The sequence below is a fragment of the Bifidobacterium sp. LH_424 genome (genome assembly GCF_056356895.1).
In genome coordinates this window covers 116,750-230,746 of the sequence record NZ_JBKEVC010000003.1, presented here as the reverse complement: position 1 = coordinate 230,746, position 113,997 = coordinate 116,750, and the positions used below count along the sequence as shown (strand labels likewise).

The 113,997-nt window shown below is 66.1% G+C and carries 100 protein-coding genes, 2 rRNA genes, 1 pseudogene and 1 riboswitch (1 of these 104 running past the window's edge); of the genes and pseudogenes, 71 read left to right on the top strand and 32 right to left on the bottom strand.

The window, feature by feature from the left end:
• The 8 genes from AC1AYP_RS05015 to priA all read left to right on the top strand — a co-directional run.
• Nucleotides 1-1,366: ribosomal RNA gene (locus tag AC1AYP_RS05015) — 23S ribosomal RNA — on the top strand; the annotation flags it as partial.
• 160 nt (nt 1,367-1,526) lie between these two features.
• A 5S ribosomal RNA gene (gene rrf, locus AC1AYP_RS05010) occupies nt 1,527-1,643 on the top strand.
• Nucleotides 1,644-1,775: 132 nt separating this feature from the next.
• Nucleotides 1,776-3,173 (top strand): histidinol dehydrogenase, encoded by a 1,398-nt coding sequence (hisD, locus tag AC1AYP_RS05005; protein WP_476532873.1) that lies wholly within the window; start codon nt 1,776-1,778, stop codon nt 3,171-3,173.
• On the top strand, nt 3,170-4,330 hold the full coding sequence (locus AC1AYP_RS05000) for a histidinol-phosphate transaminase (protein WP_476502046.1): 1,161 nt from the start codon (nt 3,170-3,172) through the stop codon (nt 4,328-4,330). Before hisD ends, AC1AYP_RS05000 begins: the two co-directional genes overlap by 4 nt.
• Before the next feature lie 76 nt (nt 4,331-4,406).
• Complete coding sequence (hisB, locus tag AC1AYP_RS04995; RefSeq protein WP_476502047.1) at nt 4,407-5,009, top strand: imidazoleglycerol-phosphate dehydratase HisB; 603 nt, start codon at nt 4,407-4,409, stop codon at nt 5,007-5,009.
• Nucleotides 5,009-5,746 (top strand): hypothetical protein, encoded by a 738-nt coding sequence (locus AC1AYP_RS04990; RefSeq protein ID WP_476547008.1) that lies wholly within the window; start codon nt 5,009-5,011, stop codon nt 5,744-5,746. The genes hisB and AC1AYP_RS04990 overlap by 1 nt, the downstream gene beginning before the upstream one ends.
• A gap of 26 nt (nt 5,747-5,772) precedes the next feature.
• Nucleotides 5,773-6,417 (top strand): imidazole glycerol phosphate synthase subunit HisH, encoded by a 645-nt coding sequence (hisH, locus tag AC1AYP_RS04985; protein WP_476532870.1) that lies wholly within the window; start codon nt 5,773-5,775, stop codon nt 6,415-6,417.
• Nucleotides 6,418-6,491: 74 nt separating this feature from the next.
• Nucleotides 6,492-7,217: a bifunctional 1-(5-phosphoribosyl)-5-((5-phosphoribosylamino)methylideneamino)imidazole-4-carboxamide isomerase/phosphoribosylanthranilate isomerase PriA gene (gene priA / locus AC1AYP_RS04980; RefSeq protein WP_476502050.1), complete on the top strand. Its 726-nt coding sequence runs from the start codon at nt 6,492-6,494 to the stop codon at nt 7,215-7,217.
• A 251-nt stretch (nt 7,218-7,468) separates the two neighbouring features.
• Here priA and AC1AYP_RS04975 read toward each other — a convergent pair whose 3' ends face one another.
• On the bottom strand, nt 7,469-8,917 hold the full coding sequence (locus AC1AYP_RS04975) for a DUF2252 domain-containing protein (RefSeq protein ID WP_476547006.1): 1,449 nt from the start codon (nt 8,915-8,917) through the stop codon (nt 7,469-7,471).
• A gap of 70 nt (nt 8,918-8,987) precedes the next feature.
• On the opposite strand from AC1AYP_RS04975, the gene glnA (AC1AYP_RS04970) reads away from it, so the two are divergent.
• On the top strand, nt 8,988-10,325 hold the full coding sequence (gene glnA / locus AC1AYP_RS04970; protein WP_476502052.1) for a type I glutamate--ammonia ligase: 1,338 nt from the start codon (nt 8,988-8,990) through the stop codon (nt 10,323-10,325).
• Nucleotides 10,326-10,428: 103 nt separating this feature from the next.
• Here glnA (AC1AYP_RS04970) and AC1AYP_RS04965 read toward each other — a convergent pair whose 3' ends face one another.
• Nucleotides 10,429-11,721, bottom strand: coding sequence for a DUF5067 domain-containing protein (locus AC1AYP_RS04965; protein WP_476547004.1), 1,293 nt, complete (start codon nt 11,719-11,721; stop codon nt 10,429-10,431).
• A 96-nt stretch (nt 11,722-11,817) separates the two neighbouring features.
• On the opposite strand from AC1AYP_RS04965, the gene AC1AYP_RS04960 reads away from it, so the two are divergent.
• The 4 genes from AC1AYP_RS04960 (at nt 11,818) to AC1AYP_RS04945 (ending at nt 15,981) form a co-directional block, all read left to right on the top strand.
• On the top strand, nt 11,818-13,077 hold the full coding sequence (locus AC1AYP_RS04960) for an MFS transporter (RefSeq protein ID WP_476502054.1): 1,260 nt from the start codon (nt 11,818-11,820) through the stop codon (nt 13,075-13,077).
• Between the two features lie 151 nt (nt 13,078-13,228).
• Complete coding sequence (locus AC1AYP_RS04955; RefSeq protein WP_476547002.1) at nt 13,229-13,795, top strand: FMN-binding protein; 567 nt, start codon at nt 13,229-13,231, stop codon at nt 13,793-13,795.
• A gap of 1 nt (nt 13,796) precedes the next feature.
• Entirely contained in the window at nt 13,797-14,597 is an 801-nt protein-coding gene (locus tag AC1AYP_RS04950; protein WP_476547000.1) for an FAD:protein FMN transferase, read from the top strand.
• Nucleotides 14,598-14,676: 79 nt separating this feature from the next.
• Entirely contained in the window at nt 14,677-15,981 is a 1,305-nt protein-coding gene (locus tag AC1AYP_RS04945; protein ID WP_476546999.1) for a ferric reductase-like transmembrane domain-containing protein, read from the top strand.
• Between the two features lie 56 nt (nt 15,982-16,037).
• Here the strand turns inward: AC1AYP_RS04945 and AC1AYP_RS04940 are convergent, their stop codons facing one another.
• The 3 genes from AC1AYP_RS04940 to AC1AYP_RS04930 form a co-directional block, all read right to left on the bottom strand.
• Complete coding sequence (locus AC1AYP_RS04940; RefSeq protein ID WP_476546997.1) at nt 16,038-18,371, bottom strand: energy-coupling factor transporter ATPase; 2,334 nt, start codon at nt 18,369-18,371, stop codon at nt 16,038-16,040.
• Nucleotides 18,372-18,380: 9 nt separating this feature from the next.
• Nucleotides 18,381-18,983 (bottom strand): ECF transporter S component, encoded by a 603-nt coding sequence (locus AC1AYP_RS04935; protein WP_476546996.1) that lies wholly within the window; start codon nt 18,981-18,983, stop codon nt 18,381-18,383.
• 7 nt (nt 18,984-18,990) lie between these two features.
• A riboswitch (FMN riboswitch) is annotated at nt 18,991-19,144 on the bottom strand.
• Between the two features lie 151 nt (nt 19,145-19,295).
• Entirely contained in the window at nt 19,296-20,081 is a 786-nt protein-coding gene (locus AC1AYP_RS04930) for a nitroreductase family protein (RefSeq protein WP_476546995.1), read from the bottom strand.
• Nucleotides 20,082-20,235: 154 nt separating this feature from the next.
• On the opposite strand from AC1AYP_RS04930, the gene ppgK reads away from it, so the two are divergent.
• Entirely contained in the window at nt 20,236-21,003 is a 768-nt protein-coding gene (ppgK, locus tag AC1AYP_RS04925) for a polyphosphate--glucose phosphotransferase (protein ID WP_476546993.1), read from the top strand.
• 85 nt (nt 21,004-21,088) lie between these two features.
• A complete protein-coding gene (locus AC1AYP_RS04920; protein WP_476546992.1) occupies nt 21,089-22,252 on the top strand; it encodes a pyridoxal phosphate-dependent aminotransferase in 1,164 nt (387 codons plus the stop codon).
• Between the two features lie 91 nt (nt 22,253-22,343).
• Here the strand turns inward: AC1AYP_RS04920 and AC1AYP_RS04915 are convergent, their stop codons facing one another.
• The 3 genes from AC1AYP_RS04915 to AC1AYP_RS04905 form a co-directional block, all read right to left on the bottom strand.
• Nucleotides 22,344-23,150, bottom strand: a complete 807-nt coding sequence (locus AC1AYP_RS04915) for an ATP-binding cassette domain-containing protein (protein ID WP_476546990.1) — start codon at nt 23,148-23,150, stop codon at nt 22,344-22,346.
• A gap of 182 nt (nt 23,151-23,332) precedes the next feature.
• Nucleotides 23,333-25,000, bottom strand: a complete 1,668-nt coding sequence (locus tag AC1AYP_RS04910; protein ID WP_476546988.1) for an aryl-sulfate sulfotransferase — start codon at nt 24,998-25,000, stop codon at nt 23,333-23,335.
• Between the two features lie 154 nt (nt 25,001-25,154).
• Nucleotides 25,155-27,326, bottom strand: coding sequence for a hypothetical protein (locus AC1AYP_RS04905; RefSeq protein WP_476546986.1), 2,172 nt, complete (start codon nt 27,324-27,326; stop codon nt 25,155-25,157).
• A gap of 134 nt (nt 27,327-27,460) precedes the next feature.
• On the opposite strand from AC1AYP_RS04905, the gene AC1AYP_RS04900 reads away from it, so the two are divergent.
• The gene (locus AC1AYP_RS04900) at nt 27,461-30,889 is read left to right on the top strand and encodes a tetratricopeptide repeat protein (protein ID WP_476546985.1); all 3,429 of its coding nucleotides are present in this window, start codon (nt 27,461-27,463) and stop codon (nt 30,887-30,889) included.
• 30 nt (nt 30,890-30,919) lie between these two features.
• On the opposite strand, the gene AC1AYP_RS04895 is transcribed toward AC1AYP_RS04900, so the two are convergent.
• From AC1AYP_RS04895 to AC1AYP_RS04855, 9 genes are all read right to left on the bottom strand, one after another.
• Complete coding sequence (locus AC1AYP_RS04895; RefSeq protein WP_476546983.1) at nt 30,920-32,065, bottom strand: Mrp/NBP35 family ATP-binding protein; 1,146 nt, start codon at nt 32,063-32,065, stop codon at nt 30,920-30,922.
• A gap of 147 nt (nt 32,066-32,212) precedes the next feature.
• The gene (gene ligA, locus AC1AYP_RS04890; protein ID WP_476546981.1) at nt 32,213-34,915 is read right to left on the bottom strand and encodes an NAD-dependent DNA ligase LigA; all 2,703 of its coding nucleotides are present in this window, start codon (nt 34,913-34,915) and stop codon (nt 32,213-32,215) included.
• Between the two features lie 83 nt (nt 34,916-34,998).
• Nucleotides 34,999-35,493, bottom strand: a complete 495-nt coding sequence (locus AC1AYP_RS04885) for a hypothetical protein (protein ID WP_476532854.1) — start codon at nt 35,491-35,493, stop codon at nt 34,999-35,001.
• A 40-nt stretch (nt 35,494-35,533) separates the two neighbouring features.
• The gene (locus AC1AYP_RS04880) at nt 35,534-36,517 is read right to left on the bottom strand and encodes a cation diffusion facilitator family transporter (RefSeq protein ID WP_476502070.1); all 984 of its coding nucleotides are present in this window, start codon (nt 36,515-36,517) and stop codon (nt 35,534-35,536) included.
• A 162-nt stretch (nt 36,518-36,679) separates the two neighbouring features.
• Nucleotides 36,680-37,225, bottom strand: a complete 546-nt coding sequence (locus AC1AYP_RS04875) for a hypothetical protein (RefSeq protein WP_476546978.1) — start codon at nt 37,223-37,225, stop codon at nt 36,680-36,682.
• 241 nt (nt 37,226-37,466) lie between these two features.
• Nucleotides 37,467-38,915: a type I glutamate--ammonia ligase gene (gene glnA, locus AC1AYP_RS04870; protein ID WP_051922743.1), complete on the bottom strand. Its 1,449-nt coding sequence runs from the start codon at nt 38,913-38,915 to the stop codon at nt 37,467-37,469.
• Between the two features lie 257 nt (nt 38,916-39,172).
• A complete protein-coding gene (locus tag AC1AYP_RS04865; RefSeq protein ID WP_476546976.1) occupies nt 39,173-39,961 on the bottom strand; it encodes a DUF4191 domain-containing protein in 789 nt (262 codons plus the stop codon).
• Nucleotides 39,962-40,063: 102 nt separating this feature from the next.
• A complete protein-coding gene (locus AC1AYP_RS04860) occupies nt 40,064-41,563 on the bottom strand; it encodes an FAD-dependent oxidoreductase (RefSeq protein WP_476546974.1) in 1,500 nt (499 codons plus the stop codon).
• Between the two features lie 191 nt (nt 41,564-41,754).
• The gene (locus tag AC1AYP_RS04855; RefSeq protein WP_476546972.1) at nt 41,755-42,384 is read right to left on the bottom strand and encodes a DUF3043 domain-containing protein; all 630 of its coding nucleotides are present in this window, start codon (nt 42,382-42,384) and stop codon (nt 41,755-41,757) included.
• A gap of 133 nt (nt 42,385-42,517) precedes the next feature.
• On the opposite strand from AC1AYP_RS04855, the gene AC1AYP_RS04850 reads away from it, so the two are divergent.
• Nucleotides 42,518-43,885: a M20/M25/M40 family metallo-hydrolase gene (locus tag AC1AYP_RS04850; RefSeq protein WP_476546970.1), complete on the top strand. Its 1,368-nt coding sequence runs from the start codon at nt 42,518-42,520 to the stop codon at nt 43,883-43,885.
• Nucleotides 43,886-43,915: 30 nt separating this feature from the next.
• Here the strand turns inward: AC1AYP_RS04850 and AC1AYP_RS04845 are convergent, their stop codons facing one another.
• Both AC1AYP_RS04845 and AC1AYP_RS04840 read right to left on the bottom strand, forming a co-directional pair.
• Nucleotides 43,916-45,094 carry a sensor histidine kinase gene (locus AC1AYP_RS04845; protein ID WP_476546968.1) on the bottom strand — a complete coding sequence of 393 codons (1,179 nt, stop codon included), beginning with the start codon at nt 45,092-45,094 and terminating at the stop codon, nt 43,916-43,918.
• Nucleotides 45,073-45,696 (bottom strand): response regulator transcription factor, encoded by a 624-nt coding sequence (locus tag AC1AYP_RS04840; protein WP_476547017.1) that lies wholly within the window; start codon nt 45,694-45,696, stop codon nt 45,073-45,075. Before AC1AYP_RS04840 ends, AC1AYP_RS04845 begins: the two co-directional genes overlap by 22 nt.
• A 291-nt stretch (nt 45,697-45,987) precedes the next feature.
• On the opposite strand from AC1AYP_RS04840, the gene AC1AYP_RS04835 reads away from it, so the two are divergent.
• The 15 genes from AC1AYP_RS04835 (at nt 45,988) to AC1AYP_RS04765 (ending at nt 63,017) form a co-directional block, all read left to right on the top strand.
• On the top strand, nt 45,988-46,524 hold the full coding sequence (locus AC1AYP_RS04835) for a hypothetical protein (protein WP_476502078.1): 537 nt from the start codon (nt 45,988-45,990) through the stop codon (nt 46,522-46,524).
• 292 nt (nt 46,525-46,816) lie between these two features.
• Nucleotides 46,817-47,416, top strand: coding sequence for an ECF transporter S component (locus AC1AYP_RS04830; RefSeq protein ID WP_476546966.1), 600 nt, complete (start codon nt 46,817-46,819; stop codon nt 47,414-47,416).
• Nucleotides 47,416-48,894, top strand: a complete 1,479-nt coding sequence (locus AC1AYP_RS04825) for an ABC transporter ATP-binding protein (RefSeq protein WP_476502079.1) — start codon at nt 47,416-47,418, stop codon at nt 48,892-48,894. The genes AC1AYP_RS04830 and AC1AYP_RS04825 overlap by 1 nt, the downstream gene beginning before the upstream one ends.
• 6 nt (nt 48,895-48,900) lie before the next feature.
• The gene (locus tag AC1AYP_RS04820; protein WP_476546964.1) at nt 48,901-49,728 is read left to right on the top strand and encodes an energy-coupling factor transporter transmembrane component T family protein; all 828 of its coding nucleotides are present in this window, start codon (nt 48,901-48,903) and stop codon (nt 49,726-49,728) included.
• 71 nt (nt 49,729-49,799) lie between these two features.
• Nucleotides 49,800-50,687, top strand: a complete 888-nt coding sequence (locus AC1AYP_RS04815) for a TrmH family RNA methyltransferase (protein ID WP_476546963.1) — start codon at nt 49,800-49,802, stop codon at nt 50,685-50,687.
• 175 nt (nt 50,688-50,862) lie between these two features.
• Nucleotides 50,863-51,966: a phenylalanine--tRNA ligase subunit alpha gene (gene pheS / locus AC1AYP_RS04810; protein WP_101621642.1), complete on the top strand. Its 1,104-nt coding sequence runs from the start codon at nt 50,863-50,865 to the stop codon at nt 51,964-51,966.
• 6 nt (nt 51,967-51,972) lie between these two features.
• Nucleotides 51,973-54,582: a phenylalanine--tRNA ligase subunit beta gene (pheT, locus tag AC1AYP_RS04805; protein ID WP_476502082.1), complete on the top strand. Its 2,610-nt coding sequence runs from the start codon at nt 51,973-51,975 to the stop codon at nt 54,580-54,582.
• A 127-nt stretch (nt 54,583-54,709) separates the two neighbouring features.
• Nucleotides 54,710-55,456 carry a hypothetical protein gene (locus AC1AYP_RS04800; RefSeq protein WP_476546961.1) on the top strand — a complete coding sequence of 249 codons (747 nt, stop codon included), beginning with the start codon at nt 54,710-54,712 and terminating at the stop codon, nt 55,454-55,456.
• Between the two features lie 92 nt (nt 55,457-55,548).
• Nucleotides 55,549-56,643: an N-acetyl-gamma-glutamyl-phosphate reductase gene (gene argC / locus AC1AYP_RS04795; protein ID WP_476546960.1), complete on the top strand. Its 1,095-nt coding sequence runs from the start codon at nt 55,549-55,551 to the stop codon at nt 56,641-56,643.
• Nucleotides 56,640-57,812 (top strand): bifunctional glutamate N-acetyltransferase/amino-acid acetyltransferase ArgJ, encoded by a 1,173-nt coding sequence (gene argJ / locus AC1AYP_RS04790; RefSeq protein ID WP_476546958.1) that lies wholly within the window; start codon nt 56,640-56,642, stop codon nt 57,810-57,812. Before argC ends, argJ begins: the two co-directional genes overlap by 4 nt.
• Before the next feature lie 8 nt (nt 57,813-57,820).
• Nucleotides 57,821-58,777, top strand: a complete 957-nt coding sequence (argB, locus tag AC1AYP_RS04785; RefSeq protein ID WP_476502086.1) for an acetylglutamate kinase — start codon at nt 57,821-57,823, stop codon at nt 58,775-58,777.
• A complete protein-coding gene (locus tag AC1AYP_RS04780) occupies nt 58,767-60,086 on the top strand; it encodes an acetylornithine transaminase (protein ID WP_476546956.1) in 1,320 nt (439 codons plus the stop codon). Before argB ends, AC1AYP_RS04780 begins: the two co-directional genes overlap by 11 nt.
• A gap of 42 nt (nt 60,087-60,128) precedes the next feature.
• Complete coding sequence (argF, locus tag AC1AYP_RS04775) at nt 60,129-61,094, top strand: ornithine carbamoyltransferase (protein WP_476546955.1); 966 nt, start codon at nt 60,129-60,131, stop codon at nt 61,092-61,094.
• Complete coding sequence (locus tag AC1AYP_RS04770) at nt 61,091-61,600, top strand: arginine repressor (protein WP_476502089.1); 510 nt, start codon at nt 61,091-61,093, stop codon at nt 61,598-61,600. Before argF ends, AC1AYP_RS04770 begins: the two co-directional genes overlap by 4 nt.
• 178 nt (nt 61,601-61,778) lie before the next feature.
• Complete coding sequence (locus AC1AYP_RS04765; protein ID WP_476532841.1) at nt 61,779-63,017, top strand: argininosuccinate synthase; 1,239 nt, start codon at nt 61,779-61,781, stop codon at nt 63,015-63,017.
• A gap of 100 nt (nt 63,018-63,117) precedes the next feature.
• On the opposite strand, the gene AC1AYP_RS04760 is transcribed toward AC1AYP_RS04765, so the two are convergent.
• Together AC1AYP_RS04760 and AC1AYP_RS04755 are read right to left on the bottom strand one after the other, a co-directional pair.
• On the bottom strand, nt 63,118-63,822 hold the full coding sequence (locus AC1AYP_RS04760; protein WP_476546953.1) for a response regulator transcription factor: 705 nt from the start codon (nt 63,820-63,822) through the stop codon (nt 63,118-63,120).
• Complete coding sequence (locus AC1AYP_RS04755; RefSeq protein WP_476546951.1) at nt 63,822-65,111, bottom strand: sensor histidine kinase; 1,290 nt, start codon at nt 65,109-65,111, stop codon at nt 63,822-63,824. Before AC1AYP_RS04755 ends, AC1AYP_RS04760 begins: the two co-directional genes overlap by 1 nt.
• Before the next feature lie 234 nt (nt 65,112-65,345).
• Here AC1AYP_RS04755 and AC1AYP_RS04750 point away from each other — a divergent pair, with 234 nt between their 5' ends.
• The 4 genes from AC1AYP_RS04750 to AC1AYP_RS04735 all read left to right on the top strand — a co-directional run bounded on the left by AC1AYP_RS04750 (nt 65,346) and on the right by AC1AYP_RS04735 (nt 69,930).
• A complete protein-coding gene (locus AC1AYP_RS04750; RefSeq protein WP_476546949.1) occupies nt 65,346-66,308 on the top strand; it encodes an ABC transporter ATP-binding protein in 963 nt (320 codons plus the stop codon).
• A gap of 38 nt (nt 66,309-66,346) precedes the next feature.
• Nucleotides 66,347-67,666 (top strand): ABC transporter permease, encoded by a 1,320-nt coding sequence (locus AC1AYP_RS04745; protein ID WP_476546947.1) that lies wholly within the window; start codon nt 66,347-66,349, stop codon nt 67,664-67,666.
• Nucleotides 67,653-69,026: an ABC transporter permease gene (locus tag AC1AYP_RS04740; RefSeq protein ID WP_476546946.1), complete on the top strand. Its 1,374-nt coding sequence runs from the start codon at nt 67,653-67,655 to the stop codon at nt 69,024-69,026. Before AC1AYP_RS04745 ends, AC1AYP_RS04740 begins: the two co-directional genes overlap by 14 nt.
• 61 nt (nt 69,027-69,087) lie before the next feature.
• Nucleotides 69,088-69,930: an HAD family hydrolase gene (locus AC1AYP_RS04735; protein ID WP_476546944.1), complete on the top strand. Its 843-nt coding sequence runs from the start codon at nt 69,088-69,090 to the stop codon at nt 69,928-69,930.
• 21 nt (nt 69,931-69,951) lie between these two features.
• On the opposite strand, the gene AC1AYP_RS04730 is transcribed toward AC1AYP_RS04735, so the two are convergent.
• Both AC1AYP_RS04730 and AC1AYP_RS04725 read right to left on the bottom strand, forming a co-directional pair.
• A complete protein-coding gene (locus AC1AYP_RS04730; RefSeq protein ID WP_476546942.1) occupies nt 69,952-70,542 on the bottom strand; it encodes a DUF234 domain-containing protein in 591 nt (196 codons plus the stop codon).
• 215 nt (nt 70,543-70,757) lie between these two features.
• Nucleotides 70,758-71,363, bottom strand: coding sequence for an AAA family ATPase (locus AC1AYP_RS04725; RefSeq protein WP_476546940.1), 606 nt, complete (start codon nt 71,361-71,363; stop codon nt 70,758-70,760).
• Nucleotides 71,364-71,532: 169 nt separating this feature from the next.
• Between AC1AYP_RS04725 and AC1AYP_RS04720 the strand changes: the two are divergent.
• A pseudogene (locus AC1AYP_RS04720) lies at nt 71,533-71,667 on the top strand (HAD hydrolase family protein); the annotation flags it as partial.
• Between the two features lie 12 nt (nt 71,668-71,679).
• Here the strand turns inward: AC1AYP_RS04720 and AC1AYP_RS04715 are convergent.
• On the bottom strand, nt 71,680-71,955 hold the full coding sequence (locus AC1AYP_RS04715; RefSeq protein WP_034526296.1) for a Txe/YoeB family addiction module toxin: 276 nt from the start codon (nt 71,953-71,955) through the stop codon (nt 71,680-71,682).
• 1 nt (nt 71,956) lies between these two features.
• Complete coding sequence (locus AC1AYP_RS04710) at nt 71,957-72,211, bottom strand: type II toxin-antitoxin system RelB/DinJ family antitoxin (RefSeq protein WP_476546938.1); 255 nt, start codon at nt 72,209-72,211, stop codon at nt 71,957-71,959.
• 573 nt (nt 72,212-72,784) lie between these two features.
• On the opposite strand from AC1AYP_RS04710, the gene AC1AYP_RS04705 reads away from it, so the two are divergent.
• The 7 genes from AC1AYP_RS04705 (at nt 72,785) to AC1AYP_RS04675 (ending at nt 79,967) form a co-directional block, all read left to right on the top strand.
• Complete coding sequence (locus tag AC1AYP_RS04705; RefSeq protein ID WP_476546937.1) at nt 72,785-73,090, top strand: hypothetical protein; 306 nt, start codon at nt 72,785-72,787, stop codon at nt 73,088-73,090.
• A 189-nt stretch (nt 73,091-73,279) separates the two neighbouring features.
• The gene (locus AC1AYP_RS04700) at nt 73,280-73,507 is read left to right on the top strand and encodes a hypothetical protein (protein ID WP_476546935.1); all 228 of its coding nucleotides are present in this window, start codon (nt 73,280-73,282) and stop codon (nt 73,505-73,507) included.
• Nucleotides 73,504-74,217 (top strand): restriction endonuclease, encoded by a 714-nt coding sequence (locus AC1AYP_RS04695; protein ID WP_476546933.1) that lies wholly within the window; start codon nt 73,504-73,506, stop codon nt 74,215-74,217. Before AC1AYP_RS04700 ends, AC1AYP_RS04695 begins: the two co-directional genes overlap by 4 nt.
• Nucleotides 74,218-74,282: 65 nt before the next feature.
• Complete coding sequence (locus AC1AYP_RS04690) at nt 74,283-74,435, top strand: hypothetical protein (RefSeq protein ID WP_476546931.1); 153 nt, start codon at nt 74,283-74,285, stop codon at nt 74,433-74,435.
• Nucleotides 74,428-76,848: an EcoAI/FtnUII family type I restriction enzme subunit R gene (hsdR, locus tag AC1AYP_RS04685; protein WP_476546929.1), complete on the top strand. Its 2,421-nt coding sequence runs from the start codon at nt 74,428-74,430 to the stop codon at nt 76,846-76,848. The genes AC1AYP_RS04690 and hsdR overlap by 8 nt, the downstream gene beginning before the upstream one ends.
• Nucleotides 76,849-76,851: 3 nt before the next feature.
• A complete protein-coding gene (locus AC1AYP_RS04680; protein ID WP_476546928.1) occupies nt 76,852-78,378 on the top strand; it encodes a class I SAM-dependent DNA methyltransferase in 1,527 nt (508 codons plus the stop codon).
• On the top strand, nt 78,375-79,967 hold the full coding sequence (locus AC1AYP_RS04675; protein WP_476544861.1) for a restriction endonuclease subunit S: 1,593 nt from the start codon (nt 78,375-78,377) through the stop codon (nt 79,965-79,967). Before AC1AYP_RS04680 ends, AC1AYP_RS04675 begins: the two co-directional genes overlap by 4 nt.
• A gap of 162 nt (nt 79,968-80,129) precedes the next feature.
• Here AC1AYP_RS04675 and AC1AYP_RS04670 read toward each other — a convergent pair whose 3' ends face one another.
• Entirely contained in the window at nt 80,130-80,414 is a 285-nt protein-coding gene (locus tag AC1AYP_RS04670; RefSeq protein WP_476546926.1) for a recombinase family protein, read from the bottom strand.
• On the opposite strand from AC1AYP_RS04670, the gene argH reads away from it, so the two are divergent.
• The 12 genes from argH to AC1AYP_RS04610 all read left to right on the top strand — a co-directional run bounded on the left by argH (nt 80,401) and on the right by AC1AYP_RS04610 (nt 92,107).
• Complete coding sequence (gene argH / locus AC1AYP_RS04665; RefSeq protein ID WP_476544863.1) at nt 80,401-81,873, top strand: argininosuccinate lyase; 1,473 nt, start codon at nt 80,401-80,403, stop codon at nt 81,871-81,873. The two genes, AC1AYP_RS04670 and argH, sit on opposite strands and share 14 nt — an antisense overlap.
• Before the next feature lie 483 nt (nt 81,874-82,356).
• Nucleotides 82,357-82,551 (top strand): sulfur carrier protein ThiS, encoded by a 195-nt coding sequence (thiS, locus tag AC1AYP_RS04660; RefSeq protein WP_476532820.1) that lies wholly within the window; start codon nt 82,357-82,359, stop codon nt 82,549-82,551.
• A gap of 138 nt (nt 82,552-82,689) precedes the next feature.
• The gene (locus AC1AYP_RS04655; RefSeq protein WP_101621613.1) at nt 82,690-83,559 is read left to right on the top strand and encodes a thiazole synthase; all 870 of its coding nucleotides are present in this window, start codon (nt 82,690-82,692) and stop codon (nt 83,557-83,559) included.
• A 111-nt stretch (nt 83,560-83,670) separates the two neighbouring features.
• Nucleotides 83,671-84,480: a thiazole biosynthesis adenylyltransferase ThiF gene (gene thiF, locus AC1AYP_RS04650; protein ID WP_476546923.1), complete on the top strand. Its 810-nt coding sequence runs from the start codon at nt 83,671-83,673 to the stop codon at nt 84,478-84,480.
• A 17-nt stretch (nt 84,481-84,497) separates the two neighbouring features.
• Nucleotides 84,498-84,881, top strand: a complete 384-nt coding sequence (locus tag AC1AYP_RS04645) for a rhodanese-like domain-containing protein (protein ID WP_476546921.1) — start codon at nt 84,498-84,500, stop codon at nt 84,879-84,881.
• Nucleotides 84,882-85,022: 141 nt separating this feature from the next.
• Entirely contained in the window at nt 85,023-85,541 is a 519-nt protein-coding gene (locus tag AC1AYP_RS04640; RefSeq protein ID WP_476546919.1) for an HD domain-containing protein, read from the top strand.
• A gap of 2 nt (nt 85,542-85,543) precedes the next feature.
• On the top strand, nt 85,544-86,440 hold the full coding sequence (locus tag AC1AYP_RS04635; RefSeq protein ID WP_476547015.1) for a putative ABC transporter permease: 897 nt from the start codon (nt 85,544-85,546) through the stop codon (nt 86,438-86,440).
• A gap of 161 nt (nt 86,441-86,601) precedes the next feature.
• On the top strand, nt 86,602-87,924 hold the full coding sequence (gene tyrS / locus AC1AYP_RS04630; RefSeq protein ID WP_476502106.1) for a tyrosine--tRNA ligase: 1,323 nt from the start codon (nt 86,602-86,604) through the stop codon (nt 87,922-87,924).
• 70 nt (nt 87,925-87,994) lie between these two features.
• Entirely contained in the window at nt 87,995-90,040 is a 2,046-nt protein-coding gene (locus tag AC1AYP_RS04625) for a tetratricopeptide repeat protein (protein ID WP_476546917.1), read from the top strand.
• An 8-nt stretch (nt 90,041-90,048) separates the two neighbouring features.
• Nucleotides 90,049-91,089, top strand: coding sequence for an HAD-IIA family hydrolase (locus tag AC1AYP_RS04620; RefSeq protein WP_476547013.1), 1,041 nt, complete (start codon nt 90,049-90,051; stop codon nt 91,087-91,089).
• On the top strand, nt 91,086-91,262 hold the full coding sequence (locus tag AC1AYP_RS04615; protein ID WP_476546915.1) for a hypothetical protein: 177 nt from the start codon (nt 91,086-91,088) through the stop codon (nt 91,260-91,262). Before AC1AYP_RS04620 ends, AC1AYP_RS04615 begins: the two co-directional genes overlap by 4 nt.
• Nucleotides 91,263-91,312: 50 nt before the next feature.
• A complete protein-coding gene (locus tag AC1AYP_RS04610; protein ID WP_476546914.1) occupies nt 91,313-92,107 on the top strand; it encodes a TlyA family RNA methyltransferase in 795 nt (264 codons plus the stop codon).
• 6 nt (nt 92,108-92,113) lie between these two features.
• On the opposite strand, the gene AC1AYP_RS04605 is transcribed toward AC1AYP_RS04610, so the two are convergent.
• A complete protein-coding gene (locus tag AC1AYP_RS04605; protein ID WP_476546912.1) occupies nt 92,114-92,776 on the bottom strand; it encodes a potassium channel family protein in 663 nt (220 codons plus the stop codon).
• Between the two features lie 52 nt (nt 92,777-92,828).
• Nucleotides 92,829-94,295, bottom strand: coding sequence for a potassium transporter TrkG (locus AC1AYP_RS04600; protein ID WP_476546910.1), 1,467 nt, complete (start codon nt 94,293-94,295; stop codon nt 92,829-92,831).
• 199 nt (nt 94,296-94,494) lie between these two features.
• Here AC1AYP_RS04600 and AC1AYP_RS04595 point away from each other — a divergent pair, with 199 nt between their 5' ends.
• From AC1AYP_RS04595 to yidC, 5 genes are all read left to right on the top strand, one after another.
• The gene (locus AC1AYP_RS04595; RefSeq protein ID WP_476546908.1) at nt 94,495-95,481 is read left to right on the top strand and encodes an NAD kinase; all 987 of its coding nucleotides are present in this window, start codon (nt 94,495-94,497) and stop codon (nt 95,479-95,481) included.
• Complete coding sequence (locus tag AC1AYP_RS04590; protein ID WP_476546906.1) at nt 95,481-97,370, top strand: DNA repair protein RecN; 1,890 nt, start codon at nt 95,481-95,483, stop codon at nt 97,368-97,370. The genes AC1AYP_RS04595 and AC1AYP_RS04590 overlap by 1 nt, the downstream gene beginning before the upstream one ends.
• A 67-nt stretch (nt 97,371-97,437) precedes the next feature.
• Nucleotides 97,438-98,091: an HAD family hydrolase gene (locus AC1AYP_RS04585; protein ID WP_476546905.1), complete on the top strand. Its 654-nt coding sequence runs from the start codon at nt 97,438-97,440 to the stop codon at nt 98,089-98,091.
• A 66-nt stretch (nt 98,092-98,157) separates the two neighbouring features.
• Nucleotides 98,158-98,631 carry a hypothetical protein gene (locus AC1AYP_RS04580; protein ID WP_034526326.1) on the top strand — a complete coding sequence of 158 codons (474 nt, stop codon included), beginning with the start codon at nt 98,158-98,160 and terminating at the stop codon, nt 98,629-98,631.
• Nucleotides 98,632-98,774: 143 nt separating this feature from the next.
• Nucleotides 98,775-99,764: a membrane protein insertase YidC gene (yidC, locus tag AC1AYP_RS04575; protein WP_476502116.1), complete on the top strand. Its 990-nt coding sequence runs from the start codon at nt 98,775-98,777 to the stop codon at nt 99,762-99,764.
• Between the two features lie 21 nt (nt 99,765-99,785).
• Here yidC and AC1AYP_RS04570 read toward each other — a convergent pair whose 3' ends face one another.
• Nucleotides 99,786-100,409, bottom strand: coding sequence for a GNAT family N-acetyltransferase (locus AC1AYP_RS04570; protein WP_084686035.1), 624 nt, complete (start codon nt 100,407-100,409; stop codon nt 99,786-99,788).
• Nucleotides 100,410-100,624: 215 nt separating this feature from the next.
• Between AC1AYP_RS04570 and AC1AYP_RS04565 the strand changes: the two genes are divergently transcribed.
• The 4 genes from AC1AYP_RS04565 to AC1AYP_RS04550 all read left to right on the top strand — a co-directional run bounded on the left by AC1AYP_RS04565 (nt 100,625) and on the right by AC1AYP_RS04550 (nt 103,474).
• A complete protein-coding gene (locus AC1AYP_RS04565; protein WP_476546903.1) occupies nt 100,625-101,023 on the top strand; it encodes a GntR family transcriptional regulator in 399 nt (132 codons plus the stop codon).
• Nucleotides 101,020-101,934, top strand: coding sequence for an ABC transporter ATP-binding protein (locus AC1AYP_RS04560; protein ID WP_476546901.1), 915 nt, complete (start codon nt 101,020-101,022; stop codon nt 101,932-101,934). Before AC1AYP_RS04565 ends, AC1AYP_RS04560 begins: the two co-directional genes overlap by 4 nt.
• Nucleotides 101,931-102,713, top strand: coding sequence for an ABC-2 transporter permease (locus AC1AYP_RS04555; protein WP_476546900.1), 783 nt, complete (start codon nt 101,931-101,933; stop codon nt 102,711-102,713). The genes AC1AYP_RS04560 and AC1AYP_RS04555 overlap by 4 nt, the downstream gene beginning before the upstream one ends.
• Nucleotides 102,714-102,817: 104 nt before the next feature.
• Nucleotides 102,818-103,474: an ABC-2 transporter permease gene (locus AC1AYP_RS04550; protein ID WP_476546898.1), complete on the top strand. Its 657-nt coding sequence runs from the start codon at nt 102,818-102,820 to the stop codon at nt 103,472-103,474.
• 27 nt (nt 103,475-103,501) lie between these two features.
• Here AC1AYP_RS04550 and AC1AYP_RS04545 read toward each other — a convergent pair whose 3' ends face one another.
• Complete coding sequence (locus tag AC1AYP_RS04545; protein WP_476546897.1) at nt 103,502-105,310, bottom strand: ATP-binding protein; 1,809 nt, start codon at nt 105,308-105,310, stop codon at nt 103,502-103,504.
• A gap of 190 nt (nt 105,311-105,500) precedes the next feature.
• Here AC1AYP_RS04545 and AC1AYP_RS04540 point away from each other — a divergent pair, with 190 nt between their 5' ends.
• Nucleotides 105,501-105,884 (top strand): GntR family transcriptional regulator, encoded by a 384-nt coding sequence (locus AC1AYP_RS04540; RefSeq protein WP_034526328.1) that lies wholly within the window; start codon nt 105,501-105,503, stop codon nt 105,882-105,884.
• 20 nt (nt 105,885-105,904) lie between these two features.
• The gene (locus AC1AYP_RS04535) at nt 105,905-107,047 is read left to right on the top strand and encodes a DUF1648 domain-containing protein (RefSeq protein WP_476546895.1); all 1,143 of its coding nucleotides are present in this window, start codon (nt 105,905-105,907) and stop codon (nt 107,045-107,047) included.
• A gap of 60 nt (nt 107,048-107,107) precedes the next feature.
• Here AC1AYP_RS04535 and thrC read toward each other — a convergent pair whose 3' ends face one another.
• Nucleotides 107,108-108,598 (bottom strand): threonine synthase, encoded by a 1,491-nt coding sequence (thrC, locus tag AC1AYP_RS04530; protein ID WP_476546893.1) that lies wholly within the window; start codon nt 108,596-108,598, stop codon nt 107,108-107,110.
• Nucleotides 108,599-108,912: 314 nt separating this feature from the next.
• Here thrC and glyA point away from each other — a divergent pair, with 314 nt between their 5' ends.
• From glyA to nadD, 4 genes are all read left to right on the top strand, one after another.
• A complete protein-coding gene (gene glyA / locus AC1AYP_RS04525) occupies nt 108,913-110,220 on the top strand; it encodes a serine hydroxymethyltransferase (RefSeq protein ID WP_476546891.1) in 1,308 nt (435 codons plus the stop codon).
• Between the two features lie 85 nt (nt 110,221-110,305).
• Nucleotides 110,306-111,622: a glutamate-5-semialdehyde dehydrogenase gene (locus AC1AYP_RS04520; protein ID WP_476546889.1), complete on the top strand. Its 1,317-nt coding sequence runs from the start codon at nt 110,306-110,308 to the stop codon at nt 111,620-111,622.
• A gap of 44 nt (nt 111,623-111,666) precedes the next feature.
• Nucleotides 111,667-112,236 carry a phosphoribosylglycinamide synthetase gene (locus AC1AYP_RS04515; RefSeq protein ID WP_476532876.1) on the top strand — a complete coding sequence of 190 codons (570 nt, stop codon included), beginning with the start codon at nt 111,667-111,669 and terminating at the stop codon, nt 112,234-112,236.
• 26 nt (nt 112,237-112,262) lie between these two features.
• Nucleotides 112,263-113,012 (top strand): nicotinate-nucleotide adenylyltransferase, encoded by a 750-nt coding sequence (nadD, locus tag AC1AYP_RS04510; protein ID WP_476511611.1) that lies wholly within the window; start codon nt 112,263-112,265, stop codon nt 113,010-113,012.
• Here the strand turns inward: nadD and AC1AYP_RS04505 are convergent.
• On the bottom strand, nt 113,009-113,997 hold the 3' portion of the coding sequence (locus tag AC1AYP_RS04505; protein ID WP_476546887.1) for a glycoside hydrolase family 3 N-terminal domain-containing protein. Its footprint extends 208 nt past the window's final position; the window shows 989 of its 1,197 coding nt (coding positions 209-1,197); its start codon lies off the right edge, out of view; it ends in the stop codon at nt 113,009-113,011. The genes nadD and AC1AYP_RS04505 overlap by 4 nt on opposite strands.

Below are 113,997 nucleotides of genomic sequence, written 5' to 3'. Positions count from 1 at the left end.
GGACGTCTTCCGGTGGGTCCGTCCGTCGAGAAAAGCTTCGGCGCGAGGCGCATGGGCGCCCGTACCCCAAACCGACACTGGTGGTCAGGTAGAGCATACCAAGGCGATCGAGCGAATCCTGGTCAAGGAACTCGGCAAATCACTCCCGTTCCTTCGGTTTAAGGGAGACCCCCGATGGTGAACCGGCTTGCCCGGGGAGCGGTTGGGGGTGGCACAATCCAGGGGGTAGCGACTGTTTACCAAAAACACAGGTGCATGCGAAGGCGCAAGCCGCTGTATATGCACTGACGCCTGCCCGGTGCCGGAAGGTTAAGAGGATCCGTCAACCCTTTCGGGTGAAGCGGTGAATTCAAGCCCCGGTAAACGGCGGTGGTAACTATAACCATCCTAAGGTAGCGAAATTCCTTGTCGGGTAAGTTCCGACCTGCACGAATGGCGTAACGACTTCCCCACTGTCTCGACCAGGAGCTCGGCGAAATTGCAGTACGAGTAAAGATGCTCGTTAAGCGCAGAAGGACGAAAAGACCCCGGGACCTTTACTATACCTTGGTATTGGCATTCGGTGTGGATTGTGTAGCATAGGCGGGAGACTTGGAAGCATGGACGCCAGTCCGTGTGGAGTCGCAAGGTGAAATACCGCTCTGTTCGCATTGGATGTCTCACCACGAGCAGTGATCCTGCTCTGGGACAGTGCCTGGCGGGTAGTTTAACTGGGGCGGTTGCCTCCCAAAGAGTAACGGAGGCGCTCAAAGGTCCCCTCAGCCCGGTTGGCAATCGGGTGGCGAGTGCAAGTGCACAAGGGGGCTTGACTGCGAGACCGACGGGTCGAGCAGGGACGAAAGTCGGAACTAGTGATCCGGTGCCGGTGTACGGACGCGGCATCGCTCAACGGATAAAAGGTACCCCGGGGATAACAGGCTGATCATTCCCAAGAGTCCATATCGACGGGATGGTTTGGCACCTCGATGTCGGCTCGTCGCATCCTGGGGCTGGAGCAGGTCCCAAGGGTTCGGCTGTTCGCCGATCAAAGCGGCACGCGAGCTGGGTTCAGAACGTCGTGAGACAGTTTGGTCTCTATCCTCTGCGCTCGTCGGAATACTGAGGAGACCTGCCCATAGTACGAGAGGACCTGGGTGGACGAACCTCCGGTACGCCGGTTGTCACGCCAGTGGCACCGCCGGTTGGCTGCGTTCGGAAGGGATAACCGCTGAAAGCATCTAAGCGGGAAGCCCGCTCCAAGATAAGTATTCCCAGGGAACCACGGTTCCTGAGACCCCCCATGAAGAACACGTGGTCGATAGGCCGGACGTGGAAGCCCCGCGAGGGGTGGAGCCGACCGGTACTAACGGGGAAGCGCGACACACATTCATCCCCTCCTATAGGGGACGGCATCAACCTCTTTCTGCGAATGCACGCGACACGGAGCAACCGTGACGTCACAACCCAAACGATCAACATGAAGCGTCCACCATCCGGTCCCCAAGCCACCAGCATCCAGGGAGGAACATCCCTGATAAGAGAAGATTTGCGGCGGTCATAGCCCAGGAGAGACGCCCGGTCCCATTCCGAACCCGGAAGCTAAGACCTGGCACGGCGATGGTACTGCACCCGAGAGAGTGTGGGAGAGTAGCACGCCGCCGCATTATAACGATCAGGACCCCCGGTCGAGCACACGCTCCCGGGGGTCCACGCATACCCAGACATGTTCCACCAAGCGGGCGAAAAGTGGACATCGCCCGTCATTCCAACCATCGCCGTTGTTACGATGGACTGTTATGAGCGAGAACATCATGCGAATCATCGACCTTCGCGGTCAAGTCCTGTCCCGTGCCGAACTGCTGGCCGCGATGCCGCGCGCCGCCATGGGCACCTCCGAAGCCACCGATCTGGTGCGCCCCATCCTCGACGACGTCAAGGAGCGCGGCGCGGCCGCCCTGCGCGACTTCGAGGAGAAGTTCGACCATGTGCGCCCCGAGCACCTGCGCGTGCCCGAAGAGGCCATCCAGGATGCGCTCACCACGCTCGACCCGGAAGTGCGCGCTGCCATCGAGGAATCCGTGCGCCGCGCCCGCGCCGTCGCCGCCAACCAGGTGCCGAAGGACTTCCACACCGATCTCGCGCCCGGCGCTCGCGTCGCCGAACGCTGGATCCCAATCCAGCGCGTCGGCCTGTACGTGCCCGGCGGCAAGGCCGTGTACCCGAGCTCCGTCATCATGAACGCCGTGCCCGCGCAGGCCGCCGGCGTCGAATCCCTCGCCATCGCGACCCCGCCGGCCCGCGACAACGACAAGGGCCTGCCGAACAAGACCATCCTCGCCACCTGCGCCATCCTCGGCGTCAAGGAGGTGTACGCGGTGGGCGGCGCCCAGGCCATCGCCATGTTCGCCTACGGCGCGAAGGGCTCCGAGCCGCAGGATGGCGCCGTGCTGTGCGATCCGGTCGACAAGATCACCGGCCCGGGCAACATCTTCGTCGCCACCGCCAAGTCCCTCGTCTCCGCGTTCGTCGGCATCGACGCGGTCGCCGGCCCCACCGAGATCGGCATCATCGCCGACAAGGACGCGAACCCGAGCCTCGTGGCCGCCGACCTCATCGGCCAGGCCGAGCATGACGAGCTCGCCGGCTCCGTGCTGTTCACCGATTCGCCGGAGCTCGCCGAGAAGGTGCAGGAGAACCTGAACTACCGCGTGCCGCGTACCGAGCACGCCGAACGCGTCCACACGTCCCTTTCCGGCACGCAGTCCGCCATCGTCCTCACTGACGGTCTCGACCAGTCCATCGACGCGGCCAACGCCTACGCGGCCGAACACCTCGAGATCCAGACCGCGAACGCGGACGAGGTCGTCAAGCGCATCAAGAACGCGGGCGCCATCTTCCGCGGCCCCTACTCGCCGGTGCCGCTCGGCGACTACATGTCCGGCTCCAACCACGTGCTGCCCACCGGCGGCACCGCCCGCTTCGCCGCCGGTCTCGGCGTGCACACCTTCATGAAGCCCGTCGAGGTCATCGAATACGACGAGGAAGGTCTGAAGGCCCTCGCCGCGCGCATCAACGCGTTCGCCGTGTCCGAGGACCTGCCCGCCCACGGCGAGTGCGTGCTGTCCCGCTTCGTCAAGGATCCGTACGACAAGGCGACCCTGCGCGAGCAGGAGAAGGAAGCTGGTCTGCTGTGAGTGCCATCCCCTCGAACCTGCCCCTGAGGAACGATCTGATCGGCGAGGAGCCGTACGGCGCGCCGCAGCTCGACGTGCCCGTCTGCCTCAACGTCAACGAGAACCCGTATGCGCCCGATCCGGCCGTGTGCGACACGATCGCCCGCCGCGTGCGCGAGATCGCCCCCACGCTGAACCGCTACCCGGACCGCGAGCACATCGAACTGCGCCGTGCATTCAGCGACTATCTCGCCCGCGAGTCGGGCACGCGCCTCGACGTGGACGAACTGTGGGGCGCGAACGGCTCCAACGAGATCATGCTCCAGCTGTTCCAGGCGTTCGGCGGTCCGGGCCGCACCGCGCTCGGCGCCGACCCCACGTACTCGATGTACCCGGAGTACGCGCGCGACACGTTCACCGGCTGGAAGCTCGCCCACCGCAACGAGGACTTCACGCTCAACGTGGAGAAGACCATCGAGGCGATCCACGAGGTCAAGCCGTCCATGGTGCTGCTCACCAGCCCGAACAATCCGACCGGCACGCCGCTGCCGATGGAGGACATCGAGCGCATCCTCGCCGCCTGCGAGACCGCCGAGGTGGAGGGCGCCGGCGAAGGCGTGCACCCGATCCTCGTCATCGACGAGGCGTATGTGGAGTTCCGCAACCCCGGCACCCCGAGCGCCGTGAGCCTCATCAAGGACCATCCGAACCTGGCCGTCAGCCGCACGATGAGCAAGGCGTTCGCCTTCGCCGGCGCGCGCGTCGGCTATCTCGCCGCGTCCAAGGGCATCATCGACTGCGTGCGCATCGTGCGCATGCCGTACCATCTGTCGGCCGTCACCCAGGCCGCCGCCCTCGCCGCGTTCGAGCACACCGACGAGCAGCTGAGCCGCGTCGGCCACCTGCGCGAGACGCGCGAGGCGACCGCCGCATGGCTGAAGGAGCAGACCTACAAGGGCGTGCATCTCGAAGTCGCCGAATCCGGCTCCAACTTCCTGCTGTTCGGCGGACGCTTCGACAAGCGCGACGCGATCTTCGACGAGCTGTTGAAGCGCGGCGTCCTCATCCGCGTCGTCGGCCCGGACGGCTGGCTGCGCGTGTGCATGGGCACCGACGAGGAGATGGCGCGATTCCGCGACGCCCTCGCCGAGACCCTGCGCATCGTGGAAGCCGAATGACGTCAGGCGAGCAACGTCCCGACATCACCACGTCGCAACGCAGACTTTCCCGCAACTTTCCTGAAGGAGCAACACCATGGCGCGCACCGCGCACATCGTCCGTGAGACCAGCGAGTCGCACATCGACCTCGAACTGAATCTCGACGGCACCGGCCAGACCGACATCGACACCTCCGTGCCGTTTTACAACCACATGATGAACGCGCTCGGCAAGCATTCGCTCATCGACCTGAAGATCCACGCGCACGGCGACACCGACATCGACGTGCACCACACCGTGGAGGACACGGCCATCGTGTTCGGCGAGGCGCTCAGGCAGGCGCTCGGCGACAAGCGCGGCATCCGCCGCTTCGCCGACGCCACCGTGCCGCTCGACGAGGCGCTCGCCAAGGCCGTCGTCGACATCTCCGGCCGTCCGTACGTGGTGTGCTCCGGCGAGCCGGAAGGCTACGAATACTGCATGATGGGCGGCCACTTCACCGGCTCCCTCGTGCGCCACGTCATGGAGTCGATCGCGCTGCACGCCGGCATCTGCCTGCACCTGCAGGTGCTCGCCGGCCGCGATCCGCACCACATCGCCGAAGCCGAGTTCAAGGCGTTCGCGCGTGCGCTGCGGTTCGCCGTCGAACCCGATCCGCGCATCGAGGGTCTGATCCCGAGCACGAAGGGATCGCTGTGATGTCCGGCTGGGACGATGGCAAGAGCGGCGGCCCCGACGATTTCGATCCGGACGCGGGCCATCTTTCCGATGACGACATCGCCAAGGCGATGGAGGGCTTCGAAAAGGAGTTCGCGCAGGAGAGCGATACCGGCGATGCCGACGGATCCGGCGCCTCCGCCTCCGACGGCGACCTGCCGGACATCGACGGCATCGACATCCCCGATGATGCCTCCTCGATCGATCCTGCCACCGGATTCGAGGACGCGCTCGAAGGACTGCTCGGCAACAAGGCGAAGATGGCGGCGCTCGTCACGCGCATCGCGTCGGCGCAGCTGCTCGCCGCGTTCTGCCAGCTGTCCGACATCTCCGCCGACTGCATCGGCTCCAACCAGGGTGCCGTCGCCGTGCTGCGCAGTCTCGACGGCGACGCGCCCGAGGCTGCGGCGCGCGACATCACCACCGTCGTCGGCGGCATGAGCGTCGTGCTCGGCGTCAACCGCGCCGACAAGCTCGAAGTCACCCTGTACGCGGGCGGACAGGCCGGCTCCACGCTCGCCCCGCCCATCCTGTTCAATTCGACGCCGCGGTTCGTGGAGGATCTCATGCTCGGCATCACCACCGTCGCCCAATTGAAGTCGAAGGGCTTCGAAGTGGTCGACTCGGGGAGCATGGACCACGATCAGGCGATGAAGGTGATCGCCGACCACACGCGCATGGGCCGTGGGGGAGCCACCCGCGGTTCCAGCATCGAATAACCTGTCACATCGATAAGGAGAATCCCGTGACCACAGCAGTCGTCTTCGACTATGGATTCGGCAACGTGCGCTCCATGGTGCGTGCGCTCGCACGACTCGGCGTCGACACATCGCTCACCTCCGACTACCGTCAGGCGCTCGAGGCCGACGGTCTCGTCGTGCCGGGCGTCGGCGCGTTCGCCGCCTGCATGGAGGGCCTGCGCCACGTGCAGGGCGACCGCGTGATCGTCGACCGTCTGCGCGCCGGACGCCCGGTGCTCGGCGTGTGCGTCGGCGAACAGGTGATGTTCGAGACCGGTCATGAGCATGGCGAAAACGCCGCCGGCGTCGGCCTGATCGGCGGCTCCGTCGACCCGCTCGACGCGGACGTCGTGCCGCACATGGGCTGGGATACGGTCGAAGGCGCGGAAGGCTCCACGCTGCTCAAGGGCGTGGAGGACGAACGCTTCTACTTCGTCCACTCCTACGCCGCGCATGAGGCGACGGCGAAGGATTTGTCCGGACTCCAAATCGAGATCGCCGACGAACAGCACGTCACCTGGTGCACGTACGGCCGCAGCCGGTTCGTCGCCGCCTACGAGCGCGGGCCCCTGTCGGCCACCCAGTTCCACCCGGAGAAGTCCGGCGATGCGGGAGCCCAGCTCCTGAAGAACTGGATCGCCACGTTCTGACCGACGTCACCGGCCGCCATCGTCACAACCGCGTCATCGCGGCCAACCACCAATCCCCGAGAAAGGCTCCCATCATGTCCCTCACCCTGCTTCCCGCCGTCGACGTGCGCGACGGCAAGGCCGTGCGACTGCGCCAAGGCGAGTCCGGCTCCGAAACCGACTACGGCTCCCCGCTCGAGGCGGCGCGCACGTGGGTTGAATCCGGCGCGGAATGGATCCACCTCGTCGACCTCGACGCCGCGTTCGGCACCGGCGACAACCGCGCCCAGCTGCGCGAGATCGTCCACGAGCTCGGCAGCCGCGTCAACATCGAGATGTCCGGCGGCGTGCGCGACGACGCGTCGCTCGACGCCGCGCTCGAAGCCGGCGCCGCCCGCGTCAACATCGGCACCGCCGCGCTCGAGAACCCGGAATGGACACGCAAGGCGATCGCGAAATACGGCGACCGTGTGGCCGTCGGTCTCGACGTGCGCGGGCACACGCTCGCCGCGCGCGGCTGGACGCGCGAAGGCGGCGACCTGTTCGAGACGATGAAGATGCTCGACGATGCCGGATGCTCGCGCTACGTCGTCACCGACGTCGCGCGCGACGGCATGATGAGCGGGCCGAACCTCGACCTGCTGCGTGAGGTCGCCGAACGCACCGACGCGAAGGTGACCGCCTCCGGCGGCATCTCCAAGCTCGACGATCTGAGGAACATCCGCGAGCTCGCCGACCTCGGCGTCGACTCCGCGATCCTCGGCAAGTCGCTCTACGCGCGCGCGTTCACGCTCGAAGAGGCGCTCGAGGTCGCGAAGTAGGCATCGGAAGGCCATGTGACCAAGTAGGTGCCGGATGTCGTCCGAAGGATGACGATCGATGAGCCGGCGCGGGAAATCCCGGAAGATACGCAAGTCTTCCGGGATTTCTTGTGTTGACGTCGTCTCAGTGCAAGGATTCCCGGAAGAAGGGGATGATTTCCGGGAATCCTTGCGCCGAGAAAGGGCGGCGCCGTGCCGAGAGAGGTCGGCGCCAGGATTCCCGGAGGGGTGGAGCGTGTCCCTCACATCCTCTACGCGCAGGGCAGCTGGCCTTTTTTGATCATCTTCTCGAAGACGGCGTAGTCCTCGTCGTTCTGTTCGGCGTAGCTGACGGCGAACGAGGCGATCGCCTGGTCGAACTCGTCGGAGCCGCCCAGATAGTTCGCGATCGCGATCGAATCGCCGGTGCGCGCATGCGCGTGGGCGAGGCACCAGGCGCACATGCGCGCCAGATCGGACAATGCCGTGGCGTTGAGATTGTCGATGTCGATCGACCCCTTGCCGTTCCACAGCTGACGCACGTAGTAGTCGCGCTTCCTGCCGTCCTCGGCGAGGAAGCTCGTCCAGCCGAGCAGCACATCCGCCGTGGACTGGATGAGCTTCTGGCCCTGCACCACGCGTTCACCGTGCGTCGCGTACGGGGAGGCGCCGCAGTAATGCTCGAGCACCGAATACGTGGCCTCCTTCATCTGGATCATCATCGGATCGTCGATGTCGCGCGCGATCCACACGCTCGCCCACGCGCGCTGGCCCACCGAACCGACGCCCACGACCTTGCGCGCCGCATCCTGATAACGGAAATGGTCGAACACCCAGCGGCGGTCCTCGTACAGCGAGTGACGGTAGTTCTCGAACAGCGTGTCGAGACGGGCCTGCAACGCGTCGAGATCCGCGTAGCTGTCGAGCTCGTTGATCGGCACGAGCTCGGGCGGATTCGACTTGAACCTGAGCTTGCCGTCCTTGAACCGGCACAGTTTCGCGGCGGCCGCGTCGTTGTCCTTGAGCAGCGCCTTCATCGCGGCCTGGCGCAGCGTGCCGTTGCGCTTGCCGCCGCCGGTCGTCTCGAACCGGTCGAGCGTCTCCTCCACGTCGAGATGCTCGTACCAGGCGTCGAGATAATCCATTTCGGAGAACCATTTGATGCGCTCGCGGTATTCGCGCGTGCATTGGAGCACGGCCTCGCGGATCGCCTTCTCCTTGAGCTTGTTCGCCCGGCCGCAGATCTCCACGGACACGGCGAGACGCTTGAGATCCCACTCCCACGGTCCGGTCGCCGTCTCGTCGAAGTCGTTGATGTCGAACACGAGACGGGCGGAGGGGGAGCGGAAGATGCCGAAATTGCCGATGTGCGCGTCGCCCACGCACTGCACGGGGATGCCGGTGACCGGCGTGGTCGCCAGATCGTTCGTCATGATGAGCACCGTGCCGCGGTAGAACGTGAACGGGCTGGCGCTCATGCGCTTGTAACGCAGCGGGATCAGATCGGGCACGCGGATCGCGGACTGCTCCTCGAGCAGGTCGATCGCCTCGCGGCGGCCCGACCGCACCTGCCAGACGGCGTGCGATTCGAGCGGCGCCTTCGCGCGTGCGGCGATGCCGGCGCGCGAACGCTCGCGGGGGGAGTCGGCCCGTTCCCATGACGTGACGTCGATGGGCGGATTGGCGGATGGGGTGAGATGGTCTTGTGCGGCTTCGCTCATGGGCACCACTGTAGCGTGACGTGCGCCGAGGTAACAAAGCCCTAACACGTGGGTGTGAGGATTGGGCACTATGGATAAGCAACAGGAGTTCGCCCTGCGCACCGTCGAGGAACGCGACGTGCGCTTCATTCGTCTATGGTTCACGGACGTGCTCGGCACGCTGAAGTCCGTGGCCATCGCGCCGGCGGAACTGGAGGCTGCGTTCGAGGAGGGGCTCGGATTCGACGGTTCGGCCATCGAGGGCATGACGCGTGTGTCCGAGGATGACATGATCGTCAAGCCGGATCCCTCCACCTTCCAGATCCTGCCGTGGCGCGGCGGACCGCAGGGGACGGCCCGCATGTTCTGCGACGTGCTCACCCCGGACGGCGAGCCCAGCCTCGGCGACCCGCGCCACGTGCTGAAGCGTTCGCTCGCCAAGGCGAAGGAGAAGGGCTTCACGTTCTACGTGCACCCCGAGATGGAGTTCTACCTGTTCGAGCAGCAGGACGACTGGTCGAAGGCCCCGACGCCGATTGACGAGGGCGGCTATTTCGACCACGTGCCGCGCAGCCCCGGCATGGACTTCCGCCGCGCCACCGTGAACATGCTCGAGCAGATGGGCATCTCGGTGGAGTATTCGCATCATGAGGCGGGCCCCGGCCAGAACGAGATCGACCTGCGGTACGCGGACGCGCTCACCACGGCCGACAACATCATGACGTTCCGCACCGTGGTCAAGGAGATCTCGCTGGAACGCGGCATCCACGCGAGCTTCATGCCCAAGCCCCTGGCCGACGCGCCCGGCTCCGGCATGCACACGCATCTGAGCCTGTTCGAGGGCGACGCGAACGCGTTCTACGAGGCCGGCCAGGAGTTCAACATGTCCCTGACCGCCCGCCAGTTCGCGGCCGGCATCCTCCACCATGCGGCGGAGATCTGCGCGGTCACCGACCAGTACGTGAACTCGTACAAGCGCCTGTGGGGCGGCAACGAGGCGCCGAGCTATATCTGCTGGGGCCACAACAACCGTTCCGCGCTGCTGCGCATCCCGCAGTACAAGCCCGGCAAGGGCAATTCCGCGCGCATGGAGTTCCGCGGCCTCGACCCGGTCGCCAACCCGTACCTCGCGTACTCGGTACTGCTGGCCGCCGGCCTCGACGGCATCGAGAAGCAGATGACGCTGGCCGAGCCGACGAGCGACGACGTGTGGGAGCTCACCGACGAGGAGCGCCAGTCCATGGGCATCGAGCCGCTGCCGCGCTCGCTCGGCGCCGCGCTGAAGATCATGGAGAAGTCCGATTTCGTGGCGGACGTGCTCGGCGAGCACGCGTTCAACTACTTCCTGCGCAACAAGCGTCAGGAGTGGGAGGAGTACAACCGCCAGGTCACCGCGTACGAGCTCAAGACGTACCTGCCGAAGCTGTAACGGCTGTAACGCGGTCGGCGCGCGCATGCGTGAAGGCGGGGTTTCCTATCGCCGGAAGCCCCGCCTTTTCCATATGATCCGCCACGGGTCGCGGCCGCGGCGGTCAGGAGACGGTGAACGTCCTCGTGACGGGCTTCGTGTCCGACGGCTGCGCGGAGGACCGGATGCGCACCTCGACCTTCCCGGGCTCGTCGGCGAGGTAGGCGACCTTGATTCGGGCCGACGCGCCGGAATCCAGGCGCAGCAGCTGTTCGTTGGCCGTGTAGTCGTCGCCGTCATGCTCGGGCAGGTACGTCATGTCGAGCTTCGACCCGTCCTTCCATACTTCGATGCTGGCCATGTCGGTCAGGCCTTGGGGTTTGTTGCGCTTGTTCACCCACGCATAGGTGACGACGATTGTGTGCTCGCCCCTGCTCGTGTCCGGTCCGCGCTCCGCCTTCAGCGGCTTCACGTAGCCGAGGACCGTCGTGCCGCGCCAGTCGCGCAACGGAATGTAGCTCTTGAGATCGGATTCGTCGGGTGCCGTGGCCTTGGGAACGGAATCCAGTGCGATGCGTTCGAACGCCTCGCCCATCGGCCTGTCCGCGGCGACGGAGAACGCGGCGGACACCGCGTCGGTCCCGTGGAATCCGAGCGCCGTGAACCTCACCGGCGCGGACGCGTCCATGATCCGGTAGGTGGACTGGATCGAGGTCTTCTCCTTCGGCATGACGGTCCGTTGCCGTGAGTCCGCGTCGTAGCCTTCGAGCGGCGTGTGGTGCTCGCCGTTCTCGTAGACGTCCTGCACGGAGGAGCGCGGAAGCTCCAGCCCGTGCTGCGAGGCCTGCGGGTCGGAGATCAGGTTGAGCTGTATCGCATGCTCCGAGGTGTTCTCCAGCGTGAAATAGACGACGATGAGCGGTCGGCCGTCGATACGGTCCACGCCTCCCGACACGGCCTTGTCGACGGTGAGGACGGCCGTGTCGTCCGTGTCGCTTCCGGTCAACGGGCCGTTGCCCTCCTTGACCGATATCTCCGGGTCCTGCGGTGCCGGCGTCGTGCTCCAGGACGATGATGATGACGATGATGATATGGACTTCATGGCGCGTGTGACCCGCCAGAAGCCCACGAGCTGGGGGACGACCAGCACGGCCACGGCGGCGACGATGAGCAGCGTGCGCACCCGGCGCATCGTCGCTTTCTCGGATTGGTCGGCCCCGCCGGAGTTGTTAGGTTTGCCGGGTTTATCGGGGTTATCGGGTTTATCGGGTTTATCGGGTCCGCCGCCTTCGCGTGGACCGTCGGCCCCGCTGTTCCCATTGATCGTGTCGTTCGTATCCGGCTTGCCGGTCCCGCCATCGGTCCCGGCGCCGTCGCCGTCCCACCTGATCTGTCCGCCATCGGAATCGCCGAACATGCCGCGCCCCTTCCACCCGCGTGTCGCTTCATCTCCATTGTAGGGCTGGGCCAATAGCATGCACATGGAACGACATGACGAGGAAGAACCAGGAAGATGACGAATAATCCCGCACCCGTGACGGAACCCGGCGAGAAACCGGTTTCGACCCGATCCGACCGCTTCTTCAACCTGCCGGTGACGATTCTCGTCCTCGCGAGCTTCATGCTCGGCATGAGCGAGTTCGTGGTCGTCGGCATCCTGCCCGACATCGCGCAGGGACTCAAGGTGTCCGAGGTGACCGTCGGCAACCTCGTCGCCCTGTTCGCGTTCGTCTACGCGCCGGTCACGCCGCTCGGCTCCGCCATCTCCGCCCGGTTCCCGCGCTTCGCGACCTACCTGACGCTCATGGGCGTCTTCCTCGTCGGCAACCTCCTGTGCGCGCTCGCGCCCAACTACGCCGTCCTGCTGGTCGCCCGCATCATGATTGCGCTCGTCTCCGGCACGCTCGTCGCCATCGCCATGACCTACGCGCCCGACGTCACCACGGACAAATACCGCACCAAGTTCATCGCATGGGTGTTCTCCGGGTTCTCCATCGCCTCCGTCGTCGGCGTGCCGTTCGGCACGTGGGTGGCGAACACGTTCAGCTGGCGCATCACGTTCCTCATCATCACCGCCGCCACCGCGGCGCTCATGGCGATGATGTTCCTCGTCCTGCCGCGCAACTCGCACCCGGTGACCATCGGCTTCCTGCGCCAGTTCCGTCTCTTCTTCGACCACCGTATCTGGGGCGGCGTGCTCACCGTCGTGTGCGGCGCGGCCTCCAGCTACGTGTTCTACACGTATCTGACGCCGATCATGCGCGACGAGATCGGCGTGCCCGAACGCTACGTGAGCATCGGACTCGTCCTCTACGGCGTCGCCTGCCTGTGGAGCAACCTGTACGGCGGCAAGCTCGCCGAGCGCGGCCGCGGCGTCGAACCGCTCGTGCGCACGCGCCCCGTCTTCTGCCTGCACACCGTGCTGCTCGCCACGCTCGCGCTCGCGCCCGTCGTCCCCGTGTACGGCGCGATCCTGCTCGTCGCCCTCGGCATGATGATGTACCTGTTCAACTCGTCGTCGCAGGTGCTGTACATGGACGTCGCCGCCCAGTCGCACCCGGGATCGATGAACCTCGCCGCCTCGCTCAACTCGATGAGCTTCAACATCGGCATCGCCATCGGATCCGCGGTCGGCGGACTCGTCAACGACCATCTGGGACTCACCTGGCTCGGCCCGTTCGGCGCCGTCTTCGCCGCGCTCGCCGTCGTCATCACCACGCTGCTGCGTCGTTATGTGACGGCGGAGGAACCGGCCGAAACCGCCGCAATGTGAGCTTGCCCACAGCGCAAGCTTTTTCCACCGGTTTTTCAGGTTTTTCTAGGCTTTGGGGTCGGTGGCTTCCCTATGATGGCAAGGCAGGGGAATACCACGAATCGTGGTATTTGATATTTCAGCCTATTCATCGATTGCAAAGGGAAACCATATGCGTCGCAAAGCGATCTCGACCATCATCGCCGTCATCGGCATCCTCGCCGCGGCCGCCGACATGATACTGCTGTTCGCCGGCAGGGGGAGCGCCGCCTCCCCGTCGGTGGCCTCGGGCACGCCGCTGGGGTCGGACACGTCCGGCTCCTCGTCCGCCTCCGGCAAGGGAACCTCCGACTCGGCGGCATCGGATGGCGGTTCCGGTTCCGGTGCCGATTCCGATTCCAGCACCGGATCCACCGATGATTCCGATGGCTCCGATGGCACCTCGTCCGATTCGGGCGCGTTCAAGGACGGCGTCTACACGGGCGCGGTCGTCGCCACATCCAAAGGCGACGTGCAGGTGCAGGTGACCGTGGCCGACGGCAAGGTCACGCAGGTCGCCGCCGTCAAATACCCGAGCGACAACCCGCGTTCGCTCGGAATCGCCCAGCAGGCGATCCCGCAGCTGTCCGACGAGGCCGTCAAGGCCCAAAGCGCCGACATCCAGATGGTCTCCGGCGCGACCGAGACCTCCACAGGATTCATCGGCTCGCTGCAGGACGCGCTCGACCAGGCGAAGTGACATGACGTCCACCGCCATCGCCTACCACGCCACGGACGACGGCATGCTGCGCACCGCGGTCTTCCACCTCATGACCATGCCGTTCACGCTGCGTCTGAGGCGCGCCGACGAATCCGTCCTGCGCGGGGCCGCCGAATCATGCCGTGAATTCCTGTCGCACGTGGACCGCACGTTCTCGCCGTTCCGCGACGATTCGCTCACCTCGCGCGCCAATCGCGGCGACTGGAGCGGCCTGCTCGACGACCACGACTTCCACGAGGTCTATGCGCGTGCCGCCATGGCCGCCGACGTCACGCACGGCCATTTCCGTGCGATGCGCGACGGACGCTACGATCCGGTCGGCCTGGTCAAGGGGTGGGCCATCGAACGCGCGTTCACGCGCTTCCTGCGCCCGCTGCTCGACGCCGGACGCGCCGAGGCGGCGGCGCTCGGCGGCGGAGGCGACATGCAGCTGGGCGTCGCCTCCGATAGCGATTACGTCTGGGGCGTCGGCATCGAAGATCCGCGCGACGCCGGCATGCTCGCCGGCACCGTGCGTCTCGCCGACGGGGCGGTCGCGACCAGCGGCACGTCGAAACGCGGCGAACACATCGACCGGACGGCCGACGACCTCATCCAGGCCACCGTCATCGGCACGCATCTGACCGACGCGGACATGTGGGCCACCACCGCCATCGCCGCCGGACGCGAGCGGTTCGCAGATCTCGTCGCCGGGGAATCCGATTCGCTGTTCTCCGCATTGCTCATCGACCGGGACGGGGCCAAGCACACCGTCACGCCGCATCCCGCATCGGCGGCGTGACGACGACCGCGACGCCGCTTCATCCCAACCACAATCACCGCTACCTAGCGAACCCGCATATCGAAAGGACATCGCAACCATGCTGCGACGCATCACCACATCCACCGCCCTCGCCTGGGTGGTGGCGCTGTTCGTCATCCCGCTGCCGTTCCTCGCCGCGCTGAGAGCCGGAATGCCCGCGTTCTTCGCGGACATGTCCGCCGGCATCGGCATCGGCGTCGTCGCGTACGTGTGGATGCTCACCGCCGTCTACCTGGCCGGACGGCCGCGTTGGGTGGACCGCACGGTGGGCCTTCCCCACATGTATATGATCCACGGCGTGCTGAGCCTGTTGGCCATCGCGCTCGCGTTCCTGCACGCCAACCTGCTGCCCGCAGAAGGCCTGACCAAACTGTTCGGAGGCGCCGGCCTCTACCTGTTCATCTTCCTCGCCGTCTACTCGTTGGTGTTCATGGCCGGATGGCTGTCGGCCCGCGTGCGGTGGGTGGCCTCGCTCAAGCGCGCCTTGGAACGGGTGTTCCGTCATGAGTCGAGCGTGTGGATCCACCGTCTCAACCTCGTGGCCGTGGCGCTCATCTTCCTGCACGTGCAGTCCATCGCGTTCGTGCGCGACGATCTGCCGTTCATCATCCTGTTCGATGCCGCCACCGTGGCCGTGTTCGTCTGGTACGTGGTCTCCAAAATCCGCCAGCGCGCCGGTGCCGTCGCCGCCCGTGTGACCGACGTGCGTCAGGTCGCGTCGGGCGTCACCGAGCTCACCCTCGACGTGCCCGCCAAGGACGCCCGATGGGAGCCCGGCGATTTCACGTTCATCCGCTTCCCCGAGACGAAGGGCATGCGTGAATACCATCCGTTCTCGATGATCAACACGGCCGTCGGCGCGCAGACGGGTTCCGGACTGGTGCCCATGCGCTTCGACATCCGCGCCGACGGCGATTTCACGCGCCGCATCGCCACGTTGCCCGTGGGCACGCCGGCGCTCGTGCAGCCGAGCTACGGCCGCTACCGTCGCTTCATCGACGAACATGCGGACGGCGCGCCGTTGGTCATGCTCGGTGGCGGCATCGGCGTGACGCCGCTGCTGTCGCTCATCGAGGCGTATGCGCCGACCGGCAGAAGCGTGACCCTGCTCTACGGCGCGCGCGGCGAACAGGACCTCGTGCATGCGGACGACCTGCGCGCGATGGACCACGACCACGCCAACGTGCACGTCCCCCTGCGCGCCGGCGGCCGTTTCGAGGAGAAGGACGTCGCTGACGCCATGCGTCCGGGCGCGCTCTACCTCATCGCCGGCCCCTACGGGATGCTCAGGGCGTGGCGCGCGTTCCTGCTCAAGCGGGGCGTCAACGCCGACGACATCTACTACGAGCCGTTCGCGATGTGATTGCGATTGAGGCCGGGCATCGGTTCCCGTCGGGCCGGTTCCGTCAGACGGAACCATCAGGCCAGCACGGACAGCGCGGCGAGCGCGGCCAGATAGAGGACGAGCACGGCGGCGAACGCCACGTCGCGTGCGGCGACCCGCATCACGCGCCAGTGCGTGCGGCGGGCGCCCTCCTCATAGCAGCGGGCGTCCAACGCAAGCGAGAGGTTGTCCGCGTGACGCAGCGCGCCGGCGAAGATCGGGACGATGATCGCCGTCATCGCCCTCACCCGCTGCGGGAGCGTCCCCGTCTCGATCGAACCGCCGCGCGCCGCCTGCGCGTCCGCCACGGCCTGCGCCTCCACGGCCAGCGTGGGGATGAACCGCAGGGCGAGGCTCAGCACGAGTGCGATCTCCTGCGTGTGCACGCCGAGCCGGTGCAACGGTGAGAGAAGCGAGGCGAACGCGTCGGTGATCGCGGTGGGGGTGGTCGTCGCGAGGAACACCGCGCCCAGGATGATGACGAGCGCGAAACGGCACGTGTACAGCACGGCCGTGGCCACGCCGTCGTCCGTCACGGGGATGGGACCCAACGTGAACAGCGTGTCGCCGGTGCGCACGAAGAACATGTTGAGCAGCCCCATCACCGTGAACAGGCCGAGGAACATCCTCACCGAGCCGAGCAGCCGTGCGGGCCTGATGCGTGCGGCCGTGGCCACGCCGGCGGTGAACGCCGCGCCGAGCAGTAGCTGCCATGCGTTCCCGATCGCGAACGCGGAGAACATGGCGACGAGGAACGCCACCATCTTGACGCGCGGGTCGAGACGGGCCATGGGGGAGGACTTGGCGGCGGTCCGGGCGCCGGCGCGTGGAACATTCCGTGAAACGTATTGTGAAACGCCTTGTGAAACGTCCTGTGGCGCATCCGCGCCCGCGGGGATGCCGAGAGCGTCGTGCGTCGTACCGGCATCGGACGCCGACAACGCCGCCATATCGACGATGCGGTCGGCCATGCGACGGGCCTCCTGATGGCTGTGGGTGACGACGAGGATGGTCACGCCCTGCGTCTTGAGCTCGTCGACGAGCCGGTAGATGCGTTCGCGCGCGTCCGCGTCAAGACCCGCGGTCGGCTCGTCCATGACCAGCAGCTTCGGCCTGCACGCGATGACGCCGGCGATGGCGGCGAGCCGCTGCTGTCCACCCGACAGATCGAACGGGGAACGGTCGGCGAGACCGTCCAGACGTGCGACCCGCAGCGCCCAATCCACGCGCTCGTCGATCTCGGTCCGCGGCAGCCGCTGATTCGTGGGACCGTACGCCACGTCGTCACGCACCGTATCGGCGAACAGCTGGCGTTCCGGATGCTGCATGACGAGCCCCACCGTGCGGCGCAGCGCGGCGAGGTCGCGCCGTTTCGCCTTCTCGACGTGGATGCCGTCCACGATGATCGAACCGGAATCCGGCTTGGCGAGCGCGCACACGAGCCGCAGCAGCGTCGACTTGCCGGAACCGTTCGCGCCCATCAGCGCCACCGTCTCGCCACGGCGGATCCCAAGCGACACGTCGTCGAGGATCGGCCCGCCGCCGGCGTAGGCGTAGGAGACGTGGGAGACGGACAGCATGATGTCGGTGGCGGGGGAGTGCGTCGCCTGTCGCGGGACCACCCCCACCCGCTTCGCGGGAGCCCCCACCGGCGGGGGCGAAGGACATGCGTCGTCGTCCGCCATCCGACCATGTTCGAGCCGCACGACGCGACCCGCCCGCGCGATCTCGTCCGGATGGTGCGTCACGTGGACGATGGTCGTGCCGGCGGCATGCAGCTCGTCGAGCACGTCCATCACCTCGCGTCGCGCCAACGGGTCGAGCATGGCGGTCGGCTCGTCGAGCACGAGCAGGCGTGGGCGCATGGCGAGCATGCCTGCGATGGCGGCGCGCTGCTGCTGGCCGCCGCTCATGCGGATCGGGTTCGCGCGGCGCATGTCGTCCAGTCGCACGGCGTGCAATGATTCGGCGATGCGCTCGCCGATGCCGCCGCGCCCGTTGCCGTCGTCGCCGTCGCGCGGTATGCCGAGATTCTCCGGTCCGAACGCCACATCGTCCTCGAGCACGGTGGTGACGAGCTGGTCCTCCGGATTCTGGAACACGGCGCCGATGCCCCGACGGGCCGCACGATAGGCGTCCGCGTCTGGACCGGCGTCGGAGAAGACGGTATGGCCGAGCAGGATCACGGCGCCTGCATCAGGCGCGGCGAGACCGGCGACGAGACGGGCGAGCGTCGATTTGCCCGATCCGTTCGCGCCGGTGAGCGCGACATAGTCGCCTTCCCGTACGGTCAGGGAGGCGTCGTCGAGCGCCCAGGTGGCGCCGCCGTCGTAGCTGAAGCGGATGTGGTCGAGTTCGGCGAGGTTCACGGTCGTCGGTTACTTGTCGAGCAGCTTGGTGATCGGCTTGTAGATGAGGAACGTGACGACCGCATGGATCGCGAACTTGAGCACGTTGAACGGCAGCAGGATCGGCACGATCATGGCGGCGACCTGCGCGACGGTCATGTGCGCGTAGATCGGCGTGATGACGAGGTTGCCGAGGATGGCCGCGGCGAGCGCGACGACCGCGCCCACGACGATGCCGATGAGCGCGCCCTTGCGCGTGCGGTCGCGACGGTAGATGACGGACGCGGGCAGCGACAGCGCGAGCGCGACGAGAATCGCCATGAGCGCGCCCCACGGGTCGGTGAACGCGTGCGGCAGGAAGCCGAGCACGGAGACGATGGCCGCGGCGGCCGGACCGAACGCGAAACCGGCGATGAGGCTCACGATGCCGGACGGATCGTACTTCAGATACGGGGCCGCCGGGAAGATCGGCAGTTCGATGAAGCTGGTGACGATCGCCAACGCGACGAACAGCGCGTAGACGGCGATGCGGCGGGTGGACCAGCGGCCGGAATCCGCGACGCCCGTGGCGTGCGTGCCGGTGGCGTGGTCGACCGTCTTGGACTGGAAATGATTATCAGAAGATACGCTCATGCCGAGCTCTCCGTTTCTCCCATCCGGACTATGACCGTTGGCTCCGGATTCGCACCGGATCGGCCGCTTTCGCGGTTCGCGGGCTTCCCGACGCCTCCCGTTGTGAATCCCGGGGGCCGGGTTACCGCCAGTAAGGAATCGCACCTTCCCTGAAACTGACAAGACACTGTATACGCGTGACCGTGGATTTCGCGCAAATCCCGTTTCACTGTGCGGAAAACCCGTCGCATACGAAACGGCCCTCCGCATGACGCGCGTGTCGATGCGGAGGGCCATTGATACGGTCGTTCGGCGGTGATTCCGGGCGGGAGCCTACTTGTGCAGGAACAGGCCGCCGTCGCCCCACGCCCACCGGCCCTGGCCGGCGCCGATCTGGAAGTGCAGCTTCGCGATGCCCAGATCGTTGAGCGCCCAATGCTCGTCGCCCGCGGCCGGATCGATGTGCGCGGCAGCCGTATCATCGTCGGCATTGTAGGTGAACGTGACCGGCTGGCGGTTCATCGCGCTCGGCGCCTTCATCGCCGCCTCGACGCCCGCCTTGAACCAGGCCGGCGCCGTCTCGCGCGCCTCGGCGGACATGCCGGCGGTGAACTCGTCGAACGACTTCGTGGGACGATGCGTACGCTGGAACTCGACGAGCTCCTCATACGACTTCGCCATGCGCTCCACGTGATGCTCCGGGTGGCCGATCACCACGGCGAGGTACAGCTCCTCACCGTTGCGGATATGGCAATGCCTCGCCGCCTCCGCACGGTCCCAGCTGCCCGCCACCCACAGGGTGCCCAGGCCCCTCAAGGTCGCGGCGAGCACGGCGCGCTCCGCGTAGAAGCCGGCGCGCTCCTTGGCCTCGGCGTCGTTCTTCGGGCCGACGACGGCCAGATAGTTCGCCGCGTTCCTGAGATGTCCGGAGGCGTTCGCCTCCGCGAACACCTCCGGGTGGTTGCGCACCAGCTGGAGATGCAGGTCTCCGAGGAGATTCAACGGCGCGAGGGTCATGTCGAGCTGACGGGCCGTGTCGTCGTCGATCGGTTCGTCGTCGTAGGAGCGGATGGCGGTGCGGATGTTCACCGCATCGATCAGTTGCGTGTGTTCTGCCATGCCTCCCATTATGTCACCGCATTATGGCACCGCACGATGCGGCGACGGTGCAAACGTATGCGCGACATGCGGGCGTTCGTCCGCTGTTTGGGATGCGAGGGCGGTACGATGCAGGTAACGGTTAGGAAATCCAATACAAGGAGGAGAATCGACGATGATTGAAACCGCGCAGGCGTTCGGCATCGATATCGGCGGCTCCGGCATCAAGGCCGCGCCCGTCAACCTGGAGAAGGGCGAATTCGCCGAACCCCGACTCAAGATCCTCACCCCCGAGGTGTCCACTCCGGACGCGGTCGCCAAGATCGTGCGCCAGCAGCTCGACCACTTCGAAGTGCCCGAATCCGCTCCGGTCGGCATCGCGTTCCCGGCGCCGATCAAGCCGGGCAAGCCGCTCGACTTCATGGCCAACCTCGACCAGTCGTGGGTCGGCGTCGACGTGACCGCCGTGTTCTCGGAGGCCGCCGGCCGCCCCGTCACCGTCGTCAACGATGCGGACGCCGCGGGCCTCGCCGAACAGCAGTTCGGCGCCGCCAAGGGCAAGGACGGCCTCGTCATCGCCACGACGCTCGGTACCGGCATCGGCACCGCGCTCATCATCGACGGCGTGCTCGTGCCCAACACCGAACTCGGCCACCTCATCCTCTCCGACAAGCACCCGGACGCGGAGAAGTACGCGGCCAGCTCCATCCGCGAGCAGGAGGACCTCGGCTACAAGAAGTGGGCGAAGCGCCTCACCAAGTACTACGGTCTGCTGGAGAAGTACTTCAACCCGGATCTGTTCGTCGTCGGCGGCGGCGTGAGCCGCAAGGCGGACAAGTTCCTGCCGTTCATCGAGATCAAGACCCCGATCGTGCCCGCAGCGCTGCGCAACGAGGCCGGCATCGTCGGCGCCGCTTACTACGCGAGCACCAAGCAGGACTGAGTCCGATCGCCGTCTTCCGAAGACGGCATGGGGCCGCCCGGATCCGTTCCGGGCGGCCCTTCGTCGTCCGCGCTACAGTGGAGGCATGACCGTTCGATTCTCCTCCCGCGTGGACATCTCCGCGCCCAACCCGATCGCCGCCGCCGAAGCCGAGGCGCGCGCGCAGGGCGTGACGCTCGGCAAGCTCAACGATTCCAACCCGACCAGGCACGGGCTCGCCCCGGCCGAGGTACCGGGGGAGTATACGGCGGAGCCGCGCGGGCCGCGTGCGGCGAGGGAGTCGCTGGCCCGCTTCCTCGGGGGCGTCGACCCGGATTCGCTGTACCTGCTGAGCTCCACGTCGCAGGCGTATTCGTGGCTCATCAAACTGCTGTGCGACGCCGGTGACGCGGTGCTCGCCCCGAAGCCCGGTTATCCGCTCATCGAATCGATCGCGCGTCTCGAATGCGTCGACACGATCGAATACCAACTCCAGTTCGACGGCTCCTGGTACATCGACACCGCCGCCATCGAGGAGCTGCTCTACTCGCAGGAGGGCGACCGCATCCGCGCGCTCGTCCTCATCAACCCGAACAATCCGACCGGCTCCTACGTGAAACCGGAAGAGCGCGCCACGCTCGTGCGCCTGTGCCAGGAACGCGGCATCGCCATCATCGCCGACGAGGTGTTCTACGACTATGCGTTGGAGCCGTTCGACGGCAACGCACGGCTCGCGGGGGAGACCGGCGCGCTCACGTTCGCGCTCGACGGCTTCTCCAAGATGCTTGCCGCGCCGCACGCCAAAGTCGGCTGGATCCGCGTCTCCGGGCCGGAGGACGACGTGCGCGAGGCGCAGCGCCGACTCGACGTCATCGCCGACGACTATCTGCCGATGAGCGACATCATCGCCGACCGGCTGCCCGAACTGCTGTCGGTCGCGCCGCACCAGACGGCGCGCGTGCGCGACCGCGTGCGCGCCAACCTCGCCACCCTGCACGCGCTGCTCGCACGCGACGCGCACGGGCTCGTCGACGTGCTGCGCGCGGAGGGCGGCTGGAACGTGCTGTTGCGCGTACCGGCCGTCATCGACGAGAACGAGCTCGTGCTCAGACTCATCGGGACCAGGCGTCTCACCGGACAACCCGGCTACTTCTTCGACATGACAACGAACGGCTATCTCGCGCTGTCGCTGCTGCCCGAGGCGGACGAGTTCCGCGCGAACGTGACGGCCGTGCTCGACACGGTCGCCGCGATGCTCGACCTCGGCTGACGGCGAACGTGACGGCGGCGACGGCTATCCCGATGACGGCGACCCGATGGCGGCGACCCGATGGCGGCGGGCCGATGGCGGCGGGCCGGCCTTACGCCGCCGACTTCGCCGCCTCGTAGCGTTTGCGAATCAGATCCATGTAGAAGGCGACGGCGTCGGCCGGGGAGCCGTCGAAGACCACGTGCTGCGCGTCGAGCACGAGCGTGCGGTCGATCGCGTATTCGGGGCGGACGATCATGTCCGTGTCATGCGTGGCGACGATCACCTGCTTGTCGTAGGTGAACAGCGCCTCGGCCACATGGCGCGTGCCGATCTCGTCCAACCCCTTCGACGGCTCGTCCGCGACGATCGCCGCCGGGTCGAACGCGAGCGCCGCCGCGATGGCGAGCAGATGGCGCTTCTCCGAATCGAGTTCCGCCGCCTTCGCCTTGCGCAGGCGCTGCAGGCCGAAATGCGCGAACAGGTTGCCGATGCGCGCCGCGCGCTCCGCGTCCGCGATCTTGTGCTTCTTCAACGATTCGTCCACCGCCTGCGTGATGTCCTGCGCACGGTAGAACACGTTCGGGATCTCCTCGCGGCGTACCTTGCCGACCCATTCGTCGACAGTCCTGAGATCCTTCTTCGACGAGGTGCCGAGCGCGGCGGCGGCCGGGTCGGTCCGGTCGCCGGAGATCGTGACCGTGCCGGCGGACGGCTTGAGCGAGCCGTCAAGCAGGCCGAGCAGCGTGGATTTGCCGGAGCCGTTGAGACCGATGATCGCGACGCGCTTCTCCGTGATCGTCAGGTCCGTGGGGTTGAGGCCCGTGTGGCCGTCATCGTAGACGTGACCGGCGCCGGAGAGCGTGAAGGTGAGCGACGCCGGCTTCGCGGCGGGTTTGCGGGAAAAGAAAAAGCCCATGCCGCCTACTGTAGTAAGTGGCATGGGCCGATGCGCCTTGAGGGGCCGCGCGGTGCACCCCTCAGTCCGCTGCGCGGACAGCTCCCCCTAAAAGGGGGAGCATCCCACTGTTGCGCCCCCTTCAGGGGGAGCTGGCGGCCGGAGGCCGACTGAGGGGGCCGGAGCTGGGGTGGATCGGGCCGTCAGGCGAAGTAGAAGCCCTTGAAATCGTAGTGGTAGACGCGGTAGATGTAGCCGGTGGACAGGGCCATCTTGTACTGCGCCTGCAGGTTGCCGGCGTCGTCGTACACGCCGAACACGCCCTGCATGCCCGTGTCCACCAGGTTGATGGAATCGGTGATCTCCTGCGAGGAGCTCACGTACGGGGAGTACGGCACGTCGAACGACTGCACCTCGGTGTACATGCCGGCCTTCTCGTCCACTAGGTACTTGCGGAACTGGGAGCGGGAGTCCGGGTCCTTCGAGCTCTGCGCGGTGGAGATGCCCTTGATCGTCGTCCAGTCGAAGTCAGGTCGGGTCATCGCGTAGCCGAAGTTGTTGTCGAACATGTAGATGTAGTACTGGCCGTCGGGCAGCGACGGGTCCTCCTCGTAGGTGATCGAGTGCTGGCCGCCCGTGTCGCCGAAGTCGCCCACCTTGGTGAGGAACGACTTCTTGTAGGAGGTGCCGTCCCACACGGTCGGCTCGCCGATCATCCAGTCGAGCTTCGGCGTGCCCTCCACGTCGTCCACCTTGATGATGGTGGAGGTCTCGCGCGCGGAGAACAGCGCGGAGCCGTCGGGCAGCAGCTGGATTGTGTTGAAATGGATCCAGTCCCAGCGGTTCGTGGCGGTCGGGTCGGATTCGTCGATGCCGGAATGGTCGGTGGACGCCTTGTAGTCGGGGAACATGTCGCCGAAGTCGATGAGCTGGGTCACCTTGCCGGTCGTCGTGTCCACCTTGATGACCTGGTCCTGGACCGCGTGGTCGGAACGGGTCAGGTCGGTGGCGAGGGACACGATGTTGCCGTCCGAGTCGAGCGCGTAGTCGTGGTGGAGGATGAACCGGTCGCCCAGGTCGATGATCTTCTCCAGCTTGCCGAGACGGTTCATGCCGACGAAGTGCTTCGTCGAGGCGGAGAACCACATGAGGCCATTGTCGTCGAACAGGAGACGGTGCGAACGGTAGTAGAGCACCGGCACCTCGCCGCGCAGCACGCCGTTCACGTCGTAGTAGTACATGAAGTCCTGGTCGTTGGAGTCGTTGCCGAGGATCGCGTACAGGCCGTTGCCGAGCGCCTGCGTGGCCTCGCTCGTCGGCTCGACCGGCTGTTCGAGACGCACCTCCTCCTCGCCGAGGATCTTCGCGCCCTTGTGCGTGATCTGCTTGGTGGCGACGGTCGTGCCGGACGAGTCCTTCAACGTGAGCGTGATCGTGTTCTTCACGTTCGGGATGAGACCGAGCACGAGGAACTCGTGCGTCGTCGCGTAGTCGTCGCCCTGTTCGGCGGTGGCGGAGAAGTCCGGGTAGCCGGCCGCGCTCACCGTGTAGGAGACGCTGGTCTTCTGGTCCGTCGTGAAGTAGACGTACAGGGACGTGGTGTTCGTGCCGTACGGGTTCTCCTCGACGAACGGGTCGTCGAGCGTGGCGGCCGACTTGTCGCGCGCCGCGGCGAGGTTCTCGTCGGCCATCTTCTGGTAGTCGGCGGTGTAGATGTTCTCGATGCGCGCGTTGAGTCGTTCGACGCGATGCTCCTTGATCGCCGCGTCGACGTTGTCCTGCGTGACGAGGCACAGGCCGCATGCGACGGCGAGTGTGACGGCTGCCGCCACGATCTTCAATACGAGATTGCTGTTTGCTGTTCGCTTCATTGTGATGATTCCGGCTTTCTGGCTGCGGACGCTATTGCACACTGACCCACTCAGTATTATGCCCGCGCCCTTGGAATTCTTGGGGTTCCACTGGGATTTGCCTGAAAGCCGGAGTCCGGCCCCGCCTCCGATGGACGGGGAGGGGGAGAGCTCGTCAGAGCGTGAACCAGGTCATCACGTCATGGAAGAGGCCCGGACTCGTGCCGATCATCTGATCCTGCCTGCCGGGCGTGAACAGGCACAGCACGTTGACCAGCACCGTGGCCGCGAGCACGATGAGGACGACGACCCGCACGATCCTCGTCCCGGTGGAGGCCGGCGCGGAGCCGTCGCCGGCACCGTTCACCGCCCGCAGCAGGCCGGGCAACGCCGCCAACGCGAACAGCCATCCGAAATCGCCCATATAGCGCCATCCCAGGCCGGCGCTCGACGCGTCGAACACGGTGATGAACAGGGCGAGCGCCGCCGCGGTCGCCATCACCGGCATGAGGGGGGAGAGGTGGGGGCACCGCATGAGGAACGGCAGCGCGAACACGGCGAGCAGCAGCGGGCACAGCACGAACAGGCCGCCGACCATCGGCTCCGCGAACGCCCATTCGCCGAGCGGCGCGGGGGAGAGCGCCACGAACGGGAAATCACGCACGATCCTGAGCGGCAGGGCCAGATAGTAGCCGACCATCGCGGGGATATCGGCGATCGGCTGCCGGAACGTCGTCATGTCCGTCACCGTGAACTGGTAGTCGTTGCCGAATTCGAGGAACGAACCGAAACGGGCGTGGTTGTAGGCGGCGAGCGGCAGCAACGGGACCGCCGCCGCGGCGAGCACCACGAGCGGGGCGCGCAGCGCGTGCCTCACGCGCACGCGGCGCGCTTTGAGATTCGCGGCCATCGCGCGGATCTGCGGCCAGAACAGGGGGAAGCCGAGCATCGCGGCCAGACAGAACGTGGGGCGGCAGCCGAAGTTCACGGCGATGAGACACGCGCCGAGCCCCAACCGGGGCAGCGACAGCTCCGGCGCGCCGTCCATGCGCCACCGGTCGGCGGGATTCAACGGACGTTTCACGGTCGAAGCGCCCACCCACAGCCACAATCCCGCGGCGGTGAACGCGAGTGAGGCCGCGAACGGCACCGAATAGAAGTTCGTACGGTAGGCGAGATACGGGAAGTCGGCGGCCAACGGCACGAACAGCAGCATCATCGACGTGGCCGCGAGCGACGTGCGCGGCGCGAGACGGGCGATCAGACGGATCGTGAGCAGCCAGACGAACACCAGCGCGACGAACATGAGCAGGTGGACGGCCGCCGCGCTTGACAGCATGCGGCCGGTCAGCGCACGGTAGGGGGCGAACAGGACCGCCGCCGGAACCACGCCGAAATACGAATACCAGTGGCCGTCGTAATACGCGTAATCCCAATAGATCGGACTGACGCCCCCGGCGAGCAGACGCGAACGCGTCGCCACGTCGTACGGGTCCGGGGCGGCGGCGAGCGCCTCCGGCACGATGAGATCGAGCGAGACATGGCCGTTAAGGAGCGCGTCGGCGAGATGGCCGTACTGGTCGATGTCGTACGTGTAGCCGCCGGGCTGGTGGAACGACAACGGCGTCGCGTAACGCATCTGCCAGATCACGTTCACGGCGGTGCATACGGCGAACGGGGCGACCAGACCGGCGAACGCGAGACGCTGCGCGCGGCTCGACGGGTCGAGCGCGATCCGCCACAGCCGTGAGCCGGGACGCCACAGCGCGACCGCCAGCAGCGCGGCCAGCATGAGCGCCACACGCGCGGGGCTGAACGAGAACGGGATGCGCACGTTCGCGCGGATCGCCTCGATCGGGATGACCGAGCCCTTCGCCTCCTGGACCCATACGCGCATCACGCCGGAGCCGGGCGCCTTGAGGAACAGCGAACGCGGCGAGGCGGGCGACACCGACACCGACCGCGTCGCCGTCGCGTCGCCGTTTTCGGCGTCGTCGCCCGCGGACGAACCCGAGACGAACGAGGCGCGCAGATGGATGACGCGAAGCGCGTCCTGCTTCGGCTCCAACGCGTCCACGCGCGCATAGTCCGACGAGCCGTCCGCCTTCACCTCGAGCCAGGCCGCCGTCGGATCGGTGACGCGCAGGAGCCCCGTGTCCGTGCGTTCGAGCCCCGGTCCCATCGTGTTCTCGTAGGAGGCGGAATCGGTGCTCGCCCCGAGCGTGCGCCAGAACGGCAGATTGAACCCCACGCATTCGACGGCGAGCACGACGAGTACGGCGGCGATCACGGCGACGGCCGCGCGGCGGCGCGAACCCTTGGCGAACGGATGGGGAAGATGAGGCACGCGACCATTCTATAGGCAGTTATTCTCAGGGCTTCACGACCGGCTCCATGTCGGGTTGCGTTGGAACAATGTGAGGCATGTCAGTACGCAAGTCACACCACCACGAAAGCCCCTCGGAACCATGGAAGGCCGCGATGGGGCGGGTACGTGGGCTTGCCAGGCGCCTGACGCGTTCGGGCCGGGGGATGCTCGAATCCGCGGACCCGTTCGGCGCGACCATCGACAAGGCGGCGCAGGAGGCGGCCGCCGCGGGATTCCTGCGTGAATCGTCCGGGACCCGCACCGAAATGGACGTGGCGCAGGAGCTCGCCAGCCATTCGCGCCGTCTCGGCCCGCTCGTCAAACGTCGCCAACTCGACTTCGACGACGTGCCCGGCCGGCTCACGCTCGGCTGGGCGCAGCTGCCGTCGAAGGGCGGCCTCGGCGGCAACGGCGCGGGCGCGGGCTTCTCGCTCGGCGTGTTCGCCGACCGCGACCACTTCTCGCAGATCGCCTACGCGGACGGCAAGGGACGCGTGTACGTCGGCACCGAGATCGGCATGGACGTCCAGGGCATGGAGCCGCGGTTCATGCTCACCCGCGAACCGCGGCGCGACCGGGTCGGCGGCGGCATCGTCGGCCGCGACGACACGGGACGTCTGACCTGGCTCGCCTCATGGCGGCGCGACGGCCGGGACGGCACCTACACGCTCGAGCAGATGCGCTACCCGCTGCGCCGCGACATGCGCGAAGGCCTCGAATTCCGCGACGCCGTCGCCATCGCGTTCTTCGCCGCCTACATGCTGCCCCAGATGCGCGGCATGCTCGTCGGCTTCGGCGCGGGCAACATCTTCCGCCGGCTCAACCGCGAGGCGCCGATGGGCGCGATCCGCCGGTCCGTGCGCGACATGCTCGAAGTGCGCGCGCACGGCATGCGCGTCTCCGGTCTCGAGGACCATTTCGCCGAACTCATGCACGAGGCCGGCGCGCTCGACGAGGCGCCCGGACTCGAGGCCGTGCACGGCGCGGAACCGCTGCACCTGTACACGTCCAGCTACTCCGGCTCCTACTTCTTCACCTGGGATTCGTCCCTGTCACTCGCGCCGGCGCTGCGCGCGCTCGCCATCGAAGGCAATCTCAACCGGTTCGCCTCGGTGAGCGCGTGGCTGGAACGCAACGCGCGCCTCGGCCTGGAACCCACCGAGGAGACGGTGACGCGCGCCCAGGCGGCCACCATCGACCTGAAACTGCTCGACGATCCGGCGCTGATCGCGCTCGGCACTGACGACGCCGACGGCGACGACGACACGGCGGCCGGCGCGCGCAACGCGGTCGACGGCGCGGCCGCGGGACGCGACGCGCGGATGGACCGCGAAGCCGACCACAACGCGATGACCTCGCTGGTGCGCGAGGCGCACCGCATCGCCCGCCACATCGGCGAGCAGGCGGGCGAACACGGCGACACCGGATCGGAATGGGTGTACCGGCAGAGCATGGCGCTGCTCGTGCGCCGCCTGCGCCTGCCCTACCGCTTCGACGTGGAGATCCGCTCGAATCTCGCGGCCGGACAGGTGGCGGTCGGATTCACCACGGCGGGCGTGTCGATGATGCCCGCCACCCGCTACGACGAGGCCGACCACCGCTGGGTGTCGCTGAGCGAGAGCGAACGCGCCGAGATGAGCGCCGCCTACAACCTGCGCGTCGGCCTGATCATGGCGGCGATGAGCTTCGCCGCGAGCGACAAGGTGCGCGAGGTGTCGCTGCACGTCGACTCGCTCGGACTGGAGGAGGCCGTCTCCGAACAGGATTCCGCCATCGAGGCGATGATGAGCGAGGCGCTGGGGGCGTTCGAACGCATGCACACCGGCGGCATGGGCGCGGTGCGCGGCAAGGCCGAGCCGAAGGACGGCGACTTCCACGGCGATCCGACGCACACGCCGGTGCATCCGGTCTCCGACGCGGCGCAGCCGGGCGCGGACGCCCAGGCGCCGTCCGGCGACGCGGGGGAGGAGACGGACGGCGACGACAGCATCGAACGCCGGTTCGAGGACCTCATGCAGGGCGTCGACATCGACGAGACCGCGTTCGCGATGCCCGGCGACGGCCGGGACGACGGCCGGAACGGCGACGCGTTCGGCATCGCCGCGATGCCCGGCGACGCCGGCGACGCGGCTGACGCGGCTGACGCGGAAGGCGCCGACATCGCGGGTGACGATGCGGATGCGGACGACGACGGCGATCCGATGAGCGTGCTCAAGCGCAATCCGACCGTGCGCAACCTCGCCACCGTCACGTTCACGCGCGACGCGTTCCTCGCCCGCATCGGCGAGGACGCGCTCGACCATCCGATGGACACGTACCGCATGTTCGACGCGGTGATGGACGTGGACGGCGACGGCGCGCTCAAACCCGTCGACGCCGGCTTCGACCTGCGCGACCAGCGGTTCGCGCCCGCCGGCGCGCAGGAACAGCCCGAATCCTCCGAACACCGGTTCACACCCGCCGCGGCGCGCGTGCTCGGCACGCCGGACGCGGTCGGACTGTCGATCCAACGCGTCGACCTCCTGCAGCGCGCCGAATCCGACTTCCACAGTCTCGCCTCCGACGAGACGACGCCCTCCGTCGCGAAGGCGAAGGAGGCGATGCGCATCGTCGACATGATCGGCGACCCGGAGCTTTCCGAACAGGCGCCGAACATCACCAGCGCGCTCATCGACGGGCGCGACACGCCTCCCGTCACGATGGCCATGGCCGACGAGCTCGACCGGGAACGGCTCAAGGCGCGCGATCTGCTGTTCGGCGGACAGGTGGACCAGGCGTTCGAGACCGCGGAATCGGCGATCGGCCGGCTCGACGCGCTCTACGCGAAGGGCGACGGCGTGCCCCGCTACTTCAACTCGTACGCGGAGCGCGTGATCTATAACCGGCTGTTCGCCACGCCGGGGGAGCGCACCGTGCTCATCCCCGACAACCTGTTCTACGCGCACATGGAGCTCGCCGACGTGCTCGCCCAGATCAAGGGCGCGCGTGCGTCGCTCAAACATCTCAACATGATGGTCTCCTACGCGCCCGCCTACCCGCTCACGCATCTGAAGCTCGCCGTGCAGCTGGCGCGCAGCGAGGATTGGGATTCGGCGCGCGCCGCATGCCTCAACGCGCTCAACGTGGCGCTCGACCGCGACGACGCCGCGTTCGCCTACTACCGTCTCGCCTACGCGGAATGGATGCAGGACCGCTTCGACACGGCCGTGGCCGCCTACCTGATGAGCGACCACATCGCACCCGGTCAGATCGGCTCTCTGGAAAGCGAACTGCAGGAGCTTGTCGCCCGCGCCGACTCGCAGTGCATCCGCGTGCCGGAAAGCGTGGAGGACGCGGCGCGCGTGCTCGCCGACCACGATCTGCCCGTCTGGCCGCACACCGAGGTGGCCGGCATCGTGCGCGACGCGGCGCGCATCACCGTGGACGAGGGCCTGTTCGTGCCCGCGCGCACGTTGTCCGTCGCCGCCGCCCGCATGAACGACGACGAGAACAACGGCATCGACGTGGTGCAGGCCCAGTTCATCCGTTCGCTCAACAACTGAGCGAACGGGTCACGCGGCTGAGCGAACGGGTCACGCGGCCATCAGCCGCTCGGCCAGCGCCTTGAACTCGGTGCCGACACCGCCCGCCCTGAGCGCGCCGTCCGCGTCCAGCACGGCCGGGCGGCCCGCCTCGCCGGTCTCGCGCAGCTCCGGTTCGAGCGGCAGCTGCGCCATCAGCGGCACGTCGTAGCCGAGTGCCTCGGTCAGCTGCTCGCTCACGCGCTCGCCGCCGCCGCGGCCGAAGATCTCCAGTTTCTCGCCCTTGTGCTCGTAGAAGCTCATGTTCTCCACGACGCCGCGCACCTTCATCGGCACCTGCAGCGCGACGAGACCCGAGCGCACGGCCACGTCGGACGCGCTCGGCTGCGGCGTGGTCACGACCACGAGCTCCGCGTTGGGCAGCGCCTGCGCCACCGAGATCGCCATGTCGCCGGTGCCGGGGGCGAGGTCGAGCAGCAGCACGTCCGGTTCGCCCCACCACACGTCGGACAGGAACTGTTCGAGCGAACGCTGCAGGCGCGGCCCGCGCCACAGGATCGCGCGGTCCGCGCCTGCGAACATGCCGATCGAGATGAGCTTGACGCCCCACGCGGTGACGGGCATCAGCATGCCGTTCAGGTTCGTGGGCTGCGTGTGCACGCCGAACAGGCGCGGCAGGGAGAAGCCGTAGATGTCCGCGTCGATGGCGGCCGTGTCGTAGCCGAGCGCGGCGAACGTGGCGGCCAGGTTCGCGGTGACCGACGATTTGCCGACGCCGCCCTTGCCGGAGGCGATCGCGAAGATGCGGGTCTTGACGCCCGGCTTGTTGAACGGGTTCTGCTTGCGTTCCGCCTTGAGTCCGGCGACGAGGTCGTCGAGTTTGTCGCGGCTCATCGAACTGACCTCGATATGAGGGGTGAGGTCCGCGTCCGGATAGGAGGCGACCGCGCCGTTGATCTGGTTCGTGATGGTCTCGCTCAGCGGGCAGCCGGGCACGGTGAGTTCGACGTGCACGGTCACGTCGTAGGCGTCTCGTGCGCCGGCCGCGGTGCCGTCGTTGCCGTTCCGTGCGGCGGCGGGCGTCGCGTCGATCGCCGCGATCATGCCCAGGTCCGTGACCGAACGCCCCAGCTCCGGATCGATGACCTTGCTCAGCCTCTCGTAGATCGCCGCCTCGATGTGCCTGCTGTCCGTCAACGCGTCCTCCTCTTGTCGCCGTATCGTCGTTATGCCGCACACCAGCGTAGCGTGCGAACGCCCGCCATGCCAGACTCGGACCTCGTTGGTCTCTCCCTCAGTCCCGCTGCGCGGGCCAGCTCCCTCGTCAGAGGGAGCCCGAAAGCATCAGACCTCGCCGGTCTCCAGCAGCACTGCGAACTGGGCCTCGTCGAGCATGGGGATGCCGAGCTCCTCGGCCTTCGCGGCCTTGGAGCCGGCGTTCGCGCCGACGACCACGTAATCGGTCTTCTTGCTGACGGATCCGGCCGCCTTGCCGCCGCGTTCGAGGATCGCCTCCTTCGCGGAGTCACGCGAATAGCCTTCCAGCGATCCGGTGACGACCACCGTCTTGCCTGCGAGCGTCTGCGGCAGCGTGCTCTTCTCGGCGGCCGCGACGCCCACGCCGGCGGCACGCCACGCGCGCAGCGTCTCGCCGCGCCAGTCGCCGGGCTCCTTCGCGGCAGTGAACCAGTGCACCACCGATTCGGCGATCTCCGGGCCCACGCCGTCAATCTGCGTGAGCTCGTCGACGTTCGCCTCTTCGATCGCGTCGAGCGAGCCGAGCGACGAGGCGATGAGCCGCGCGGTCGGCGGACCGAGTCGGCGAATCGACAATGCGACCAGCACGCGCCACAGGTCGGCGTGACGCGCCTTGTCCATCTCGTCGAACATCTTGCGCGTGTTCTCCGCCGGGCGGACGACCACCGGCACGTCGGTCTCGCCGGCACGCGTCTTTTTATGCTCGACACGTACGACGACCGCGTCGGCCGGCACGTCGTAGTCCGGGTAGGCGGTCACGGTCACGTCGTCGGCGGTCGTCGTCGCGCCGGCGCGCGCCGCCAGCTGCTTGGCGGTGAGCTTTTTCGCCGGCGCGGGGGCCGTCCAGAACGCGGGCACCTGATGCCACAGTCCGGAACCGCCCACGCGCTTGCGGGTCCTCTTCTTGCGCCCGTTCGCGCCGACGGTCTCGTGGATCTCGATGATCGGCGCCTCACGCCACACGCGCACGTCGCGCAGGTCGGCGGCGGTCAGCGCGAACAGTCCGGCCTCCGAAGACAACACCGGCGTCTGCCGTTCCGGCAACGCCAGTCCCTCGACCGGCTCGTACGGTTCCGGCTCCTCGCCGGGCTTGACGAGGATTTCGGTGATGTTCGGCGCGTAGGTCGCGACCGAATCGGGGCGGTTCTCCTCCGGGTTCGTGAGCGCGATCGCCGACTGGTCGCCCAGATGCTCGATGTCGAACGCCTTGCGCGAGGCGAGCGAGATCACGCGTTCGGTCAGCTGCGCCGGGCAGCTTTCCACGTTCGGGCAGCGGATGTCCTTGTCGCCCTCCTTGGCGGGCGCGAGCTTCGCGCCGCACGAGGGGCAATGCTCCGGCATGACGAACTCGCGCAGTTCGCCTTCACGCCCCTTGCGGCGTTCCAGCACGGGCCCGACGAGTTCCGGAATCACGTCGCCCGCCTTGCGCACGACGACCGTGTCGCCGATGAGCACGTTCTTGCGCTTCACCTCGGACGGGTTGTGCAGCGTGGTGCGGGCGACCGTCGAACCGGCCACGTACACGGGCTTGAGGATCGCGACCGGGGTGACGCGGCCGGTGCGGCCCACCTGCACGGTGATGTCGAGCAGTTCGGTGTTGACCTCCTCCGGCGGGTACTTGTACGCGATGGCCCAGCGCGGCGCGCGCGAGGTCGCGCCCAGCGTGCGCTGCAATGCGAGGTCGTCGACCTTGACGACGATGCCGTCGAGCGCGTGTTCGATGTCGCCGCGGTGTTCGCCGTAGTAGTCGATCATCGCGAGGATCTCGCTGAACGACGTGACGGTGCGGTTGTGCGGCGAGACCGGCACGCCCCACTTCTCGTAGAGGGCGTACGCCTCCGACTGGTCGTCGACCTGGTCGTGCTTCCCGGCGGCGTTCGCGCCCCAGCGCAGCGTGCCGAGGCCGTGCGCATAGAAGCTCAGACGACGGGTGGCGGTGATGCGCGGGTCCTTCTGGCGCAGCGAGCCGGCGGCCGCGTTGCGCGGGTTCGCGAACGGTGCGCGGCCCGCGTCCTCCTGCTCGCGGTTGAGCTCGTGGAAGTCGTCCCAGCGCATGAACACCTCGCCGCGGATCTCCACGAATTCGGGGATGTCGTCCTTCTCGCCGCCCAGGTTCGCGGGGATGGAGCCGATGGTGCGCACGTTCAGGGTGATGTCCTCGCCGGTCACGCCGTCGCCTCGCGTGAGCCCCTGTTCCAGCACGCCGTTGCGGTAGATGAGGTTCAATGCGAGGCCGTCGATCTTCACCTCGCAGCTCATCGGCAGCTTTTTGCCCTCCGGCCAGTCGAGGTCGCGGATGACCGAGTCGTACCAGTCCCTGAGCTCCTCGATGGAGAACACGTCGTCGAGGCTCATCATGCGGCTCGGATGGCGTACGGACGTGAAATCGTTCGAGAACGTGCCGCCCACCCGGTGCGTGGGGCTCTGCGGGTTGTCGAGCGCGGGGAACGCGGCCTCCAATCGTTGCAGGCAGCGCAGTCGCGCGTCATAGGCGGCGTCGGAGGAAACCGGCGCGTCGTCGATGTAGTAGGCGATCTGGTCGGATTCCACCCACGCGGCGACGCGCGCCCACAGGCGCGCCGCGTTCTCCGCATTCAGCGTGTCGACGTCGAGATGGTCAAGACGGGTCGCGTCCGCGTCGGTGGGGGTCAGGGCGGCGATCCATGCCTCGCTTCCGGGTGCGAGATGCGTGATGCCCTCGTCGGCGACGATGGCCGGCGTCGTGTCGCCGGATGCGCCGTCGCCGGCCGTCATCGCGTCGAAATCCCATGCAAGCTGCTCGTCCGTCATATCCCCGCCTTGGCCGTGTCCGATGGTTTCCGCATCGATTCTACCCGGACGCGGAAGGGACCGGTGGGGATGTGCCGGATGGGTCAGGCCTCCTTCGTGCTGAGGAGCAGCAGGATGCCGGCGACCATATTGAGGAAGATCAGGTCGCAGACGGCGAAGGCGGTGGTGTTGGCCTTGGTTCCCTTGTAGACGCCCCAGCTGTGGACGGTCATGGGAATCTCCCAGGCGAGCGGGATGATCAGCCAGCCCGTGAGGATGGTGGTGACGAGGTTGAGCACGAAGGCGACCAGACGCATGGTCCGGTCGGAATCGGTCATCGCATAGCCGTATCCATAGCCGGGCTGCCCGTACGGCGTTTGCCCGTATCCGTAGGCGGGCTGCCCGTACTGGGGCTGGGCGTACGGGGATTGGCCGTATTGGGGCTGCCCGTAGGTGGAGGCGTACCCATAGTTCGGTGTCTGCTGCCGGGCCTCATATCCGGGGTTTGGCTGGTACGGCTGTTGCGCGCCGTACTCCGGTTGTGATGGCGTCTCCTGGCCGTAGGGCGTCTGCGGCTGCTGGTCGTCGTTGGTCATCATATGGTCCTTTCGAGGGTGTCGTGGGATGGTCGGTCGCGGTTCAGTGTTGGGCGCGCCAGATGTCCGGTTCGACGTAGATCTCCCATTCATACCACGGCAGGGCGGTGCGGATGCTCGTCTCGATCTTGTCGACGGTCTGCACGTCGTAGTCGCGGTCGAACTTGTCGGTCTCGACCTTGATGCACAGCAGCACCGCGTCCTCGTCCATGTGGATGGCCTGCATGTTGATGAGCCGGTTCACGCCTTGCGTGCCTTCGACCGCCTCGACCAGCATCTCGCGGGTGCGCGGGTCGATGTCCTCGCCGATGAGCAGCGAACCGGATTTGAACGCGAGCGCCGCCGAGCCGCACACCAGCACGAGGCCGACCATGAGGCCGCCGATCGCATCATAGAGTTCGTCGCCGGTCGCGATGGACAGTCCGATGCCGAGACCTGCGAACGCGAGGCCGATCAGCGCGAGCGTGTCCTCCATCATCACGGAGGCGAGTTCGGCGGACTTGGTGCGGCGCCAGAACTTGACCAGCGAATCGCTCTCCACCTTGACGCGCTTCATGCGTTCACGCGCCTCGTGGATGGACGTGTGCAGGCCGTAGCCTTCCAGGCAGGCGGAGACGCCCACGACGACGAGCGCGGCGACGAGCTCGATGGGCTCCGCCTCGCGCGGCAGGGAGCCGTCGATGAGCCCGGTGAGCTTGGACGCCGCCTGGGAGACGGCGAACACGCCGCCGACGAAGAACAGGAGCGTCGCCACGATGAAGCTCGCCAGATATTTGATGCGGTGCAACCCGAACGGATGGTCGCCGTCCGACTTGTGGTCGGAGGTCCGGTCGCCGATCATCAGCACGATCTCGTTCGCGCAGTCCGCCACCGAATGCACGGATTCGGAGAACATGGACGACGATCCGGTGAACGCGGCCGCCGCGAACTTCGCGAGCGCCACGCCGATGTTCGCCGCCAAAGCGGCCTTCACCGCCGCTCCCGCCTTGGTCTTCCCGTTCTCAATGGTCTTGTCGTTGTCTGCCACGGTTATCCTCTCCTCAGGATGCGATTGTAGACGCGTGACGCCCGTGACGGCGCGTTCCCCGCGGCGTTGCGGACATGGCGTGATACGAAACGTGGGCGCGGGATGAATCCCCGATCCGGGAGGCATCCCACGCCCACGATGCGGATGGATCGCGTCAGCGCGTCACAGCAGCACGGCGAAGTTCGACGACACTCCGGCGATGACGCCGATGATCACGAGCAGCAGCCACAGGACCACGCTGACGATCACGGAGACGAGCGCGCCCATACCGGCCATCTTCGCGTCGCCGGGCTTGGAGTCCTTCCACACGAGGAACAGGATGAGGCCGATGAGCGGGATGAGGAAGCCGAGGACGGCCCAGCCGAACGAGCCCTTCTCCTCGACGGGCTGCGGGGCCGGGTATCCGGGGGCCGGAGCACCGTACGGCGCCTGCTGCGGGGCGCCATAGCCGTAGCCGGCGGCGGGCTGGCCGTAGGCGGGCTGCTGCGCGCCGTAGCCGGGGGCCGGCTGGGCGTACGGGTTCTGCTGCGGCGCGCCGTATGCGGGGGCGGCGGGGGCGGCCGGGGCGCCGTACTGCGGCGTGGCCGGGGCCGGAGCGCCATACTGGGGCTGGGACGGCTGCGCGGGCTGCGCCTGCGGTGCGGCCGCACCGTATTCCGGCTGGCCGTAAGGAGCTTGCGGCTGGGGTGCCTGGTTGTTGTCGGTCATCGTATGTTCCCTTCTCGTCGGTCGGATTCCCGAGCCGGGACTCCGATTCGTGCCCCGCCGAATGCATCCATGCGCCGTCGGGGTCTGTGCAGTTCCTATCATAGCCGCTTGCGGCGGGCTTCGGTCGGAACCCGGGGAATCCGCCGCCCGAAGATTCCCGAGATTCCCGAGATTCCCGGAAACGGGAAGACCCCGCAATCCGTGTGGACCGCGGGGTCTTGCACATGTGATTCGGCAAGAATCAGATGTGGTAGTAGAGCTCGTACTCGAGCGGGGTCGGGGCCAGGCGGGCCTGGTCGATCTCGTCGCGCTTCAGCTCGATCCAGGTCTCGATGAGATCCGGGGTGAACACGTCGCCGGCGGTGAGGAAGTCGTTGTCCTCCTCGAGGGCATTCAGCGCCTCGCCGAGGGAGCTCGGCACCTGCTTGATGTTCGCGTGCTCTTCCGGCGGCAGCTCGTAGAGGTCCTTGTCGACCGGAGCCGGCGGCTCGATGTGGTTCAGGATGCCGTCGAGGCCGGCCATCATCTGGGCGGAGAAGGCCAGGAACGGGTTGCAGGACGGATCCGGGGCGCGGAACTCGATGCGCTTGGAGGCGGGGGAGGTGCCGGCCAGCGGGATACGGATGGCGGCGGAACGGTTGCGGGCCGAGTAGACCAGCGAGACCGGGGCCTCGAAGCCCGGGACCAGACGGTGGAACGAGTTCAGCGAAGGGTTCGTGAACGCGACGACCGCGGAGGAGTGCTTGATGAGGCCGCCGATGTACCAGCGGGCGATGTCGGACAGGCCGCCGTAGCCCTGCTCATCGTAGAACAGCGGCTTGCCGTCCTTCCACAGGGACTGGTGGCAGTGCATGCCGGTGCCGTTGTCGCCGGCGATCGGCTTCGGCATGAAGGTCACGGACTTGCCGGCGAGGGCGGCGGTCTCGTGGACGACGTACTTGTACTTCATCAGGTCGTCGCCGGCGTGCTGCAGCGTGTTGAAGCGGTAGTTGATCTCCTGCTGGCCGGCGCCCGCCACCTCGTGGTGGGAACGCTCGAGCTGCAGGCCGACCTTCTGCAGGTTGGCGACCATGTCGTCGCGCAGATCCTGGTTGTGGTCGATCGGCGGGACCGGGAAGTAACCGCGCTTGACGCGGTTCTTGAAGCCGATGTTCGGGGTGCCGTCCTCTTCGGTGTCGACGCCGGTGTTCCACGGGGCCTCGATGGAGTCCACCTCGTAGAAGGAGCGCTGGGCGGAGTTCTCGTAACGGACCTTGTCGAAGATGAAGAACTCGGCCTCCGGCGCGAAGGACGCGGTGTCGGCGATGCCGGTGGACTTCAGGTAGGCCTCGGCCTTGCCGGCGACCTGACGCGGGTCGCGGGAGTACGGCTCATCGGTCAGCGGGTCGACGATGGAGAAGGAGACGTCCAGGGTCTTGTGCTTGCGGAACGGATCGATGAAGGCGGTGGTCACGTCCGGGACCAGCTTCATGTCGGATTCGTTGATGGCCTGGAAGCCCTGCACGGACGAGCCGTCGAACGGCATGCCGTCGGTGAACGCGTTGTCCAGGAACTCGCTGACCGGAACGGTGAAGTGCTGCTGCACGCCGATCAGATCGGTGAAACGGACGGAGACGTACTCGACGCCTTCCTTGTTGATGAGGGCTTCGGCCTCTTCCGGCGTATGGGCGAAGATCTTGTTCTCAGCCACGATCGCTCCTTTTATCGAAATGACTTACAGGGTAAAAGCATAGGAACGCGCGTTTCGCGCGCTCGAAACTTCGGTTACGAGAATGTTTCGTGACTGGTAACGGGAACCGTCAATCGTTGCGTTGGCGCGGTTCGCCGCAGTCTCGCGACGGGAGCGGCCGCCGCGCGAGCGTCCAGAACGCGGACGCGTCCGGATATGCGAAGGCCCCGGTCGTCGGTGACGATCGGGGCCCGTGGCTCGGGAAGCGCCGCGTGGCGTCAGCGTCCGCGCATGGCGCGGCGGCTGACCTTCTGCATGCGGTTCGGGTCGACGCCCTTCGGGATGCCGTAGCCGCGCTTCGCCTGCAGCGTGCGCAGACGGTCGTTGAGGATGGCCAGCTCCTCCTTGGTGAGGATGAAGCGGCGGCGCGGGTGGATGGCGGCCATGAACTTGTTGGAGTGGTTGGACGGCACGTAGCTCTTCTTGTGCGTGATGGTCTTGCGCAGGTCGCGCAGGCGCGTGGTGCCGTTGGAGCCGTCGCCCATGATGATGCGGTATACGGGGATGGAGGAGCCGGCGGTCACGCCCTTGATCTCATGCTCCTGACGGTCCATCTGGCGCTTGATGCGGTCGTGGGCACCCTCGCCGAGCAGGTAGATGCCGTTGTAGCCGGTGCCGCGCCAGATCGCGTCCTTGGTGCGGGCGTCCACCCACACGGGCTGCTCCGGGAAGGTGAAGCCGGCCTTGGTCATGTTGCTCAGCACGCTGACCGCAGCGCCCGGACGGCCTTCCAGCTGCTTGTAGCCGACCTTGTCGGCGCGGTTGGTGAGCGTCATCGTGGCGAGCAGGACGCCGAGCATGACGGCGGCGATGATGGTGAGGATCCAGGTGAGCCACATCCACTGCATCACGACGCCGAGGATGACGGCCAGCACGATCGGGGCGACGAACGCGCCGCCGCACAGCCACGGCAGCTGCTTGTCGTCCTTGTAGGTGAACTTGAAGATCTGGATGATCTGCTTGATCGTGCTGTTCTTCTTGGGCTTCTTCTCGTCCTTGTCAGCCATTCTTCCCTCGCTTGGAGTCGGATTTGCGCATACTGGCCGTCGATTCTACCAGCATGCGTGCCCCGGGGCGTGGCGTGCGCCGCGGGGCACGCATGCACGCGGTCAGCGTGTATGCAGCGGGCGGCCGTCCGCCTTGAGCAGCGCCTCGCCGAGCGTCTCGCTGAACGTGGGATGCGGGTGGATGAGCCGCGCGGCCTCGGCGAGCGGCACCCGGTTGCCGACGAGCTGCTCCGCCTCGGCGATCAGGTCCGAGGCGACGGGCGCGACGATGTGCACGCCGAGCACGACCGGCACGTCCGGCCTGTCCGCGCGTTCGCCGCTGACGACCGTCATCGCCCCGCCGACGCCGCTCATCAGCATGCGCGCGTTACCGAGCATCGGGTACGTGGTCTCCTTGACGTCGTTGAGGTCCGGGTCGGCGGTCGCCTCCTGACCTGTCAGGCCCACGCACGCCGCCTCCGGGTGGGAGAACACGATCTGCGGCACGGTGGTCTCGTCCACCGGTTTCGGGTCGAGCCCGGCGATCGCCTCTGCGACCGTCACGCCCTGCTCGAACGCGCGGTGTGCGAGCGCGTGGCCGGCGACGATGTCTCCCACCGCCCACACGTGCGGCGCATGCGTGCGTCCCAGCGCGTCGCACGTCACGTAATCATGGTCGTCGAGCGTGGCTCCAGCGCGGGCGAGCCAGTCGAACCGGGTGTTCGGGTCGCGGCCGATCGCGGCCAGCGCGATCTCGCCCCACGCCTGCTGTTCTTCGCCGCCGTTCTGCGTGTAGTGGACGGTCGCGCCGAGGTTCGCGCCGACGTCCACCCGAGTCACGGCGGTGCCCTTGACGACCTTCACGCCCTGGCGCGTCAGTTCGCGCGTCAGCGTCGTCGCGGTGCGCCGGTTCCAGCCCGACAGCACGCGGTCCTTGCGGATGAGGAGCGTCACGTCCACGCCGGCCGCGTTCCACATGGACGCGAATTCGATGGCGACCGCGCCCGCGCCGACGATCACGGCGGAGGCGGGGAACTCGTCGAGTTCCAGCGCCTGCGTGGAGTCGATGAGCGCGCCGGAGAACGGGATGCCCGGCAGGGGGCGGGGCGAGGCGCCGGTCGCGAGGATCACGTCGCCGGCCTCGATGACGACGGTCGGGTCCATCGGTTCGGCGGCCTCCGCCTTGCGGAAGCGTTCGACCGGGTCGCCGGTGACGGTCACGGCGAGGTTCGCGCCGGCCGCGGCGTCGGTGGTTCCGGCGATTTCGCGCAGGTCGGTGGCCGCACCGTGGAACACGGTGACGCCGCGGTGCGCGAGCAGGGCGGCCAGGCCCCCGGTCATCGTCTCGACCACGTGCACGCGGTAGTCGCGCAGCGTGCCGTAGTCGATGCCGTCCACGTGCGCCTGCACGCCGAGTTCGGCGGCACGACGTACCGTGTCGATGGTGTGCGTGGCGGTGATGAGCGCCTTCGACGGGATGCACCCGCGGTTGAGGCACGTGCCGCCGAGCGTCGCGTCACGTTCGATGAGGGCGACGGACTTGCCGAGTTCCGCGGCCCGCAATGCCGCCGAGTATCCGCCGGGTCCCGCACCGATGATCGCGATGTCAAATTGTTCAGTCATGGTGCCCATGATAGACGCACGGCCCTCGGCTCCCCTTGCAGCGAAGCCGACCGAGGAGCTGACAAACGGATATCGTCTTCGGCTCCCCTTGCAGGGGAGCTGTCAGCGAAGCTGACTGAGGGGTAGACAACAACAATGAGGGGTGGACGGGCATCAGCCCATCCACCCCTCGTCAGTCCGTCGGGTGCATATCACTCCGGGAAGTGGCCGCGCTTCTTCTCGCGCGGCTTCGGAAGCCTCCAGCGGCGCACCTGGATGGCGCGGCTCCACGCGTAGGACGCGGAACGCGAGCCCTTCGCCACCGCGCGCTCGCCGTACTTGGCGACGAGCTTCTTCTTGAGCTTGCGCCACATGAGCCACACGTCGAGCACCACGGCCGCCAGGTACACGTACATGAGCAGCATCATGATCATCGAGGCGGTCTGGTTCTGGGAGACGGAGGTGACGATCATCGAACCGATGAGGATGACGAACGCCACCGGGATGAAGAACTCGCCGATGTTGAAGCGGGCATCCACGTAGTCGCGGATGTAGATGCGCCACGGCAGACGCTCCGCCTTCGGCATGTGGTTGATGTCGCCCTTCTGCATCGCCTCGTATTCGGCGTTCTCACGCTCGCGCAGCTTCGCCTTCGCGGCCTTCGCGCTCGCCTTGCGGTCGGTCGGCACCAGCGGACGCACGCCGGCGGCCTGCGCCTGCTTCATCTTCGGGGTGGGCGCGTTCTTCGTACGGTCCTTCTTCACCGGCTTCGCAGGCTGCTCGGTCGCTTCCTCGACCGGCTCCTGCGCGGATTCCTTCTTCTTCAACGGGTTCCATGTCATGCTTGCAGGTTACGGTGACGTCTAGACGCGCGCAGGGCGGCGAAACGGCACCAAAACAAGGCCGGGAGGCCGGTCGCGGCCGGATGCGCCGACCGTGCGCGACTGTACGACACCTATATATAAGGAGAGGCACATGGCCAGGCTCACCCCCGACGAGGTCCGCGCCCGCGTGGAATCCGACTGGACGCGCATCGTCGACGTCCTCAACCGCAAGATCGCCTTGAAGTCCGTGTCCGCGGAGGGCATCACCGGCGAGCATATGAGGCGGTCCGCCGAATTCGTCGCCGACCAGCTGCGCGAGGTCGGCGTCGACGCGAAGGTCGTCCAGTCCTCGAATCCGGACGGCACGCCCGGCGCGTGGGAGGTCATCGGCTCGCGCATCGTCGACGAGTCCGCGCCCACCGTGCTCCTCTACGCGCATCACGACGTGCAGCCCGTGCCGGACGCGTCTGCATGGGACACCGACCCGTTCGTCGGCACCGAGATCGACGGCCGCCTCTACGGCCGCGGCTCCGCCGACGACGGCGGCGGCATCGCCATCCACTCCGGCGCGTTGAAGGCGCTTGGCCAGGACCTCAAGGTCAACGTCAAGGTGTTCATCGAAGGCGAGGAGGAGATGGGCTCCCCGAGTTTCATCCCGTTCATCGAGGCGCACAAGGCCGAGTTCGAATCCGACGTCATCATCGTCGCCGACTCCGGCAACTGGTCGGCGGACATCCCGTCCCTGACCACCTCGCTTCGTGGCAACACCTGCGTGGACGTGACCGTGCGCGGACTGAAGCACCCGGTCCACTCCGGACAGTACGGCGGGCCGATTCTCGACTCGAACACGCTCGCCGCGATGCTCATCGCCTCCCTGTACGACGCGAACGGCGACCTCGCCGTGCCCGGCGTCGCCGCCGAGGAGCCGATCGGCGGCCTCCAGCGCGACCTCGACGAGGCGTCCGTGCGCGCCGATGCCGGCGTCGTCGACTCCTACGCGCTCGCCGGCACCGGCTCGCTCGCCTCGCGCCTGTGGACCAAGCCGAGCCTGACCGTCATCGGCTTCGACGCGCACCCGGTCGACGGCTCGTTCAACGTGATCAGTCCCGAGACCCGCTTCCGCCTCTCCCTGCGCACCGCGCCGAACCAGCGCCCCGAAGAGGCGCAGGCCGCGCTCGTCGCGTACCTCGAAACCCACGCGCCGTTCGGCGCCGAGGTCGAGGTGACCAAGCTGGAGAACGGCATGGGCTGGGGCATGGATCCGGACGCGGTCGCCACCAAGGACGCGCTCGAGGCGATGGAGGAGGCGTTCGGCGTCGCCCCGATCAACAAGGGCGAAGGCGGGTCCATCCCGTTCATCCCCGAACTGCAGCGCATCTTCCCCGAGGCGCAGGTGCTCGTCACCGGCCCGGAGGATCCGAAGGCCAACGCGCACAGCCCCAACGAATCCATCTCGCTGTCCGGCCTGAAGAACAACGTCATCACCGAAGCCCTCCTGCTCGACAAGCTCGGTAGGTGACATTCTCCATTTCCTTGGAATCGGTCGGGATCAGCTTTGCTGGTCCCGACCATGGGATTGTGGGGGAATGGCCGCGAACGAATACCATGTGCCGTCATCCAGTCGCCCCGTGACGAAGGTGCCGCCGATGCGTTCGATTTCACGTCGGTAGTATGTCATTCCCTGCCCATGCCGTGGCAGTTCCTCGTCGGACAATGCGTTGGACGTGGTGATTTCGATGCCGCTGCCGTTCCACACGACGGAAACCTCATATGACTCCCGTTTCGCATGCCTGATGATATTGGCGTAGAGTTCGCCGATGAATCCGGTGCAGAGGGCCATCCGCTCTTCGCTCATCGGGGCGGGGTCGTCGTCGATGCCGAGGACGCTCCCGCCTTCGAAACCGAGACGGTTTATGCGTCTGTCGTTGTCGTCCAAAACCCGATGAAGGCGATCGGCAAACGCTTCCGTATTCGAGGACGTCGTGCCATGGATGCCGTGGTCCCATTCGTTGAGGGAATCGACGACCTTGTGCGTATTGTCCAGCGCATTGAGCGCCGACTCATTGATCTGACGCCAATCGTCGATATCGTTGCCGCCTGCTCTGATATGACGTTGGGCCATGCGTGCGATGAGCGACAATTCCCCGGTGACGGCGTCATGCATACGCTGGGCGGCACGCGCGGTGAACGCTACTTGGCGTAGATCGTCCTCCGCTTGGGCGAGTTTCACCTGTCGTCTGAATCCGTCCTCTCGCCAACGCAGCGATCGCCCGACGAGTGACGCCATGACGCTGAACGGTATGAGGGATATGAATACGTACCAGTCGACGTTCCAGCCGTTCGGGAGTCCGGTGTAGACCACCTGCAACAGGATCATCGCGATGGTCAGCGCCGCCGCCATGCGGTCGGAGGTCATATACGCCAACAATCCCAACGCGTACAGCACGCTGAACGTGGACGTGGGACCCGTGCCGTTGGAACAGACCGTCGTCAGACCGTCGATGACGATGAGTGCTACGGAGGATGGCAGAGGCAGGATGCTGGTGCCGATGAGCAGGGCCTCCTGCATGAGCGAGAGAGCCAATGCGATTCCGCCGGATGGGGGATTGTACGCCCATTGGATGATAAGCAACGACGAGAAGGCCGATGAGAGGGCGACACGTGCCTTTAGCGGGGGAATCAAAAGCGTTGGCGCCTTCCCGAGGTTCAGCCACGTGGTGAAAGCCATATCGCCACCGCCTGACGCGCCGTCCGCGCTCCGAGTTTCTGCATGATGTGCTGCATATGTTTGCGCACGGTCGCCTCCGAAATGCCGAGTCTGCCGGCGATTTCGGTATCGAGCAGTCCCTCATCCGCACACAGGTTGATGATCTCCTCCTCCCGCAACGTGAGCCGTTGATCGTGATCCGTCTCATTCATCAGACGGATGTGCGCGAGCTGCCGTGATTCGAAGCCCGTCATCGAACCGTTGCGGATCACCGAATCGATGGCGGAGACGAGGTCGTCTTCGGTATTCTTGCTGACCAGCCCCTGTGCGCCGGCGGCCTTCGCTTTCGCCTCATACAGGTTCAGAGAGAAGCTCGTCATCGCGAGAATAGGGAAGTCAAGGGACCGTTTCCGTATGCGCCTGCACGCGCTGGTCCCCTGAACTCCTTCCAGCGACATGTCCAGCAGCAGCAAGGAAGGAGCATGCGTCTTGGTCAGAAGCATCGCTTCCTTGGCTGACTGGGCCATCCATATGACACGGGTTGTTGGTAGACGTTCAGTCAAGAGCCGGTGTAAGGAATCCAAAGAACGTGCGTCGTTGTCGACGATGGCTATTTCCGTCATGGGAGTCGATGACGTCAAACATGAATCCTTTGTGCTTGTCATAGGTTCTATCTCTTGTGTGTGGGCTTGCAGTGCCACTATTTGCACTTGGGTGTGCCATAAGAATTATATATACACACATCGAGTATGCTTGGAATGAATTATTCACAAATGAAGTATTGCTCGACTTGTGTATCATATGTAGCATATGTTATGCTTAACAAATATAAGAGTAAAGGCTCTTAGGGTGATGAATCATTGGAGATTCATCGCTTGGTTATAGCATCCGACTGGTTGCAGAGAGTGTGTGGGATGAGAAAAGCAACTCGTAGCTGTCTTTTGGTTTTTTTAGCAGTGCTGCTGCTCTGTGGGTTGTCGTATCAATCCGCCTCTTTGCAATCCGGTAACGATATAAGATCTCCGTCTTCATCGAAGGAGCAGAAAACATATAAAGAATTCACAGTAGAAGGTTTGGAAACATATGCGCGAGAGCGTTATGTTGCTTCTCGATCACAAGGTCTGGAGGATATCCGTCCTTTAGGTTCCGGAGAATTTTCCGGTACCGGAATCATCCCCATTGATATGGTGGCCGATCGTACTCATCGATATGACATCACGTATATGTGTAATCCCCAAACGGCAGCATCATTTTCGATACGACTACGGCGTGGTGGTGCTTCATATTGGGTGGCGGATATAGGTGAATGCCCCGGTGAAGGAGTGTTTGCGATTTCGGTTCCCGTCGAGAGATTTCCCAAAGCGACCGAAGTTGTTTTTAACGCTAATGATGAAACCAGTTTCATTGTCGTCATACATGAGATCATGGTTGAAAGGAAGAGCAATGAATAATGCACATGCCGTTCTTCCGACGACGGAGCCATGGTCGAATCATTCCTGAAGAATTTCTATGGGCATAGAACCAACGTAAGCCTGCAAACCGCTGTCGGGCGCAATACAATCTTCGTATTGCGTTCGACAGCGGTTTGTCATATAGTCATGGGCTGACACGGGAGCCGCTTGAAGGCGGCTGAGAGGGGGCCGCAACGGGTCCCGACCGATGGAACGTGGACGGGCAATGCCGACCACGGAACTGTCCTCCACCCGTGCCTTGAGAAGGAAGCACAGAGAAAGGCACATCACCATGGCCGAAACCGTCGCCAAGACCAACTACAAGTGGCGCGTCGTCGACATCGTCGTCGCCGCCATCATCGCCGTCGCATCCGGCGTCATCTTCTGGGGCTGGGACGTCGTCTGCGCCGCCCCGCTCGCCCTGTTCGAGGCCGTCACCCCCGGCTTCGAAGGCCTGCTCAACGGATTCTGGCTGTTCGCCGGCCCGCTCGCCGCCATCATCGTGCGCAAGCCGGGCGCCGCCCTCTTCGCCGAGACCCTCGCCGCGTTCCTCGAGCTCACGCTCGGCAACCAGTGGGGCGTCGGCGGCTCGCTCATCGTCGGCATCATGCAGGGCCTCGCCGCCGAAATCGGCTTCGCGATCTTCGCTTGGAAGCAGTGGAACATCGGCACCACCATCCTGTCCGGCGCTCTCGCCGGCGTCGCCTGCTGGGCCTACTACTGGATGACCAACCCCGGCTGGAACGCGATGCGCGTCAGCTGGTACCTCGTCGGCTCCATCATCTCCGGCGTCATCATCGCCGGCGCGCTCATGTGGGCGCTGCACAAGGCGATCGCCGCCACCGGCGTGCTCGGCCGCTTCGCCTCCGGCCGCGCCGAGGCGCGCGTCTGATGCGCATCACGCCCGCCCGCGTCGAGGCGAAGGATTGGGGATGGCGTCACGCCACGCGCAAGGACTTCGCCCTGCGCGGGCTCGACTTCGACATCCGCCCCGGGGAGCACGTGCTGCTCCTCGGCGCCTCCGGGGCGGGCAAAAGCACGCTCATGGCCGGACTGGCCGGCGTGCTCGGCGGATCCGACGAAGGCGAGCAGGAAGGCTCGCTCACCATCGACGGCGTCGAAGCCGGCATCGCCCGCGGCAAGGCCGGCCTCGTGCTGCAGGACCCGGATTCGCAGATCATCCTCGAACGCGTGGGCGACGACGCGGCCTTCGGCTGTGAGAACCTCGCCGTCCCACGCGACGAGACGTGGCGGCGCGTGCGCGAATCGCTCGACCTGGTCGGATTGAAGGACATCGACCTCGACCGGTCCACGCGCCACCTGTCCGGCGGGCAGCGGCAGCGCCTCGCGCTCGCCGGCGTGCTCGCCATGCAGCCGGGACTCCTGCTGCTCGACGAGCCGACCGCCAACCTCGACCCGGAAGGCGTGCGCGAAGTCCACGACGCGGTGCGCGACGTGCTTGCCCGCACCGGGCAGACCATGGTCGTCGTCGAGCATCATATCGACGTGTGGATGGACCTGATCGACCGCGTCATCGTCATCGGCCATCCCGACCCGGATTCGCACGTGGGCGGCGTCATCGCCGACGGAAGACCGGACGAGGTGTTCGGACGATTCGGCGACCTGCTCGCGCAGGGCGGCGCATGGGTGCCGGGACGCGCGATTCCGGACCGTGCGCCGACGCGCGCACGCGCGGACGTCCGCGAACCCGCGCTCGTCGCCGAGGACCTGAGCTTCGGCCGCGGATTCCCGCTCGGCGAGCATATCGATCTCGAATTCTTCGCCGGCGAGGTGACGGCCCTGATGGGGCCGAACGGCGCCGGAAAATCCACGCTCGCGCTGACGCTCGCCGGACTCCTGAAGCCGCTCGCCGGGCATGTGCGCGTGCGCGCCGACATCGCCGAAGGCGCGCGCGGCGACGAGCCGGACAAGTGGAGGAGCCGCGAACTGCTCGGCCGCATCGGCATGGTCTTCCAGGAGCCGGAACACCAGTTCGCTGCGGCGCTCGTACGCGACGAGGTCGCCATCGGGCCGAAATCGATGGGCGCCGACGAGGCGCGCGCGTACGCGATCGCCGACGAAATGCTGGAACGCATGAACCTCTCGCGGTTCGCCAAAGCCAACCCGTACACGCTGTCCGGCGGCGAGAAGCGGCGACTGTCCGTCGCCTCCATGCTGGCCGGCGCGCCGAAGATCCTCGTCATGGACGAGCCGACCTTCGGCCAGGACTTCACCACGTGGACCGAGATGGTCGACCTCATCGCCAAAGTGCGCGACCAAGGTTCCGCGGTCATCGTCGTCACGCACGACGAGGCGCTCGTCAGGGCGCTCGACGCGCGCCGCATCATGTTCGGATTCGCAGGGGAGTGAGTGGGTATGAACGATTCGGTCATCGTCTCGCCGCCGGGCGCGCGCAAGGAACCGGCCCGGCCCGCGTCGCCCTCGTGGTTCATCGCGAAGGTGAACCCGGTGACGCGCATCATCGGCGCGCTGCTGCTGTGCATCCCGATGTTCGTGAGCCTCGACGTGGTCTCCGCGTCCGTGGCGTTGGGACTCGAGGTCGCGCTGCTGTGGATCGGCGGCGTCGACCCGATCCGCATCTGCCGCAGCACGTGGCCGGTGTGGATCGCCGCGGTCGGCGGCTTCATCTCCGTGCTGCTCTACGGCCGCACGTCCGGCGAGATTCTGTGGACCGCCGGCTGGATCGTCGTGTCCGAAGGCTCCGTGTACCTCGCATGCGCCACGTTCCTGCGCGTGCTCGCCATCGCCATACCCGGCGTGGTGCTCGCGCTCGGCCTCGATCCGACCGATCTGGCCGACGGCCTCGTGCAGATCCTGCACCTCTCGCCCCGGTTCGTGTACGGCGGCCTCGCCGGCATGCGCATGTTCACGCTGCTGCAGGATGATTGGCGCGCATTGGGATTGTCGCGCCGCTCGCGCGGACTCGGCGACGGCAACGCGATCCAGCGCGCGTTCTCGCAGGCGTTCGGACTGCTGGTCCTGTCGATTCGGCGCGCCACGAAACTCGCCACCGCGATGGAGGCGCGCGGCTTCGGCGGCGAAGGCCCGCGTTCGGCGGCGCGCGTCTCGCGCCTGCATCCGATCGACGCGGTGTTCTGCGCGATCTGCTTCGTGATCCCGTTCATCGCGCTCGGCGTCGCCGTCGCCACCGGCAACTGGCACTTCTCCTTCCAAGGCGCGTGACGTCCACTGCAGTCGAGACGCGTGTATGCGCGTGTGCCGCCGCGCGGTAGGCGTGACGGTAGGGTGGGGGCATGCCCATCAACCATGCAGTGATCGACAATCCGAAATCCGACCGAATCAAGCGCGTCGCCGGACTCGCGCGCCCGGCGGGCCGCGAACGTTCCGGCCGCTTCCTCATCGAAGGGCCGCAGTCCGTGCGCGAGGCCGTCGCGTGGCGTCCCGACGTGGTGAGCGACCTGTACGTCGCGATCGACGTCGACCCCGACGGCGAACCGTACGTCTCCGAGACGATCGCCTCGATCGTCGACAAGTCGCAGGAATCGCGCAAGACGCCGATCTACGTGCACCACGTCACGCGCGAGGTGATGGCCAAGATCAGCAAGGACGCGCAGGGCATCGTCGCCGTGGGCGACATCGAGACGCTCCACACGGAGATCTCCGCCGTCCGCCTCTCCGAACGCCCGCTCATCGCCGCGTTCTGGCAGGTGCGCGACCCCGGCAACGCGGGCACCGTGATCCGCGCCGCGGACGCCGCCGGCTGCGACGCGGTCGTGTTCGTCGACGAATGCGTGGACCCGCTGAACCCGAAGGTCATCCGTTCGACCGCCGGCTCCCTGTTCCACATCCCCGTGCTGCGCATGGACACCGGCACGTTCCTCAAGTGGATGGAACGCGACGACCTCGCCACCATCGCCGCCGACGTGTACGGCACGCCGGAACGCAAGCCCGAATCGCTGCCCGACATGCTCGCCGAACGCGCGGACGGCGCGAAACGCGGCGCGAAGGGCGTGCGCGGCGACGCCGTGCTGTTCGGCAACGAGGCGCGTGGACTGCCCGCCGCCATCCTGGAGCGCATGGACCGCATCGTGTCCATCCCGCTGTACGGCAAGGCCGAATCGCTGAACCTCGGCACGTCCGCCGCGGTCATGCTCATGAGCCTCGCTATGAGCGGACGCTGAGACGCGCGGCACGCGCCGGTCACGTGCCGGCCATGTGTCGGTCGCATGCCGGTCACGTGCCGGCCGCCCCGCGACCACGTGATGGAACCGGGCGGCCATGTCGAGTCATACCGTGACAATGTGATGTTGGACAACGCTTGGGAAACGTGCGTTTTCGCGTGTCTCCCCACGTGCAATGCACGTCAGTGAAGCAGATATAAAGGAAAGGGTGCTCGTGGCAGAAGCGCTATTCGATGCGCAAGCGGTGACCGATGCGGTCGCCGAAGGCATCGCGAAAATCCAGAACGCCTCCACGCTGGAGGAATTGAAGGCCATCAAGAGCGAATACGCCGGAGCCGACTCGGCGATGACGCAGGCCAGCAAGGCCATCGGGGCACTGCCCAAGGACCAGAAGAAGGACGCAGGCAAGCTCATGGGCAAGCTGCGCGCCGACTTCGGCCGCGCCTACGGCCCCAAGGAGAAGGAGCTCAAGGAGGCCGCCGAGGCCGCCGCGCTCGCCGCCGAGACCGTCGACATGACGCTGCCGGTCGCGCGCAAGCCGCTCGGCGCGCGCCATCCGCTCGCCAAGCTCATGGAGGACGTCGAGGACTTCTTCATCTCCATGGGATGGCAGATCTCCGCCGGCCCCGAAGTGGAGGCCGAATGGTACAACTTCGACGCCCTCAACTTCGGACCGGACCATCCGGCCCGCCAGATGCAGGACACCTTCTACGTGAAGGGCAACCAGGCGAAGGACGCCGCCGGCTTCGTCGGCTCCAACATGGTCGTGCGCACGCAGACCTCGTCCGACCAGGTGCGCGCCCTGCTGTCGCGCGGCGTGCCGCTGTACATCGCCTCTCCGGGCCGCGTGTTCCGCACCGACGAGCTCGACGCCACCCACACCCCGGTGTTCCACCAGTGCGAGGCGCTCGCCGTCGACAAGCACCTGACCATGGCCGACCTCAAGGGCGTGCTCGACAAGCTCGCCGTCGCCATGTTCGGCCCGGAGGCCAAGACCCGCCTGCGCCCGAGCTACTTCCCGTTCACCGAGCCGAGCGCCGAGCTCGACCTGTGGTTCCCCGACAAGAAGGGCGGCCCGGGCTGGCTCGAATGGGGCGGCTGCGGCATGGTCAACCCGAACGTGCTCAAGTCCGCGGGCATCGACCCGAACGAATACACCGGCTTCGCGTTCGGCGTGGGCATGGAGCGCACGCTGCTGCTGCGTTCCGACATCAACGACATGCACGACCTCGTCGAGGGCGACGTGCGTTTCGCCGAACAGTTTGTGATGGGGGAGTGATTACCCATGCCTATGGTTGATATCGATTGGCTCAAGGAGCACGTCGAGGTTCCGTCCGACCTCACCTACGAGCAGCTCGCCAAGGACCTGGTCAAGGTCGGCCTCGAGGAGGAGGAGATCCACGCCTCCCAGGTGACTGGCCCGATCGTCGTCGGCTACGTGGTCGACGCCACGCCGGAGCCGCAGAAGAACGGCAAGATCATCAACTGGTGCCATGTCGACGTCGGCGACGAATACAACGAGACCGACGAGAACGGCAACAAGGTGCCGCGCGGCATCATCTGCGGCGCGCCGAACATGGCCGCCGGCGAGAAGGTCGTCGTGACGCTTCCGGGCGCCGTCCTGCCCGGCGACTTCCGCATCGAGCCGCGCAAGACGTACGGCCACATCTCCAACGGCATGTGCGCCTCCGAGCGTGAGCTCGGCCTCGGCGACGACCACAACGGCATCATCCTGCTGCGCCACTACGGCTTCACTCCCGAGGAGTACGAGGCCTTGAAGCCCGGCGACGACGCGATGCACCTGCTGCACCTCGACCAGCCGCTGCTGGAGATCAACATCACGCCGGACCGCGGCTACACGCTGTCCTACCGTGGTGTGGCCCGCGAATACCACCACTCCACCGGCGCCGCGTACACGGATCCGGTCAAGGAGCTCAACGCCCGCGTGCCCGTCGCCGCCGGCGAGGCCTCCGGCACCGTGCCGGACGTGCAGGTCGAGATCGACGACGACAACCCGATCCACGGCGTGCCCGGCTGCGACCGCTACTACGCGCGCGCCATCCGCGGCTTCGACCCGTCCTCGCGCACGCCGAACTGGATGCGCCGTCGTCTCATCCGCGCCGGCGTGCGTTCCATCTCGCTCGCCGTGGACGTCACCAACTACGTGATGCTCGACCTCGGCCAGCCGATGCACGCCTACGATCTGGACAAGCTCGAAGGCCCGATCGTCGTGCGCCGCGCGAACGAGGGCGAGAAGCTCGTCACCCTCGACGGCAAGGAGCACGAGCTCAGCCCCGAGGACCTGCTCATCACCGATTCGCCGAACGGCCAGCGCGCCTCGCGCATCATCGGTCTCGCCGGCGTGATGGGCGGCCTGTACGGCGAGGTGACCGCGGAGACGAAGAACATCCTGCTCGAGGCCGCGCACTTCGACCAGGTGTCCATCGCGCGTTCCGCCCGCCGCCACAAGATCCCGTCCGAGGCGTCCCGCCGCTTCGAGCGCGGCGTCGACTACCAGCTGCAGCCGGCCGCCGCGCAGATGGCCGCCGACCTGCTCATCAAGTACGGCGACGGCGAGGCCAGCGAGCATCCGACCGACGTGAACAACACGGTCCGCCGCAAGGCCATCCACTTCAAGGCCTCCGAGGTGAAGCGCGTCGCCGGCCTCGACACCGGCGTCAACGCCATCTCCGACATCCTCACCGACATCGGCTGCACCGTGGCCGGCGGCGGCAACGGCGAATTCTCCGTCACCCCGCCGACCTGGCGCCCGGACCTCAACGAGCCGTGCGATCTGGTCGAGGAGGTCGCGCGCCTCGTCGGCTACGACGAGATCCCCGTCACCGTGCCGCCGGCGCCGGTCGAGGGCATGGTCGGCCTGACCGCCGACCAGCTGCGCCGCCGCCGCGTCGCCGACGAGCTCGCCGAGTACGGCATGGTGGAGGCCCTGAGCTACCCGTTCGTGGGCGACAACGACTACAAGGCGTTCGGCTACGACGCGGAGGCCACCAAGAAGGTCAGCGTCGAGATCGCGAACCCGCTGTACGGCGACCGTCCGTACCTGCGCCGCCACATCCTGCCCACGCTCGCCACGACCGTGCAGCGCAACATCCGCCGCGGCATCGAGAACGTGTCGCTCTACGAGCTCGGCCACGTGTACCTGTGGAACCCGGACGCGCCCGCTATCCCGGCCCTGCCCGGCGGTGTGAAGCCCACGCCCGAGCAGCTCGCCGCGCTCGACGCCGGCCTGCCCGACCAGCCCGACCACGTGGCCGGCATCCTGACCGGTCTCGCCGAGAACACCGGCTGGCTGGGCGGCAAGCGTCCGGTCGATTGGTCCGACGCGGTCGAGGCCGTGCACCGCATCGCCGACCGTCTCGGCGCCGCCATCGAGCTCGAGCAGCCGGCCGCCGCCGACGTGCCCGCCCAGTGGCATCCGGGCCGTTTCGCCCGCGTGACCGCCGCCGGCACGTTCGTCGGCTTCGTCGGCGAGCTCCACCCGCACGTCAACGAGGCGCTCGGCTTCCCCGAGCACTCCGCCGCGTTCGAGCTGAACCTCACCGCGCTGTTCGCCACGCTCGACGGCAAGCCGGTGCAGGCCAAGCCGATCTCCACGTTCCCGCCCGTCAAGCAGGACCTCGCCTTCACCGTGGACGACACGGTGACCGCCGCCCAGCTCGAAGGCGTGGTGCGCGAGGCCGCCGGCGCGAACCTCGAATCCATCGAACTGTTCGACGTGTTCACCGGCGAGCAGGTGGGTGAGGGCAAGAAGTCCCTCGCCTTCGCGGTGGTGTTCCGCTCGCCCGACAAGACCCTGTCCGCCGAGGACAGCGAGGCGATCCGCAAGGCCATCGTCGACAAGGCCGCCGAGCTCGGCGCGCAGCTGCGCGCCTGAGCCGCCGGGCCGCTCCGGCTCGTTCCGAGCGGCTTTCCGGCTTGGCTTCCGGTCCGACGGCGATGAACCGCTGGGCCGAAAGCGAAACGACATAAGTTAACATAAGGTGCAACACGAGGAGGACCCGATGAGCGCACCCGGACAGCAGCCGAACGATTCCGCACAGCAGACGGGAGGGGACGGCGTCGCACCGGGGGCGGGCTCACCGGGTCCCGTCGTATCCGGGGAGGCACCGTCGCAGCCACAGCCGCAGTACGGGCAGTACGCGCATCCCGACTACGGCGCGATGTTGAGCCAATATGGTCCGAACTACAATCCGTATCTGTACGGCGCGCCCGACCCCGAGCCGAAGAAGGATGATGCGGGGGAGAACGCGCGGCAGATGCCGCAGCGCACGCCGGGTGCCGCGTATCCCGGCGGCTACGGGCGGAACGGCCAATATCCGCAGAACGGCCCGTACGGTCCGAACGGGAACCCCGGCAATCCGAACCAGTCACCGACGGGTCCGGGTGTCGGTGCCGGCACGAACGACGGCCACACGCCACGCTACTTCTACGGCATCGACGTGAACGACCCCAACCAGAACCCGCTGTACGGGCGCTGGGACTCCTACGCGATCATCGCCTTCGTGTTCGCGATCGTGTTCAGCGTGCCCCTGCTGCCGACCATCATGGGCGTCATCTCCGTGTGGCGCACCGGCACCTTCCACATGAAGGGCCGTTGGCTCGCCATCGCCGCGATCGTCATCAACGTGCTCACCACCGCATTGCAGATCTGGATGTGGGTCAACGGCGTCGACGTGACCGACCTCACCAACCAGATGCTCGATATGGTCGGCGGCGGCTCCACCTCCGGCGACACGATGACCACATGACCGATCGTCTCGACACGTGATTACATAATTATGCAATAGTCTGCATAGGTATGTATGCTCGTGGGTATTGCCCATGAAGTGAAGGACGTGATATGGCGAAATACACGGTGGCCGTGGCGGGTGCCACGGGTTATGCGGGAGGCGAGGCGCTGCGCATTCTGGCCGCCCATCCCGCGTTCGAGGTGACCTGCGTGGCGGGTCACTCCTCGGTGGGGGACAAGCTCGGCAAGCACATGCCGCATATCCCGCAGCTGGCGGATCTGACCGTCGAAGACACCACCCCGGAAGTCCTGAACGGCCACGACGTGATCATCCTCGCGCTGCCGCACGGCGCCTCCGGCAAGCTGGCGTCCCAGCTCGACCCTGACGCTGTCGTCGTCGACCTCGGCGCCGACCACCGCCTCGAGGAGAAGAGCGCGTGGGACGAGTTCTACGGCGGTGACTTCTACGAGCATTGGACCTACGGCATGCCCGAGCTCATCACCGGCAAGGCCGCCGACGGCTCGTACACGCGCCAGCGCGCCGCGCTGCCCGGAACCAAGCGCATCGCCGGCCCCGGCTGCAACGTGACCGCCACCACGCTGGCCCTGCAACCCGGCGTCACCGAAGGCCTCGTCGAGCACACGGACATCGTCGCCGACCTCGTCGTCGGCTACTCCGGCGCCGGCAAGAACCTCAAGCGCACCAACCTGCTCGCCGCCGAGGCGTTCGGCTCCGCCCTGCCGTACGGCGTGGGCGGCACACACCGCCACATCCCCGAGATCCTGCAGAACCTCGCGCATGCCGCCGGCCTCGACGCCGCGGCCGCCGACGGGTTCACGCTCGGCTTCACGCCGGTGCTCGCCCCCATGTCGCGCGGTATCCTCGCCTGCGTGAGCGCGAAGATGACCGACAAGGCGAAGCGCCTGAGCGACGCGGAGATCCGCGACGTGTGGGCCCACGCCTACGAAGGCCAGGACTTCATGGTGTTCCTGCCGGAAGGCACCCTGCCCGCCACGGCGAACATCATCGGCTCGAACGCCGCCCACATCCAGGTCGTCACCGACCGCAAGGCCGGCCGCATCACCGCCTTCGCCGCCATCGACAACCTCAACCGCGGCACTGCCGGCCAGGCGGTGCAGTCCCTGAACATCGCCCTCGGCCTTCCCGAAGACCAGGGCCTGACCAAGATCGGAGTCGCCCCGTGAGCGTCACATTCGCACAAGGATTCGCCGCATCCGGCGTCGAGGCGGGCATCTCCGCCGTCGCCGGCAAGAAGGACCTCGCGCTCGTTGTCAACAACGGCCCGCTCGACGCGGCCGCCGGCGTGTTCACCTCCAACCGTTTCTGCGCCGCGCCCGTGCAGTGGTCGCGCAAGGTCGTCGCCGACGGCCACATCAAGGCCGTGATCCTCAACTCCGGCGGCGCCAACGCGTGCACCGGAGCCGAAGGCTACGCGCAGTCCAAGGCCACCGCCGAAACCGTCGCCGCGCTCGTCGGCGCGGAACCGGACGACGTGGCCGTGTGCTCCACCGGCCTCATCGGCGAACTGCTGCCGCTCGACCACGTGCTCGACGGCGCGAAGGTCGCCCACGCGGCGCTCGCCGCCACGCCCCAGGCCGGCGCGGACGCCTCGCACGCCATCATGACCACCGACACCAAGCCGAAGACCGTCGAACTCGAAGGCACCGGCGGCTGGAGGATCGGCGGCATGGTCAAGGGCTCCGGCATGATCGCCCCGCAGCTGGCCACCATGCTGTGCGTCATCACCACCGACGCCGTCGTGAGCGCCGGCCAGCTCCAGGCCGCGCTCGCCGTCGCCACCGAACACTCGTTCAACCGCATCGACGTGGACGGCTGCATGTCCACCAACGACACGGTGCTTCTGCTCGCCTCCGGCGCCTCCGGCGTCGAACCCGACAAGGACGAGTTCAACAAGCTCGTCAAGGACGCCTGCGCCTCCCTCGCCCGCCAGATCATCGGCGACGGCGAAGGCGCCAGCCACGACATCCGCATCACCGTCACCGGCGCGACCAGCGAGGACGCGGCGCTCGCCTGCGGCCGCGCCGTCGCCGCCTCCAACCTGCTCAAGTGCGCGATCAGCGGCAACGACCCGAACTGGGGCCGCATCGTCTCCTCGCTCGGCACCGTGCCGCCGGAAGTCGCCCCCTACGAGTCCGACAAGGTGACCGTCGACGTCAACGGCGTGCGCATCTGCGAGAACGGCGGCGCCGGACGCGACCGCTCCGAGGTCGACATGACCCCGCGCGAGGTCCACATCGACATCGACCTCAACGCCGGAGACGCCGAGGCGACCGTCTGGACCGACGACCTCACCCACGAATACGTCCACATCAACGCTGACTACGAAAGCTGAAAGAGGATATGTCAAGCGAACTGAAGGGACCCGGATTCCACTTCGACGTGCACACCGACCTGCGCGCCGACCAGAAGGCCGAAGTGCTCATCGAGGCGCTGCCGTGGCTCGAGGAGTTCGCCGGCCAGCGCATCGTCGTCAAGTACGGCGGCAACGCGATGATCGACGAACACCTCAAGCAGTGCTTCGCCGAGGACATGGTGTTCCTGCGCCAGGTCGGCCTGCACCCGATCGTCGTGCACGGCGGTGGCCCGCAGATTTCCCAGATGTTGAAGGCCCTCGGCATCAAATCCGAGTTCAAGGGCGGCCTCAGGGTCACCACGCCCGAGGCGATGGACGTGGTGCGCATGGTCCTGACCGGCAAGGTGTCGCGTGAGCTCGTCGGTCTCATCAACGCACACGGCCCGCTCGCCGTGGGGCTTTCCGGCGAGGACGGCGGCCTGTTCTCCGCCATGCAGCGCCGGCCCGTCATCGACGGCAAGCCCACCGACATCGGCCTCGTCGGCGACGTCGTCTCCGTCGACGCCTCCGCCGTCGAGGACCTCGTCAACGCGGGCCGCATCCCCGTCGTCTCCTCGGTCGCTCCGAACGAGGACGACGCCACCGAAGTGCTCAACGTGAACGCCGACTCCGCGGCCGCCGCGCTCGCCTCCGCCGTCGGCGCGCACAAGCTCGTCATCCTCACCGACGTGGACGGCCTGTACGCCGACTGGCCGGACCGCAACTCGCTGATCGGCCGCATCGGCGTGGAGAACCTGCGCGACATGCTGCCCGACCTCGAATCCGGCATGCGCCCGAAGATGGAGGCGTGCGTGCGCGCCATCGACGGCGGCGTGCCCCAGGCGCACATCATCGACGGCCGCAAGCCGCATTCCATCCTGAACGAGATTTTCACCTCCGCCGGCATCGGCACCATGGTCGTGCCCGAGGACGGCATCGAAATGAGGAGCTCCTATGTCTTCTGACGTGAACAGCACCACGCCCGCTGCGGGCCCGGAACCGCTCGGCCCCAAGGATTCCCAGTGGCTGGGGGAGTATTCCCAGGTCCACATGAACGTGTTCGGCACGCCGCTGCGCGTCATGGACCACGGCCAGGGCGCCCACGTGTGGGACGTCGACGGCAACGAATACCTCGACTTCCTCGGCGGCATCGCCGTCAACTCGATCGGCTACGCGCATCCCAAGTGGGTGAAGGCCGTCGCCGAACAGGCCGCGAAGGTCGCGCACGTGAGCAACTACTTCGCCACCGAACCGCAGATCGAGCTCGCCGCGCGCCTCGTCAAACTGGCGGGTGCCCCCGAAGGCTCCCACGTCTACTTCGGCAACTCCGGCGCGGAAGGCAACGAGGCGGCCCTGAAGCTCGCCAAACTGTACGGCCGCACCCTGCCCGGCGCCGCGCCCTCGATGGGCGGCAAGCCGGCGCGCATCATCGCCCTGACCAACGGATTCCACGGCCGCACGCTCGGCGCCCTGTCCGCCACGTGGAAGCCCGCCATCCGCAAGCCGTTCGGCCCGCTCGTGCCCAACATCGAATTCGTGCGCGCCGGCGACCCGCTCTCCCTGTACGAGGCGTTCAGCGAGACCGGCGTCGGCCCCTACGGCAAGGGACCCGTCGCCGCCGTCATCATGGAGCTCATCCAAGGCGAGGCCGGCGTGAAGCCCCTGGGCGCCGACTACGTCAAAAAGGTGCGCGAGATGTGCGACATCAACCACGCGCTGCTCATCATCGACGAAGTGCAGACCGGCATCGGCCGCACCGGCGCATGGTTCGCCTTCCAGCGCGAGGACCTGTCCGGCGGCATCACGCCCGACATGGTCACCTTCGCCAAGGGCGTGGCCGGCGGCTTCCCGATGGGCGGCATGATCGCCTTCGGCGAGAAGCTCTCCGCCCTGTTCACGCCCGGCTCCCACGGCTCCACCTTCGCCGGCAACCCGCTTGGCGCCGCCGCGGCCCTCGCCACGCTCGACGTGATCGAGGAGGACGGCCTCGTCGCCAACGCCGAAGCCCGCGGGCGTCAGCTGCGCGACGGGCTCATGGCCGCCGGCAACCCGCTGTACGTCTCCACGCGCGGCCGCGGCCTGCTCGACGCCGTCGAACTCGCCCACCCGTGCGCCCACGCCGTGATGAACTGGTGCCTCGAACGCGGCCTCATCGTCAACGCGGTGCGCACCGACGCCCTACGCTTCGCCCCGCCGCTCATCGTCTCCGAGAAGGACGTCGACGACGCGCTCGCCATCCTCAAGGCCGTCCCCGGCGACCTCCCCGACGACTGACCGCAACCGCCCGCCACCCGCACACCCGAAAGGACAACCACCATGACCCCCGAACTGCGCCACATGCTGCGCGACGACGACCTCGACCACGAGGAGCAGAAGCAGGTCCTCGAACTCGGCATGAAGTTCCGCGAGAACCGCTTCTACCGTCAGCCGTTCGCCGGCCCGCAGGCCGTCGCCGTGCTGTTCGACAAGCCGTCCACCCGCACCCGCTCCAGCTTCTCCATCGGCGTGGCCGAACTCGGCGGCTACCCGCTCGTCATCGACAAGTCCGGCTCCCAGCTGGGCCGCGGCGAGCCGGTCGGCGACACCACCGAAGTGCTCACCCGCATGGCCTACGGCCTCGTGTGGCGCACGTTCGGCCAGGACCGCGTCGAGGAGATGGCCGCGCACGCCACCTGCCCGGTCGTCAACGCGCTGACCGACGACTTCCACCCCTGCCAGATCCTCGCCGACTTCCTCACCATCGCGCAGTTCCGCGGCGGCGTGGACGCGCTCAAGGGCAAGACCATCGCCTACGTGGGCGATGCGGCCAACAACATGTCCAACTCGTACCTGCTCGGCGGCGCCGTCGCCGGCATGCACGTGCGCGTCGCCGGCCCGCAGGGCTACCTGCCCCGCCCGGACATCGTCGCCGACGCCGAGCGCATCGCCGCGGAGAACGGCGGTTCCATCCTCGTGACCACCGACGCGAAGGAGGCCGTCAAGGACGCCGACTGCGTGTTCACCGATACGTGGGTCTCGATGGGCGAGGAGGCCGAATACGCGATCCGCTCCAAGCCGTTCTGGGACTACCAGGTGAACGACGAGCTCATGGCGCTCGCCAAGCCGGACGCGTTGTTCCAGCACTGCCTGCCCGCCTACCGCGGCAAGGAGGTCACCTCTTCGGTGATCGACGGCCCGCAGTCCGTCGTGTGGGACGAGGCCGAGAACCGTCTGCACGCGCAGAAGGCGCTGCTCACCTGGCTGGTCGGCAAGCAGCGCGGCGACGAAAGCCTGCTCGCATGAGCCAAACGCGTCCGTCCCTCCACCGTCCGGCCACGCGCGCCGCGCGTCTGAGCGCCATCGAAGAGGTGCTGCTCACGCACATCATCACCTCGCAGTCCCAGCTGTCGTCGATTCTCGCCGACGAGGGCATCGCGGTGACGCAGGCGACGCTGAGCCGCGACCTCGACGAGATGAACGCGTTCAAGAAGCGGCTTCCGGACGGCACGATGGCCTACGCGGTCGGCCATGAGCCGTCCGGCGACGAGCAGCAGGACTCCGCCAAGGCGGAGGCGCAGATGTCGCGCGTGCTGTCCGGTCTGGTGACCTCGGTCGCGGCGGCCCGCAACCTCATCGTCATCCACACGCCGTCCGGCGCCGCCCAGTACGTCGCCTCGGTGATCGACAAGCAGCCGATCGACGGCCTGCTCGGCACGATCGCCGGCGACGACACGGTCATGGCGATCTGCAAGGACGACGACACCGCCGTCGCCCGCGCCGACTGGCTCCTCGCCCTCGCCTCCAAGTGACTTCCATTCCGGCACTCCGTTCCTTCCGGCCCCCTCTGTCGAGGGGGCTCCCGCGTAGCGGGTGGGGGAGAGATGCGGCACGCCGCGGCGCATCGCGTACGCATGCTGGACACGCCGTGCATAAATATACAGACTTCTGTATATACTTGCATCAGTTTGTTTTGAAGAAAGGCATCCCATGGCAGATAACAATCGACTCGTGCTCGCCTACTCCGGCGGCCTCGACACCTCCGTCGCCATCTCCTACCTCAAGGAGCGCACCGGCAAGGACGTCGTCGCCGTGTCCCTCGACGTCGGCCAGGGCGGCGAGAGCCTCGAGACCATCAAGCAGCGCGCCCTCGCCTGCGGCGCCGTCGAGGCCTACGTGGTCGACGCCCGCGACGAGTTCGCCAACGAATACTGCATGAAGGCCCTCAAGGCCAACGCCATGTACGAAGGCGTGTACCCGCTGGTCTCCGCCATCTCCCGCCCGCTCATCTCCAAGCACCTCGTGCGCGCCGCCCACCAGTTCGGCGCCGATACCATCTCCCACGGCTGCACCGGCAAGGGCAACGACCAGGTCCGCTTCGAGGTGTCCATCGCCTCCATCGACCCGACGCTGAAGGCCATCAGCCCGATCCGCGACCTCGCCCTCACCCGCGACGTGGAGATCGCGTTCGCCAAGGAGCACAAGCTGCCGATCACCCAGACCGAGAAGAGCCCGTACTCCATCGATCAGAACGTGTGGGGCCGCGCCATCGAGACCGGCTTCCTCGAGGATCCGTGGAACGGTCCGACCAAGGACTGCTACTCCTACACCGACGACCCGGCGTTCCCGCCGGTCGAGGACGAGGTCGTCATCGAGTTCAAGCAGGGCGTGCCGGTCAAGATCGACGGCCGCGACGTCACCCCGCTGCAGGCCATCGAGGAGATGAACCGCCGCGCCGGCGCCCAGGGCATCGGCCGCATCGACCTCATCGAGGACCGTCTCGTCGGCATCAAGTCCCGCGAGCTGTACGAGGCCCCGGGTGCCGTGGCCCTCATCACCGCGCACCAGGAGCTCGAGAACTGCTGCCTCGAGCGCGAGCAGCACCGCATCAAGCGCGACATCGACAAGCGCTGGGGCGAGCTGGTCTACGATGCGCAGTGGTTCAGCCCGGCCACCCAGTCCCTGAACGCGTTCATCGAGGACACCCAGAAGTACGTGTCCGGCGAGATCCGCATGGTGCTGCACGGCGGCCGCGCCGTCGTCACCGGCCGTCGTTCCGACAGCTCGCTGTACGACTACAACCTCGCCACCTACGATTCCGGCGACAGCTTCGACTCGAAGTCCTCCAATGGCTTCATCGACATCTACGGCCTGCCGAGCCGCGTCGCCGCCGCCCGCGACGTCAAGTTCGGCAACGGCATCGAAGTGCCGAACAACACCGTCGAGTAAGACGGATGGCCCGACGAGAGCCGCCTAAGGGCCGCTTCCGTCTGATTGGTTTCCCGAAGGGACCGGTTCGCGCCGGTCCCTTCGTCGTATCCAAGCCGCGTCAGCGGTGGGCGTTGATCCACAGGATGGCGAGCTGGGTGCGGTTGGTCAGTCCCAGCTTGTCGAGCGCGCCGCTCACCCGGTTGCGCACCGTGCCCTCGCTCAGGCACAATCGGTGCGCGATGTCGCGGTTGTCATATCCTTCGGCCACGAGCGAGGCGACCTCACGCTCCCGCTCGTTGAGCATCGACTCCACGACCGCCGCATCGGCTGATGTGGCTGAACCATCCGATGCGCCTGTGTCGCCCGATGACGTGCGCCCGTGGGATGGAGGAGCGGAAGCCGCCGTGGCGCCGTCGCCGGTGAGCTTGCCGAGCACGTCGGAGCCCAACACCACCTGTCCGGCCATGACCGCCTGCAGCGCCGGCCCCACGGCCGTGACGTCCTGTTTGATGAGATAGCCCTTCGCGCCCAATGCCATCGCCTGCGTGATGTACGCGCGGTCCGCGAACGTGGTCAGGAACAGGATGCGCGCCGCCGGGTCGCGCCCCAATATCTCCCGCGCCGCGTCGAGTCCGTCACGCCCCGGCATCTGGATGTCGATGAGCAGTATGTCCGGCCGCGCGTCAGGTGCCGAGGAATACCGTGCGACCGCACCGTCGCCGTCGTTCGCCGTCCACAGCACGTCGGCCGCGCCGGTCGCGGTCAGAATCGTCTCCAACGACTGGCAGACGATCGGATCATCATCCACGATCGCGATACGCATCACGCACCCGCCTTTCCTCGGTTTCCGCGATTCTCCTGATGTTCCATATCCGAAGTCTTCCGTGTGCCGCCGTCCGCGGCCCACCGGGCCTTCGGAATCGAGACGAACACGCGCCAACCCCCATCGTAGGGCCCGCAGTACGCGGTGCCGCCTAAGGCGCGCACCCGCGATTCGATGTCGGCGACCCCCATGCCGTGCGGGGGAGCGCCGGCGGGACCGCCATCGCCGTCCAACGGGATCGCGGGGCCGGGGTCGGAGACGACCAGCTGCCAGAACGCGGGGAAATCGCGCAGCGTCACCCGCGCCTCGCGCGCCATGCTGTGATGCGCGACGTTCGCCAACGATTCGCGGATCACCGTCGCGAGACACCGTGAGACCGGTGCGGGGGCGGCGTCGATGTCGTTCTCCAGACGCACCTCCAACCCCTGATTCGGATCGGTGCCGCCGCCCGCGCCGACGGAGGCGAACGGCCGGGCTGCATCCTCGATCTGCGCGATGAAATCGGTGCCGTCATCCTCCAGATCATGCACGGACCGGCGCACCATCGTCATCGCGTCGTCCAACGTCGCGCCCAACGCGCCGAATCCGCGCGCCGCGACGGCGTCGCCGGTGGCGTCGGCCACCGCGCGCCCGGCCTGCGCCTGCATGATCGCGCGCGTCAGCAGATGACCGACGTTGTCGTGGATGTCGCGGGCGATGCGCGTGCGCTCGCCGAGCGTCGCCATGCGCACCGACTGCGCCCGCTCCTCGTCCAGGTCGGCGATCCTGATTCGCGACGAACGTGACGATTCCCGCAGACGGTCCTCGGTGCGGCGCAACGCGCGACGCAGCATGGGGACGTCGCGCGAATCCGCCCCCAACAGCGCCCCCACGCATGTCGCCGTGACCATCAGCGCAGTCGGGGCGACATCGCCGCCCGCATGCGCCTCGACCGCCATCGGAACCAGCGGTGCCACCCACAGCCAGCGCGCGATCAGCGGCATCAGACCGGCGAGACGATTCGGACGATTCGTATGGTTCGTGTGATTCGTGACCGCCGGAATCCGCGCCATATCGAAGGCGACGAGCGGCAGGAACACACGGCAATCCGAGACGATTACGGCGATGAGGCAGAACACGGTCGCCGGCAGGAGCGCCGCGCGCCTGCCGGACGACCATTCGGACAGGCCGGAGACGATCACGGCCATCAGCATCGCCGTGACCAGCGCCGCATCCACGGCGACGTGCGCGACCGGCGCGAACGTGAGACAGAGCGCGAGCAGCAACCCCTTCCCGATCATCGCCCGCATGGAATCCTCCGTCGTCCGCACCGAACCGTCACCATCCAGCCTACCCGCTTCGCCGCGGCACATCCCGGACCGCCCCGCGCCTGCCGTCCATTCCCGCAATCCGTCCCGCACCCGATGTCACCGGAAACCGGTGACGAATGTCACCTGCGTCACGCCGATACGTGACGTTTGCAGGTGGCGGGACGCGCACGCGGGTGGGACGATGGAGACAACCACCCAAGGAAGGGAGCGGACATGACGGACGACCACACGACCACCGCGACTTCGGCCATCAGCGTGACGAAACTCGTCAAACGCTACGGCGACATGGTGGCGCTCGACCATTTCGACCTCGACATCCGGCAGGGCGAGATCTTCGGCCTGCTCGGCCCCAACGGCTCCGGCAAGACCACGGCCATCAACTGCATCCTCGCCCTGCTCTCCTACGATTCGGGCACGATCCGCGTGTTCGGCGAGCCGATGACGCCGACCAGCTACGCGCTCAAACGGCGCATCGGCCTCGTCCCGCAGAACGTCGCCGTGTTCAACGAGCTGACCGTCGAGGAGAACATCGACTACTTCTGCTCGCTGTACGTGCCGAGGAAAGCCGACCGTGCGCCGCTCGTCGAGGAGGCGATCGACTTCGCCGGACTCGGCGAATTCCGCCGGTTCCGACCCGGCAAACTCTCCGGCGGTCTGCTGCGACGTCTCAACATCGCGTGCGGCGTCGCGCACAAGCCCGACCTCATCTTCTTCGACGAGCCGACCGTCGCCGTCGACCCGCAAAGCCGCAACGCGATTCTCGAAGGCATCGAACGGCTCAACGCGGCCGGCGCGACCGTCGTCTACACGAGCCATTACATGGAGGAGGTCGAACGGATCTGCGACCGCATCCTCATCATGGACCACGGCCGGCATCTGGCGCTCGGCACCGCCGACGAACTCAAATCCATGATCGACACCGGCGAACGCATCACCGTCGAAACGCTCGACCTCGACGAGACGACGCTCGACCACGTGCGCGCCCTCGGATTCGTCATCGAAGCGGACTGGGACGGTCGCGAACTCGACGTGCGCTGCCGCCGCGGCGACCACAACCTCGTCGACCTGCTCGGCGTGCTGCGCGCCGCCGGCGTGAACGTCGGCCACCTCACCAGCCGGCCGCCGACACTCAATGACGTGTTCCTCGAACTGACCGGCAAGGCGCTGCGCGACTGACCGGCATACGCCGCACGCCCCACGGAAAGGAGGCAACCATGTGGACCACATTCGTCATGACGTTGAAGACGAACCTGCGCAACAGGCAGTCGCTGTTCTGGCTCATCGTGTTCCCGATCGCGCTCGCCACCCTGTTCAACGGACTGCTCGGCAACCTGGCGGAAGGCTATGAGCTCGAAGCCATGCCGATGGCGGTCGTCGAGGACGCGAACTGGACGAAGTCGCCCGGCGCGACGACGTTCATCAACGGACTATCCGGCAAGAGCGACGCCACAGGCAAGAGAGGAACCGGTGCGACGGGGGAGAGCTCCGGCGTGACCGATTCCGCCGGTACGAAGGATTCCGCCGGCGCGAATGATTCCGCCGGCGTGACCGCGACCGTCACCAAACTGCTCGACGCCAAGAAGGTCGCCACGGTCGACGACGCGCGCGACAAGCTCGCCGACGGCACGGTGAAAGGCTATCTGCGCGTCGACGGCGACGGGCGCATCCGACTGACGTTGTCGTCACGGGCGGCGGAGGCGATGAAGGGCGCGACGGCCACCGATTCGAACGGCGCCGTCACCGTCGCCGCGCTCTCCGGCGTGATCGACCTGTACAACCGGACCGACACGGCGACCCGCGACCTGCTCCAACGGCACCCGGAGGCGCTGAAATCCCGCATGTTCTGGTCGTCCATCGGCAGCATCGCGGGGACGACGCGAGAGATCAGCCTCACGAACGCCACGCCGAACGTGATGGCACGGTATTTCTACGCGCTGCTCGGCATGGCCTGCCTCATGGCCATGGGGTATTCGATCACCGCGGTCACCAGTGCCCAGGCGAACCTGTCCGCGCTGGGCATCCGGCGCACGGTGTCGCCGCTCGGCCGCGGACGGCAGCTCATGGCCGGATTCCTCGCCAGCTGGCTGTGCTCCGACGTGAGCCTCACCATCGCGCTCGCCTACATCCGCTACGTGTGCGGCATACCGTTGGGCGGGCGCGAACCGGCCGCCGGGGCCGCCGTCGCGGTCGCCTCGTTCATGGCATGCGCGTTCGGCACGATGATCGGCGCGATACCGGGACTCAAGCACAGCGTGAAGATCGGCCTGACCAGCGCGATCCCGTGCACGCTGTCCCTGTTCTCCGGCCTGTACGGCGGCTTCGCGATGCAGCTGAGCGACTGGATCACCCGCCACGCGCCGTTGCTCGCGCTCGTCAATCCCGCCCAGCAGGTGACGAACCTGTTCTACGACATCCTCTACTACGACGACTACCGTCCGTTCGCCACGACCTGCGGCGTGCTCATCGTGATGAGCCTCGTGTTCCTGGCCGCCGGCGTCGTCATGCTCAAGGAGCAACGCTATGAACACCTGTAAGGCCACGCTGCGCGTGCTCGCCGCGCACAAGCTGTACATCATCATCTACCTGGTGCTGATCGGCATCATGATGCTCGCCATCAGCGGATCCGCGTTGTTCGGCGACCGGAACGCCACGGCCGACGTGTACGAGCCCGGCCGCGCCACCGTCGCCGTCATCGACCGGGACTCCGACCGCGGCGGCGTCGCCTCCTCGCTGCGCGCGTACCTCGCGGCGGACGACGACGTGATCGACCTCGCCGACGAGCCGCAGGCGCTCCAGCAGGCGGTCGCGTCGAACTGGGTGGATCTCATCGTCATCATCCCGGACGGCTACGCGGACAAGCTGCTCGACTCGGCCGCATCGGGTGGCACGGACGGTTCGTCCGGGAAGGTCCCGTCCGTCGAGACCGTCACCAGCTACACGTCCGGCGTCGGTTCGATGGCGTCGATGGCCACCGGCGGATTCCTTTCGCTCACGCGCACGGAACTGATCGGCGCGAACGTGGGCGGTGCGTCCGGTGCGAACGTGTCCGGTGCGGACGGCGCCGTCGCGCGTCCCGGTCTCGACGACCTCACCGCCGCGACGACGCGGGTGCGCGCGCTCGCCCGCGACAAGACCGCGAACCATGCGATCACGGTCGACCACGCCGACGCGGCCGCCGACGCCGCCGACACGTCCGCGGCGGAGCGGACGGCGGCCGGTTTCGGCTCCACGATCAAGTCGGCCCTCTACCCGCTGTTCCTCGCGATGACCGTGTGCACGGCGCTCGTGTCCGGCGTGTTCAACGCGGGGGAGACGCGGCGCCGGCTGTTCGCCTCGCCGCAACGCTCCTCGACGATGGGCATGCAGCGCATGGCCACCCTGTGCGGGTTCGCGCTCGTCGTGGTCGCCGCCTACCTGATCGCCGCGGTCGCGCTGATGTTCGCCGCCGGACTCGACCCCGCGTCCCTCGCGCCCGCCGGCGTGGCGATGACGGTCCTGTCGGCGTGCGTGTACGCGCTGATGACCGTCGCCTGCGGCTTCCTGCTTGGCGAGGCGGGGGCGGGCGACACGATGGCCAACGGTTTCGCCAACGTGTTCGGCCTGTTGCTCCTGTTCACCTCCGGACTCTCCCTGCCGGTGGACATGATCCCCGAATCGATGCTCGCGGTCGGACGGATGCTGCCCGGCTGGTGGTATTGCGCGGCGATCGACGACGCGCTCGGCATCGGCACGGCGGCGTCCGGCGGCGTCGACGCGGCCGGCTGGGCGACGGGCACCGGCATCGTCGCATTGTTCGCCGTCGCGTTCGTCGCGCTCGGGCTCGCCGTCGGCCGCATCCGTCGCTCCCGTCCCGCGCCGGTCGCCGCCGCGACGACGCAGCTCGCCGAAGCGTGACGGGGAAAGCGGAACGTATGATGATGACGGTCTGATGAATCGGCGGACAAGGAGAGACGGTATGGGCGCGAAGAAACTGGTGTTCCTCGACATCGACGGCACGTTGGCGGACGAGAGGCACGTGGTGCCCGAATCCGCGAAGGAGGCGTGCCGCAAGGCGCAGGAGAACGGGCATCTGCTGTTCATCTGCACCGGACGCTCCCTGCCGAAGATCGAGAAAAGCATCCTCGACCTCGGGTTCGACGGCGTGGTCTCCGTGGCCGGCGCGCAGGCGAACATGGGCGATGAGATCCTGTTCCAGCGGTTCGTCGACCCCGAGGCGGTGGACGCCGCCGACGCGTATTTCAAGGAGCACGGCATCGAGGCGTACCAGTGGCAGGGCGCGGACGGCATGTACATCTCGGAAGGCTATGCGCGTCACCTGAAGTCGAAGGGCAAGGCGTTCGACCGCGGCGAGTTCGCGCGGTTCTGGCACCGGATCGACGAGGTCGACGTGCCGGAAGGCTCCACGTTGGGCCGGACGATCCACGTGTCCAAGGGCTCGTACTTCACCGCCCCCGACCCGGACGTGACGTTCGAGGAGACGAAACGCGACCTCTCGCCGTGGTTCACGCTCGTGCACGGCTCATATGACAAGATTTCGCCGAACAACGGCGAACTGCTCATCAACGGCGTCGACAAGGGCACCGCGGTGCGCGAGGTCGCCGCCCGGCTCGGCATCGACGTCGCCGACACGATCGCCGTGGGCGACTCCGACAACGACACGGCCATGCTCAAGGCCGCCGGCACGTCCGTCGCCATGGGCAACGCCATCCACGGCATCGAGCAATGGTGCGACATCCAGACCACCGACATCCACGACAACGGCATCGCCAACGCGTTCCGGAAGCTGGGGCTGATCTGAGATGGCGAGGAGGTCGCTGCCTTACATGTCCTTGAAACTCACCAGCGACACATCGTCCGCCTGCGCCGCACGGCTCGTGACATGTTCGTCGAAGCCGTTTCTGGAGAAGAGCATGTAGTATCCGTGCGCAGGATGCAGGAGTTCGGCCCGGCTGCGCAGTGTTTCGAGCTGGCGCAGCCCGGCCGGAACGCTGCGCCACTTGCATTCGCAGAACAGCATGGTCTTTGGGTCTTCCCCGGTGGCGACGATGTCGATCTCCTCCTGGCTGCGGGTTCTGGGGTTGGCTCCCCACCAGCGTCCGGAGTCGAGTATGAGGAACGGCAGTTCCCCGGTCGTGTCGTGCGCCCAAAGCCATTGCGTGCAGATGTCCTCGAACACGGGTCCCATGAAGTCGTTGATCGATCGCGTGATGCGTTCGGCGGCGATGTCCGCGTTGCCCGACTGGATCAGCGGCAGGTTCGCCGGTACGTAGCGGTACCAGAATCGGAAGAACGAGTCCTTGATGCGGTAGATCGTCTTGCGTGGTGCATGTTCGCCGAACGGGGTCTCCTTATAGAGGATGCCCAAGTCGATGAGGTTGCGTAGATACGTAGCGCATGATGCGGTCTCCATATGGCATGCCGTGGCGATGGCGTTCGTCCGCGAGGCGCCTGATGCGATGGCCTGGATGACGGCGTTGTATTCTGACGGCGAGCGCAGCTCCTGCTTGAGCAGGTTGCCGGGTTCCTCGAACAGGTAGCAGTCCGGATCGATGATGTTCCAACGGATGTTGTCCGTGATGCTTTCGGCGTCGTCGATTTGTCTGAGATATTGCGGGATTCCGCCCGTCAGGCCGTATGCGATGGCCGCATCCTCGGCGCCGTATCGGGCAGAAACGTTCGCGTGTCGGCGTAGCCGAACGGCTCCACCTTGATCTGCGCGGTGCGGCGCCCGTACAACGGGCTGGAATATCCGAGCACCTGGCGCTCCATGAACGACATCGATGAGCCGCAGAGGATGATCATGAGCCGGCTATCGTCCTTGTGCCGGTCGATGGTGTGTTGCAGGACGGAGCTGATGGACCGGTCGGCCTTCGCCAGATAGGGGTATTCGTCGATGACGAGTGCGAGGCGTTTGCGTCGGGCGAGCGAGAACACCGCTTCCAGCGCCGAAGCGAAATCCTGGTAGACCGGTGCGGCGTCAGCCATGTCGGCGAGATCGTCGTCGCCGGCGGCGGCGCGGTACAGGGCGATGCTGCGGCTGAGGTTCTCAAGATTCCGGGCCGTGTTGGATTCGATGGCCGGAAAGAAGATTGACGGGCGTCCGTCGAGGAACCGGTTGATGAGCGTGGTCTTGCCCACGCGTCTCCGCCCGTACACGATGACGCACTCGAATTGCGACGAGTTCCATCGCCGTTCCAACGTGGCGAGTTCCCTGGTCCTTCCCACGAACATGATGACGACCTTTCCACGGACGAGATGCGATTTATAGAATCGTAATTTACTAAATTATGATTCTATAAATAATCGTGTCTTCCGGCAAACGAGCCGCGTCATATGTGGTCGTTTGCAGGTTTGATTGGTTTGGCTGACGTTTTGCGGAAACGGGGCCTGCGCCATGGTGGTGCTCAAGGCCGCCGGCACGTCCGTCGCCATGGGCAACGCCATCCACGGCATCGAGCAATGGTGCGACATCCAGACCACCGACATCCACGACGACGGCATCGCCAACGCGTTCCGGAAGCTGGGGCTGATCTGAGAGGTCGTCGTATCAGTGATCGCCGTAATGGGTGCGGCAGACGGCGATTTCGAGATTGTCCGATTCTCCGCCGGTGACACGGTACACGATGCGGTTCTTGTCGTCTATGCGACGAGACCAATAGCCAGATAGGTTTCCGCGTAACGGTTCCGGCATGCCGATGCCGTTCGCCGCGCCGTTGCGTTGGATGTCCTGGATGATTTTGTTGATGCGTTTGAGCGTCTTCTTGTCCTGCGACTGCCAGTAGAGGTAGTCATCCCATGCTTCGTCAGTCCAGATAAGCAGCACGTCATTCCTCGATCAGTCCGTGGACGGTGCCTTGGCCCGCGTCGAGTTTCGCGGCCGCTCTGCGGACACGAGCCATGTTCTCGGCCGAGTAGAACGGGTCCGCGGTCACTTCGAACGGGATGCGGCGTTCGCGCACGACCGTCTTGGCGAAGATGTTGAAGGCGGCGCTCATGCTGATGCCGAGTTCGCCGCAGACCTCGGCCATGCCCTTCTTCGTGCTTTCGTCAAGCCGGACGTTCACCATGGACGATGCCATCATAGCCTCCGTTTGTATATCAGAAATCTATACAAATGATATCTTGATTGGTCTCGTCAAGCAATCCGCCGTGCGCCACGGTTCGGGAACTTCATAAACGGTTTATGAAGTTAGGGGCGGAACTTCATAAACCATTTATGAAGTTGCATGTTGGGGAAGAATCCAGGATGGGAGGAGTCGCACATACAACGGTCTTGTCGGTTATTTCGCGGATGCGGATTTCGATGAGTTCGAACGTAAGGTGCTAGGTAATGCCTGATGTTGCCTATTTCATTTGGCCAAGACCGACCGGGAAAGGCTAGCATGATGCCGGTGGGACTATGTTGCGGAAGCCCCTGCGCATCACTTACGAGGAACTGCGCGTGAACAGTTCCGTAGTTCCGTGCCGGATATGTACGCACCCACATATTCCGAACAACCCGAATGGGCGTTCTCGGTAAGGAATACGCTTCTTCAGCTTCATGATGGACGACAGTTTCCGAGGATTTTGGGAGATACTTGCTAGGCGGACTACTGGAATCATGGATATGAGCCAGGTGCGGCATTGCCGTAGCGGAGGTTTTGTGGCACAATATGCGAGCAATGACCTACGACTACACCATGCTCTCATACGATGATCTGCCGGCCGACGAAGCGGCAATGCTCAAAGCCGATGCCGAGGAAGCCGAACGCGGGTACACGGATGAGCAGCTCGAGGAGGCCATGCGACGGGCTCCCGGTCGGCCGCTCGAAGTCGGCATGACGCCCGCGACCAATGTGATTCGCGTACGTCTGGACGACGAACGCGACGCCAAACTGGAACGCTACATGCGCGACCATCACATGAGCCGCAGCGCGGCCGTGAAGGCCCTGCTTGACAAGGCGCTCGCCGACGTATGATTGATTGAATATAGGCACGACAACCCTTTGCCGGTATGTCCCCGCGGAACGACGGGGCATGCCGGCAAACGATTCCGGCGTGACTGGCGTCGGAAATCATGAGCGACAGGGAGGCGATCGATATCTGCATGGCTGATTCGCGCTGGACGAGGAGCGCGGTATGCGGCTGATTGGTTCGCTCATGGATACGTGGCAATCTACTGGCTCTTGGATGGCCTCGACCTCGGCCAGGCATCGAGGGAACAGGTCAAGGAATGCGTGGACCGTCTCTACGCGGACAAGTCCCCTCAGGCGCGCGCGATGATCGTCGGGCAGACATACCGATTCGGTTCGGTCATGTCATGTGGCGATAATGTCGTAACCTATGATCCCGCGCAACGCCAGTACCATATCGGTATCCTGACGGGGGTTGCATGATGTCTCGGGCCGATACCGATGTCTGCTATACACGCGAGGTCAGGTGGGAGCACATCGTTCCGCGGGACACATTGTTCGACATATCCCGCAACTCGTTGGGTACAATTGCCACGCTCAGCCTCATCAACGAGGATATATACGCTGATCTTGTCCATAGCCATGAGGAGAAGCGTTCCTCCGACGTCATTATCGAATCCGATATCCCTTCTTCCTCCGATGACATGACGGATGATGAGGAAATCCGTACGGTCACCGAAGAGGAAGCGTTGGAGAAAATCAAGGATCGCATCCATGCCCTTGACTGGGATGACATGGAACGTCTCGTAGCAGGCATGCTGCGAGCGATGGGTTATCGAACCATGATGACTGGCGACGGCAGTGATCAAGGACGTGACATCATCGCCTCGCCCGACGGTCTTGGATTGTCATCCCCACGCATCGTCGTCGAGGTGAAGCACCGGAAGGAGAGCGCGGGAGCTCCGGTGCTGCGTTCGTTCATAGCCGGACTACGTGACGCAGACCGGGGCCTGTATGTCAGCACCGGCGGCTTCACCAAGGAGGCCCTGTACGAAGCCGAACGTGCTCGCATACCGGTCACCCTGCTCGACCTCGACCAATTCACCCGAGTCCTCGTGGACAACTACGAGAACACGGACACCCAGACTCGCGCCCTGCTGCCGCTGACATGCATCTACTGGCCGACGTATTAGAAGGTTCTTGCTCGCTGCTGTATATTTATGTAAATACGTAAATACTTATTTGAATAGGGGTGTCCATGTCGGACAGTGATGTCAGAACGATGCTGAGCCTGTCGTTGACGGTCGAAAACAAGAAGTTGTTAAAGAAGTACGCTGCGGATAGGGAGACCACGGTCGCCGGCGTGGTTCACGAGTGGATCGAACGGTTCTGTGGAGGCGAAGATGAGTGACTCATTCTTGAATAACCTGCATATCGCCAATGGTCTCAAGCCGTTGAGCGCGGACGACATCGCCGAACAGCTTCGCAACGAGGAGAACACGAAGAAGGCGTTCATTACGCCAATTCTCGAACAGCGGTGGCCCGGTCAGGACCGTATCGTGATGGAGTACTACGTCAACAACGGACGCATCACCGTGGACGAGTATGGCATTGCACATCGTGGCAAGCCCAAGAAGCTCGACTACCTTCTCCTATTCCACCAGAACATTCCGCTGGCGCTCGTGGAAGCCAAGGGGCGTGACCATTCAGCTGACGAAGGCTATCAGCAGGCAATCAACTACGCCAATCTGTTGTCGGTACCGTTTGCGTACGCGACCAATGGAGACGATCTGATTGAGCGCGATATGGTATCCGGACTGAACCGCGAAATGAAGATGAAGGATTTTCCCGGCCCGGACGAGTTGTGGTGGCGATTTGTGTCGGAAAGCGGCATGACACAGGACATGGTGGATGAGTACACATACCCCTATTACACGTCGCCGAACAGCAACATCACGCCCCGCTACTATCAGCGCATCATCATCAACAAGACCACACAGGAGGTGCTCAAGGGGCAGAAGAAGGTCCTAATCGTCTGCGCGACAGGCACGGGCAAGACGTACATAGCATTCCAGCTGATTTGGCGGTTCTGGAAGAGTGGGTTGAAGAAGCGCGTCCTGTTCCTCGCGGATCGCAACAATCTTGTCAACCAGACCATGAATGGTGATTTCGCCCCATTCGAAGACAACATGGTCAGGTTCGAAAACTCGAGACCGGATTACGCGCACTCAATCTACCTCGGCATCTACCAGCAATTCATAACCGCGAAGGATGGGCAGATCAACCGGCATTACCGGAAGTTCCCGCGTGACTTCTTCGATCTGATTGTTGTGGATGAGTGCCATCGCAGTTCGGCCGACCGCACCTCGAACTGGCATGACATCCTCGACTACTTCGACTCGGCCACGCAAATCGGTCTGACCGCAACACCGAAGGATGATTCAGACCCGAACAAGAGCAATATCGCCTATTTCGGAAAGCCTATCTACACATATTCGCTCAAGCAGGGCATCGAGGACGGGTTCCTGGCCCCGTACAAGGTCGTTGTCCCTGAGCTGGACATCGATTGTGACGGTTACCTACCGCCCGAGGGCACCACGGATGTAGATGGCAATCCAATCGCGATTCGCCGCTATGGGCAACGCGAGTTCGACCGCAACATCATCGTCCAGGAACGCCGCGAGCTGGTAGCCAAACGCATCAGCGAGTACTTGAAGACCAACGACATGCGTTACTCGAAGACGATCGTATTCTGCGAGAACATTGAGCACGCACATGCCATGCAACGGCTCTTGGAGAACGAAAACGCGGATCTCGTGGCCAAGGATTCCCGGTACGTGACCTGCATCGTCTCCGGTGAACCGGATAATGAGGCAAGACTGGAGGAGTTCACGACGAACAAGTGCCGGTATCCAGTCATCGCTGTGACTAGCCAGCTCATGTCCACCGGCGTGAATTCGAAAACCTGCGAGCTAATCGTATTGGATCGCACGGTTGGGTCGATGACTGAGTTCAAGCAGATTATCGGCCGTGGTACACGCGTGGTCGATCACTACACGATGGACGGCGAGGACCGCAGCAAGATGTACTTCACAATTCTCGACTTCCGCAGCAACTACCTGAAGTTCAAGGATCCCGCGTTCGACGGCGACCCTGTGGACGTGCTTACCGTCCCGCCGGACGCGCCGATTCCTAAGCCGCCAATCAAGCCCACCGCGCAGGACGTGCCGCCGACACCGCCGGAGAACCGCAGGGTTGCACGCGTTTCGGGTGTGGACGTGGAAATCGTCGGCGAGATGGTCAAGTATCTGGACACCGACGGTAATCTCGTCGAGCAGAACCTGAACTCCTGCGTGCGTAACAACATCCTCAGCCAGTATCCGACCGTTGAAGCGTTCCGCCAAGCGTGGCTCGACAATCACGCAAAGTCCACGTTCGCCCAGAACCTCTTGTTGGAGACGGATTGGGCTGAGAGCTTCTGTGCCCGCTACGGCTATGAGGTGGACCCGTTCGACATTATCCTGTGCATCGCGTACGAGGTTGATCCGCCCATAAGCCGTAAGCACCGGGCCCGTCTGGCCTGCGTGCAGCGGTTCATTGACCGGAACCGGTCCAACGACAGTCAACGAGAACTGATGCATCTGCTCGTGGATGCCTACGCGGCTTCCGGGTTCGAGTCGCTGCGTGATCTGGACATCTTCACGTTGCCGCAGTTCAAGGAGGCTGGCTACACCAAGCTCAAGGCCGTCAAGACGCTGGGCGGGAAGAACAAGTATTACGAGCTGCTGGGCGATCTGGAGAACGCCCTGTACGAGGAGGAATAATCAGTGAGCCTTGCATCCCTGATCAAACGCCTTGAGGACATCATGCGTTCTGACCCCGGCATCGACGGCACCGCGCAGCGCCTCTCCCAGATCGTGTGGATTCTGTTCCTCAAGGTCTTCGACTACAAAGAGGAGGAAGCCGAACTCGATGACGACTACAGGCCGATAATCCCGGAAGGCTACCGGTGGCGCGATTGGGCGACCGGCGAATCGCTGAAGGACCAGCGCACCGGCGACGAGCTCATCGACTTCGTGAACAACCAGCTGTTCCCTGCACTGCGCGGCGAGGCCGTGGAGAACGGTAACGGCGCACGCATCATCCCGTTCCCCAGCACCACGCCACGCGCACTGCTGGTCAAAGAGTTCATGAACCGCAGCCACAACTACGCGGCCAACGGCATCCAGCTGCGCATGGTGCTCAACCTGTTCGACGAGGTGGACTTCTCCGACGCCGACGAGACCCACGAGTTCAACGACGTGTACGAGACCCTGCTGAAGTCCCTACAATCGGCCGGCAAGGCGGGAGAGTTCTACACGCCGCGCGCCGTGACCTCGTTCGCCGTCAAGCACGTAGATCCCCGCATCGGCGAGACCGTGGGCGATTTCGCGTGCGGCACCGCGGGTTTCCTCGTCGATTCCCTGCGCCACTTGGAACAGCAGGTGCAGCCGGGCGATACGAAGGCGATGGAATCGTTGCAAAACAGCCTGATTGGCCAGGAGTTCAAGCCACTGCCGTACATGCTGGGCGTCACCAACCTCATGCTCCACGACATCGCCCTGCCCAACATCACCTACGGCGACTCGCTCGACCGCAAACGCCTGCTCGACTACGAGGACGAGGACTGCGTGGACTGCATCGTCATGAACCCACCCTACGGAGGCATCGCCACCGAAGCCGACAAGGCAGCATTCCCCGCCGACTTGCGCAGCTCGGAAACCGCCGACCTGTTCATGTCGTACATCATCACCCGCCTACGCATCAACGGCCGTGCCGCCGTGGTTCTGCCCAACGGGTTCCTTGAAGGCGAGGACAACACGCGCATTGCCATCAAGAAACTCCTGTTCAAGCAATGCAACCTGCATACCGTGATTCGTCTGCCGGAAAGCGTGTTCGCCCCGTACACGCCTATTGACACAAATCTTTTGTTCTTCAATAAAACCGGTTCTACGCAGGAGACATGGTTCTACCGGTTCGACAAGCCTGATGGCTACAAGCATTTCTCCAAGACCAAGCCGCTCCTGCCGCAGCATTTCAAGCCGGTCGATGAGTGGTGGGACGCCCGCGTAGAGATCCCGGACCCGGACGTGGAAGGCGCTTGGAAAGCGAAGAAGTACACGGTGGACGAGCTCGTCGAGGGCAACTACCGTCTCGACAAGTGTGGCTATCCGCACGAGGACGAGGAAGTTCCGTCGCCCGACCAGCTCATCGGCAAATACAAGTCCGACAAGCAGCGCATCGAGACCGAGATCGACGCGCTGCTCATGCAGATCATGGACCTTATCGGCAACGATACGGAGGAAAACATATGAGGGACCTGAAGACCGCGCCCATCGCGGCGAAACTGCGTGCATCCATCCTCCAGCAAGCCATCGAAGGCAAACTCGTGCCGCAAGATCCAAACGACGAGCCTGCCAGCAAGCTAGTCGAACGCATCCGTGGGGAACGAGCTGAGCTTATCAAGCAGAAGAGGGCCAAGGCCCCCAAGGGCGGCGAAAGCGTCATCTGGAAGGACGGCAACGGCTCATGGTGGGAACGCCGCGGCAAAAGCGAGGCGGTCTGCATCGACGACGAGATCCCATTCGATATCCCGGCAAACTGGGTATGGACACGTTTAAGCAGCGTCATAGACCTTATCTCCGGCATTGATCTCAGCAAAGAGCAGTACAACGATTCGCATAAAGGCATACCGTATATAACCGGAGCATCTAACTTTGAATCTGGGGCAATAATAGAGAACCGCTGGACGGAGAACGCGAAGCGTATCTCGTTGCAAAACGATTTGCTATTCACGTGCAAAGGTACGGTTGGTGCAATGGCATACAACCCGTTCCCAGAGGCGCATATTGCGCGTCAAATCATGGCGGTGCGTGCATCGGGTACAAGTATGTTGCCTTATATTGAACTCGTATTACGAGCTAAGGTTGGACAGATTCAGAATAATGCGAAAGGCGTAATTCCCGGTATTGAGCGGGCTGATATTTTGGAGGCATTTGCCCCAATTCCACCGCTTGAAGAACAACGTCGAATATCAGAGCGCATTAACTCTCTGATGCCTATGTTGGACAAGCTCGAAATTCTAGAGAGAGAGAGCGATGCTGTAGATTCCGCGTTTTGGCGGGATCTGCCCCGTGCCGTCCTTCAGCAGGCCGTCCAAGGCAAGCTCGTGCCCCAAGACTCTGCTGAAGGAACCGGCTCCGAACTCGTGGAACGTATCCGCGAGAAGCGTCGCCGACTCGTCGCCGAGAAGAAGATCAAACCGATTAAAGGCGGCGAAAGCGTCATCCATCGTGATTCTGCCGGACACTGGTTCGAGACACGCGGCAAGAACGCGGCTGTTTGCATCGACGACGAAATCCCCTTCGATATTCCCGACAGCTGGACATGGGCGCGACTGGCTCACGCTTGTCAAGCTGTCGTGGATTGTCCCCATTCCACACCGAAATACCTCACAGAAGACACCGGCTATTACGCAATCGACACGAATTGCATGGACTATAGCTGGAACCAGACAGCCTCCCGCAACCTAGATAGAGCTTCATACGAAACAAGAACGTCGGCGCTGATTCCTGAACCCGGTGATTTGGTCCTCTCTCGTGAGGCATCCATAGGAAGGGCTGTAATTCTACAGGATGCAAACCATTGTCTCGGGCAGCGAGTCATGCTCATCCGAGGTGGGAATAGGCTTTGCTCTGTATATCTGCAACTGCTATTGACATCCCCATATGCGTGGGACCTGTATCGTGCTATGAATCAAGGTACCGGTGTGAAACACATCAACGTATCAGCCATCCGTAATCTACTAATTCCTATTCCGCCGCTTGCCGAGCAGCAGCGGATCGCCGAAAAAATCGCTGAGTTCAGGTCATTGATCGGAGAACGGTTCGCAGCAGCTTCCTGATCATTCAGTGCTTGCGCCCATTGCTGTCGTAGTCCACGCAGTAGTGGGCGCAAGCACAACGTTGGCGGACAAGTTGAAAAAATATGATGTAGTTTTCATTCCGGTTGTCTCGGTTTTCCGAGGACTTCGAAATACGAAATACCGGAATGGCTTCTAGGGACATCAAGCTATATCCATTGAATAGATGATTCGTCCCCGCGTACGTGCGGCCTTGAGCCCGGCATTGGTACGCTCCCGTATAAGATTACGTTCGGACTGGGCCAGTGCGGCGAAGATATTGAACACGAGAATGCCGCCGGGCGTGGTGGTGTCGTCCGCCGGCTCCGGCGATGTAGTCCGACGCTGATAGGCTGGCGGACAGCCGCGGAACGCGCGTGTGCGTGGATCCGCAATCATCCGAGCAGCATCCATGAACCCCTTGAAGGAGACCTGCATGGCCGAAAACACCGAACACCTCGCCCTGTGGGGCGGCCGCTTCACCTCCGGACCGTCCGCCGCGCTCGCCCGCCTGTCCAAGTCCACCCAGTTCGACTGGCGACTCGCCGACGACGACATCGCCGGCTCCCGCGCCCACGCGCGCGCCCTCGGCCGCGCCGGACTCCTCACCGACGACGAGTTGAAGCGCATGGAGGACGCGCTCGACACGCTCCAGCGCCACGTGGACGACGGCACCTTCGCGCCCATCGAAGACGACGAGGACGAGGCCACCGCGTTGGAACGCGGCCTCATCGACATCGCCGGCGACGAGCTCGGCGGCAAGCTCAGGGCCGGCCGCTCCCGCAACGACCAGATCGCCTGCCTCATCCGCATGTGGCTGCGCCGCCACGCACGCGTCATCGCCAAGCTCCTCATCGAACTCGTGAACGCGCTCATCGCCCAGAGCGAGAAGGCCGGCCGCACCGTCATGCCCGGCCGCACCCACATGCAGCACGCCCAGCCCGTGCTGCTCGCCCACCAGCTCATGGCCCACGCCTGGCCGCTGCTGCGCGACATCGAACGCCTCATCGACTGGGACAAGCGCATCAACGCCTCCCCGTACGGCTCCGGCGCGCTCGCCGGCAACACGCTCGGACTCGACCCGGAGGCCGTCGCCCGCGAACTCGGCTTCTCCCGCGTGACCGACAATTCGATCGACGGCACCGCCGCGCGTGACCTCGTCGCCGAATTCGCGTTCGTCGCGGCCATGACCGGCGTCGACATCTCGCGCCTTTCCGAGGAGATCATCATCTGGAACACGCAGGAGTTCGCGTTCGTCAAGCTCGACGACGCCTACTCCACCGGTTCCTCGATCATGCCGCAGAAGAAGAACCCGGATATCGCCGAGCTGGCGCGCGGCAAGTCCGGCCGCCTCATCGGCGACCTGACCGGCCTGCTCGCCACGCTCAAGGGCCTGCCCACCGCCTACGCGCGCGACCTGCAGGAGGACAAGGAAGCCGTGTTCGACCAGGTCGACACGCTCGAAGTGCTGCTGCCCGCGTTCACCGGCATGATCCGGACCATGCGCTTCGACGCGGAACGCCTCGAAGCCGAAGCCCCCACCGGCTTCGCGCTCGCCACCGACATCGCCGAATGGCTCGTCAAGAACGGCGTACCGTTCCGCCACGCCCACGAGCTTTCCGGCGCGTGCGTGAAGATCGCCGAAGGCCGCGGCCAGGAGCTGTGGGACCTCACGGACGAGGACTTCATCTCCACGTTCGCCGCGTTCCTGCCGGCCGAGAAGGCCCCGGGCGTGCGTGAGGTGCTTTCCAGCCACGGCTCCGTCGACTCCCGCAACGGCAAGGGCGGCACCGCCTACGGCCGCGTGCGCGAGCAGATCGTCGACGCCAAGCGCGAGGTCGAGGAGCTCAAGGTCTTCGCCGACTCCACGTCCGACGGCCCGTCGTACAAGGCCCCCGGCACGTTCTAAAGTACGTCGTCGCTCCCGCTGGCGGGAGCTGGACCGCGTAGCGGGACTGAGGGTGGTTCGGGGCCGGACTCCTGACCACCCTCAGTCGTCTTCGACGACAGCTCCCGCCAGCGGGAGCGGGGAAGGAGGGGCTTCGACCGATTGCTGTCAGTGGGAGCGGGGGAGGATGTCATCGTCGACATCTACACTGGGCTTCAGCACGAACGGGAGCCGCAAGGCTGAGAGGAAGCGCCAGCTTCGACCGGGGAACTTGACGCGGATTATGCCGCCGTAAGGAATCGTCTTCTTTCGCCAAGGCCTCGGGAGCCTCGAATGTCCCAACGCCCCCGTTCGCACCAGATAACCAAGCCGTGTGGCCGGGCATCCGCGCCGCATGGTCGCATGACCGGGTTCATGAATGGGCGCACCACTTAGGGTACGGTTCCTTTCGTGCACCCTTTTTTGATATCCGGACCGAGAATCCGGAAGGGAGAACGAGGACTTATGCAGGTCAACGGAGAGCAGATCACGCTCGACGCGCCCGTCAGCGTCGCCGAGTATCTCGAAGCGCACGGTTTCAGGGCCGAACGCGTCGCCATCGAGCTCAACGGCGAGATCATCCCGCGCGACAAGCGCGGCGAGGCGATGCTCGACGACCAGAGCGTCATGGAGATCGTCCAGTTCGTCCAGGGCGGCTGAGACGTGAAGGGGCTGGTCCGCATGGCCACCCTCAGTCCGCTTCGCGGACAGCTCCCGCCAGCGGGAGCGGGAAGGAACCTCGGTCCTGGTCCCGCCAGCGGGAGCACAATAGACATCAACCCAAGGAAGGGGAATATCATGAGCAACATCAATCCGGTCACCGAAGCGTCCGTCGAGGCGACGCCGCTGCCGCCGCAGCCCTCGGTCGTCAACCCGGTCGGCACCGCCGCGCCGATCCTGCCCGTCGAAGACAAGCCGCTCAACCTCGGCGGGCACGAGTTCCACTCGCGCTTCATCCTCGGCTCCGGTCGCTACGACCTGAACCTCATCAAGGCGACCGTCGAACATGCGGGCACCGAGATCGTCACGATGGCGCTGCGCCGCGCCACCACCACCGAGAACAGCGTGCTCGACTACATCCCCGAAGGCATCACGCTGCTACCGAACACGTCCGGCGCGCGCAACGCCGAGGAGGCCGTGCGCATCGCCCGCCTCGCGCGTGAGGTGTGTCACACCGACTTCGTGAAGGTGGAGATCGAGCACGAGACCAAGTATCTCCTGCCGGACAACGCCGAGACCATCCGTGCCACCGAGATGCTGGCCAAGGAGGGCTTCGTCGTCATGCCGTACATGTTCCCCGACCCAATCGCCGCACGCCAGCTCGAGGAGGCGGGCGCGGCCGCCGTCATGCCGCTCGGTTCGCTCATCGGCTCCAACATGGGCCTGCGCATGCGCGACTTCATCAAGATCATCATCGCCAACGCGAACGTGCCGGTCATCATCGACGCGGGCATCGGCCGGCCCAGCCAGGCCGCCGACGCGATGGAGATGGGCGCTGACGCGGTCATGGCATACACGGCCGTCGCCTCCGCCGGCAACATCCCGCTCATGGCCGAGGCGTTCAAGCACGCCATCGACGCGGGCCGCGCCGCCTACCTCGCCGGGCTCGGCAAGGTGACGGAGGGACAGGCCGTGCCGTCCAGCCCGACCACGGGGTACCTGCACTGAGACTACCCCTCAGTCCGCTTCGCGGACAGCTCCCCTGACAAGGGGAGCCGGAGTGAGGGCCCATCGGACGGGTGGCTCGCAGACAAGGGGAGCCGAGAATGAAGGAGAGTAATGGCGTTTTCGGATGAACAGCTTGAACGGTATTCGCGGCATCTGATCCTCAAGGGGTTGGGCGTCAAGGGGCAGAAGCGGCTGCTGGAGTCCAGCGTGCTCATCGTCGGCGCGGGCGGGCTCGGCTCGCCGGCCGCCCTCTACCTCGCCGCCGCAGGCGTGGGCCGCATCGGCCTCGTCGACGGCGACGTCGTGGACCTGAGCAACCTGCAACGCCAGATCATCCACACCACCGCGTCCGTCGGCGAGCCGAAGGTCGAATCGGCGGCCAAGGCGATCCGCGCGCTCAACCCGGACGTCACCGTCGAGACGCACCACACGCTCGTCAACGTCGGCAACGTCGCGGACCTCATCGCCCCATACGATCTGGTCATCGACGCGACCGACAACTTCTCCGCGAAGTTCCTCGTCAACGACGCGTGCGTGCTTGCCGGCAAGCCGTTCATCCACGCGGGCGTCGTCGGATTCGCCGGACAGGTGATGGACGTCGTGCCGGGCGCGGGCCCCTGCTACCGATGCATCTTCCGTGACATGCCCGCGGCCGGCGAGATCCCCACCTGCCGCGAGGCGGGCGTGCTCGGCGCGGTCGTCGGCGTGATCGGCAGTCTCGAGGCGACGGAGGCGGTCAAACTGATCGCCGGCGTGGGCGAGCCGCTCGTCGCGCGCATGCTCACCGTCGACGCGCTCACGATGAACATCCGCCGTGTGCCGCTGCCCAAACGCGTGCCCGATTGCCCGGTGTGCGGCGAACATCCGACCATCACCGCGCTCGACCCGGACCGCTACATCCAACCCACCTGCGCCATCTGACAGAGAGAAGGGAACCAATGCCCATCGCATGGCATGCCGATAGCGACGCCGCCGACGCGGCCATGACCGCGCCCGACACCGCTGAATCCGCGATCCGCCGCATCACGCCGGCTGAATTCGCCGCACTCGACAAGCGGAACGTCACGCTGCTCGACCTGCGCGAGCCGGCCGACGTGGCCGCACATCCGATCGAAGGCGCGATCAACGCGCCGCTCGACCCGCTCGCTCAGGTCCTCAAGACCGTGCCGGTGGGACGCACCGTCGTCGTCTTCTGCGCGGAAGGCTGGTGGAGCGAGGAGGTCGCCGAGATCCTCGCCGACCGCGGCTACGACGTGGCGAGCCTCGAAGGCGGATTCCGCGCCTACCGCGAGTATCTGGACCGACAGACGCAAGGGGAATGACCAAAACCGGCGGTCCGCCGGAACGTCGGTCCCGCCCGTCTGCAATCGCCTTGTGAATCATCCCCGCGGACGAGCGCTCCCGACACATCCCCTTCGTACAATCGGCACCGAACGGAAACCGATTGATAGGGGATCGACATCGTGGGACGTCTGCTCACCCGAACGCAGATACGGCGGATCGTCGCCGAAAACGGGCGCGAAGTGCTCGCGCACCCGAACATGCAGCGCGAACGCGCGAACTACCAACACGGCAACGTGTCGACGTTCGCGCACTCCATCCGCGTGGCGTGCCTCGCCGTCTGGCTCGCCGACCGTGCGCACCTGTGGGACCGCGTCGACCTGAAGTCGCTCGTGCGCGCCGCGCTCCTGCACGACTATTTCCTCTACGACTGGCATGACTGGGACGGCGGCGCGCACCGGCTGCACGGGTTCACGCACGGCAACGCCGCGCTGCTCAACGCGATGCGCGACTTCCGTCTCAACGCGATCGAACGCGATTCGATCTCCTGCCACATGTTCCCGATGACGCCCACCGCGCCCAGCTACGTGGAGGGGTGGCTCGTCACCGCCGCCGACAAGCTGTCCGCCACGCACGAGACGTTCTCGCTCGACCGGTTCAACAAAGACAAGGACGGCAAGGACGAGGAGCGCGCGCGATGACGATGCTCCTCCTCGAATACCTGTTCCTGTGGTATCTGTTCTACAGCTTCTGCGGCTGGGTGTACGAGTCGGTCCTCGTCTCCGTGCAGCAGCGCCGCCCCGTCAACCGCGGCTTCCTCAACGGCCCGCTGTGCCCGATTTACGGCACGGGCGCGGTGCTCGCCATCGTCGTGTTCGGCGGCCAGCGCGATCCGGTGGTCGTGTTCCTCGTCTCCTCGGTGGGCGCGTGCATCCTCGAATACTTCACCTCCTGGGCGATGGAGGAGCTGTTCCATGCCCGCTGGTGGGACTACTCGCATTTCCGCTTCAACCTGAACGGCCGCATCTGCCTGCTCGGCGCGATCGTGTTCGGCATCGGCGGCGTCGCCATCGTCGACGTCGTCCAGCCGCAGGTGGCGCGCGTCACGGCGATGATTCCGCTGGTCATGATCCACGTGATGTGCGCCGTGTTCCTCGTCGCCATCACCGTCGACGCGGTGGTCACCGTGGTCGGCATCGTCGACTTCGAGAAGAGCCTCGAACAGTTCCAGACGGCCGTCGCCAAGTACGGCGACGCGTTCGGCGAGGTGCGCGAGAAGGTCGGCGGCGCGATGGGCGAGGCGACCGGACGCGCCGCCGAGCTCGCCGCGGGCGTCGCCGCCGGCGCGAACGAGCGCCTCGGCGGCGTGCCCGGCAAGGTGGGCGAGACGATCGGCGAGAAGGTCGGCGGCACCTGGCATTCCGGCAAGGAGATGTCCACCGAGCTGATGCTGCGCATCCGCGAGACCGCCGGCAAGGCCTTCAACCGCCAGCAGCGCCGTATGATCGCCTCCTTCCCGCGCCTCAAGGCGACGCGCAACGACGAGGCCCTCCAGCAGCTGCGCGAGGCGTTCGAGAAGCTGCGCCGCAACGGCCGGTGATGACGCGCGTCACGGCGCACATCGCGGCGCATGCTGCGTCGCGGGCGATGCCGCATGCGTGCCGCGCGGCACTGTCGCCGCGGCATGCGAGACTGGTAGGCGCTCGGAATCCGGGCGCATCCAAGACAATACCCACAATTCGATAGGGAGAGCGACCAGTTATGGCTCACGTCATCGACTTCAAAGAAGCGGGGTTCGACACCCTGCTCGATGAGCTGGAATGGCGCGGGTTGATCTCGCAGTCCACGGACCGCGATCGACTCGCAGAAGCGTTGAACGGGGAGCCGATCGCCTATTATTGCGGCTTCGACCCGACGGCCGCCTCCCTGCACATCGGCAACCTCGTCCAGCTCATCAACATGCGCCACCTCCAGGCGGCGGGCCATCACCCGATCGCCCTCGTCGGCGGCGCCACGGGCCTGATCGGCGATCCGCGCCAGTCGGGCGAGCGCACGCTCAACCCGAAGGACGTGGTGGCCGGCTGGGCCGAACGCCTCAAGAAGCAGATCGGCGGCATCCTCGTCACCGACGGCGACAATCCGGTGCGCTTCGTCTCCAACTACGACTGGACCGCGCAGATGAGCGTCATCGACTTCCTGCGCGACGTCGGCAAGAACTTCCGCCTCGGCACGATGCTCGCCAAGGACACGGTCGCCCGCCGCCTCAACTCGGAGGAGGGCATCTCCTTCACCGAGTTCAGCTACCAGGTGCTGCAGGGCAACGACTTCCTCCATCTGTACGACGAATACCACTGCACGCTCGAGCTCGGCGGCTCCGACCAGTGGGGCAACCTCACCTCCGGCCTCGACCTCATCCACAAGGTGCGCGGCGTGGACGTCAACGTGTTCACCAGCCCGATTATCACCGACGCGTCCGGCAAGAAGTTCGGCAAGTCCGAGGGCAACGCCGTCTGGCTCGACCCGACGATGCTCTCGCCGTACAAGTTCTACCAGTTCTGGATCAACCGTCCGGACGTGGAGATGGAGAGCCTGCTGAAGGCGTTCACGTTCCTGCCGAAGGCGGAGATCGAGCGTCTCGTCGAGGAGTCGAAGACCAATCCGGGCCGTCGCGAGGCGCAGAAGGCGCTCGCCTGGGAGGTCACCAGCTTCGTGCACGGCGAGGCCGCCACGCAGGCCGCGATCGACGCCTCCGCCGCCCTGTTCGGCCGCGGCGGCGACCTCAAGGACATCGACGCGGAGACGCTCGAATCGGTGCTCGACGGCTTCAAGGTCGTCGATGAGAACGGCGGGCACGTGTTCCCGTCCGTCGAGGCTGGCGTGCGCGTGATCGACGCCGCGCAGGCCGCCGGTCTGTTCAAGACCGTCTCCGAGGCGCGCCGCGCCATCAAGTCCGGCGGCGTGTACCTCAACAACGCGCGCGTGGAGAGCGACGAGGCGACGCTCGGCGAAGACGACTTCCTGCAGGGCCGTTTCGCGTTGATCCGCCGCGGCAAGAAGGCGCTCGGCGCCGTCGAGAAGCGCTGAACCGGCGCGCGTCCGTTCGCGCATACGCGCATCATCCAAGACTTTCGTAGTAGAGAAAGGCATACACAACATGGCAGAAGGCAACGAGCGTTCCGGCAAGTCGTTCGGCGGCCGCAAGGGCGGCTACGGCCACGGTTCCGGCCGTCCCGGCTCCCGCGGCGGCAACGGCTTCAAGCCGCGCGGCAAGGGCGGCTTCCATAAGGGCGGTTTCCGCAAGGACGGCGAACGCGGCGGCTTCCGTCGCGACGGCGAGGGCCGTGACGGCGAACGTCGCGGCGGCTACCGCAAGGATTTCCACAAGGATGGTTTCCGCAAGGACTTCCATCGTGACGGCGATCGTGATTTCCGTCGCGATGGCGATGGCGATCGTCGTGATTTCCACAAGGGCCCGCGTCAGGGCGGCGATCGCGATTTCCGCCGTGACGGCGAGCGCCGCGGTTACGGCAAGTCCGGCGGTTTCCATAAGGGCGGTTTCCGCAAGGACGGCGAACGCGGCGGCTTCCGTCGCGACGACGACCGTCGCGGTGGTTTCCGCAAGGACTTCCATCGTGACGGCGATCGTGATTTCCGCCGTGACGGCGATGGCGATCGTCGTGATTTCCACAAGGGCCCGCGTCAGGGCGGCGATCGCGATTTCCGTCGTGACGGCGGCTCCCGCGGCAACGGCGGATTCCGTCGCGATGACCGCCGTGACTTCCACCGTGACGACCGTCGCGGCGGCAAGGGCGGTTTCCGCAAGGACTTCCATCGTGACGGCGATCGCGATTTCCGTCGTGACGGCGAGCGCGACTTCCGTCGCGATGACCGTCGTGACGGCGAGCGTCAGGGTTTCCGCAAGGACTTCCACAAGGACGATCGCCGTGATTTCCATCGTGACGACCGCCGCGATGACCGTCGTGACTTCCGTCGCGACGACCGCCGGGACAACCGCGGCGACCGTGGCGGCAACCCGCGCTACCAGCGCGACGACTCCCGTCGCTTCGACGACCGTCGCGAGGGCGCTGCGCGCCGCAACGGCGAAGGCGCGGTGAGCTTCCCCTCGCAGAACCCGTACACCGACCGTCGTCCGAACGAGCCCCGCATGCCGAAGGGCATGGTGTGGGGCATGCTCTCCAAGGACGAGAAGGAGCGTCTGCGCGGCCTGTCCAAGGAGCACGCCGAGAACATCGGCCTGCACATCCTCGCCGCGTACACGTTGCTCGACGACGATCCGCAGGCCGCGCTCGAGCACGCCCAGTGGGTCGCCAAGCAGGCCTCCCGCATCGACTTCGCGCGTGAGACGCTCGCGTTCGTCGCCTACCGCAAGGGCGACTACAAGCTCGCGCTCAAGGAGTTCCGCACCGCGTACCGCATGAACGGCTACCTCGACTACCTGCCGTTCATGGCCGACTGCGAGCGTGGCCTCGGCAACCCGAAGAAGGCCATCGAGATGGCCGTCTCCGACGACGCCAAGTACCTGAAGGGCGAGTCCAAGGCCGAGATGTTCCTCGTGTACGCCGGCGCGCTCGGCGATCTGGAGCATTGGGACAAGGCCATCGAGATCGTGCACACGCTCGGCCGTTCCAAGGGTCTGGCCGGCAGCTACCGCATGCGCGCCCTGCAGGCCGAGCAGCTGTTCCTCGAGGAGGCCGGCCGTTCCGACGAGGCCATCGCCCTCGACCAGGTCATCGAGAAGCTGGAGAACCAGTACGCCGACTTCGACGAGGACGAGGAGAGCGACGACGTGATCATCGACCACGATCTCGAGCACCTCGACGATCCGGACGTGCTCGCCGAGCTCGGCATCTCCGAGGACGACGCCCAGTACGCGCCCGAGGACGAGACCGAAGAGTCCGACGAGGAGTCCGACGACTCCGATGAGACCGAATCCGAGGACGGGGCCGAGACCGCCGAAGGCGAGTCCGAGTCCGAAGCCCACGCCGAGGAGGAGACCCAGGAGGATTCCGAGGAATCCGCCGACGGCGAGACCGCCGACACCGACGAGACGCAGGCCCCGGCCGAGGAGGCCGCCGAAGGCGCCGAATCCGACGACGAGCCGGAACAGGCTTCCGACGAGGCCGCTGAGGAGACTCCGGAAGAGTCCTCCTCCGACGAATCCGAGACGACCGAGGCGTGAGCGGACGCATGACGCGATTCCTCAAAGGCACCACGGCCCCGATCGCCGAAGCCTACAAGCTCGCGCTGCTCGACCTCGACGGCGTGGTCTACCGGGGCAAGAACCCGGTGGAGCACGCCGCGGCGTCCATCCGCGCCGCCGAGGCCGCCGGCTTGACCATCGAATACACGACGAACAACTCGTCGCGTTTCCAGCACGTCGTCGCCGACCAGCTGAAGGGCTTCGACCTCGACGTCGAACCCTGGCAGGTCATCACCTCCTCGGTGGTGGCCGCCCGCATGGTCGCCAAGGCCGTGCCCGCCGGCTCCACCGTGCTCGTCGTCGGCGCGGAGCATCTGCGCGAGGAGGTCACGCGCGCCGGACTCGTCGTCACCGACGATCCGACCGCCAAGCCCGCGGCCGTCATCCAAGGCTGGTTCCCGGAGATGACCTGGCAGATGATGGCGAACGCCGCGTTCGCCGTCGAGGCCGGCGCCACGTACTTCGTGACCAACCGCGACCTGACCATCCCGCGCGAACTCGGCATCGCGCCCGGCTGCGGCTCGATGATCCGCGCGGTCATCGCCGCCACCGGCGTCGAACCGGTCGCCTCCGCCGGCAAGCCCGAATCGTACATGTACGACGAGGCGCGCGAACTCAACGCGTCCGGCGGCCAGTCGCTCGTCCCGAAGGACGAGTCCATCGCCATCGGCGACCGACTCGACACCGACATCGAGGCGGGCAACCGGGGAGGCTACGACTCCCTCGCCGTGCTGACCGGCGTCACGAACCCGCATGAGCTGATGCTCGCGCCCACGCACCTGCGTCCCACCTACGTGGCGCCGGACCTGCGCGCGCTCGGCGAGACCATGCCCGAACCGTGCGACCACGGCGACGGTCGCTGGACGTGCGGCGACGCCGAGGCCACGCTGGACGCGGCCGCCGGCACGTTCGCCGTCTCCGACGCGTCGAGCGTGGACGCGCTGCGCGCCGCGATCTGCGCCGCATGGCAGGCCGTCGACGCCGGCGTCGACATGACCGCGATCACGCTGCCGGAGTTCACGCTGTGAGCGACGGCGATACCGTGAACGGCGTCGCGAACGACGCCCCGGCCACGCCGTCCACCGGCGACATCGCCGACGTGCTGCCCGGCTTCGACCAGATGGACGACGACGGGCGCATCGCCGCGTTGCACGGCCTGCTCGACGAGCTGAAACGCGAACTCGACGCGATCGGCGACTGACACCGACTCACCACACCGGCGCACCAGCCATGGAACGGGAGGGAACGAGAATGACGAACGACGGCATCACCTCGTACGAGGCCGATGACGAGCCGATCGACATGCCCGACCGTCTCGACCTGTGGCTCGTCGCCGGGGGAGTGGTCGACTCGCGCTCCAAGGCGCAGCGGCTCATCAAAGGCGGGCACGTCACCGTCAACGGGAAGGTCGTGACCAAGCCCGCCTACGCGATCGGCGACGCCGCGCACACGCGCATCGTCGTCGACAAGGGCGACGACTACGTCTCGCGCGGCGCGTACAAGCTCGTCGGCGCGTTCGACGTGTTCTCCGCGCACGGACTGCCCGAGCCGGCGGACCTCGACTGCCTCGACATCGGCGCGTCCACCGGTGGGTTCACGCAGGTGCTGCTGCGCCGCGGCGCGCGACGGGTCGTCGCGCTCGACGTCGGCCACGGCCAGCTCGACCCGCGCGTCGCGAACGACCCGCATGTCATCGAGATGAGCGGCGTCAACATCCGCGACGTCACGGCCGACGGGCTGCCGTACGCCCCGGCGATGATCGTCTCCGACGTCTCCTTCATCTCCCTGACCTACGTGATTCCCGTGATCGCGCGAATCGCCGCGCCCGGCGCGCACATCGTGCTGCTCGTCAAACCCCAATTCGAAGTGGGGCGTGCGGGGCTCGACCGCCACGGCGTCGTCGTCGACGCATCGTTGCGGGAAAAGGCGTTGGACGACGTGACCGCATGCGCGCGCGAACACGGCCTCGACGTCGTCGCCACCGCTCCGAGCCCCATCGAAGGCACCCACGGCAACGCCGAATACCTCCTCTACGCGCGCGCCTGAGGGCGATCAGCGGTTGCCGGCGTGGATGAAGCGGTCGATCTGGTCCTCCTTGCCCATGATGACCAGCTCGTCGTTGCGGTGCATGATGAGCTCCTTCGAACCGTACTGGAACTCCTTGCCCGGCGATTTGATGCCGACCACGGTGATGCCGTAGCGCTCATCCACCTGCGCGTCCTCGATGGAATGGCCCACCGCGTGCGAGGGCGTGTGGATCTTCACGACCGTGTGCGCGCCCTCGATTTCGATGTAGTCCAGATAGTTGCCGCTCACCAGATGTCCGACGCGCTTGCCGGCGTCGGTCTCCGCGTTGATGATGTGCCGCGCGCCGATGCGCTGCAGGATGCGCGCGTGCTGCACGGACACCGACTTCGCCCACAGGTCGGTGACGCCCGCGTCCAGCAGGTTGCCGGTCGTGATGACCGACGCCTCGACGCTGTCGCCGATGGCGACGACCGCCGTGTCGAACTGGGAGGCGTCGATCTGCTCGATGGCGAGCACGTCGGTCATGTCCGCCTGGACGACCGGCACGTGCGCGGACCAGCGGGCCACCAGGTCGGGGTCCTTGTCGACGGCGAGCACATCCTGGCCCATCGCGTCGAGGGTCATGGCCACGGCGCTGCCGAAGCGGCCCAATCCCACGACCAGCACGCTCTTGCCTGATTTCGCCATTGCCTTGCAGTCCTTTCCGTGTGTTGCGAGATGTCGCGAATAATGCGGGGATTCAGCCGACCACGATCGGTTCGGTCGGGTAGCGCACCGCCTCCAGCGAACGGGGGCGGCTGATCGAATAGGCGATGGTCATCGGGCCGAGACGGCCCACGACCATCGTCGCCGCGAGAATCGCCAACGCGGCCGGATTGTCCTCGCGGGCTACACCCACCGTGTATCCGCCGAGGCCGAACGCCGAACAGGAGTCGAACAGCGCGTTCGTCAGCGACGAGCCGGAGACGAGCATGAGCGACAGGGACGAGACGAGCACGAGCAGCAGGCAGGTGCTGGTGATGCTCACCGCCGTCATCGCCACGTTCGTGTGGATGCGGTGGTGGAACGTGTTGATGTCCTTGTGGCCGGTGAACGAGGCCTTGCAGACGAGCAGGATCACCGCGAACGTGGTCACGCGGATGCCGCCGGCCGTCGACGTGCTGCCGCCGCCGATGAACATGATCACGCTCATGAACACCTTCGTCGGCTCGCTCACCTGCGGTACCCACGACAGGTCGAATCCGGAGCTGCGCGGCATGACGGCGGCGACCATCGCGTAGCGCATGCGCGTGTTGAAGCCCGCGTCCTTGAACAGGAACGGGTGGCCCCATTCGACGAGCAGGAACCAGGTGAGCGACATGGCGACGATGAAGAACGTGACGGAGAGCGTGATCTTCGTGTGCAGGCTCCATCGTTTCGGCGGCACGTGCCCGCGCGCGCATTTGAGCAGGTTGAGGATCACGGGGAAGCCGAGCGTGCCGAGGAACGCGGAGAGCATGATCGGCAGGCCCACGCCCCAGCTGTTGACGTGCAGACCGGCCGTGTCGGGCGTGAAGCCCGCGTTGTTGTACGACATGACCGCGAAGAACAGCGACTCCCACAGGGATTTGCGCCAGTCGCCCTCGTTGACCTTGAGCAGGCCGGGGAACAGCGCGATGAACGTCACGGACTCGATGAACATCGTCGTGCCGATGACGACGGTGAGGACGCCGCGGATTTCGCTGAGCTTCGACGTGCCCAGCTCGCTCGCCGTGAGCAGGCGCTGCGTCGACTTCATGTGATGGTTGATGGCGAGCGTGATGAGCGAGGCGAACGTCATCACGCCGATGCCGCCCAGCTGCACGGAGACGAGCAGCACCGCCTGTCCGAACGTCGTCCAGTGCGTGGTCGAGTTGACGATCGAGATGCCGCACGTGGACAGCGCGGAGACGGCGGTGAACATGGCCGTCGAGAACGTGGTCGTCTCGCCTTCCGGCGTGGACGGCGGGATGAGCAGCATGGTCGTCGAGGCGATGACGAGCACGATGAAGTAGATGATGGTCAGGCGCCCGGGGTGGGAGACCAGATGCTGGACGATGGTGCGTTGGCGAGGCGGACGTCCGTCGCCGGCCTCGGACTGCGCGAACGTGTTGCCGGAGAACCACCACGCGTAGCCGCGCGAGGCCTCCCGGTTGGAGGAGGATTGGTCGAAGACGGGATCCGCCATGTACCCTCGCCCCTCCTTGTCCGTCCGTGGTGTCTGTCTCATGGTGCTCCCGGCGTGCGCCGGCGTATGTGAGGCCATTGTAGGCGTGCATGTCGAGAAACCGCGCGTGCCGGCGTTCGGGAACGGGGTTTCCGACATCCGTTCGATTCGGTTAGGATGGGTGGCAGTTGTACTGTTCCGTCCATCCAAGGGGGAGTCGATGACCGGTGTTCGTCATGCGGTGGTGGTGACCCACACGCGGCTCAGGCAGAGCGGCACCGTCGTGTCCGACGTGGTGGGCAGGCTGCGCGACGCCGGATTCGACGTCTCCATCATCGACAATCTCGAACCGCCCGCGTTCGACGTGCAGCCGCCCGTCGTCGGCGACGACACGGAGATCGTCGTCGTGCTCGGCGGCGACGGCACGATCCTGCGCGCCGCCGAGCTCGTCCGGTGCACGAGCACGCCGATTCTCGGCGTCAACATGGGCCACGTCGGGTTCCTCGCCGAATTCGAGAGCTTCCAGATGGACGAGGCGATCCGGCGCATCGCCACCCGCGACTATTCGATCGACGAGCGCATGATCGCCCACGTGGACGTGTGGTTGCCGGGCGCGTCGACACCCATCGAGAACTGGGCGCTGAACGACATCACGTTGGAGCGTGCCGACCGTGGCAAGATGGTCGAACTGTCCATCAGCGTCGACGACGTGGAGATGAGCTCGTTCGGCGCGGACGGCGTCATCGTGTCCACGCCCACCGGCTCCACCGCCTACGCGTTCTCCGCGGGCGGCCCGATCATGTGGCCGAACGTGAAGGCGCTCCAATTGGTGCCGCTCGCCGCGCACGCCCTGTTCGCGCGCCCGCTCGTCATCGGCGCCGACTCCACGTTCACGATCACCATCCTCGACGATTCGATGTCCGGCGGATGGATCTGCTGCGACGGCCGCCGCCAACGCGCCCTGCCGAAGGGCACGCGCGTCGACGTGCGCGCCTCACACGGCACGCTGCGCCTCGCACGCCTCTCCGGCGCGCCGTTCACCGAACGCCTCGTCACCAAGTTCGACCTGCCCGTCGTCGGATGGCGCGAGCAGGCCGCGCACGGCGGCGCGAACCACGCCCAGCACGGCGTCGCCGCCGACTTCCGTTCCGCGTACACGGACCACTCCGACTACCACCATGACGGCGACGGGGAGGCGCGCCGCTGATGCTCGAGGAACTCTCCCTGCGCGACCTGGGCCCGATCAGGTCCGCCGTCATCACCCCCGCCCACGGCATGACCGCCATCACCGGCGAGACCGGCGCCGGCAAGTCCATGCTGCTGAGCGCACTGTCATTGATTTCCGGCGGTCCCGCCAACGCGAAACGCATCTCCGTCGGCGCGTCCGAAGCATGGGCGCAGGGCATCTTCGCCGTCGACGACGCTGACGACGATGCCCACGCCGCCGACACGGCGGACGAGACGGTCGGCGACGACGCGGACGACGACGAGGCGCTCGCCGGCGGCGTGCTCGCCATCGCGCGCCGCGCCGGCGTCGAACCCGAGGACGGCGAACTGTTCCTCGCACGTACCGTGCGCGCCACCGGACGCTCGCGCGCCGTGCTCGGCGGCAAGACCGTGCCGCGCTCCGTGCTCGCCGCCGTGGCCGGCGAACTCGTCACCATCCACGGGCAGGCCGAACAGCTGCGGATCGCCTCCGCAGCCCGCCAACGCGACTTCCTCGACCACGCCGCCGACGATGGGCGCGAACTCGCCGCCTACCATGCGGCATGGCGCGAACTGGCCGACATGGACGCGAGGCTCGAACGCCTGCGCTCGCAGGAATCCTCCGCCCGTGCGCAGGCCGACTACCTGCGCGAATCCGTGGACCGCATCAACGCGGTCGACCCGCATCCGGGCGAACTGGAGGAGCTGAAGGCGAAACGCGACCGCATCGAGAACGCGGCGGACATCGCCGAAGGCGTGTCCCACGCGCTCGCCGCACTCGACCCGTCGCAGCTGGAACTCGCCGACTCGCCCGCCGAGGCGCCCGGCGCCTCCGACCGGATCCTCGAGGCGGCGCAGGCGCTGCGCTCCATCCACGTGTCCGACGGCGGGTTCGACGAGCTCGCCGACCGGCTCGAATCGGTGAACGCCGACCTCGCGGACATCGTCTTCACCCTGTCCGGGCATCTCGGCGAGGACATCGGCGAGGCGGACCTCGACACGCTGAACGCGCGCATCCACGACCTCGACGAGCTCACGCGACGTTGGGGACCGGGCGTCGAGGACGTGATCGCATGGCGCGACAAGGCCGCGTTCGACATCGAGGACCTGGACGCCTCGCCCGAGAAGCTCGCCGAACTGGAGGCCGAACGCGACCGGTTGCACGAGGTCGCCGCGACGGCCGCCGCGCGCCTGCACGAGGCGCGCGAGGCGGCGGCGAGCCGTCTCGCCGCGCGCGTCACCGAGGAGCTCTCCTCGCTCGCCATGGACGGTGCTTCGCTGGAGATCCGCGTCACGCCGCGCGAGGGGGCCGACGCGCTCGACGCGAACGGCGGCGACGACATCGCGTTCCTGTTCACCCCCTACGAGGGCTCGCCGCAGCTGCCGATGGGCAAAAGCGCGTCCGGCGGCGAACTGAGCCGCCTCATGCTCGCCCTCGAGCTGTCCGCCGCGGACATGCACGCGGGAGGCGGCTTCGCGGACGGCGGGGATGCGGACGCCGACGACGCGGGGGAGCGTGGTTCGACGCCGTCCGACATGACGTTCATCTTCGACGAGGTCGACGCGGGCGTCGGCGGCAAGGCGGCGGTCGAACTCGGCCGGCGTCTCGCCCGTCTCGCCCGCAGCTCGCAGGTCATCGTCGTCACGCACCTGGCGCAGGTGGCCAGCTGGGCCGACTCGCAGTTCGTCGTCACCAAGGAGCCACCGGACGCGGACGACGACGATCTGGGCGTCGTCACCACCGTGGCCGAGGTGCGGGACACGGCGCGCGTCCACGAGGTCGCGCGCATGCTCTCCGGCAGCGAGTCCGAAGCCTCCCTCGACCACGCCCGCGAACTGCTCGCCTCATCCAGGCTCCCGCTGGCGGGAGCTGGCGGCGAAGCCGACTGAGGGTGGTATCCAAGCCGGTCCCCGAGACGAGGGGCCGGCAGCCGTAGACCGACTGGGAGAGACAGACATGACATCACGCAAGGCCGCCATCTTCGATCTCGACGGCACGCTCCTCGATTCGATGGGCGTGTGGGATCAGGTCGACATCGATTTTCTCGCCAAGCGGGGCATCGCCGTGCCTGACGACTACATGGCCAAGGTCGCGCCGATGCAGTTCCGGCAGATCGCCGAATACACGATCGCGCGTTTCGGTCTCGAGGACACGCCCGAGGCGCTGATGGACGAATGGGACGAGATGGCGCGCGTCGCCTATGCGACCACCGTCGAGGCGAAGCCGGGCGCGCTCGGCTATCTGCGCGACCTGAAGGCGCGCGGCGTGCGGCTCGCCGTCGCCACCTCGCTGCCGCCGCGTCTCAGGGAACCGGCGTTGCGGCACGTGGGCATGTTCGACCTGTTCGACGCCATCGTCTCCGTCGACGACGTGAACGACGTGGGCAAGGACCGGCCGGACGTCTACCTGCTCGCCGCCGCCCGTCTCGGCGTGGAACCATGCGACTGCACGGTGTTCGAGGACCTGCTCGTCGCCGTGCGCTCCGCGAAGTCCGCGGGCATGCGCGTATGGGCCATGCACGACGACTCGTCCGATGCGGACTGGGCCACAATCTGCGACGAGGCCGACGGCGTCCTCTTCGACTTCCACGACGCGCCCCGCGACCTGTAGGGCGTATACTGGCCGCAACATACGACGAACGATATACGTGATATACGGTCGGGGGTTGGCGACGGCATGGATGGCATCAGATTGGGCACATGGCTGGGATATGCCATGCTCCTCGTGATGCTCGCGCCCGTCGTCATTCCCGCCGTGCTGGTGCAGGAGGTCACGCGGCATGTCGCCGCGACACGGCTTGCATTGTTCTCACGTGGAGGTCTCGTCGTCCGACCGGCGTCGTTCGCCGTCCTGCTTACGTTGACCGTCGTGACGCTGTCCATCGGCATGGCCGGCGGGTTCGCGTCCGACACGTCCGGTACGGCGCTCGCCGTCGTCGCGTTGGCCGCATCCTGCGCCGTCATCGTGATTGCGACGGTCGTAGGCGTCGCTGTACATGCGCTCGCCCTCTGCGCGTCCTGCGCCGGCCGCAAGCCGTTGCCGCGTGATTTCCGCTTCGATGCGGTGTTGTGCGACAAGGTGCGCTCGTGGGCGCGCCCGCAATGGGTGCCGCGTTGGGCCCGTTACACGCTTCCCGAACCGCGAATCTGAATTTTCCTCTTCTGTTTGCTCATGTACGCCGTGACATGGTCACGGCCGGTTCCTCTCATATTCAGATTCGTCATCGTGCCGGTCCCGGTCCATGCAGGACCCGGACCGTTATCCGGAAAGCGTTTAGCATCATGAATGCCCTCATGCCCCTGTTCCGACCCATCGAATGGGTCATCGCCCAACTACTCACCCTCATCCATGCCGTGTTCGTCGCCGCCGGACTGCCGGACGGTCCCGATCCCGCATGGTGCCTGTCCGTCATGTGCCTGGTCGTCGTCATCCGCGTATGTCTGATCCCGCTGTTCGTCCGTCAGCTGCGCGGCATGCGGGCGATGCAGGCCATCCAGCCGCAAATGCAGCGCATCAGGCGCAGATACGCGGCACGTAGGGATCAACGTTCCCGTGAGGCATTGCAACGCGAGCTCATGGCGTTGCAGCGTGAGCATGGCGCCGAACCGCTCGGCTCATGCATGCCCGCGATGATCCAGGCGCCGATCCTATGCTCCCTGTACTACGTGCTGCAGTCGCTGCCCTCCATCGCGTCGGGCAAGGCCGAGCCACTCGGTGCCATGGATCGTGTGCTTGCCGGCAGCGTCGAATCGTCATCGGTGTTCGGCGTGCGTCTGTCCGAAACATTCGGTACGGCCGAATCCGTGGGGCCTCGCGCCGTCATCGGCATGGTCGTCGCGGTCATGTGTGTGTCGTTGTTCGCGATGCAATGGATGCTCATCCACCGCAATACGCCGAAGGATACGATGGATTCTCCGCAGTTCCGCATGCAGAGGATGACGGTGTTCGTCTTCCCGGCCATCTACGTGGTCTCGGGCGTGGCGTTGCCGTTCGGCGTGCTGCTCTATTGGATGACGAACAATCTGTGGAACCTCGCCCAGACGCTGGTCCAGCTGCATTGGTTCCCCGCTCCCGGCTCCATCGCCGCGGAACGCAAGGACGAGCGGGGCCACCGACGCGAGAACGGCCGTCGTGCCGCCGCCGGTCTGCCCTCCCTCGAGGAGGAGAGCGCCGCCAAGTCTCGTGCCGCCGCCCAAGCGCGGCGTGAGCGGGAGTCGGTGCGTGGTGGCCGTGACTCCCACTCACGCCGGCGACTGACGCCGGTCAAATCCCGTCGCCGCTAAAGGACTCGTTCCGGTTCGGCTTCAGCGCACCGGCATGAGGTCGGAGGGGCGTTCGGCGGCGAAACGCTGCGCCTCGAGCTTCTCGCCCTCCTCACGCTCGGCGGCCTCGGCGGTGATGCGGCCGGTGAGGCGCGCGATCGGCGCCTGGTAGACCACTTCGCCGAACGTGCGCCCGCCGCGCTCCACGACGCCTTCGTGACGGTCGACCTCGACGAACCCGAGGGATTCGACCATGTGGCGGGCGCGCAGGTTGAACGACCACACCTTGACGGTGATCTTCTTCGCCTTGAGCTGTTCGGCGGCCAGCGTGATGCCGAGCTTCATGGCCTGGTTGCCGAAGCCGCGATCCTGATAGTACGGGCCGATGAGCACCGACATCGTGGGATCACGGTCCGGTTCCCCGCCGTCCCAGGCGGAGACGAATCCGATGGGGTTGCCGAACGGGTCGAGCACCGTCCGCCCGAAACGGGTGTCGTCATCGACGTCGCTCCATTCGTGAAACAGGCGTTCCGCCTCGTCGTCGGTTGTCTCGTCCAGGGTCTTCCGGCAGCCGTCGGCGACGGACGGGTTGTTCCACCACCGTGCGAACAGCGGATAATCGGACGGTTCGGTCTTGCGCAGCGTAACAGCGTTGTTGTCAGGCATGATTGCTCCCTTCGTCTCGCCATTGTAGGCATGATGCGTGCGGCGGCGCGACGGTGTTAACCGGCTATTCACATGGGGGCCGTCTCTCCCGCGGTCGGATCCTTCGACTGTTATGTTCACGACATTGACAGTTGGCGATAACAGTTATACTGTTGTGTATAACAGTTGAACAGCTGAAATGAAAAAAAGGCATCGACCACGGGAAAGGGGCATAGGTGAAGCTGATCATCTCATCCGTGTCCGGCGAACCCATCTACGAGCAGATCAAGACCCAGATTCGTTCCGCCGTGCTCGACGGCGATCTCAAGGCCGGCGAGGCGCTGCCCTCGCTGCGCAAACTCGCCAGGGAGCTGCGCATCTCCGTCCTCACCGTCATCAGGGCATACAGCGAACTGGCCGACGAGGGCATGGTGCAGAACATCCAGGGCAAGGGCACGTTCGTCATGGACAAGGGCAACGAACTGATGAGGCGTCAGTTGGAGTCCCGGGTCCGTGGCGCGCTCGCCGAGGCGGTTTCCGCCGCCGGGGCCGCCGGCCTCTCAGAGAAAGAGCTGGGGAGGATGCTCGCGGAGGAATACCGCAGGCAACAGTCCCGAAAGGGGGCATCATCATGATTATCGCATCATCCACGACGAACGCCGCCGTGCCGCCGGCGCTGTCCGTCACCGGCGTGACCAAACACTACGGGTCCGGCTTCACGCTCGACGACGTGACCTTCGACCTGCCGGCCGGATACATCATGGGCCTCATCGGCCCGAACGGCGCCGGCAAATCCACGCTCATCAAGCTCATCCTCAACATGATCCGCCGCGACGCCGGTTCAATCCACGTGTACGGTCTCGATAACCTCATTGATGAGGAGGCCGTCAAGGAGAGCATCGGCGTGGTCTTCGATTCCAGCTACTTCATTGAGACCTGGATGGTGGACACGGTGGAGAATGCCATGGCACCCATGTACCCCACGTGGGACCATATTGCGTTCGATGCGTATCTGAGACGTTTCGGTCTTGCGCGCAAACGGCTGGTCAAGGAGCTGTCGCGCGGCATGCAGATGAAACTCATGCTCGCCGTCGCGCTCAGCCACGACGCGAAACTGCTCATCCTCGACGAGCCCACCAGCGGCCTCGACGTACTCGCCCGCGACGACCTCATGGACCTCCTGCAGGACTACATCGCGGACGGGACGCGCAGCGTGCTGTTCTCCACGCACATCACCTCCGACCTGGAACGCGCCGCCGACCTCATCACCTACATCACCGGCGGGCGGCTTCACTACACCGGTCCGAAGGACGAATTCACCGAATCGTTCCGTATCGTCAAAGGCGGCCCGGACGATTTGACAGCCATCGCGTCCGTGGCAGTGGGGTTGCACCGCTACGCCACCGGTTTCGACGCGCTCGTGCGTGTCGGGGATGCGGCGCGCGTTTCCGGCCTCGACGTCGAACCCGCGACCATCGACGACATCATCCGGCTGACCAACGTGCCCGGTGCGGTCGCCGCCGCGGACGACGAAAGGGGTGCATGATGAGCGGGGCCCTCGTGCGCGGACCGGCCGTGGCCGCACGGTCGCAGGCGGCGTGGAGATCCATCCTCCGCGCCTACCGCATGGACTGGTGCAGGATCTCGTCGCCGGGAAAGCTGTTCATTCCCTTCATCGTGGTGCTCCTGCCCGGACTCGTCCTCCTTATCGCGGTGACTGGCGGCGATATCCGCACCGACGGGGGCGGGGCCGCCTATGCCGCCGTATCCGGCGCGTCCGTGTGGATGTACATGATCGTTCCGATGTACGCCTTCATGTACGAGCAGCAGAACGGCGCCGCACGGCTCAGCGGGCTGATGCCCGTGACCCGGCGCAGGCAGGTCGCGGGGCGGTATCTGCTTGTGCTCACCTGCACTGCGCTCGTGACCGTCTCCTGGCTGCTGGCCGCCGCCGTGCAGGTCACGTTCGGCATGGCCGACGTCACGTCGATCCTCTCGTCCGTGGCGGTGACGGCCGGCCAGTACCTTGTCACACAGGCCCTGCTTTGCCCGCTGCTGTACCGGTTCTCGACGCGGAAGGCGCTCCTCTGGTTCGCTGCGTCCGCGCTGATCGGCTTCATCGTAAGCATGGGGTCGTTCACCGCCGCCATGCGCACGACGCCGTCCGATGCGCTCGGCGGGTTCGTCGGCGCCTTCAACGACGCCGTCGCCATGCTGGCGGGCCATCCGGGGGCGTCGGCGGCCGCGTTCGTCCTGTTCTCCCTGATTGCGCTCGCCGTCTCGTACCGCCTGTCGGTGCGCATCTACGAAGGAAGGGAGTTGTGATGACGTCGGCTGTGATGCGTCATGCGACGCCTGTGAAGCCCGCGGGAGCTCCGACGGGCTTGCGCCGTGCCGCCCGGCGTCGCGCCATGATGACGGCGTTGCGCATGGACTTCGCGGCGATCTGCGGCAACTCCGCGGTGGCGGCCGCCGTCATGTTCCTGTTGCCGCTGCCGTTGTGCCTGTTCGGGCAGAACCTCGAATCGCCCGCCCTGTCCGCCGTGGCGGTCGCGATGATGGCCTTCCTGACCATGCTGTACTGCGGCATGCTGGTGGGGATGTTCTTCCGGTGGAACGGCGGCGCGCTCGAAAGCCGGATGATCGGTGTCATGCCGGTTTCCCGCCGCGTACAGGTCGATGCGCGCTACCTGTCGGCGATGATGCTGTTCGTCATCTGCCTCGTGCAGATCGGCATCGAGGCGGCCATCGCCGTGACCTCGTTCGGTCTTGACGTGGAAGGGCTGTGGGTCGTGCCGTATGCGGCGGTGCTGTTCCCGCTGCTGACGGCAATCCAGCTTCCCGTGTTCTATGCGAGCGACAACTGGCTGACCGCATACTATCGAATGGTCAATGGCGGTATGGTGCTGTTCTTCGCGGCGATCATCGTGCTGCACCTGATTCCGGACGGGCTGCGGATGCGTGTGATCGGCATGCATCCCGGGATGCCGATTCCCGGGTGGGTGCTTCTTTGGCTGGTCGCCGTGGTCGCGCTCGCCGTGTCCCATCACCTGTCCGTACGGTTGTGGTCCGCGCGGGAGCTGTGAGGGGACGGACGGCTTAGGAGCCATCACTTAGGCGGCTTTGAGACGGTACTCCTGTTTGGGGCTGCGGGCCGGTTGGGTGCGTTCGATGGCCCCCGAGCGCAGCAGTTTGCGCAGTTGGTAGGTGACGGTCGAACGCGGGGCGCCGGTCGCCTCCACCAGTTGCGGTGTCGCCATGGTGCCGTGTTCGCCGATGAGCGTCAGCAGCGCCTCCTCCAACGGCGAGTACCCGGCATCCGCATGGGGCGGCATCGTGCCGGAGCCGGTGCCGCCGTCGGGTGCATCGGCTCCGATGGCGGGAGATGTCGCCGGCATGGCTTCATCGCCGTCCATGGGTTTCCGTTCGATGCCCATGTAGCGGGCGTATGGTTCCTCCAGCCACGGCGAGCCCTTGATGGTCTGGTCGTACAGCTCCCGGTCGGTGATGTCCTGCACGTCGATGCCGCCGTGGGGGAACGGCACGATCTTCGGGCGCGCGGGTCCGGGCACCTTGCCATGGTCCAATCCCATGGAGGCGCTGTAGTCGATGCCGGCCTGTCCGCCGCGTGCGGCGTAGCGTGGATCCCTGCGGCTGTCCGGCAGCTGGGCGGTGTCGGCCGACCGGAAGGTCATGCGAAACGCCGTCAAGGTGTCGGCGATTTCGGGTGCGCCGTTGCCGTTCTCGTTGAGGGTGGCCGTGATGAGTTCGAATCCCGTGCCCCGGTTCTCCGCGACGGTCCCGCCGCGGAACGGTGTGAGCTCCAACAGCTTGGCCAACGTCTGGTTTCTGGTGGACGTGGCGCCGGGCATGCCGATGGTGTCCGTGGTCACGGCGCCGTACAATCCGCCGGGGCTGAGTATCTCCAGCCGATCCGCGTACATGTTGACCTGGATCTGGCCGCCACGGGCCATCGGCGAATAATCGCGGTGCATGACGGCGTTGACCACCGCCTCGCGTATGGCCTCTTCGGGATACTCGAAGGTGTCCTTGCGCAGGGGGCCATCCAGTACGCCGCCGATGCGCATGTTCCTGCGGGTCGCGAGCAGCGTCTCCTCGAGGATTTCGGGAATCGGGCCGTCGAAGGTCCGGTTGTCGATGTACTTCACCCCGCCGGCGAACACCTTGCTGTACCCCTGATACCGGGTGAACGTGATGTTCAGTCGCGGGAGGAACTGCTGCGGGTAGTTTCCGGCTACGAGCAGCCCCGCGAGCGTGGGGTGGGTGCCGCCGTCGGCGTCGGTTCCCGTGACTCCCAGCATATGCAGGGCGTCATCGTCCGAAATCGTTCCGAAGATGCGCGGCCGCTGTCTTCGGCATAGGTGCAGGATGCCTTGAACCGTATTCGGATCCAGATCGTCGACCGTCGCCTCGCCGACGATTTCCCTGTCGTATGTGGGCTGTGCGCGGTTCTCCAGCAGACGGTCGATCTCATACTGACTGAGCTTCCTGTCGCCATCCCACACGCGGATGAACGAGCCGCTGTAGCGGCCCCTGTTGCGCACATAGCAAGGCTTGTCCAGCGGGTCGGTCTCGTCGATGACTGAGATGACCACCTGTGAGCCGTGGTACTCCGCGATTTCGATGACCGGGCGGACCGGTGGCATCAGCTTCTCCCGGCATATCTGCGCCATCGCGTCCGCGATCGATTTGGCGTCGAATCCATCGATGGGAGAGAACCCATGGCGTTCGGAAACGCCGAGGACGATGGTGCCGCCGTTTCCATTGGAGAACGCCGAGACGGTTTCGGGCAACGAAGTCGGCAATCCTCCGACGGCCTCCTTGACCTCAACGCTCTGATTGTCGCTGTCGGCATGACGCAGCGGTTCGAGCAGCGCGTCAATCTCTTCCTCCGACCACATGATGACTCCTTCGCCGTTCCTACATAACAACCATCGTAGCAGTAAGATTGCTATGTTTGTTATGTCCGTGTCGCAGGTGGCGCTGTCGGCCGCCGTTTTGCCACATTTCATTCACGCAGCGCCACAATCGCCGCAAGTGTTATAGTTGATATGGAACAGATAGAACGATTTGAAAGAAAGGGACCCGTCGATGATCATCGACATCGACGCCCGCAGCGACGTGCCGATCTACGAACAGCTGCGACGCGGCGTCATCGCCGGCATCGCGAACGACGAACTCGCGCCCGGCGACCGTCTGCCGTCCGTGCGCGCGCTCGCCGTCGACCTCGGCGTCAACCTGCACACGGTCAACAAGGCGTACGCGCTCCTGCGCGACGACGGCTACATCACGATGCGACGCGGCTCCGGCGCCGTCGTCGCCGAACGAGGCGCCGGAGCCGCGGACGCGCCCGGCGACGCGCGCATCGAAGGCGAACTCCACCGGCTCATACTCGAACACAAGGCGGGCGGGGGAGACGCCGCGGCGTTCCTCGACCTCGTACGCACGCAACTCGCCCGCATATACGGCGAATGACGGGATGAAGGAGAATCACCATGAACGCGACCATCGCGACCGTCGCCCTGCTGCTGACGGTCCTCTTCCTCCCATCGCTCGTCGCCGTCCCCATGGCGCTCACGCCGTGGCTGACCGATCGGCGTGAGGTCTTCGGCGTGACCGTGCCTCCCGTCGCGCACCGCGACCCGCGCATCCGCACGCTGAAAACCGGATACCTGCGGGCCGTCGTCGGGGCCGACGCGGCATGCGTCGTCTGTTCGTTTGCGGCCTGGCTTCTCGCCGGCGCGACCGGTGCATTGTGGGCCGCCGGCATGGCGACCGTACTCGTCGCCGTCCTCGCCGTCGTCGCGCAGCAGGCGTGCCGCCGCAAGGTCATGACGGTCAAACGGGAACGCGGATGGGTGGCGGACGGCGACCTGCGTGCCGCCGCCGTCGCCGAAACCGCCGCGCCCGAACCGCTCGGATTCGGCTGGGAGTCGTTGCAGGCCGTGGCGCTCGCCGTCACGACCCTCGTCGGTGTGCTCGGCTACGACCGCATGCCTGATTGCGTGCCCATGCACATGGATCTCGCCGGACATGTGGATTCATGGGCGGTGAAGTCGCCGGCCGTGATCTGGTATCCGGTGCTTGTGCAATTGGTCATGGTCACGGTGATGGTCGTCTGCCATGCGGTGCTGTTGCGTTCCCGGCGGCCGGTGGACCCGGAACGGCCCGCATCCAGCGCCTATGCCTACGGTGTGTACGCGCGGGCGTGGAGCGTGTATCTGGTCGTCGTCGGCCTGCTCGTCGCCGCGGCGATGGGACTTGGCTTCCAGCTCTCGCTCATCGGAGTGGTCGGCGCGGGAACGGTCGGCGTGCTGCTGGCGCTCGTCGCCGTGGTCGCGGTCGTCGGCGCCATCGGCATGGGCGTGCGGTACGGACAGAACGGCGCGCGCGTGTTCGATGAGGACGACGGTGATGCGGCCGGGGACGGCGATGGCGGCGGGACGATGCCCCGCGATGACGACCGATACTGGATCGGCGGCGTGATCTACTGGAACCGCGACGATCCGGCCGTGATCGTGCCGAAACGCTTCGGCATCGGCTGGACCTGCAACTTCGCGCGTCCGGGAGCGTGGGCGGCGATCGTCGCGCTGCTCGCCGTCCTCGCCGGCGCGCCGGTCGCGTTCTCCCTGCTGTAAAGAAACCCCCTCGGTCGCGTGGAAGGCGACCGAGGGGGTTTCGAGGATATGAAGGCTCGACTACAGCGCCTTGGCGGCCTGTTCGACGAAGGCCTCCATGCCGTCGATCGGGACGACCGTGTCGAAGCGGACGTCGGCGGTCTCAAGGCCTCGCAGCGCGGCCGGGGCGGTCGTGCCGGTCTCATGCGCGAGCACGTCCATGCACTCGAAATCGGTGCCGGTCGCGTCGAAACCGAGGGACTCGTTCACGACGCGCGGGAACTTGTACGGGCTCGCGGTCGCGAGGATCACACGCGGGGTCAGCGGATCGCGCGGCATCTGCTGCGCGACGAAGTACGCGCACGCGGTGTGCGGGTCGATGACGTAGCGGTTCTTCTCCCAGCAGTCGGCGATCATCTCGCGCACCTGGTCCTCGTCCGCCCAGCCGCAGCCGAACAGCTGGCGGATCTTGGCGAGCAGCGGCTCCGGGATCTCGTACGTGCCCCAGTTCTTGAGGTCGTTCATCAGCATGGCAATGAGGCGCGTGTCGCCGTCGGACAGGTAGTAGAGCATGCGCTCCAGGTTCGAGGAGATGAGGATGTCCATCGACGGGCTGATCGTCTGGAAGAACGGGCGCTGGCGGTTGTACGTGCCGGTCGTGAGGAAGTCGAACAGCACGTTGTTCTTGTCGGAGGCGACCACGAGATGCTTGACGGGCAGGCCGAGCAGCTTCGCGTAGTAGCCGGCGAGTATGTCGCCGAAGTTGCCGGTCGGCACGACGAACTCCACCTCGTCGCCCACGTTGATGACCTGCTGCTCGAGCAGCTGCGCGTACGCGGAGAAGTAGTAGACGACCTGCGGCACGAGACGGCCCACGTTGATCGAGTTCGCGGAGGAGAGCACCACGTGCGAGTCGCCGGCGAGCCTCGCGGCGAGCTCCTTGTCGCCGAAGATGCGCTTGACCGCGGACTGCGCGTCGTCGAAGTTGCCCTCCACGGCGGCCACGTTCACGTTCGAGCCGGTCTGCGTGGTCATCTGCAGCTCCTGCACCTGGCTCACCTTGCCTTCCGGGTAGAAGACGGTGATCGCGGTGCCCGGGGCGTCGGCGAAGCCGGCCAGCGCCGCCTTGCCCGTGTCGCCGGAGGTGGCGGTGAGGATCATGATCCTCTCGTCCGCGTCGCCGCTGGCCGGCGTGGTGCGCGCCATGAAGCGGGGCAGGATCTGCAGGGCCACGTCCTTGAACGCGGAGGTCGGTCCGTTGAACAGTTCGAGGATGAAGTCGTCGCCGAGCGGCTTCAACGGCGTGATGCGGTCGTCCGACCACTGGTCGCCGTAGGCGGCGTCGATGCACGCGCCCAGCTCCTCGGCCGTGAAATCGGGCAGCAGCGCGCCCAGCACGCGGCGCGCGATCTCCTGATAGGACTTGCCGGCCAGATCGCCGATCTCGACCTTCACGGAACCCAGCTGGTCGGAGACGAACAGGCCGCCGTCGTCGGCGATGCCCTTGCGGATCGCCTGCTTGGCGGTCAGCGAATCGGTGGTGGAACGGGTGGAATGGAATGTGGTGGCCACGGCGGATCCTTCATACGCGAAACGGGGACAATAAACCATCCACAAGTCTACCGGCGACCCTCCCATGGTGCGGCGAATCTCCCATGGTGCGGTCACACATAATCCACACAACGGCGGAATCACGCCGTTTCGGGCGACCGCACCATGAGGGGTTTGCCGCACCATGGGCATGACGGGCGGGGGTGGGGGTCGCAGGGCGGCGTTCCACGGTGTGAGATTCGTCATACGGCGGAAACAGGTTCGCCACAAACGGACCGTACACTCGTCGCCCGAACGGCAAACCAGTCGTTACCCACACCGTTTAAGGAGCACACATGACCGCTTCACCCCTCGCACAGAAGGCCACCGACGCATTCAACGCGCCCATCAGCGCCGCCGATCCGGAGATCGCCGAGCTGCTTGACTCCGAACTCCGCCGCCAGCAGGGCGGCCTCGAGATGATCGCCTCCGAGAACTTCGTGCCGCGCGCCGTGCTGCAGTGCCAGGGCTCCGTGCTCACCAACAAGTACGCCGAAGGCTACCCGGGACGCCGCTACTACGGCGGCTGCGAGTTCGTCGACCAGATCGAGACCATCGCCCGCGAGCGCGCCAAGAAGCTGTTCGGCGCCGAATACGTGAACGTCCAGCCCCACTCCGGCGCCCAGGCCAACGCCGCCGTCTACCAGGCGCTCGTCAAGCCCGGCGACACCGTGCTCGGCCTCGCCCTCGACCACGGCGGCCACCTCACCCACGGCATGAAGATCAACTTCTCCGGCAAGTTCTACCATGCCGAAGCCTACGGCGTGAACCCGGAGACCTTCCGCATCGACCCGGAGATCATCCGCCAGCGCGCCCTCGAGACCCATCCTGCCATGATCATCGGCGGCTGGTCCGCCTACCCGCGCATCGAGGACTTCAAGGCCATCAAGGAGATCGCCGACGAGGTCGGCGCCAAGTTCTGGGTCGACATGGCCCACTTCGCCGGCCTCGTCGCCGCCGGCCTGCACCCGAGCCCCGTCCCGTACGCGGACGTCGTCTCCTCCACCGCCCACAAGACCCTCGGCGGCCCGCGATCCGGCTTCATCCTCGCCAAGCAGGAGTACGCCAAGAAGCTCAACTCCTCCGTGTTCCCCGGCCAGCAGGGCGGCCCGCTCATGCACGTGGTCGCCGGCAAGGCCGTCAGCTTCAAGGTCGCCGGCACCCCGGAGTTCAGGAACCGCATGGAGCGCACGCTCGAAGGCGCGAAGATCATCGCCGAGCGCCTCCTCGCCGACGACGTCAAGGCCAACGGCATCAGCGTCCTCACCGGCGGCACCGACGTGCACCTCGTGATGGTCGACCTGCGCAACAGCGAAATGGACGGCAAGCAGGGCGAGGACCTGCTCGCCCAGTGCGGCATCACCATCAACCGCAACACCGTGCCGTTCGACCCGCGTCCCGCCTCCGTTGCCTCCGGCCTTCGCATCGGCGCCTCCGCGCTCGCCACCCGCGGCTTCGGACCGAAGGAGTACGAGGAGGTCGCCGACATCATCGGCACCGCGCTCGCCGCCGGCCCGTCCGCCGACGTCGAAGCCCTCAAGGCCCGCGTCGACAAGCTCGTCGAGGACTTCCCGCTCTACCCGGACCTCGACCAGATTCACTGATCGGTCCATATCGGCTCCCTCGCCCGGCGGGGGAGCCTTTTCGTATTCCGGACTTTGCGCACGTGTTGCGGTAAGGTGGGTGGTTATGACGAACAACGAGGAAACCGCGGTCGCGGGAGCCGTCTTCGATGCCGTGTGCGCCCGCGCCGACGCCGCCGCACGCGCGCAGCGGGCGCTCGCGCGCGCGGACACGGACGCCAAGAACCGTCTGCTGCACGCCATCGCCGACGCGCTCGACGCCCGCGCCGGCGAGATCGAGACGGCCAACGCCGCCGACATGGACGTGTCGCGCGAGGCCGGCATGGACGCCGGCAAGCTCGACCGCCTGCTCTTCGACGCCCCGCGTGTCAAGGCCGCCGCCGACGGCGTGCGCCACGTCGCCTCCCTGCCCGATCCGGTCGGCGAGATCGTGCGCGGCTACAATCTGCCCAACGGCATGCGCCTGACCCAGACGCGCGTGCCGATCGGCGTCATCGGCATGATCTACGAGGCGCGTCCGAACGTCACCGTCGACGTCGCGTCCCTGTGCCTCAAATCCGGCAACGCGGCGATCCTGCGAGGCGGTCACGCGGCCGAACGCACGAACGCCGCCACGCTCGCCGTGATCGGCGACGCGCTGCGCGCGGAAGGCTTCGACCCGTCGCTCGTCGCCACTGTCGACGATTTCGGACGCGACGGCGCGACCGCGATGATGGAGGCGCGCGGCCACATCGACCTGCTCGTGCCGCGCGGAGGCAAGGGCCTCATCCGCGCCGTCGTCGAGAACTCGAAGGTGCCGGTCATCGAGACGGGCGCCGGCAACGTGCACATCTACATGGACGCCTCCGGCGACCCGGCCAAGGCCATCCCCATCATCATCAACGCGAAGACGCAGCGCGTCGGCGTGTGCAACGCCGCCGAGAAGCTGCTCGTGCACGAGCGCGTCGCCGCGACGTTCCTTCCCGTGGCCGCCGCCGCGCTGCTCGACGCGGGCGTGACGCTCCACGCGGACGAACGCGCCTACGCGATCATCGACGCCGCCGCGCCCCAGGCCGCGGCGGACGGACTGCTCACGCACGCGACCGCCGAGGACTGGGACACCGAATACCTCGCGCTCGAAATGGGCGTCAAGGTCGTCGATTCGCTCGACGAGGCCATCGACCACATCAACGCGCACTCCACCGGCCACACCGAGGCGATCGTCGCCGAGGATTACACGGCCGTCGAGGAGTTCACCGCGCGCATCGACTCGGCCGTCGTCATGGTCAACGCGTCCACGCGGTTCACCGACGGCGGCGTGTTCGGCTTCGGCGCCGAACTCGGCATCTCCACGCAGAAGATGCACGCGCGCGGGCCGATGGGCCTGAGGGAGATGACCACCACGAAATGGATCGGATACGGCAGGGGGCAGGTGCGCGCATGAGCGACATGAACGAGACGACCGACGAGAAGATCGTGAACGACGGCATGAGCGTGCCGATCACCGAACTGCGCGACGACCTCGACCTGGACGACCCGCGCTGCGGGCTCAAGATCGCCGCGGAACGCCTGAGCATCGTGCGCTACGTGTTCCTCGTGCAGATCGAGGACGGCATCGCCTCCGCATCCCAGCGCGCCTCGCTCGAATACGCGGACGCCGTGCTCATCGGCTGGCCCGACGAGCACGCGCCGGACGTGGCGGACCTGGACGACGCGCAGCTGCACGCGGTGCGCGAGCACATGACCCTCATGGAAAGCTACATCGCGCGTTTCTCCACGCTCGAACGCGAAGGCGACGTGGACGGCATGACCGACACGCTCATCCGCGTGACCGAACGCGTCGCCGAGGTGCGCCGCCTCTACCAGCCCGACTTCCCGCTGCCCACGTTCGCGGAGATCCGCCGTGTCGTGCAGGACGAATGGGACGAGGACATGGGCAAGATCGACCCAAAGGACGGCAGCCCCACCGCCATGGAGATCGAACAGGAGACCGAGCAGGCCGAGCACGTCGAACTGCGCGAGGAGGCGGCCGAACGCAAGGCGGAGGGACGCGCGTGAACACGGCCGGCATCGATGCGGAGGGAATGACCGCCGGCGAACGGCGGATGTCCGACCTGTCCGTCGACTCGGTGGAGGCGGCCGCCAACGTGGCCAACGCCGGCGCGCCCGGCACCGGCGGCTCCGAATCCGGCCCCGCCGCCGCGCGGCACGGGGCGGCCGTCCGCCGGTCGGCGCGCGGCAACTGGCATGCGACGCCGCGCATCGGCATCATGGGCGGCACGTTCGACCCGATCCACAACGGCCACCTGGTCGCCGCCAGCGAAGTGGCGTGGGTGTACGACCTCGACGAGGTGATCTTCGTGCCCACCGGACGGCCCGTGTTCAAGCTCGACAAGCACGTCACCAACGCCGAGGACCGGTATCTGATGACGGTGATCGCCACCGCCTCCAACCCGAAGTTCACCGTCAGCCGCGTCGACATCGACCGCCCGGGCGTCACCTACACGATCGACACGCTGCGCGACATCCGCGCGCAACGCCCCGACGCGGAACTGTTCTTCATCACCGGCGCGGACGCGGTCGCCGAGATCATGCAGTGGAAGGACGCGGAGAAGATGTGGGATCTCGCCCACTTCGTCGCCGTCACCCGCCCCGGCTACTCGTCGCCCGAAGGCGTGAGGCTGCCCGAAGGCAAGGTGGACACGCTGGAGATCCCCGCGTTGGCGATCAGCTCCACCGATGTGCGCCGCCGCGCCGAACACGACGAGCCCGTCTGGTATCTCGTGCCCGACGGCGTCGTCCAATACATCGGCAAGCACGGCCTGTATCGCTAGTCCATCAACCCCATCTCGATTTTGAGCCGCACGACGCGCTCCGCCGAACGCGCCACCTTGGCCGCGAACGCGTCATCCGACTTCGCCTTCGCCGCCAACCCGTCGAGGATCGGCGTGACATAGGCGCTCTGGCCGATACACACGAGATCGCCGCCCGCCTCGACGAACCGCACGCCCAACTGGTCGGTCGGCGTGCCGCTCACCGCGGCCGCCGACAGCGAATCCGACGTGACCACGCCGTCATAGCCCTGCCTGCCGCGCAGCACGCCGTCCACGATCGCGGAGGAGAACGCGGCCGGATCGTCCGCGTCGATCCGCTGGTACGTGGCGAGCGACATCATCACCATCGCCGGCCGCGCCTGCGCGATCACCGTGTGGAACGCGCCGATCTCCGCGCCGTCCGCCGTGGTCGTCGTGTCGACGATGCCGTCCGACGTGAAATCCGTGTTCCCCTTGATCGCGCCCAGACCCGGATAATGCTTGATCGACGACTGCACGCCCGCGTCGCGCATCCCCGCGACGAACGCCGCCGCATGCGCCGCGTTGCCGGCGGCGTCGAGACCGAAATCACGGTCCAACGCGCCGATCGGATCGTTCTGCTTGCGGTCGCCGGGAACCGTGTCCGTGACCGGCGCGAGATCGACGTTGACGCCGGCCGCCGCCAACTGGCCGCCCCAACCGGCCGCCGACGCGCGCAACTGGTCGGACGTCATCGCGCCCTGCTCGACCGCGCTCGGCATCGCGTCGAACCCGGAACCGGTCAGATGCTGCACCTCGCCGCCCTCCTGATCGGTGGCGACGATCAGCCTCGAACCGTCCTCCACATAGGATTGCAGCCCGTCGACCGCCTTGCGCACGCCGGACACGCCGGAACGCCAGTTGCCGATGAGCAGCACCGAACCGACGTGACGGTCGGCGATCGCGTCCTTCAACACAGACGGCTCGCTGCCGGCGAACAACGGTGCCATCACCAGCTGGCCGACGC

What these genes read in the sequence shown, in the direction of transcription:
- argC (WP_476546960.1), top strand. Translation starts at nt 55,549, where the DNA reads ATGGCGAAATACACGGTGGCCGTGGCGGGTGCCACGGGTTATGCGGGA.
- AC1AYP_RS04960 (WP_476502054.1), top strand. Translation starts at nt 11,818, where the DNA reads ATGACGAATAATCCCGCACCCGTGACGGAACCCGGCGAGAAACCGGTT.
- AC1AYP_RS04945 (WP_476546999.1), top strand. Translation starts at nt 14,677, where the DNA reads ATGCTGCGACGCATCACCACATCCACCGCCCTCGCCTGGGTGGTGGCG.
- pheS (WP_101621642.1), top strand. Translation starts at nt 50,863, where the DNA reads ATGCACGTCAGTGAAGCAGATATAAAGGAAAGGGTGCTCGTGGCAGAA.
- AC1AYP_RS04570 (WP_084686035.1), bottom strand. Translation starts at nt 100,409, where the DNA reads ATGCCTGACAACAACGCTGTTACGCTGCGCAAGACCGAACCGTCCGAT.
- AC1AYP_RS04780 (WP_476546956.1), top strand. Translation starts at nt 58,767, where the DNA reads ATGTCTTCTGACGTGAACAGCACCACGCCCGCTGCGGGCCCGGAACCG.
- argF (WP_476546955.1), top strand. Translation starts at nt 60,129, where the DNA reads ATGACCCCCGAACTGCGCCACATGCTGCGCGACGACGACCTCGACCAC.
- priA (WP_476502050.1), top strand. Translation starts at nt 6,492, where the DNA reads ATGTCCCTCACCCTGCTTCCCGCCGTCGACGTGCGCGACGGCAAGGCC.
- thiF (WP_476546923.1), top strand. Translation starts at nt 83,671, where the DNA reads ATGGCGTTTTCGGATGAACAGCTTGAACGGTATTCGCGGCATCTGATC.
- hsdR (WP_476546929.1), top strand. Translation starts at nt 74,428, where the DNA reads ATGAGTGACTCATTCTTGAATAACCTGCATATCGCCAATGGTCTCAAG.
- AC1AYP_RS04820 (WP_476546964.1), top strand. Translation starts at nt 48,901, where the DNA reads ATGAACGATTCGGTCATCGTCTCGCCGCCGGGCGCGCGCAAGGAACCG.
- AC1AYP_RS04605 (WP_476546912.1), bottom strand. Translation starts at nt 92,776, where the DNA reads ATGGCGAAATCAGGCAAGAGCGTGCTGGTCGTGGGATTGGGCCGCTTC.
- AC1AYP_RS04755 (WP_476546951.1), bottom strand. Translation starts at nt 65,111, where the DNA reads ATGCGGGCGATGATCGGGAAGGGGTTGCTGCTCGCGCTCTGTCTCACG.
- tyrS (WP_476502106.1), top strand. Translation starts at nt 86,602, where the DNA reads ATGGCTCACGTCATCGACTTCAAAGAAGCGGGGTTCGACACCCTGCTC.
- AC1AYP_RS04920 (WP_476546992.1), top strand. Translation starts at nt 21,089, where the DNA reads ATGACCGTTCGATTCTCCTCCCGCGTGGACATCTCCGCGCCCAACCCG.
- AC1AYP_RS04730 (WP_476546942.1), bottom strand. Translation starts at nt 70,542, where the DNA reads ATGGAGACCGCATCATGCGCTACGTATCTACGCAACCTCATCGACTTG.
- AC1AYP_RS04625 (WP_476546917.1), top strand. Translation starts at nt 87,995, where the DNA reads ATGGCAGAAGGCAACGAGCGTTCCGGCAAGTCGTTCGGCGGCCGCAAG.
- AC1AYP_RS04645 (WP_476546921.1), top strand. Translation starts at nt 84,498, where the DNA reads ATGCCCATCGCATGGCATGCCGATAGCGACGCCGCCGACGCGGCCATG.
- AC1AYP_RS04595 (WP_476546908.1), top strand. Translation starts at nt 94,495, where the DNA reads ATGACCGGTGTTCGTCATGCGGTGGTGGTGACCCACACGCGGCTCAGG.
- AC1AYP_RS04865 (WP_476546976.1), bottom strand. Translation starts at nt 39,961, where the DNA reads ATGGCTGACAAGGACGAGAAGAAGCCCAAGAAGAACAGCACGATCAAG.
- AC1AYP_RS04540 (WP_034526328.1), top strand. Translation starts at nt 105,501, where the DNA reads ATGATCATCGACATCGACGCCCGCAGCGACGTGCCGATCTACGAACAG.
- ligA (WP_476546981.1), bottom strand. Translation starts at nt 34,915, where the DNA reads ATGACGGACGAGCAGCTTGCATGGGATTTCGACGCGATGACGGCCGGC.
- AC1AYP_RS04590 (WP_476546906.1), top strand. Translation starts at nt 95,481, where the DNA reads ATGCTCGAGGAACTCTCCCTGCGCGACCTGGGCCCGATCAGGTCCGCC.
- AC1AYP_RS04765 (WP_476532841.1), top strand. Translation starts at nt 61,779, where the DNA reads ATGGCAGATAACAATCGACTCGTGCTCGCCTACTCCGGCGGCCTCGAC.
- AC1AYP_RS04610 (WP_476546914.1), top strand. Translation starts at nt 91,313, where the DNA reads ATGACGAACGACGGCATCACCTCGTACGAGGCCGATGACGAGCCGATC.
- AC1AYP_RS04580 (WP_034526326.1), top strand. Translation starts at nt 98,158, where the DNA reads ATGGATGGCATCAGATTGGGCACATGGCTGGGATATGCCATGCTCCTC.
- AC1AYP_RS04520 (WP_476546889.1), top strand. Translation starts at nt 110,306, where the DNA reads ATGACGAACAACGAGGAAACCGCGGTCGCGGGAGCCGTCTTCGATGCC.
- AC1AYP_RS04585 (WP_476546905.1), top strand. Translation starts at nt 97,438, where the DNA reads ATGACATCACGCAAGGCCGCCATCTTCGATCTCGACGGCACGCTCCTC.
- AC1AYP_RS04770 (WP_476502089.1), top strand. Translation starts at nt 61,091, where the DNA reads ATGAGCCAAACGCGTCCGTCCCTCCACCGTCCGGCCACGCGCGCCGCG.
- AC1AYP_RS04860 (WP_476546974.1), bottom strand. Translation starts at nt 41,563, where the DNA reads ATGACTGAACAATTTGACATCGCGATCATCGGTGCGGGACCCGGCGGA.
- yidC (WP_476502116.1), top strand. Translation starts at nt 98,775, where the DNA reads ATGCCCCTGTTCCGACCCATCGAATGGGTCATCGCCCAACTACTCACC.
- AC1AYP_RS04760 (WP_476546953.1), bottom strand. Translation starts at nt 63,822, where the DNA reads ATGCGTATCGCGATCGTGGATGATGATCCGATCGTCTGCCAGTCGTTG.
- AC1AYP_RS04825 (WP_476502079.1), top strand. Translation starts at nt 47,416, where the DNA reads ATGCGCATCACGCCCGCCCGCGTCGAGGCGAAGGATTGGGGATGGCGT.
- ppgK (WP_476546993.1), top strand. Translation starts at nt 20,236, where the DNA reads ATGATTGAAACCGCGCAGGCGTTCGGCATCGATATCGGCGGCTCCGGC.
- AC1AYP_RS04620 (WP_476547013.1), top strand. Translation starts at nt 90,049, where the DNA reads ATGACGCGATTCCTCAAAGGCACCACGGCCCCGATCGCCGAAGCCTAC.
- AC1AYP_RS04705 (WP_476546937.1), top strand. Translation starts at nt 72,785, where the DNA reads ATGCGAGCAATGACCTACGACTACACCATGCTCTCATACGATGATCTG.
- argH (WP_476544863.1), top strand. Translation starts at nt 80,401, where the DNA reads ATGGCCGAAAACACCGAACACCTCGCCCTGTGGGGCGGCCGCTTCACC.
- AC1AYP_RS04725 (WP_476546940.1), bottom strand. Translation starts at nt 71,363, where the DNA reads ATGTTCGTGGGAAGGACCAGGGAACTCGCCACGTTGGAACGGCGATGG.
- AC1AYP_RS04875 (WP_476546978.1), bottom strand. Translation starts at nt 37,225, where the DNA reads ATGACCGACAACAACCAGGCACCCCAGCCGCAAGCTCCTTACGGCCAG.
- AC1AYP_RS04745 (WP_476546947.1), top strand. Translation starts at nt 66,347, where the DNA reads ATGTGGACCACATTCGTCATGACGTTGAAGACGAACCTGCGCAACAGG.
- AC1AYP_RS04840 (WP_476547017.1), bottom strand. Translation starts at nt 45,696, where the DNA reads ATGACGGAAATAGCCATCGTCGACAACGACGCACGTTCTTTGGATTCC.
- AC1AYP_RS04830 (WP_476546966.1), top strand. Translation starts at nt 46,817, where the DNA reads ATGGCCGAAACCGTCGCCAAGACCAACTACAAGTGGCGCGTCGTCGAC.
- AC1AYP_RS04835 (WP_476502078.1), top strand. Translation starts at nt 45,988, where the DNA reads ATGAGAAAAGCAACTCGTAGCTGTCTTTTGGTTTTTTTAGCAGTGCTG.
- AC1AYP_RS04975 (WP_476547006.1), bottom strand. Translation starts at nt 8,917, where the DNA reads ATGAGCGAAGCCGCACAAGACCATCTCACCCCATCCGCCAATCCGCCC.
- AC1AYP_RS04900 (WP_476546985.1), top strand. Translation starts at nt 27,461, where the DNA reads ATGGGGCGGGTACGTGGGCTTGCCAGGCGCCTGACGCGTTCGGGCCGG.
- AC1AYP_RS04710 (WP_476546938.1), bottom strand. Translation starts at nt 72,211, where the DNA reads ATGGCATCGTCCATGGTGAACGTCCGGCTTGACGAAAGCACGAAGAAG.
- AC1AYP_RS04690 (WP_476546931.1), top strand. Translation starts at nt 74,283, where the DNA reads ATGTCGGACAGTGATGTCAGAACGATGCTGAGCCTGTCGTTGACGGTC.
- AC1AYP_RS04815 (WP_476546963.1), top strand. Translation starts at nt 49,800, where the DNA reads ATGCCCATCAACCATGCAGTGATCGACAATCCGAAATCCGACCGAATC.
- hisD (WP_476532873.1), top strand. Translation starts at nt 1,776, where the DNA reads ATGAGCGAGAACATCATGCGAATCATCGACCTTCGCGGTCAAGTCCTG.
- AC1AYP_RS04750 (WP_476546949.1), top strand. Translation starts at nt 65,346, where the DNA reads ATGACGGACGACCACACGACCACCGCGACTTCGGCCATCAGCGTGACG.
- AC1AYP_RS04915 (WP_476546990.1), bottom strand. Translation starts at nt 23,150, where the DNA reads ATGGGCTTTTTCTTTTCCCGCAAACCCGCCGCGAAGCCGGCGTCGCTC.
- AC1AYP_RS04535 (WP_476546895.1), top strand. Translation starts at nt 105,905, where the DNA reads ATGAACGCGACCATCGCGACCGTCGCCCTGCTGCTGACGGTCCTCTTC.
- AC1AYP_RS04850 (WP_476546970.1), top strand. Translation starts at nt 42,518, where the DNA reads ATGGCCAGGCTCACCCCCGACGAGGTCCGCGCCCGCGTGGAATCCGAC.
- pheT (WP_476502082.1), top strand. Translation starts at nt 51,973, where the DNA reads ATGCCTATGGTTGATATCGATTGGCTCAAGGAGCACGTCGAGGTTCCG.
- AC1AYP_RS04550 (WP_476546898.1), top strand. Translation starts at nt 102,818, where the DNA reads ATGGACTTCGCGGCGATCTGCGGCAACTCCGCGGTGGCGGCCGCCGTC.
- AC1AYP_RS04675 (WP_476544861.1), top strand. Translation starts at nt 78,375, where the DNA reads ATGAGGGACCTGAAGACCGCGCCCATCGCGGCGAAACTGCGTGCATCC.
- AC1AYP_RS04800 (WP_476546961.1), top strand. Translation starts at nt 54,710, where the DNA reads ATGAGCGCACCCGGACAGCAGCCGAACGATTCCGCACAGCAGACGGGA.
- AC1AYP_RS04930 (WP_476546995.1), bottom strand. Translation starts at nt 20,081, where the DNA reads ATGGCAGAACACACGCAACTGATCGATGCGGTGAACATCCGCACCGCC.
- AC1AYP_RS04635 (WP_476547015.1), top strand. Translation starts at nt 85,544, where the DNA reads ATGCTCCTCCTCGAATACCTGTTCCTGTGGTATCTGTTCTACAGCTTC.
- argB (WP_476502086.1), top strand. Translation starts at nt 57,821, where the DNA reads ATGTCAAGCGAACTGAAGGGACCCGGATTCCACTTCGACGTGCACACC.
- nadD (WP_476511611.1), top strand. Translation starts at nt 112,263, where the DNA reads ATGACCGCCGGCGAACGGCGGATGTCCGACCTGTCCGTCGACTCGGTG.
- AC1AYP_RS04955 (WP_476547002.1), top strand. Translation starts at nt 13,229, where the DNA reads ATGCGTCGCAAAGCGATCTCGACCATCATCGCCGTCATCGGCATCCTC.
- AC1AYP_RS04545 (WP_476546897.1), bottom strand. Translation starts at nt 105,310, where the DNA reads ATGTGGTCGGAGGAAGAGATTGACGCGCTGCTCGAACCGCTGCGTCAT.
- AC1AYP_RS04555 (WP_476546900.1), top strand. Translation starts at nt 101,931, where the DNA reads ATGATGAGCGGGGCCCTCGTGCGCGGACCGGCCGTGGCCGCACGGTCG.
- glyA (WP_476546891.1), top strand. Translation starts at nt 108,913, where the DNA reads ATGACCGCTTCACCCCTCGCACAGAAGGCCACCGACGCATTCAACGCG.
- AC1AYP_RS04990 (WP_476547008.1), top strand. Translation starts at nt 5,009, where the DNA reads ATGTCCGGCTGGGACGATGGCAAGAGCGGCGGCCCCGACGATTTCGAT.
- AC1AYP_RS04600 (WP_476546910.1), bottom strand. Translation starts at nt 94,295, where the DNA reads ATGGCGGATCCCGTCTTCGACCAATCCTCCTCCAACCGGGAGGCCTCG.
- AC1AYP_RS04740 (WP_476546946.1), top strand. Translation starts at nt 67,653, where the DNA reads ATGAACACCTGTAAGGCCACGCTGCGCGTGCTCGCCGCGCACAAGCTG.
- AC1AYP_RS04885 (WP_476532854.1), bottom strand. Translation starts at nt 35,493, where the DNA reads ATGATGACCAACGACGACCAGCAGCCGCAGACGCCCTACGGCCAGGAG.
- thiS (WP_476532820.1), top strand. Translation starts at nt 82,357, where the DNA reads ATGCAGGTCAACGGAGAGCAGATCACGCTCGACGCGCCCGTCAGCGTC.
- AC1AYP_RS04655 (WP_101621613.1), top strand. Translation starts at nt 82,690, where the DNA reads ATGAGCAACATCAATCCGGTCACCGAAGCGTCCGTCGAGGCGACGCCG.
- AC1AYP_RS04965 (WP_476547004.1), bottom strand. Translation starts at nt 11,721, where the DNA reads ATGTTCGGCGATTCCGATGGCGGACAGATCAGGTGGGACGGCGACGGC.
- AC1AYP_RS04560 (WP_476546901.1), top strand. Translation starts at nt 101,020, where the DNA reads ATGATTATCGCATCATCCACGACGAACGCCGCCGTGCCGCCGGCGCTG.
- hisB (WP_476502047.1), top strand. Translation starts at nt 4,407, where the DNA reads ATGGCGCGCACCGCGCACATCGTCCGTGAGACCAGCGAGTCGCACATC.
- AC1AYP_RS04515 (WP_476532876.1), top strand. Translation starts at nt 111,667, where the DNA reads ATGAGCGTGCCGATCACCGAACTGCGCGACGACCTCGACCTGGACGAC.
- AC1AYP_RS04845 (WP_476546968.1), bottom strand. Translation starts at nt 45,094, where the DNA reads ATGGCTTTCACCACGTGGCTGAACCTCGGGAAGGCGCCAACGCTTTTG.
- AC1AYP_RS04695 (WP_476546933.1), top strand. Translation starts at nt 73,504, where the DNA reads ATGATGTCTCGGGCCGATACCGATGTCTGCTATACACGCGAGGTCAGG.
- glnA (WP_476502052.1), top strand. Translation starts at nt 8,988, where the DNA reads ATGGATAAGCAACAGGAGTTCGCCCTGCGCACCGTCGAGGAACGCGAC.
- AC1AYP_RS04855 (WP_476546972.1), bottom strand. Translation starts at nt 42,384, where the DNA reads ATGACATGGAACCCGTTGAAGAAGAAGGAATCCGCGCAGGAGCCGGTC.
- AC1AYP_RS04935 (WP_476546996.1), bottom strand. Translation starts at nt 18,983, where the DNA reads ATGAGCGTATCTTCTGATAATCATTTCCAGTCCAAGACGGTCGACCAC.
- AC1AYP_RS04735 (WP_476546944.1), top strand. Translation starts at nt 69,088, where the DNA reads ATGGGCGCGAAGAAACTGGTGTTCCTCGACATCGACGGCACGTTGGCG.
- AC1AYP_RS04950 (WP_476547000.1), top strand. Translation starts at nt 13,797, where the DNA reads ATGACGTCCACCGCCATCGCCTACCACGCCACGGACGACGGCATGCTG.
- AC1AYP_RS04910 (WP_476546988.1), bottom strand. Translation starts at nt 25,000, where the DNA reads ATGAAGCGAACAGCAAACAGCAATCTCGTATTGAAGATCGTGGCGGCA.